Origin of the sequence: Paenibacillus polymyxa (genome assembly GCF_015710975.1) — a bacterium.
Taxonomy (GTDB): Bacteria; Bacillota; Bacilli; order Paenibacillales; family Paenibacillaceae; genus Paenibacillus; species Paenibacillus polymyxa.
Window position 1 is genome coordinate 5,055,001 of the sequence record NZ_CP049783.1, and the last position, 115,343, is coordinate 5,170,343.

Below are 115,343 nucleotides of genomic sequence, written 5' to 3' on the forward strand. Positions count from 1 at the left end.
ATTCTTCAGCATACATACGATTTATTATCTCTTTAGAAGCGATTACTGCCCCTGCAATTAAATCATTATGTCCCCCCAAGTACTTGGATGCGGAGTGAACGACGATATCAACGCCCCATTCCAATGGTTTTTGGAAAAGGGGTGTAGCCCATGAATTATCTATGATTGTGCGTATACCCTTCGCTTTGGAAAGTGAAGTTACCTCCTGAATATTTACCATATCGAATGTAAACGAGGTAGGAGACTCCATAAGAATAGAACGAGTCTGCGGTTGGATGGCATTAGCAACTGCTTCCGTAGAAGTCGAATGTACAATGGTGTAGTTTATATCGAACTTCGTTAAGTATTTGGCTAGGCTGACGGAAGTTTCATATATATGTCCGACCAGAATCAGATGATCCCCTGCAGATAAGCTACACATTAGAGCGGCACTGATAGCAGCCATTCCAGAGGCAAAGCACTTACAGTCCTCCCCACCTTCTAGCGCAGCAATCATTTGCTCTGCAATCTGAACGGTAGGATTGGTCCCCCTCGAATAGACATAATGCTCCTTTTCATGATTAGCCGCTTCAGCATAGTCTTCGTAGGTATCAAAGAAAAATGGAGCAGTCTCATAAATAGGAGGAACAGCAGCCTTAGCAAAATACCCTAGTTCGTCCTCAAATCGGAGACAGATAAGCTGATCATCCGAGAAACTCAAATCTGATCACCACTTTCTGAAATTTCAAAACCATAAGAGATAGTCTCCTCAATTCGGGACTCAAATATTCTATAAGACAAATTGCTTTGGATCTGTGCTGTTTAATTTTCGAAGGAGTTATGAGGCTGCCAAATGTCTTTCACTAAGTATCCAATTCATAAAAATAGCGTATATTTTTGGGTTGCAGGGCAAAGATATGCTTTATCAATATAGAGGGGGTTTACTTGTGTTAACACGTTGGATTAGAAATGTTCTGAAGCCTGGAAAAAGGTACACACAGGATATCGAAAAATCCAAACAGCAGGCCTCTTCAGAACCCATAAATCCATTATTAACACATACTCTATCTTTACTTAAATTAAAACTCGGACAAAGCTCTGATTTTATCATTCGTGATTTTTCGGAAAGTTCTGTCCATGCTGGACATCTTGCCGTTTGTTATATTGAGGGGCTGATTGACCAAAACTTACTTTCCGATTTAATGGAAGGCTTAATTACAGAGCCGGTCTCCGCAGCTTCTTTTAAGCTTGAAGAAAATACCGCAGTTTCGCTAATAAAAAGAACAATCCCATCAGGAAATATTCGAATGATACACTCGCAAAATGAAATTTATCAATCCATCCTCTCCGGCAATGCTGTCATTGTTATCGATGGAAGTACATATGCCCTGGCAGTTTCCATCGGCGGCGGAGTAAGACGAGCTATTCAGGAACCCAGTACTCAAACCGTAGTGCGGGGTCCTAAAGAAGGATTTACGGAGGATATCTCAACCAACATCACACTGATCAGAAGAAAATTGCGGACACCTGACCTTAAATTTGATAGTCATATTATTGGGCGATATACACAAACTAAAATCATTTTAGCTTACATTGAAGGTGTCGCTAATCCAGAAGTAGTGCATGAAATTACTAAACGGCTTCAATCCATTGATACAGACAGCATACTTGAAAGTGGCTACATCGAAGAATTCATACAGGATGAACCACTTAGTCTCTTTCCCACCATGCTAAACTCAGAGCGTCCGGATACAGTCGCAGGTAGCCTTTTAGACGGACAAGTAGCTGTTCTGGTTGATGGGACGCCATTCGCTCTGATTGCACCTGTAACCTTCTTTAATTTCTTTCAGACGGCCGAAGACTACTACCAGAGATATGACATTTCAACTTTTTTAAGGGCTCTTCGTGTGGTATCTTTTCTAGTCTCATTGTTGCTTCCCTCTCTATTTATAGCCTTGACGACTTTCCAGCAGGAAATGATCCCCACCACGCTGTTAATTACGCTGATGGCTCAACGGGAAGGAACTCCTTTTCCTGCATTAATTGAAGCATTAATGATGGAATTGATGTTTGAAGTGATTCGTGAAGCCGGTGTGCGAATGCCACGGGTCATCGGACCAGCCGTTTCCATTGTAGGAGCTTTGGTTATCGGGCAGGCAGCGGTACAAGCCGGACTGGTCTCAGGTGCAATGGTGATCGTTGTAGCCTTCACTGCTATATCGAACTTTGTTATCCCGTATTTTGGTATGGCTTCAGCAGTCAGGTTGTTGCGTTTTGCACTTATGCTACTGGCGGGGGCTCTGGGATTATTCGGTATTTTAATAGGAATTATCCCCCTTCTTGTTCATCTTGTATCTCTCAAATCATTCGGAGTTGATTATTTTGTGCCCTACAGCCCCACCTTTAAATCTAATATGAAGGACCTTATCATCAGAGCTCCGTGGTGGGCTATGAAAACTAGACCTAGCGAAAAAACAGGCCATAACCAGACAAGACAGGCAGCTCACCAATACCCTGCTAATTCGGATAAAATTAAAAATAATGACAAGTCTGATACCCAAAAATAGGAGAGATCAATGGTGCGGCAATTAAGAGTTAGTTATGTTCTGTTTATTACAGGGTTATTACTTACAGGGTGCGTAGATCGTACAGAATTGAACGAATTAGGCATCACAACAGCAACTGGAATTGATGGACATAAGGGCGACTGGATCAATACCTATCAAATTATAATTCCATCAGCCATGACGACTGGATCAGGTGGTTCTTCCACTGGGGCATCGCAAAGTGCTGTACATACATTTTCTACACATGGAAAAACATTGAGAGAGACCGTTACGAAGAGTAGCCTGGAATATTCACGTAAACTATATTTTGCCCAAAATAATATACTCGTTATTGGAAAAAAAGCAGCAGAACAAGGCATTGAAGAGATTATTGATATTTACCTCCGCAATCTTGATTCACGAGAAACTGTAAAAGTATTCATTGCCAACGGAGAGGCTCGTGATTTTTTAAAAAAGCTTGTACCACCAGAGAAAATTCCTGGTCAAGCTTTAGAAAAGATTATAGAAAGAGATAGCAAATTAGGATCAATTTACCCCGCAATATCCATGTATGAATTTATTTCGAAAATTAGCTCCGATAGTGGTGCAGCCGGAGTTCCAGAAATATCTCTTGAGGGTTCCGAGCCGGAGAAACTAGACTCTGTTGATGTTTTCAAGGAAACCTCCGCTAAAAGTAAACTCAAGTTATCAGGCTTAAGCATTTTTCAGAAAGACAAGAGAGTCGGCTTCCTAAATGAAAAGGAAAGTATAGGGGTTTCATGGTTAAACAACCAGATTAAAAATACCACTGTAAACTATGTGGATGGGAATGTTACGTCCGCTTTCCTCATCCGGAAAGCCAAGGTTAAGGTTACGCCAATCAAGAATTTAAATCATTATTACCTAAACGTTGACGTTAAAGCTACCGGTGATCTTCTGTCAGCCTCTTCGCAAAGAGAAATGAAAGATATGCAAAGTATACATCAATTGCAGATGCAAGCAGCGGAAATAATCAAATTGCAGATTCAGGAAAGCTGGAAAGCCTTACAGCAAAAGAATATCGACCTTATTGGTATTGGAAATAAAATTCATCACAAGTATCCAGAAGACTGGAAAAAAATAAAAGAGACGTGGCCTAGGGAGTTAGCAAACATGGATATAAAAATAGATGTTAAAATGAAGCTTGCGCGTCCAGGATTATTCGAAAAATCTTTTAACGAACTGTTGAAATGAAATAAACAGGGAGAGGTGAATTGAAGTAATGCGTCAAAATACAATCCGAGTATCCGAGCTGATTATTTGTATGTCTTTATTTGAAGTTGGAAGTACAACTTTGTTTTTAATGGGGGCTGAAGCAAAGCAAGATGCTTGGTTAGTTATGTTGATAGGAGCATTAGCAGGACTACTTCTGCTAATGCTCCATCTTGCAATTCACCATCAAGATCCTGAATTAGATTTGTTCATGTTGTTTCGCCGTTACACTGGGAAATATGTGGGTACACTCATCAACTTACTCTTTGTGATGTATTTTACATATGAAGCTTCTCGGAACATACGCGATTTAGGCGAGGTGACAGTAATGACTTTGCTCCGCCAAACACCCTTGTGGATCATCATCTTGATCACAATCGTGGTTGTATCCAACACGGTTCGTTACGGCTACAAAGCATTATTCTTATTTTGCTTATTTCTTTTCCCTTTTTTTGTACTTGGATACGCCATAATTAGTATATTAATTCCGACAACTGGTCTCTTTCACTTGGAAAATTCCCTTCCGGTTTTAGAGGAAGGATGGAAACCCATATTTAAAGCCGCTATTCCTGAGCTGATCTCCTTTCCATTCGGACAAACTGTGTTATTTCTTGTATTTTATCCGCTTGCACATAAAGGGCGGAATCTCACAAAACCCGTTTCCTTTGCCTATATAATAACCGCACTTGCTCTAACATTTGTTAATCAATTGGAAATTTTTGTTCTCGGACCCAAGATCGCCGCAAATAGCACACTTCCTCTTTTGGAAGCCGTTCAGTTGATTGAATTAGCAGACGTGTTCGAACGAATGGATGCCCTTTTCACCTTGCTTCTTTTTCTTGGCTTGATCATCAAAATGTCTTTATTTTTTAATGGTGCCGTTATAGGACTAGAAAAAATAACCGGAGTCGGATTTAAAAAATGGATTCTTCCCCTTGCTGCACTTATTTATGGTCTTTCTTTTTTGTCCCCTAACTATACTCATCACATGGTAATCGGTCGAAAAATTATAATTAATTCCTGGTTTCCTATTTTTCAAATCTTCCTCCCTTTATTACTATTTGTGGTTATTGTCATCAAAAAAAGAAAAAAGACAAATAAACAGCCCTCTTCATGAGGAGAGAGTAGTTCAATACTCCGAAGTTATACCTCTATCTCAGCAGCTACACCATACACGGTAAGAAGCGCAGAACTATAGTATGTCTATCATTCAAGTATTCAGCCTCTTTTATTGTGCTTTTTCTATTTCATCGGCACGATGTGAAGTGTCCCATCCTCGCTAAACTCTGCATAGGCAATCTCGTCGATACTATCATATCCCTGCTCTCGCACCTTTACTTTAATCTGTTCAATATCGATTGACTTCCCACGCATAGATTCATTTAGCAACCTTCCCTTATCAATGACAGTAACAAAAAAAAGGTCAGGCTGTGCATCGATTCCCATATCCTGAGCAGCAGGTGGCTCGTATTCGGGTTTGCGCATGACTGACAATGAACCGTTCGTCTCTAGAGTGGCGTACCAGACCTCACGAAGAGAAAAAATATTTTGCTGGCGTAGCATGGAGAGTAGCTGTGTAAATTCTATATCATATTTCTCCAGCATTTTTTGATTAACCTGCCCTTTATCTACGAGCAGCACTGTTCGACCTTCTGCCATATATCCAAATTTCACAAAATGGGTCGTCGCTTTCTCGAAAAAGTAGGCCAGCGCGCACCATAGTGCCAGAGCAAACAAAAGATGCCAGATCGTCACCTTATCGTCATATAACGTATTCCCTACAATTTCGCTTAATACCAATGAGGTCAGAAAATCGAGCGGTGTTAACTGGCTGAGTGTTTTTCGACCTGTAATAAAAGTAATAAGCCATAGGCCAAAAAAGCTGATGATCAATTTGACACCAATTGTGACAAATACCTCCATACATATACCCTCCGAAAGAAGTTATTTCTCTTATGGGTTATTTACACTCGTACACTTCTGTATAAACAGAGGCTTATTCCATTCCTAAAGTTGTCCGAAAAAAAGCCCACCGCCAGCTATAGGCAGCGAACTTTTTTAATTACCGCTATTATATATTCTTTGTTTTCGTGTATTCACATAATTATCTACTTTTCACCAGCAGCTGAATTGCTTCTTTAACCAGCTTATCTGTATCTCCTCCAGCTTCTCGCTCTTCCAATATACAACGTTGCAGATTTTCTGCTACAATTTGGGCTATTGCTTTATCTGATGCGTTGCGTACAGCTGATAGCTGGCTGACTACATCCTTGCACGACTTTCCCTCATCCATTAAACGAAGCACCCCACGCACCTGGCCCTCAATCCTTCTCAAGCGCGTTTTCAGTTCATCACTGTAATTGTAATCCATAAGTAATGCACTCCTTTTTTGACTTACCATATACACGTATAGGTATATTATAAACCAAAAAAATAAATAGAATACCCTAAATAAATAGAATACCCTAAATAAATAGATTCACCTGTCCCTGCAATGCATCTCCCAAGTAGGCGGCCACTCCAGCATACTCCAGACCATCTATTAGCTCTGCTTGCTGCAGTCCTAATAGATCCATTGTCATGGTACAAGCAACGAGCTTGATGCCCTGCTCTCGTGCCAACTCTATAAGCTGCGGCAAGGAAAGCGCATTGTGCTTTTTCATGACATGCTTGATCATCTGTGGACCGAGTCCGGCAAAATTCATTTTGGATAGCCCAAGCTTTTTGGGTCCACGAGGCATGATCCAGCCAAAGGCTTTTTCGAGCATTCCTTTATTGGAGCGTATGAGTTCATCCTTACGCAATATATTTAGTCCCCAAAATGTAAAGAAAATAGTTACTTCATGATCATATACCGCCGCTCCATTCGCAATAATGAATGCAGCAATCGCCTTATCCAGCTCGCCGCTGAATAATATAATCGTTGTTTTGGGCTGAGCATGTTCTTGATTATTTGCATAAATTTCTGCTGTTGTACTCATATGGATTCGCTCCCCTTAGTCTCTCCAGCCCAGTCGGATATGCCTGAAAGCACAGATTTGACTTTTTTAGCGCCTTTGGAAACTAATAACTGACAGGCCCTTTCACTGCGTGCTCCAGCTTGGCAGATCACTGCGATTTCATCTTCCAGATTCAGCTCAGCGAGTCTGTTCTCCAGTTCGCCAAGAGGGATATGTTTAGATCCAGGGATATGTTTAAACGCGAATTCGGTGGGTTCACGAACATCGAGCAAAATGAAGTTCTCTTTTAAAGAACATTTTGCTTGTAGTTCTTCATGGCTTATCGTAGAAGAAAATATTTGCTCCTTCTTCACTTCAGCCGGATTTGCTTTGCGTAAATAATGTCGCATGACATCTCCTTCTTGGAGAGTGCCCAAATATTGATGTCCAGTGTTTTTAGCCCAGCTCTGAAAATCGGCTAATGAACCTTTGTCAGTCGCTTGAACCTCCATAATCTTTCCGGGAACGAGGTCATTCATAGCCTTTTTTGTTTTTACAATAGGCATTGGACAAGCTAGCCCTTTGCAATCAAGAATATGATCTGCTTGGATATTGTTAGTTGATGACATTCTATAACCTCCGCCTGTTTTTTGAGGGGGATTAGTTTAGCAAAATCCCCTAATACATATACCCCTATGGGTATAAGAATAACGGGACTCACTTCCCTTGTCAACCTAGTTAGCTTCTTTCGCTCAGAAACTAACGAATTTATGCCTTGTACTAACTAAAAGCAAACAAAAAAAGCCGCACAAAAGCGCGACTCTACTGCATACATAAAATTAATCGTCTATTTTCATCAGTTCTGGTAGATCCAGCGACATCGAGATATTACATAGCATTCCTCTGGCCAAAAAAAGCATCGTTTTTTCCATCGCATGTTCGATATCTGCCTGCCGGAAAGCGTTATAAACTGTTGTATGAATTTCACGAAATCCTTGCTGCATAACACTTACAATCACATCCTCACGGATCGTCTGCGCCTGCATTTGTAAGAGGATTTCATTGCGATAGTCCATCATAATTTGCGAATAGGCTGCAATCAGTTCTTGCTCTAACTGCTCAGACGAAGCCGAATGAATGACCTGGTGAAAAGAGTTTATGATGCGTGCAAATGAAACCTTCAACGCTTCAATAAGCAAAGCTTCCTTGGTAGCAAAAAAGCGGAAAACATAGGGCTGAGAAATATTGGCCCGTTCCGCAACTTTGGCTGTTGTAGCTCGGTAGTAGCCCATCTCTGCAAAGACTTCGATAGCAGCAGATATGATTTCCTTTTGGCGATTTATTGATGTTGATGTAGCTTTAGCCATATTTTCTCATCCTTTGTTTGTTACATTTTCCTAGTAGTGATTAATCAATTACTAATTAGTATAAATGTCACACTCTAAAAATGCAATCGACCACAAAAGTCGCCTCCCTAATCATGATGGAAACGACTCTTTTGGCACACTCCATTATGGCGTCATCGTGTTAAAGTAAAACCGAACATAATTGACCTTTTGCGTTTTGGTTTGATAAGAAAATATTAAATAATAACTAAGATCTGACGTGTTGTTGATCGTATAATTAGCTTCTGCTGTGCCGGATGTGTCTTTAGAGGTGTCAATTGTTTCTGTGGGCTGGCCTAGTTCGCTAATAACTTGTTTAATAAGCAACTTCTTATATTGTGGATCGTAAGAAGTAATTTCTGTAACTTTGTCACTTCCATCCAGTATGAGATCTGTATGATATTTAGCGTAACTTCTCATAGGGCCTGTAGAACCAGAATCGGATTTCCCCCATAGCTCGAACAACAGATCGCTGCTCGTTCCTAGACCAAGACCTTTAGGCAGATTGGGCAACGTCCCCTGCTTGGCTGCGCTCATTATAGCAGCTGCGGAGCTGTGTTTACTGTCAGGTGTGGCTGTACTACTAGCAGGTTTCTGCTGTGGCGAGGTTGAACCTTGATCAGACTTTTTTCCAGGTTTCTTGGAATTTTCTGCATCCGCACTAGGCTTACTGATATCTGTATTCGTCTTGTTATTGGGAGTATCTTGCTCATTTGTATTGATGTCTGTATTCTGATCTGTTGAATTACTGGCAGATGGTGTGGCTGATTTTGTTGTAGATGGAGCAATTGAGCTTGCTTCTCCACTATTGCCGCATCCTGTCATTACAGCAAAACCGATTGCTAATAAAGCGCTGGTAGTGACTAGCTTGCAAGCTAACTTTTTACGATTGCGAGATTGATGTATAGGTTTCATTATGAGATCACTCTTTCCTTGTTCTTGAGTACAAACCAAGTGTAACCGAACCTCGTTTCGAGAATACCTCTACTTGTATCCAACTTGTAAACAATAGCGTTATAAATTTCTAATACATCCTACCTGCGATCGTAAGCGCCTAGCTGTTGTTTAGAAAAGGCGTAAGGGGAGTCACTCTTCTTCAACCATATATTCCCTTTCACAATAAAAATGTATATAGCAAAAACAAAGTAGATTGTGCCTGCAATCCAGTCTATTGCCGTAGGAATGTCTCGCTTTACAATTTCATGGATATACCAGATTCCGACAGGGACATGCAGGAGAACTGCCGTACACAAACCGGGATTATATACAGTTTTTGCTTTGAGATTGACAACAATTCCGTGCCAGATGACCTGAAAAAATCCCATCAAAACAGGTGCGAGTCCAAGCCAGATTACGTGGGGAAACCAGACGGGGAGTAGATAAAATACATAGGCAATTGCCACATTAATGATCATTGCTGATTGAGTGTTCAAGGGGTAATGATCCGGGGCTTCACTTTTAAACAAAACATTGTTAAATAAACCCGCAAAATATCCGGGCCAGCGGTATTCTTCAAATTGGTGAAACAAAATAGCCACAAAGCTTAACCACAGTATACCTGATAGATCCGATAAGATGGCTGAATTCATAAGCAAAACAATACATACAGCCACTCCGATGATGCCCCCTGCATCTTGCCAATATTTTCTCAAAAAATCCATGGCATTCACCCCTAAGATTTATTTGTGATCAAAATATCTTTCAAACAGCAGGTTTAATTGTTCCTCTATTGTAGGCATTTCCACAACTGCTCCAGATTCAAGAATTGGACTCATCAGTGCAGGCAGAAAAATGGCTCCGAATATTTGCAGCATCATAGCTAACAACCGCTCTGGCTGTTGCTCACCTGTTAGCTCCTTGATTGTGTTCTGGACCTTTGGAAACCCCATTATGTTTAAAAATCTTCCGTATTCCTGTTGAGATGTAAAGGGCGTGCTGCCCATCACAATAATTCGTGATAGTAGCTCTGGATATTGGCGAATGACCTGTAAATAGTTAAGTAAAAATTGTTTCAGTCTATCTTGCGGGGGCATCGCTGTATTGTCCAAAACAGAAAATGTGTGCTGAAAGCTGTTTAGGATCACTTCGATAGCTTCGCTGAGCAAATTTTCTTTGGAGCCAAAATAATAATTAACTAGAGAAATATTAGTACCAGACAGGTCAGCAATTTTTCGGATTGTAACCGCCTCGAAACCTTTCTTTTGGATAAACTCCAGCGTAGACTGTAGAATTTTTTCTTTGGTCTGTTGTTTTTTGTCTGGGTGACTCATCTTTTTCCTCCTCCTGTTTAGTTTAATCCTAAAGGACAAATGAAACGGACTACTTTAAGCAAAACAACAATTTAAGCAAAAATTAAAACAATATTTAAAACACTGTTTAAATTATTGTTTGAACTTAGCTTAGCACTTTACATTTCACAAAACAAGTAAAGATATGAGAATTAGGCTATGAAAAAACCCGCAAAACGAATCAGATCGTTTGCGGGTTGAGTGAAGTGAGATTAAGAAAAGACTAAACTAAATTGCCCAATTTCCTTTGCGGAACACAGCCTCTGTGCTTCCGTCTTGCAGTTCACCATCAATATCCAGCTCGGCTGAGCCGATCATAAAGTCAACATGAGTCAGGCTGACATTGGCACCGTTCTGGAGTAACTCCTCCCGGTTCATTTGTGTCCCATTTTCGATATTAAATGGATACGCACTGCCTAGGGCCAAGTGACAGGAGGCATTTTCGTCGATACCTGTATTATAAAAGATGCGATTGAGATTGGAAATCGGTGAATCGTGCGGCACCAGGGCAACTTCTCCCAGATAGCTAGCCCCTTCATCCGTAGCGAGCAAATGAGTGAGATGCTGCTCGCCGGATTCTGCTGTATATTCGGTGACCTTACCGTCCTTAAAGGTAAACGTAATGCGATCTACCAGTTGTCCATTTAAATTAAGCGGCATGGTACTTGTGATGTGACCATTGACACCTGTACGCTTAGGCATTGTGAACACTTCTTCTGTCGGCATATTTGCCACGGTATAAATTCCTTGGGCGTTTTCACCGCCGCCACCACGCCAAATATGTCTTTCGGCCAATTCAATTTTCAAATCTGTTCCTGGTGCACGATAATGGAGACTTTTATAGTTTTTATGATTCAGCTTGTTTTGTAGCTGTTCGAGATTGTTTAAATGTCCCTGCCAATTTTGAATTGGATCGGAGCCGTCTACACGATTCATTTGGAAAATCGTATCCCACATGACACGAATTCGGTCCTCTTCTGCTATATCGGCAAATACTTTATCTGCCCAAGCCTTCGTCGGCGCTTTAACCAGACACCAGCTAATCTTAGCATTCCGCGTATAGTGAGCATAGCCTTCTCTCGCCGTAGCCGCCGCCTTTGTTGCGCGAGAAACGTGTTCCGGGTCAATACCTTGATATAAATCCGGGTTCGGCACTTTAATCGTTATCGTAGCTCCACCCTCTTCGGCGAATTTCTCCATCATCTCTGCCTTCCAAGCAGGGTAGTAATCAAAGCTGGCTTCGTCACCATGTTCAAAACGACTGCGTGTAATGGAATCGTCCTCAAACTCTACCTGTACATATTTAGCGCCTGCTTCATAGGCTTTGCTGACAATCAGGCGTGTAAACTCAACAGTTTCCAGTGGTGCAGTTACCAACAACGCCTGTCCTGGCTGAATGTTGACCCCTACTCTTACGACCAGTTCTGCGTATTGCTCCAACAATGATTCAAATGTACTCATTTTTCCACGCTCCTGTTTCGTTTTAATAATATTGAATGGCTTCATCACTACAGTGCGGATTGCTTCTCCAAATCACGCAGCTCCACTCTCCGTATTTTGCCTGAGCTGGTTTTAGGGAGTTCCTGGATAAACTCTATTTTTCGTGGATATTTGTAAGGTGCCGTCCATGTTTTCACATGATGTTGCAGTTCCTTCACTAACTCCGGTGATCCTTCTACTCCGGCTTTGAGCACGATGAAGGCTTTTACAACATGTCCACGGATTTCATCCGGACTGGCTACCGCTGCACATTCCTGCACAGAATCATGCTTCATCAGCGCTTCTTCTACTTCAAAAGGACCAATGGTATAGCCAGAACTGATAATGATATCATCACCGCGTCCTTCAAACCAAAAATATCCATCCTCGTCCTTTCGAGCCCGGTCTCCTGTAACAAAATAATCTCCATGCACACTAGCTAATTTGCGTTCTGGATCATGATAATACGTATGAAACAATGCCGGCAGATCAGCACGCACTGCAATATCGCCCACTTGCCCTGGAGCCAGCGGAATACCACCCTCGTCTACGACCTCAACAAGTCCCGGTGCAATGGATTTGCCCATCGAGCCTGTGCGCAGAGGTGTGTCTCTTAGATTTCCAATAATTAACGTACTCTCGGTTTGGCCGTAGCCATCACGAATCGTAATGTTGAACTGCTCCTGAAACTTGTTGATAACCTCCTGATTGAGCGGCTCCCCCGCAGAAACTGCGCTGCGCAATAGGGATAGATCGTATTGATCCAAACCATCCATTTTTGCCATAATTCGATATTCAGTTGGCGTACAACATAACACTTGGACTCCGTATTGCTGCAGCAACTGCAAATAACGACCCGGACGGAACGAACCATTATATACGAATCCAGTCGCCCCATTTCCCAGTACCGATAAAAACGGACTCCAAATCCATTTTTGCCAGCCAGGTGCGGCTGTGGCCCATACTATGTCTGAAGCTTGAATGTCCAACCATGGTGATGTTATCCGCAGATGGGCATATCCCCAGCCATGGCTATGTACAACAGCTTTAGGATTTCCTGTGGTACCCGAAGTATAGGCCAGAATGGCCATGTCGTCACGGTGTGTCTTCACAGCTTCAAAAATATCTTCTTGTCCTTCCATCAGCTCATCCAGCACAATCCAACCAGGTGCATTTGCTGTGTGGTCCCCGGGGACTACAATGCGGTGAGCCAAAGCAGGCAAATCATCACTTATTTTATCTACTTCACCTGTTACTCCGGTCCAGGCAATGACTGCACGCGCTTCCGAATGGCGAAGGCGATATGCAATATCCTTGGCCCGCAGCATTTCTGAAGATGGGATGACAGCAAGCCCCAGCTTCAAGCATGCCAGATAAATGACATATGCAATAATACGCCGTGGTACTACGACCAGAACTCTATCTCCTTTGTTAAATCCCAGACTTGCAAGTCCTCCAGCCAGCCGGTTTGCTTTTTTTAAAAGCTCTCCGTAGGTAATTTCTTCGTATTCTCCTGTCTCACTTAACCACTTGAGTGCGGTCTTACCAGCCTCATGGTGTTCCATTTCCGAAGTCATATTGTAATATTCAGGCGCAAGCCATTGTTGCTGATCAGTCAAATTATACCTTCCCCTTTATACATATGATAAGAGCAACTTCCTTTATGTAGTATAACACGTCTTAGTACCAGGTTCTAATACCAGAATTAATTTATTTGGAAAAAAATAAAATTTGTAAAACAAACGACAAAAAGAAAGAGCCTGAATACAGACTCTTTTCTTTACTATTATTGTAATCTACAACTCAATGTCTACCACTGTAGAAGCCGCTTCCTGCCCGTTTACGAGCAGCACAATTCGGTGCGCTCCCGCATAATGACGACGAGTTGTCAGGTCTGCGAACCGGTGTGTTCGTGTACCCGTTAGACGGGTTCCTCCAGGGACCGTTTTGTCAGAAAGCAAAAACAGTTTGCGTGAAACTTGTCCTCTCGCCTTTACAAAGTCGATGCCATATTCGATGCGAACTCGTACAGGTTCACCTTCTCGAAGCTGAAGCACATAGCTCAGTTCACTGTGATCCCCGATCTTTAATACGGCAGGGTCTGTGGTGAAAGAGGCTGCTGTGACCAGCGGCACCCCATCCGTATCATCCGCATAGCCGAACATGGCCATCACTTCAGGGATGGATTTGCGAATCAGGGATCGACAGCCATGACGCACAATCCAGTCGGTATCAGGATGTGCGCCCTTCCACCGTTGAGCCGTTGCGATGACAATATCGGGATGATCCTTGGCAATATCGTTCAGGTTGTTGGCTACACTTTTACGTACATACAATGATGGATCGGCCTTCAGCAGTTCCAATACAGCCAATACCGGAGCAGGATCACGTTTGAAGACAGGCAGCGCCTGTCCCCAAGGCAGCCGTGGACGACAACCTTCGCTGGCAAGACGGCGGACGTGTTCACTGGGGTGTCCCGCCCAGGTCATCATCTGCCGCATCATCCGTTCTGGTTCACGCAGGAGGAAGGGTCTCACAGCGAACTCCGCAGAGGATTTTGATGTAAATCGCTCCAGTGCATTCATGGACAGGTCCCAATGCTCTTCTCCCTGCCCATATACCTCTACGAAATCAGGGAAAAACAAGTACGGAAATCCGCTACAGTACTCATCAATGGCAAATAATATAGAAAGAGCTTCTTCATAACTACTGGGCAAAAACGCCCCTAATGTTAACGAAATACGCCGTATTCGTTCTTTTAGCTCCAGCTCTCCCCATTTTTTATCCATAACTTGATGGATAAATCCGTCAATGTCGAACGGACTGTATGCAGCCTGTACTCTTTCACCGAATAGACGAAGGAATTCCTCCGTGTACATATTTTTTAAGGGTTCAGCCATTGTATATCTCCTTTTAAATATGAATGTAAGCAAGAAGCGATGAACGAACAATATCTTCGTATATGATAACCGTAAATCGTGACCCAGCACCAGCACTAAATGGGGTTAAGAGAATGGATATAAGACACATTAAAAAATGCCAAGTCCTAAGATTAGGACCTGGCATTTTTCCATAATCACTACAAATCGAATGAGACTTATATTTTGTGTTGGACAAACCAGTCGGTAATACGTTGCAGTCGTTCCACGCGAAGCTGTGGGTGCCCTTTACGTGAAAGCTCGTGACTCGAAGCTGGGAAACGGACAAATTGGGTGGGCTTTCCCAAACGACGCAATGCTGTAAACAGCTGCTCTCCCTGCTCAATAGGGCAACGTAGATCCTGCTCTCCATGTAATATGAGCAGCGGTGTATTGATTTGCTGTACATAAGCCAGCGGGGACTGCCTCCACAAAAGCTCGAAATCATCCCATGGATTCCCGCCAACTTCATCTTCCGTAAACGAGTACCCTATGTCACTCACCCCATACATTGACAGCCAGTTAGATATGGAACGCTGGGTCACAGCTGCGCGGAAACGATCCGTATGCCCGACAATCCAGTTTGTCATAAAGCCACCATAGCTGCCTCCCGTGACACCCAGTCTTTCTGGATCGATGAATGGGAATTTGCGTATAGCCTCGTCCACGGCGCTCAGTAGATCGGTGTAATCACGTCCGCCGTAATCTCCAAGGACAACATTGGTAAAAGACTGTCCATACCCTCGACTTCCTCCCGGGTTCGTATAGATGACTACATACCCCCGAGCCGCCAGCAACTGAAACTCATGAAAAAAGGAATTGGAATACATGGCATGGGGGCCGCCGTGAATTTCCAAAATGGCAGGGTAAGATCCCCCTCTTCAAACCCAACAGGCTTCATCACCCACCCCTGTACGCGTCGGCCGTCCTCGACCTCCGTCCAGAAGCTCTCAGGCACACTAATCTCAATCTCATCAAGCAGAGAATCATTCACTCGTGTTAGCCGTTCCTCGGTCCCTGAATGGATCGCAATCCGAAACAAATCGCCTGGTAAAGCGACATTGGTGGAAGCAGCAATGATATGCTGCTCATCCGAAGTAAGCTCGAATTGGTAAATTTCCCGTTCTCCTTGGGTTAAAATTTTAAAAGTTCCATCAAGCGCAAACTGATATACGTGCACATTTCCTTCAATGGTTACCAGCGTATACAGGGATTGACTGTCCGCACTGAAGCGTGGTGGTCCTACATGAAGATGTGAACGCATGTCGCTCATACCCGCATTACCGAGGTGAGCATCAAGTGTCTCACTAACGCATACTGCCGTCCCGCCACTGGAGGGAACCGTATACAGTCGAGTCTGAGTAGCGCCTTTGGCATGACGATCATGACCGTAAAAGGCAATCAATGTACCATCGGGAGAGAATGCAGCGCTCTCGATTTGAAGCTCGGAATGAGTCAGCTTAAACGGTACTGCCGCATTGCTATTAGAAGTCGCAGGAGCTACCGTAAACAAATCATTTTGCTTGCGTAAATCCGTATCCTCTTTGGAATGCTCCGCTATTCTAGCCACAAATAAAATCTGTTGGCCATTCGGTGACCAGACAGGCTCCGCGACATCATAAGCGCCGGATGTCAGTTGAACCGTGTGCCCTGAAGTCACATCAGTTACATACAAGTGATCACGAGTATCATCCCACAGCCCATAGCCGTCGGATTTAGCTTTTGTTCGATTAACCACTCGTCCCTCAAGCTGTGTCTCCTGCTTTCCTGCGTCGCATGTAGGACTTGACTGGTTCTCAGCAGTTTTAGCTACAAACGATATGCAGGCTCCATCCGGCGACCAGGCTAATGAACGAACATTGTTCCCTACGTGCGTAAGTTGTCGGGCTTCTCCCCCGCGTGCTGGAATAATCCATACCTGGCGCTTGCCGTCTGCCGAACGGAGAAAAGCAAGTTGTGATCCGTCCGGTGACCAGACAGGTGTTTCATCTTTCGGTCCATATGTAAAGGGTATTGGAGCTTTACCTTCGAACGGCAACAGCCAAATAGCCGAGTTATAGTCTGTTCGCTCTTCATTAATATACTGTTCTACATAAGCAATTTCGCCACTCGTGGGATGAACAGCTGGATCGCTAACCCAGTGAAATCGATATAAATCCTCAGCTGTTATACGGCGTTTGGTGTCAGATTGCGAGTTGCTCAAATAAATCCCTCCTTAATATTGTCAGATTTGTACAACTTCACATTCAATTAATCCGATTAATTTTATATGAATTTAAATATACAATTACGTTACTCTTTTTATGTATCTCTGTCAATTTGTCCAAAACTCAAATAACCCTCTCTCAGTCATAATGACTCGAAAACACCGCGCTTCGGTTGCTTTCTTGAGAGAAGGTCATATCTGTTATCGTTCTTCTGTACCGTACGCATTAAAGCCAAGTTCCTCTGCAATCACAGCCTACCTGACGATATTTTGGAATTTCTACTGTGAACTCAGGCTTCTCCAGTGATCGTGTCTAATTTCGGTTAGCAGTCTCGGCTTCATTCTTTTCATGGATGTAGGTGGAGAATAATTCAGGATTCACTACTTTACGCAGTAAATGCATCGTCCCGTCCCCTGTTCCATGGTCAAAAGCATGGATACGTTCATATCCCCAACGCTCGTACATGGATAATAAATAGGGATGTTTTTCCGCAGTGGCTAATGTCACTGCAGGAGCTCCAACCTGATCACGAATAATCGTTTTCTCTACCCAGTTCAGCAGTTTTTTTCCATATCCTTTGCCCTGAGCAGCCGGATCTACGGCAAACCACATCACAAACGGAAGATCGGTTATAAAATTAAGGGCTCTATTTTTCAGATGACTAACGGTAGCCTGGATGACACCATCGACTTCCAGCACATAGCAATCATTATTTTTAATGTTTTCTTGAATGAGAGCGACGTCTGCCTGAGCGGCAGGCCATTTAAGCTCCAACTGCCGAATTGTTTCATATGCCTCATACGTTATATACTGCAATCTTTCTGCATCCTCTTGACGTGCCAGACGATAGATCTCGCTCATAGTTCCCCGCCTCCCTATAGTATTGTAATAATGTGCATAAATTTTTTTCAACTAATCCTATCTTTTTAATCAGAAATAAAAGTTAACATAACTGTAGCATGCTCACCATTCAGCGACAAATTAATTTTTTCTATACCTTCATTTAAAATAACAATATCCCTTGAGGGTTGGAAAGTCCGCAATTCAAATAAAAGCAAAAAAGCCCGAAAGCCGGGCTCCTTTACTTTCTAGACAAATAGAATGCTGTCCCTGTCTCTGGGGCATTCAAACCAACCTGTACGCTGTGTTATTCCGCAGGGGCAACAAAGCTGCGTTTGGCAAACTCGCTGTCCAGCATATAAAAGGCATTGCTGTCTCTTTCAATGCGCTTAAGCTTCTGGATAACACTATCGAACAGAGCTTCCTCTTCGACTTGCTCATCAATAAACCATTTCAAGAAATGGATCGTTGCATGCTCTCGTGCATCGAGGGCCAAGTCAGCCAAATGATAAAATTTTTGTGTGTTTTGCTGCTCATGCTTGTAGCCATGCTCAAATACGTCCAGCATGGAATCGTAGCTATTTTTGGGCTCCGGTAATGCTGCCAATGTGGCGCGTCCTCGACGGTCGTTAATGTATCTATACAGTTTCATGGCATGAAACCGTTCCTCCTCTGCTTGTACCAGGAAGAAGTTTGCAAACCCATCCAGACTTTCACTAGAGCAATATGCAGCCATCGCGAGATATACGTGAGCGGAGTAAAATTCAAAGTTCATTTGCTCATTCAGAGCCTGTGCCAAATTGTCATTCATGTCTTAGGTCACCTCGGTCAGATATGTAATGATGTAACGTTCTTAGTGTACCATGAATTTGATCACAAAAAAACGGACGGAAGTGAATTCAGACACACTCACGTTCCGCCCGCCTTGCTCAACATTTAGTTCACAATCAAGGTTCCAGACCCCAGACACGTTTGTCGTTTATATACAAAGGTGTTTTGTCCCAATCTGTATAAGAGGTCTTGGTTGCATCATAGGAAAAATCGTCACTTTCGTTATAGTTGCTCCAATCCGTCTTGTTCATGCGAATCTGAATATCCCCCGTGTTTTCCCCTGCTGCCAGACTTCCCGCACCGGCTCCAAAGGAGATCTCCAAATAATAATCTGCCCCAGTTACGGCCTTATCCAGTTTCACAAACCGTCCCTGAACATTGCCGCTGCCCAATTGTGCATAATCACAGTGAAACTCCTGCCCCTTATCGCCATCTACAGTATAGTAGTATCTCAGCTTGACGTTTTTCAGATCAAGAGCCTCTTTACCCTTGTTTACGACACGGAAGAGTGGTCGAATCTGGTTATCTCCCGGGTTGGTGTCGCCCACACGGTATTGGGCAATTACATCTCCCTTCGCCGGAATCGGGGCTGCTGTTGGCTTGGCGCTGACCTCAGCAGAATCCGGGCTGGTTCCTAAGGAATTTGTTGCACTTGTTACATAATAATAAGTGGTTTCATTCACCACCCCTGTATCCTTGTAAGTGGCGTCAGTTACCGTTGCTACCGTGGTATACGGGCCACCACTGGTTGTGGAGCGCTTAACCGTGTAGCTATCAGCACCTGTCGCTTTGCTCCAGGTTAGTGTAACTTGTGCATCTCCTGCACTCGCCTTTACATTTGCCGGAGCTTTGGGAGCTGTAGGTTCGGCTGGTCCACTACCATTAATCAGACGGTCATACTCTGCATAAGCAGTTGCCATATCTACTTGGGACCAGAAACGGTGATACGTAAATTCTGGCGCACCTTTATCCCATTTTTTGGTCTGTTTGTTCCATGAAGTCGTGTATTTGTCTTTAAGATAGGACCATTGCGGATCTTTAGTGATATTAGGGCGGATGTCGCTATAGCTGGAATACGTACCATTCCCTCCCTTGGACGGATCAGACGGTGTAGCGTCTGTGCCTGGGATCGTGTTGCCTTGCCCAGTCTTACCACTCCATCCGCTCGGGATATATACTTCTTTAGTAAAATAACGATAATAATCCTCACGTGCTTCCTTCGTTGTAATTCCTATGCCGTCGTTATAGCCCCATGCTGCATCAAGCAAGGCTTTGGACAGATCTTTGGCTTCCTTGCCTAACTCGGTGTAGTCTCCTTTTTCAGCTTTTGTTCCGGCAGCGAAGAAGGTTAGCGCTTTCACATAACTGCCCAGCACTCCTGCATCCTGTCCTGGACTTTTGGTTACGACATGAAGATTGGCATTTCCTTTATGATTGGCAAATCCGCTCCAGGTTTCAGGCTTTCCACTCCATTCCAGATTGCTCGGCAGCCAGAACTCACCTTTAGCCGCTGTAGTGGCTACCTTCGGATTTTTGCCACCCAGAATACGCTTGCCTTGTGCATCCAAATAGTAACCCTGCGCATCAGTTACAGGCCGTTCGTTGGCAAATACATAGCTCTTGGACCAAGCGATCCAGTTTTCCGTCACTTCTTTAGCCATTTTAAACTGCTCAGACGAAGTGTCACCTTTCTTGGCCAAAATATAGTACAGCTCCGCAATCCGCTCGACAGGCCAAGCCTGCATGCCAAACCAGTTGTTGGACGGTGGATCTTGATATACAGGAGCCCCTGTATAAGCCATGCCATAAAAAGTGCTCGTACCAGATGGATACGCCTTGTAGGCACCATCCCAGCTATTCGTTGCTCCACCTGCAATGGCCCCCTCATCAGATTGCAGCCAAGTGTAAAATTCCAATTGGCGCTTGAGCGAGGTCGCCCAATCCTGTCCTGCCGTAGGTGAATTTGGGATCAATCCGCTATCCTTATCCGATAATGCATATGCAGCAACGACATTCTGGTAGCCCTGATGCGCATGGCTGGCACCAATCCGCCAAGCCCAGTTGCCGCTTTGGCCCAGTCCGCCGCCCCAAGCCGTATACCATGCCATTAGATAAAGACTGGCATCCTTGCCCGTGCCAGCAATCGGACTTCCATTGGAAGCGCTCCCTACTTTCTGGAAGTATTTATCGTACATGCCGTAACGCAAGAAGTCTCCCATCTTTTTCGCTTTGTCCAAATATACCTGGTTGTCATAACCGAGTTCTTTTGCCCAGTACATGGCTTGAACCGCCCGTGCGTCCGCATCCGTGGCATTCGTGTAGCGCCATTGCTGTGCAGGAGCATTATTTTCCTTGGTGAACAGGCTCATGAAGCCTTCATTAGGCTTGCCAAACTTGTGATTATCCTGCGATGGATGCGGTACGGCCTCCCAGACCGATTCCTGTTCCCCGCGCTGGAAGGTGTTCACATAGGTCGTCGTATGTGACGGATTCAGCAGATTGCCAAAACCGTACCAATTGTCTACATCCAGCAACCAATGCATCAGGTAGGTCTGATTGTTGCCATAGGTTGCCTTCAGCTCAGAGTCCAGCGGGTCCTTGCCAGCACCATACTGACCACTCAGACGGCTTGGGTACTGATCCGGCTGTGGATATTCTGCGGCATAAGTGGCAGGGCTGTTCGGATTATAGTTACTCATTGTAGGCTGCTCTTCCTTACCGTCACCCTCATTAACAGGAATGATATATTTCTCCATGTTGTCCCATGCCGATTCCAAATGACCCCAATCCCCGGTATAATGACCATAGAGAACTTCTAGCCACATCCAATAGCTGTATGCTTCCGAGGTCGTTAAGTGTCCATAGTCAGGCGCCTCACTCATAAGAGTTTCAACGGAATGATAAGGGATACCTTCTTTAGAAAAGTAACCGCTAGCTGGGTCCTTCAGTTGTTTATACATTTGCAAAAAGCGTGTTGATTCAGGGGTTGCGGCTGATGCACGGTCGGGTTCGGCCTGAAATAAACCCAAGCTTAACGGAAGTACCAAAATGGCTGACATGACCATAGAGACAGATTTTCTGAACACAGATTTTCTACTGATCACTTTTGCATTCATCCTCTCCATTATCAATATTGGCTTTACTCAAAATTTGGTTCCGAAAAACGACAGCACAAAAAGACAGCGCCATCACCTCACTTTCCCGTTATAAAGGTGGAGGACACGCTGTCCATAGCTCCAAATGCTTCACATTGGCCCTGGCAAGAATATACCACACTAGTCGCCAAATGAGAGTCGAAAAATTCTATATGTTTAGAGTTGCACAAGGAAAATTGACGAAATCGATAGGAATCGGTACTATTTCACAAGGAGGCGTTAAAACATGAAAGTGTTGCTGTTGCTTGGCTGTATTGTGATGTTTTTAGCTGTAGCTCTGGGAGCATTCGGGGCGCATGCGTTGAAAAAAAGACTTTCCGCAGACATGATGAGCATATTCCAGACAGGAATTCAATATCAAATTGCTCACGGTTTGGGTTTGTTGCTGCTGGGAGTTCTTGCAGGCAACCTTGCCCATTCTTCTCTTATTGTAACCGCAGGTTGGGTTATGCTGGTAGGCATTCTTCTGTTTTCCGGCAGTCTGTATGTTCTTAGTGTGTCTGGTGTGAAAAAGCTTGGAGCCGTCACCCCGATTGGCGGGCTGGCTTTTTTGGCAAGCTGGGTCATTGTGATTGTGGCGGTAATACAAGGCTAAACAAATAAACAGAGACTTGGAAAAGTAGGCGCTTCCAAGTCTCCTGTATCATGGCCGATTTATTGATGAAGATGAACGCGTCTATGATTTCGTTTACACTTGCTGTGCTTTCTGAGCCGCGATCCGATGACCTTCGATATAGCGTTTGGATTGAGCCATTTCATGCTCCTGAGCAGCTTCCATAATAATATGGACCCCTGGCTTGTACTGCTCCAGCAGTTCCATATATAGAGCATAGTTCATGTCACCAAAACCCGGCGGTACGGTCTCGATCTCACCTGATGATGACAAACGTCGGTCTTTGGCATGTGCTGCGATAATCCGAGGTCCCAGCAGCTGAAAAGCTTCGCGGATGATCTCATCCTGTCGCTCTAGGTTTTCCGTTTTTAGCAAATTACCTGGATCAATCACAACGCCTATGTGTGAAGACGGTACTTCCTCCAGAAAGGTAGCCAGTTCTGCTGCTGTTCCGACCAAATGATCGTTAGCAGCCTCCAATCCTACGAATACCCCCCATTTCTCCGCCTCATCTGCTAATTCTCGCACAACTTCTTTTACAACTCTCCAGTCTCGCTCCGAATAAGGGGTCCCATCCTCATTGCGTCCGACTTCAGCTGCAACCATTGGTGCTCCTAACAGACTTGCGTATCGGATCAGCTCTTTGAAACGCTCTACATTTTCACGTAACAATTCCTCATCCTGTACAAAAAAATGCAAATAGCACCCGAGCACTGATATGGATACTCCGTACTTACGAAATTCCTCAGCGATAGACAATGCTAATCCCGGATTGAACTTGCCAGGTTTATTAAAATCGACATCACTGATCGCTCTCCACGGAGCGAGCTGAACATGAGTAAAGCCCGCTTCACCTACCTTTGCAGCCAACTCGCGATAAGGCAACTTGCCAAACAAATGTGCCAATACACCTACTGTCACTAAAAATCACCTCTTTTTATTTTTGTATTCTACTAATCGCCGTACTCAGCTCCAAGGACTCATTGATGATTTCTGTAATTCGTTCTACTTCATCATGAATAAAGAAGTGTCCTCCCTCAAAGGTAAACACACGAAATTGCTGATCCGTATGCTGTGCCCACGCCTCTGCATCTTGTAGGGCCACCGTGTTATCAGTCAGTCCTGTCAAGGCGGTGATAGGGCAATGTAAAGGCGTGGCTTTGCTCATATACTTATACATCTCGACTGCTTTGAAATCTGCTCTTAATACTGGCATAAAATAGTCATACAATTCCTGATTGTCAAAAATGGCTTCCGAAAGTTGACCATACCTCTGCAAATGCGTTCTGAATTGATCTGCAGGCAGATCATGTAACCACGGGAGATTTCTTGGGATATGCGGTGCCCGTCCACCCGAAACAAATAGATGAGCCGGCTGGCCATATCCTCCAGCCACCAGCTTATAATACAGCTCGAATGCAATCATCGTACCCATGCTGTGACCGTATATGGCATAAGGATCACCAGGGGCTAACTCATGGCTGATTTGATGCAGCAGATCCTCGCTCATCTCCTCAATACTATCCTTAAGCGGTTCCCCAGAACGAATACCTCTGCCCGCCAATTCCAAAGGGACAAGTTTAATCTGTGGAAGCAGCAGCTTTTTCCATTTGAAGCTGACTGATGCCGATCCGCCTGCATATGGGATGAAAAATAATGTGATAGGTACCATTCTTGCAACCTCCTGTGTTGCGGAATTCTAACTTTTTTATTTTAGCACAAAAAGGTATATTTACCCATTTCAAATATTTTGCAAATTCGAAAAAGAGGGTTGACGAATTCAAGCACATTTTGCATAAAGCAGGAAATGTATTTCTTAAGGAAGAACTGCTGTATGTTTGAATATAATCATGTGTTGGGTCTTTTATTTTTCCAATTTGAGAGGAGTCCTGCGCCATGAAGTATGGTTTCTTCGATGATGCCAACCAAGAATATGTCATCACCACCCCTCAAACTCCGTATCCCTGGATTAATTATTTAGGTAATGAACGATTTTTTGGACTCATCTCCAATACAGGCGGCGGCTATGCATTTTATCGAGATGCTCGCTTACGTCGCTTAACACGTTACCGGTACAACAATATTCCTGTCGATAGCGGTGGTCGCTATTTTTATATTTATGCTGATGGAGATTATTGGACTCCGGGCTGGATGCCGGTTAAAAGGGACCTGGAGCAGTATGAATGTCGTCATGGACTTGGATATACCTCAATTATGGGGGAACGCAGAGGGATTCGGGCTACGCAACTAGCTTTTGTGCCCCTATCTTTTGACGGCGAGGTCCACCAGGTCAAGCTTCAGAACACATCGTTACAAACTAAAAAGATCAAACTCTTTTCATTCGTCGAATTTTGCCTGTGGAACGCCTATGACGATATGACCAATTTTCAGCGTAACTTGAACACAGGCGAAGTTGAAATACAGGACTCTGTCATTTATCACAAGACAGAATACCGTGAGCGCCGCAATCATTATGCTTTTTTCTCTGCGAATCGTCCGCTGGCGGGCTATGACACAGACCGTGAAGCTTTTTTGGGTCTCTACAACGGACTGGATCAGCCCCACACCATCACCGCAGGGCAAGCGTCTAACTCGATAGCCAGCGGCTGGTCCCCTATCGGATCGCATTGCATTGAGATTACACTGGAGCCGGGCGAAGAAACAAGCTGTAACTTTGTACTCGGATATGTGGAAAACCCAGAGGAAGAAAAATGGGAGTCCCCCGGTATTATTAACAAAAAACAGGCTCATGCTATGATCGCGCAATTTGCGGATGAAACCGATGTGGACCGTGCGTTAAGTGAGCTGCGAAGTTATTGGAACAATCTGCTGTCTAAGTACACCCTTCAAAGTCACGATGACAAGCTGAACCGAATGGTGAACATATGGAACCCGTATCAATGTATGGTTACATTCAATATGTCACGTTCGGCTTCGTATTTTGAATCCGGTATTGGACGTGGTATGGGTTTTCGGGATTCAAATCAAGACTTGCTCGGCTTCGTCCACCAAATACCGGAGCGGGCAAGGGAACGGATTATCGACATCGCTTCTACTCAATTTGAAAATGGCGGGGCATATCATCAGTACCAACCGTTAACCAAAAAAGGAAATCACGAGGTTGGCGGTGGCTTTAACGACGATCCGCTGTGGCTTATTGTCGGTACCTCAGCATATATCAAAGAAACCGGAGACTTTGGCATACTGGATGAACAAGTTCCCTTTGACGGGAATATAGATCGTGCCGCTTCGCTGTTTGAACATTTGAAGCGTTCTTTTTATCATGTTGTAGACAATCTCGGTCCGCATGGTCTTCCGCTCATTGGTCGGGCTGACTGGAACGACTGTCTGAATCTCAACTGTTTTTCTGCTACGCCAGATGAGTCCTATCAGACGACACAGAATTTGGAGGGCCGCATAGCCGAATCTGTGTTTATCGCCGGACTATTCGTGTATACTGGACCGGATTTTATTGAGCTTTGCAAGCGCAGAGGTTTGAATGAAGAAGCAGTCACCGCTCAAGGACATGTGGATCGTATGCGGACAGCCACATTGGAGCATGGGTTTGACGGGGAATGGTTCTTGCGTGCGTACGACCATTATGGTAACAAAATAGGGAGCAAGGATTGTGAGGAAGGGCAAATTTTCATAGAGCCTCAAGGCTTCTGTGTAATGGCAGGAATTGGCATTGAAGAAGGCCTGGCTCATAAAGCTCTCGACTCTACACGTGATCGGCTGGAAACTCCCTACGGCATTGTACTACAACATCCGCCTTATTCCCGCTACTATATTAATCTGGGTGAAATCTCTTCTTACCCTCCTGGGTATAAGGAAAATGCAGGTATTTTCTGTCACAATAACCCCTGGATTATGATGGCAGAAGCTGTCATAGGACGCGGTGATCGCGCTTTCGAGCTGTATAGCAAAATTGCTCCCGCTTATCTAGAGGACATCAGCAACATTCATCGTACCGAGCCATATGTGTATGCTCAAATGATTGCGGGCAAGGATGCGGTTCGTGAAGGTGAAGCCAAAAATTCCTGGCTAACGGGTACTGCGGCTTGGAATTTTATAGCTATTACTCAATCCATCCTCGGTATTCAGCCGGAATGGGACGGTCTGCGTATTGATCCGTGCATCCCCAAATCCTGGGGAGAATTCACAGTCACCCGTGTCTTCCGAGGCGACACCTATGTGATTCATATCACGAATCCACAGCACGTCTCCAAAGGTGTAGCTACAGTTACCGTAGATGGCACTGTTCTAACGAATAATATTCTGCCGGTTGCAGGAGATGGAACTATTCACCAGGTAAAAGTGTTACTGGGCTAACGAGTTCGTGCCCTTCAAAAAAATTAGCTTCAACTTCACCACATAGTATCTTATAATACGAGAATGGCTATAGATACATTAAGTGTGGTGACATCATGAACAAGACAAAACGGCTTACTCAAACCATGGATTACAGAACAAAGCAAGCCCGCTGGGTGCGCAAAATGTTATTACTTTACTGGATGATTATAACCGTACATTTTATTGTCCAGCTGGGCAGCTACTTATTCCTTGATTATCCCGCTTCGCCTTATGAATTTTACGTTGGGGTCCTTATTGTTCCCACACTAATCATGAGTGGATCCAACTTACTTGCAGAACTGGCACATTTTAAATTTAACAGGTATTCTTTTGTGATTCTGTTTATGGCAAGCACCGTCATTTGTTGGATGATTATTCGCCTTAACTATGACATTCGGATTATTCCAGCATTGTGCTTGTTGCCTATTTTCTCTTCAATCTTGTTCTTCAATCGTCGCTTAATATGGCTTTCTTTTGTATTGCAAGTGATCGTCTTCTTTCTATTGCTAGCAATAGATGGATCATTCCGCAGCTATTTGTCAGACTTTGATATCGTGGCGATTCCGACATTTTTGATTATGTCCACCTTTATTGCCCTCATTATTCAGGCCAGCGGCCGCGATTTGTTAGTGGATTTATACAAAACAAAGCGTGCTCAGCAGGAATTAATGATCAGTAACGCGATTATTAGTAAAATGTCCATGACTGATGGTTTAACGAAGCTATACAATCATTTGTCTTTCCAAAACTTTTATGAAAAAGCACTGGAATATGCCGAACAAGGCGCGATCATCCATCTGGCGTTAGTGGATATTGATAATTTCAAGAAGATCAATGACACTTACGGGCATCAGTTTGGAGATAAAATTTTGGAAGGCATCTCGCAAATTATTACAGAGCAGATTACAGCAAATGACATTCCGGCCCGCTATGGCGGTGAGGAGTTTGCTATTTTGATGTTCGAGCATACTTTTGAGGAAGCTTACCAGATTGTAGAGAACATTCGGCGTGAAGTGGAGAAAATGACCTTTCAGGAGAAAATGCAAATCGTTTCTGTAACCGTAAGCATTGGATTAAAAAGCTATACCGAGGATATGAACAAAGACAAAGATGTATTTTTCCAGGAGACAGACGACTATTTGTATCAAGCCAAGCGCTCCGGTAAAAATAAAATTGTTGCTCTTAACCATATCGCTTAATGTAAAAATGCATTTAATGCAACTCCGGCATATAGTTGTCGGAGTTTTTTTGTATGTAGAAACTTAAAATTGAGAAGAGTTGACAATTTTATGGATTGCAAACTAAAATGGTTACACGCGGAATGGTTATTTACTTACGAAAAATAAGCTTTAAGGAGATGGTTTTACATGTCAACACTCGTTATTGTTGTTCACCCTGATCTTGCAGAGTCTCGCGTTAACAAAAGATGGATGCAAGAACTCAAGAAGCAATCCAGTGTGACCGTTCACAACCTGTATGAAATATATCCGGATGAGCAAATCAACGTTGCCCATGAGCAAAAACTGCTAGAGCAGCATGATCGTATCGTTCTGCAATTCCCTTTTTACTGGTATAGCAGTCCTCCCCTGCTGAAAAAATGGCTGGATAAGGTTTTAACCTACGGCTGGGCTTATGGAAGCGAAGGTGACAAGCTACAGGGCAAAGAGTTGTTGATCGCCTTGTCTGCTGCCAGCGTGGAGGAAAACTATCAACATGACGGAAGAAACAGATATACGATCGAAGAGCTGTTGAGACCTTTTGAAGCTACAGGCCTTCTGATTGGTGTCAAATTGCTCCCTTATTTCGTGCAGTATGGTGCCGGAGTTTTGACAGATGAGCAGTTGGAGCAATCTGCACAAAAATACGTGCAGGCGGTTATTTCTTAATTTACACAAAATACCCCTTGGAAGGTGCCCACACCTGCTTGCCCTACAGCAGACGTTGGCTCCAACCAAGGGGCTTTGCTGATAGAATTACATTTACAGCGTAACCAAGTTACTCGTTACCTGAGCCATGCTTTCTTTAATAATATTGCAGCCCTTGCTCAAGTTCTCCATACTTATCGTCAACGCTGGCATAATTTTAAGTACCGTATCGTTACGCCCAGCTCGCTCAATAATAAGTCCCTTACTAAAGCAGAGAGTTGCAACCTCCTTGGCGAAGGCTTCTCCCAAATGGGTCACATCAATTCCCCAGATCAGTCCCAAGCCGCGAATTTCAATAAGTGGATCCATTGTTTGGATATGTTCACGCAAGAACTGCTGAACAAAAGCTTCTTTTTCCTTCACTTGGGCTTCCAACCCAACCGTGTCTCTGAACTCCAGCGCTGCCTTTGCTCCGACAAACGCTAGCTGATTTCCACGGAAGGTGCCGTTATGTTCACCAGGACTCCAAATATCCAGTTCTGGCTTAAGCAGCAACAAGGACATTGGCAGACCGTATCCACTGATCGACTTGGACAAGACAACCATATCAGGCACAATGCCTGCTCGCTCAAACGAGAAGAACGAACCAACTCGGCCGCAACCGACCTGAATATCGTCAACAATGAGCAAGATATCATGATCATCGCAAAGCTGTCGCAAATCACGCAGCCATTCGTTATCTGCAATATTAATACCGCCTTCAGCCTGTATCGTTTCCAAAATAATCGCAGCAGGCTTCTCCACACCGGAATGAGTGTCTGTTAAAAGCTGTTCCATGTACAAAATGGTATCCATTCCGTTAAATGTGCTGTTATAAGGTATAAAGGTAACATTATTCAGTGGGACTCCTGCGCTCTCTCGCATGGAGTTATTGCTGGTAATCGATAAGCTACCGAGCGACATACCGTGGAACGCGCCCATAAAAGCAAAAACACCATTTCTTTTTTTTACCTTACGCGCAAGTTTCAGTGCTGCTTCCACCGCATTGGTTCCCGTCGGTCCGCAAAATTGAAGCTTATAATTCAAGCCCTTAGGCCGGAGAATACGCTCGGAAAAAGACTCTATAAACTCTTGCTTGGCCGTGGTGTACATATCCAGACCATGCATGATCCGATCGGAGGTTAAATAATCTAGTAACCGGTTTTTCATAAAGTCATTATTGTGCCCATAATTTAGAGCCCCTGCACCGGCGAAAAAGTCAATATATCCCTCTCCTGCCTCCGTGTACAAAACATCGTTTTTCGCTTTGTTGAAAACAACTGGAAAACTCCTGCAATAAGACCTTACATTGGACTCCAGTGTTTCGAATGTGTTCATAAATATTCGTCCTCCCGCTGACCTGATTTTTGAAAAATACAAGCATGGAAAGCAAAAAAAGTGTAAATATGTAATCTAAAATGAGTAGACAGTCTGAATTCACAATGGGATATCCACACCATAAAATCTTGAGTACGATCACAAGAACATATAGAGTACAAAAGAATACAACAGAGATGCACATTGAGAGTAAGATGAATAGAAGATTAAATAGTGGGGTTTTCTAAGAGGTCTGTCAGAGGATGTCAACTCCTATGTAATAAAATACCATAATTTTCATTAAAGTCAATGCATGTTTCTGAGATCTTTTGTTAATTTATTGTAATTTTAGGACATTTCCTTGCAGTATATTGTTAAATAAATATGAAATATGACGTAATATAGTAATAAATCTCAAAAATAGTACATTTTCATATCAAATAGATATATATCTAGATCGTCCGGAGACTGGATTTCCATAATAAAGCTGAGCTTTTGACAGACTGACCAAAGGAGTTTACTCTATCAAAAGAACTTGCTAAATTTAAAAATAGATAAGGAAACACATCATGTCTAATGTTTTGATTATTGAAGATGATAATATGCTGGGTGACACTCTCTCCTTATATTTAACAGGGGAAGGCTACCACGTTACACGAGTGGAACAAGCGACTGAGGGTATTGCCCGACTCGATAGGGTACAGCCCGATATTATTTTACTAGATCTGTTGCTTCCAGATTTGGATGGCGTGAATCCCTGCCCACTGATACGCAAGCATACGGACGTACCAATCATCGTGATTTCTACAGAAAACGACATTTCAGAGCGCATTCGTACACTTACGTTGGGAGCAGATGATTATATTTGCAAGCCTTTTAGTATGCAAGAGCTCAAAGCACGGATCGAAGCTCTTTTCCGTCGGATCAAAATCACACGCTTGCAAGGAAGAGGCATTTCACCTGTAGCTGAACCTGAAACAGGCATTACTTTGGATCTGGCGAGAAGAATGGTTACCGTTAATGGTCAGATGGTAGAGATGACCTATTCGGAATTTGAGCTAATGAAACTTTTTTATACGAACCGAGGAATTGTATTTAGTAGATATGCCTTGATTCAGGCTCTCCGTGGCACAGACTCCTTTATTAATGAGAGGGCAGTGGACGTACATATTAACCATTTACGTAGAAAGATCGAAAAAGACCCCAAGAAACCGCAATTGATTAAGACCATTTGGGGAATCGGTTACAAATTTATGCAATAACGCAGCTAGATCCAGGGAATGGATGATTTAATTTGATTAATCTCCTTTTGAACCCTACTCAGTTGCTCTCTCCAGTCTGGATACAGCTCTCCCCCTGAGGTTTCATTGCTGCGCTTCAATGCTTTCTCCAGCTTTATCACCTTTGCCAGCAGCTCAGTCGCGCACAGATTCCCCGTTCCTCCCTTCAGCGAGTGAATTAATCGAAGAGCAGAAGATAACTGACCATTGTCCATTTTTCTCACAACTCTTCTATCAAGATACTGGTATTCCTGTATCCATTTATGTAGGGCAAATTGAAAAATATACACCTTGCCATCCATACCGGCTATCGCTTTCTCCGCGTGAATACCATGTAATTCTTGCAGCCACGCTAAATGAATCCAGCTATTTAACATTCTTGTTGCGGTTAATTCATGTACAGGCTTGAGCAGCACATCATTAATGCCTGCACGAAGACAAACCTCCTGCTCAGGCTGCACAGCATCCGCGGTAAAAGCGATAATGGGGAGTCTGTTAAAAGCTCTGTTTCTTCGAATATGTCTGGCCGTCTCAAAACCATCCATTTCCGGCATATGCAGATCAAGTAGCACCATATCCCATGAGCACCGCTCCAGTAATTCTATAACTTCTCTTCCATTTGTGACTATCGTTACCTCAAAACCACGCTCTGCCAAAAACTCAGTGATCACAACTTGGCTAATCTCGTTATCCTCTGCTATGAGGATTTGATATTTTTGTGTTGAGACCCCAACTTCATATTGGAGGTCCATTGTTGCAACAGCTTCCAGACTATGATTATCTACAGACACTGGCTTTTCCTGCTCAGGTCTCAAGCGGAGCACCTCCAGAAGAGCGCTCCGGGTTACTGGCTTAGACAAAAAGGCATCTACCCCCTGCTCTGTAGCTTCAGCGGCTACTTCTTCCAACTGGAACACGGTTGTAAGCCCAATGACCTGAGTCATTTGCTTATCCAGTATATGAAGCCAATGCCTGCGTGATTCAAGCTCTCTAAAGTCTTCCATCCCCATATCAATCATAACCAAATCAAAATGTTCACCCTTTTGAAAAGCGTCTGAATATTCCTGTAAGGATGAAACGGTGAGTGTTTGTAGCCCCAAATCTTGCAGTAGTTCGTTCAGGCTGTGGCTCACCAGTTCATGCTGTGCAATGATTAAGGCTTTGCCGTTGACTGGTTTTTCCAGCTGTGTGCTTCTCGCATTAAAATCCCCTATTTCAAGCTCCACATTAAAGTAAAATTGACTATACTCTCCTAAACAGCTTTTCACTTCTACGCTACCGCCCATAGCTTCAGCCAATTGTTTGCTAATAGCCAAACCCAGCCCGGAACCCCCATATCTGTGGGTTGATGTACTCACTTGCGTAAAAGGGACGAATAGCTTGTCCATTCCGGTCTTGGAAATGCCTATGCCCGTATCTTCTACCATAAAAGAGACACTCACTCGTCCGTCCTGCTGGCTTACCATTTTTACCTGTAACAATACATGTCCCTGGTCCGTGAACTTAATGGCGTTGGTCAGAAGATTTAAAAGCACCTGTTCCATTCGAAGCGGATCTCCCTTGAACCTTTTCGGTAATTTCGGGTCCGCTATGAAAACGATCTCTACTTTTTTATGTTCCAGCAAAATCCCAACGGTATCTGCGAGATGCCGAAGCATGTGTTCCAGCTCAAATTCCGCCTTTTCCAGTTCTACCCTACGGACCTCCATTTTAGAAAAATCCAAGACATTATTGAGCATGGACAAAAGAGTACGCGAGGAGGCGAGCAGCTTATGGAGATAATCATTCTGAACGTCAGTCAGTTGAGTCTTACTCAACAGCTTTGAGAGGCCAATGATGCCATTCAGCGGCGTTCGAATTTCGTGGCTCATATGAGCTAGAAAAATACTTTTTGCATGGTTAGATTCACTCATCTCCTTTCTTTTCTGCTCGGAAGCTTTATACTCCGTAATATCCAATACATGACCGATGACATATCTGGTGAGTCCCTCGTCCCTGACAGGATGCAAGGTAATTAAAGCTGAATATTCCCAAAACTCCAATTCAAATACGGTCCGATCACCGAACCAAGCCTGTTTGTAGTATTCGGAAAGCTGCTCTAGTGTTTCAAAGGAAAGCTCCAAAATATCCCCGATACGTTTCACATGCTCCCATTTATTGAAATTGACTTGCAGATTCAGACCCATGCGCTCCAGCAATTCACCATCAAGCAGCATATAATAAAATTCATCCCCCCTTTTCTCCAGCCTGAAGGTAAAGCCAGGTTGAACTCGAAGTAAAGTTAGCAGATCATGATTTTTGTCAATCGAACGCTGTCCATTTGTATACCTGGCGGGGATTAGAGCCTGCCCAAACAGAGTTATGAACAATAGACCAATCCCTATTTCCAACCCGCAGGTCAGCAGTGTTCCATCACTTATGCCAAAATATAAGAACAGAACTCCTGCCAGCCCGTATAAGACGCCCGTGATCGCCTGACGAATGAGCTGACGCTGAAAAATCAAAACTAATAATAATATCACGATCGTATATAGCAACAAATCTCGAACCAAGCGTTCGTCCTCCTTGTAATCTCCCATACGTTGCGAAAAGCTGTATCGGAAATATAAAAAAACTCAGGACAGATTCCTTATGCCATTAGGCTTAAAGAACTGTCCCGAGCATTCATTGTACTATAGATTCCATAAGGTTCAAGCTCGTTTTAATATTTGAAACGACTGATCATCACCTTCAAATCAGCAGCCATATTGGAAAGCAATTGAGCAGAGGCTGAAATTTCCTCCATGGAAGCCAATTGCTCTTCTGAGGAGGCGGCCACTTCTTCAGATGTAGCGGCATTACCGGTTGCAATCGTCGCCAGCTCATTGGCTGTCGCTGCAATCTCTTGTACACTGGCTGAGATTTGCTGGGCTATCGAAGCAACCTCCTCTACCTGAGGCGTGGTCTCTCGAATGCCTTCCATCGCATGATTCAGCTTCACAATGGTCGCTTTGGAAATCTGTAGCCCGTCCTTCACCTCAGTCGTAACCCTATCCATCGTCTCCACCGTAGTTTCGGTTTCATGTTGAATTTCGCCAATCAAGTTGGCAATCTGGGTGGCAGAACTCTGAGACTGTTCTGCCAGCTTACGCACCTCATCCGCGACGATGGCAAAGCCTTTACCATGATCACCTGCTCTGGCTGCCTCAATAGCTGCATTCAACGCCAACAGGTTCGTCTGATTGGAGATATCGCCAATGACCTTCGTAATTTCTCCAATTTCATGAGAGCGGGCTTGCAAGGTTTGAATCATCCGGTTGGAACGCTCTACTGACTCGTGAATGGAGTTCATCTGCTCGCCTGTCTGCTCTACAGATTTTCGTCCTTCCTCAGCTTGCAAGGCAGATTGTCTGGCCAGATCCGCTACTGAAGTCGAGCGTTCAGCGATTCGAGTGATTCCATGTGCTATTTCATCCAGTGCCACCGAGTTATTTTCCAGCCCCATAGTCTGCTTCTCCGCACCGCTAGCAATTTCTTGCACGGCTTGGGACACCTGCTCACTTGCAGCGCTGGTTTGTTCCGCGCTTATCGTCAGCTCATTCGAAGAAAGAGCTACGTGATCTGCACTGTTTCCTACGTTATGAATAACAGAGCGTAAGTTGTTCTGCATATTCTGAAAAGCTACTCCTAATTCTCCAATCTCGTCCTTGCTCATGACTTGAATGTCCTGAGTTAAATCCCCGGCGCTCACATTTTCCGCCTGTTCTTTAAGTTTTATAATTGGTTTGATGATGGAACGGATCAGAAAATAAACGATGATAGCACCAATCACAAGACAACCAACAATGGTAAGCAAAGTGCTGATCAAAATCGGCTGAGCTGCTTCATCAACTTCAGATAAATAAAGCGTTCCGCCTATCTTCCAGCCTGTCAGCTTATTGGTCGCATAGTTCATATACTTGAGCTGACCTTCATACTCATATTCGTATTCACCAGTATCGCTTTGAAACATGCGTGATTCAATATCTGTAATTTTGGTGCCTGCTGTCTTCGTCGGATGAGCAATGTAAGTATGGTTGCTGTCCAGCAATATGGCATAACCCTCATGGCCTACTTTAATATTGTTCAATGTATCTTTAATACCACTAATTTTCAGGTCAATGCCAATAACGCCCGATCCATCTGTCGTTGCTCTCGACACTGTAACCGTCATCTGCTTTGAATCTGCCGAAAGATAAGGTGAACTAATTACTGTCTTTGTTGGTCCCTTTATCGCTTCATCGTACCAAGGTCTGATACGTGGATCATAATTATCGGGTAATTGCTTTTGTGGATAGGTTGTAATTTTAGCGTCTTTCGTACCATAATAGATGGATTCTGCTTCTGGGTGAAGTGCAGCATACTGTTTAAACAACTCTTCCAGTTTAGCCGCTTGTTCCTCCGTCTCGATCCGATTGCCTTTTAGTCTTTCTGCAAAATATTCTGCATCATGGATCTTGGGTTCAATGGTACTATTAATGATAAAATTTGTACGAATTATAGCCTGCTCGGCGCTCTCTTCAATCTGGTTTCGAATCTGCTGACTAGCGCTCACAAACGACAGAGCACCCACGATCATGGATGGTATGATCAAAAATGCAATAAAGGCCACCATTAGCTTTGTTTTAAAATTTTTACTGAGTACCCTCGATACCTTCCATTTTCTTCCTGAAAACTTCTTCATTACTAAGCATCTCCATTTCATCGCCTGAATTTTGTAACCTATGGTGAACCGCTTAAATCTTGTCGATGATGACAGTCACCCGACAGATTCTCTCTCACGTTTTTTCACATCTCTTGCTGAGATGCTTCGATATAAAAAAATATAAACTCGCTAGTCGAATAGGTATATGTACTTATTTTTGAGCACCACAAGGCTGAACGGAACCGGTTCTTTGATATAATATACCTAAAAATTATTAAAAAAAATGCAATGTAGATGTTAAGAAAATGTTAGTTTCCCCACACTATACCTACCTCTTTACATAAAATAATCCCCTTGAAGGTGGCACACATAGGCTCATTGATCGAAATCACCATATGCTACACCCGCAAGGGGATTAAATATGATTTATTCCATTCTATCCAGCAAAGCCTTAAAATCGTCGAGATGGGTGACCGGTGCCTGACAAGCAAAATGCTCACACACATATACGGCTGGTTTGCCATTCACAAGATCGTAATCATGGATATAAGGAGCTATTTCTGCAATCTCTGGCTGTCCTTTATCCTTCAAAACAACAACCATATCCGGCCTAAAACCAGCTTGAACCACCTGAACGAACTGAGCAGTCTGCGGATCATCCCTTTGACCCACAATCACAATCTCTTTCGTCTTTCCCGTCGCATACAACAACGCGCTGAGCAGCGCTGAGTAGCCTGAGGGGTAATGAGCAACCATCCCGCCAAAAGCCTTAAACTGCTTGGCTGCATAGTCTTCCAATCGAGTTTCCCCCGTTAGCCGCGCAAGCCGCACAAAATTATGGGCCGCAATGCTGTTACCCGACGGAATCGCACCATCATAAATTTCTTTGGGTCTGGATATCAATTGTTCACTATCTGAACCGGTAAAGAATAATCCGTCCCGTTCTTCATCCCAAAACAGATCAATCATATCCTGATTAAGCGTCAGTGCCCGCCGCAGATACTGTACATCGAAGGTCGCCTGGTACAACTCAATCAAGCCCCACACATAAAAAGCATAATCATCTACATAGCCGGGGTAAGCTGCCTGACCATCCCGGTGCCGTGCCAATAGGCGTCCATCCTCCCGTCTCAAATGGTTCCACAAGAACGTCTCTGCCTTTCGAGCTTGCTCAGTATATCTGGTATCTCCAAAAGCTTGCCCCGCCTTGGCCAAAGCAGCAATCATCAACCCGTTCCACGAGGTCAAAATCTTGTCATCCTTTTGAGGATGAACCCGCTGCTCCCTAGCAGTAAACAGCTTGGCCCGTAGCTCACTGACCCGCTGCTCCAGCTCTGGCTCGGTCAAATCATGCTTGTTCGCATAGGCTTCCAGATTGATATCAATCAGGTTTGGAATATTGTGGCCTTCAAAATTACCGTAAGGTGTGATACCGTACAAATCGTTGAAAAAAGCCGCGTCCTCATCGCCCAGTACAGTCTTAATCTCGGAGTCGCTCCAAACGTAAAATCTACCCTCTTCTCCTTCAGAATCCGCGTCCTCTGCCGAATAAAAGGCACCTCCTGCATCCGTCATGTCTCTTGCAATATATGTAAAATTTGTTCAGTGATTTGTCGATACAGTCTCTTGCCTGTCACCTGCCAAGCCTCTGTATACGTGATGGCCAACAAAGCGTTGTCATACAGCATTTTTTCAAAATGCGGCACCAACCATTTCTCGTCCACTGAGTACCTTGAGAATCCCATGCCTACATGGTCGTAGATTCCGCCCCGTGACATCGCATCCAGTGTCTTCTCTACCATTTCCAATGCCTTCTGATTCCCCGTATGTTGTGCATATCGCAGCAGAAAAGACAAGTTATGTGAAGAAGGAAACTTCGGTGCTTCTCCGAAGCCACCATATTCATGATCGAAGGTGTGGCTGTATTCATGGAAAGCTTTATTCAAGCACTGCTCATCCAGTTCTCCGCGATAACCTGCAAGCAAATCCTGTCGTTCATGCTCGGTAAGCACCTGCTCACTCAGCTCCATCAGCTCATCCGGCTGTTCTTTCCACCGGATTCCCACCTTACTTAGCAAATCCAAAAGTCCGACACGCCCAAACTTCTGCTCCTTGGGCAAATACGTACCCGCAAAAAAAGGTCTCTGATCCGGCGTCATCAAAATCGTCAGCGGCCAACCCCCATGCCCGGTCATCGTCTCGCAGATGGACATATAGATATGATCCACATCCGGACGTTCCTCTCGATCCACTTTAATGGATATGTAATCCCGGTTTAATACCTCAGCTACCTCTTCATCCTCGAAAGATTCTCTCTCCATTACATGGCACCAATGACAAGTCGAATAGCCAATTGACAAGAAAATAGGCTTGTTATCACGCTTAGCAATTTCAAAAGCTTCATCTGACCAAGGGAACCAGTTTACCGAATTGTAAGCATGTTGCAATAGATACGGTGACTTTTCCTTGGCTAATCTATTCGGTTTGCTGCTCGTTGACATGGGGCATCACCACTTCCGTAGTTGGATTTTATGCTCGGTATTATTTTACCCTAAATGGGTGGTAAAAGTCGGAAGAACAGAAAAAAGATAATGACTCTCAACCGAATCTATCAATAAATTATTTATTCAGGTCATAAGTAGGTATGAAAAAGCACCGTCGGATATTCTCCAACAGTGCTTTGTTTACTGCAATCGTACCTTATTAATGTTTAGCATGTTACTGATTAGAATCTATATCAAATATCTTCAGAGCTTTCAGTAAGGCGTATTCACTTGTTCTGGTCCCTTCTTTTGAAAAATGCGCATCTGGAAAAGCGGGGGACATATGATGGTACCCGGGATAGACATGTAATTCCACTAAGACACCATCAAAGACCAGTTGTTTAGCAAAAGATAAGGCTTCATCAATAAATAGATCAATGGTACCTATATTTATATAAGTCGGTGGTAACCCGGCCAATGACTTTGCACGGGCTGGCACATAATACTCACTTACCTTGTTAGACCCCGGTTCAATCCCCAATACAGATTTCCAGCCAAAATAATTACTTTGTTTTGTCCAAATAAACTCTCCTGCGTGTGGATGCTCTGGTGCGATACTTGTGCGGTCATCTAGCATTGGCCTCATTAATCTTAGATGATGGATTGCGAATTCCTTCTGATCACGAATGTACAAAGCTAAGCCAGCCGCCAAACCACCACCAGCGCTACTGCCCCCGACGGCAACTTTCTGAGTATCTATCCCTAACTCTTCCGCATGTTCAATACACCATTTTAGGCCCGAATAACAATCCTGTAACTGACTTGGCTGTACATGCTCTGGCGCTAGGCGATAGTACACAGATACACAACAGAAACCATGTTCTGCAGCAAGAGCTGCATTAGCAGGACGATTCACGACTGGACTTCCTAAGACCATTCCGCCTCCGTGTATGGAATAATATAGAGGCATCTTATTATGCTTTGATTGTTTGGGCTTAATGATTTCTATTTGAATATCTGGACCACTAAAACAACTTGGCACAATCTTTTTTTCTAATGTAACAGGGAATATCTGCGTTACATCTAATGGTTGCATCATTTGAGATTGGCTTTTACGTGCTTCCATTAGTGTAGATTTGGTAAGATCAGTTGTTGGTATTAAATCAACTACACTGATAATTTCTGGATCAATCAGATGTCTACTTCTACTTTTTTGTTCCCTCATGATAGTCGTTTCCCCACTTTCTTGTTTTAAAGATAATGAATCAATACATAAATTCTTTCATTTATTCAGAATCGGCACCGTCCCAAATCCGTTGATGCTGTCGTTTATATTCATATTTTAAAGATTAAAATATGCTTTATAAATGAAAACAACGAGTTAGAATCATTTTTGACATAAAACCAATAATGAAAAAATGAGGTGCAATCCAATCTTTTGCCAAACAAAAAAACGTGACCGGATTGGTTTTTCACCGCGATCATCCGGTCACGCCCTCAGCTCACCATGTCAGGAGCCAAAATTAAATTTATTGACGCGAGTATAGCACCACGCCACTTTGCAAATAGGTACTTTTTATGTCCACTTCATGGGGTATCGATCGATATTCGCTGGCGTATCCCCCTACTTTTTATGTGAATACACAATTTTCTTAATGGTTTCGGTAGAGAGAAAAAACTCCTTAGCTAATTGCTCAATACTGCTACGATTTTGAAAAGCTTTTCTGATCGCGGCATTTCGCTGTTCAAGCAACCTTTTCCCGCCGCTCAAACTGCCCCAATCCATATATTCCGTTTTTGGCTTAGGAATATACAGAGTCTCTCCTTGAACATATTTTTGAATTTCCGTAATTAGTTTTTGAGGTAAAACTTTTGTAGCATTCGTATATCTCAATTTGCTCGCTCCTTATTTTGATTCTTTAAAATAAGGTGCAAAGCCAAAAATATTAAAAAAGCTTGTTCAGCGTTTAAAAATTGTTTCGCCCCATACAAAGTAACGCTTTCCCAATAATTGGCTTTGCATGAGTGTAAGAAGTCACAGACAATCCCAATAGATTCTCCATCAGTAGGCACCCCCTTTTACTTCGCAAGTATAGCATAACTCTGCTCACCTGATCTTCATTCATTTGCGAGGTGCTGGCGGGACGCTTTTTTGCTCGACTCTTGTTATTTGCAAGCCAATGTTTTATATTGACATAAGAGTAGGTCAAAAATAAAAGAGGTGAACGGACGAGATGTCTCCACGAACGAAGGAACAAAATGAAGAGATCCGGCTACGGCGTCTGGCGCAAATCCGGAAAGCGGCTGCCGATGTTTTTTTGAATAAAGGGCCTTTACTGGAAATCCGTGATGTGGCCGTGCAGGCGGGACTCGGCTATGGCACGGTATACCATTATTACGGCAATAAGGGTGATCTGCTCCACGATCTGCTATGGGACGCGTTGGAGCGGTCCGGGGGATGGTTGGAGGCCCCGCGTGCTTCGGCTTCGGGGCAGGCGCCGGCGCGCGGGCATTTCGGCTTGGCTGTGGCGGCAGATATCGGGAACACGTCTGCCGCGGATTCCCAAAGCAAAAGCCGCGAAACGGCCGCTACCGCAGAGCTTGGCCCCGTCGCCGCCGCTGGCGTCCGGCTACTGCAGCTTTGGGCGGAGGACCACGCCCTGTACCTGCTGCATAAGCTGGCCGGTGAGGGCTTTGCCTCGCTGCCTGAAGCGCGCTCGGCCCCACTCTCGGCCGCTTTTCGCCGGGAGGTGCTAGCGCCGCTTGCCGCTTTGCTGGAGACTGGGCGTGCGGTGGACGAGGTTGCCGCTTCCGGCGAAAATACGGCAGAGTCGCCGTATCGGCTACACCACGCGGAAATGCTGCTGGCCGCCTTGGTCGGCTGCGCCTCGCTTTCGCTTCGTCGCGGAAAGCTGCACGAAGAGGCCTGGGATATCGCCCGGTTTTTAAAATTATAGAATGGATAAGGAGCGAATCATCAAAGATGATCATTTTAAAATCACCAAGAGAAATCGAAGAAATGAGACCGGCGAGCCAGATCGTTGCGGACTGCTACCGCGAGGTGGTCAAACTGATCGAGCCTGGGATCACCACCCGGGAAATCAATGACTTTGTTGCCAGACACATCACTAAGCTGGGCGGCAAGCAGTTTACGAAAGGGTACAACGGTTTCCCTGCCGAAACCTGCATTTCGGTCAACGATGTGGTCGCCCACGGCATTCCTTCGAACCAGGCGCTTATGGACGGCGACTTGTTGAAGCTCGACATCGTCGTGGAATACGGCGGATGGTTCGGCGATTCGTGCTGGTGCTATGCGGTGGGCAATATCCGGCCGGAGGCGCAAAAATTAATGAAGGTGACAAAGGAATGCTTGGATTTGGGGATTGCCCGTGCACTCCCCGGGGGTCGGCTCGGCGACATAACGTCGGCGATTCAACAGCATGCGGAAGCAAACGGGTTTTCGGTTGTACGCGATTTGCTCGCGCACGGGATCGGACGGAGCCTGCACGAGGAGCCGAGCTACGAGCATATCGGCATAGCTGGTAAAGGTATTCGGTTAAAGGAAGGCATGGTGTTTACCATTGAACCGATGATCAACGAAGGTACGTTTCGTATTACGATCGACGACGATCAATGGACGGCGAGAACGGCCGACGGCAAGTTGTCGGCACAATATGAGCATACGATCGCAGTTACACAGGACGGCCCACTGATTTTAACGGCCCAGTAAGAATAAAGACGAACAGTCGGGAATGCGTCATTTTAGGAAATAAGCGCCGACCCGGCCTGCTTGGTCCGGCGAAAGTTCGTAATCCGAAACGTGAAATAGCGCTGGTCCCAGGCTGGAACCAGCGCCTTTTTACATGGTTTGTATCTTTACCGATTTACGAAAAACCATATTGTTATGCGGTTTTTTATTATGACTTTGGTATCATGTTACGGATTTACACTCTCTCTTGGCTAGCCTATCTTGCATGTATGTTTTTCATTGCATATCTTGCTATTGGCTGAGCAATCAATAACTCAATCCAAAATGCTACACCAAAATTTCTAAACCAGCTGTGAAAGAAGTTCTGGAAAGGTTCTAGGCTTATTTGTTTCGTACCAACCAAGTTCCTATAATTGTGGTAGGCTACACAAGTCGTGCTAATAATAGTAAAGTATAATCAAGCAAAAAACTCATAAAGGAGTATATGAACAGTTGAGCAATTTTCTGAGTGAATTTGAGGAAAGATTTAGAGCAGGAGTTTTGGAAGATCTCAAAAGCATACTGGAAGAAGTGAAGGATGAAAAAGTTTACGCTTGCGCGTTTGGCACAGACAGCGATTTTGTCACCTTATTTCTAGCTGTTAATACTGAGGAATCACTTGTTAGACATATCACAAACATGAAAGCCCAAGACCTGTGCAACAGCAAGGAAGATGAAATTTATTACAGATGGGGATTAAGCGAATATCAATATGGCGATACAACACACCTCAATCATATTAGCAAATTTCTGTATGCAACCGACAATGTGTTGGACTATAAAGATGAAATGATAAAAATTATGGCCAAGGTAGTTAAAGAAACCGACGATGTACTTTTTACTCAATTCGGCCAATCCAAAGAAGATATTATTTTTTTCGTGTCCATGACAGATGATGATATGGCCGAGGAACTGGAAGATCAGTCTGTAATTCAGATGACAAATGCCAAATTAGTTGATGGCTTCTTGCATCGTTATCAATAATACTAAATCATTCTCTTTCACATGGTTTAACTTTTTTCCAATCTCAAACACTCACTTACCAGCTACTTATTTGTAACCTTTTGAAGATAAATACGGCGCTGGAAGGTACGTTAAATGGGAAGCAGCGAGATAAACTCCTTGCTTCCCATATGCTTATTTTGCGGTTAAATGTTCTTTCAACCACTGTCTATAAAACTGTAGTTGCTCTTTGGTGTGAAAATAATGCTTTCCACGTTCCATCACTTTTAGCTGGCAATGAAATCGGCTTGCAAACGTAGATATGACGTCATATTCACACAAGTCATCTTCAGAGCCATAAAGTATGGCAGTTGGCTTATTCCATGTATCAATTGGATGCGATTTAACATAGCAGTAATAATCCCAATAAAGTGTTCGCCCAATGGGTGTAGATATTTCTTTTTCAACTTTTAATCTATCCTCACTTACACTGAACCATGTCATCATATTTTTGATTATTCTCTCCATATCTAGCACTGGAGAAAGAAACAGACATTGTTTTAGTGGGAGATGATGATAAGCAAGCAAACTAAAATACGCACCCATGCTACAAGCGAAAATACTAATTTCATGCCATTGCTTTTGTGTGTAACGCATGATGATGTCAAGATCATGAACACAATTTTGAACTTTACAGACGTAGGTTTCTTCTTTGCGGTCACCATGTTCAGGCAAATCAAAACTAATGACTTGATACCCTTGTGCCGTTGCTTCTTCTGCAAATATAACGATCACATCATCTGCCTTGTTTGACATATTACCGTGGATAGCTATAAGTATCTTATCTGATTCACCACCCCACAAAATTGCCGGGATGCCCTCGATTTTCAATTTTTGCTTTATCATTACTTTATCCTCGCTTAAAACAGCTTGTTGTTGTCTTCCTTATCAAAATATTCTTTGTGATTCTATCCTATGATACTACGATGATGTGAGAAACTACGCCGCCATCATACTTATGGTATCGAAATTCGCTTGTTTTGCTGAGATGTGACTCCAGAGCAACTTATTATTGACGATACTGATCATAACTTCTGGTTCTATTACATCCTGGTAGGAAAGCATAACCAAAGTTGCAATATCTCCCATCTGATATGCAGCCGTTAATGCCCTTAGAAAAGTTTTCGATTTTTCACTTTCTGGTAAGGATAATTCGCCTTTTAAGAGTTCCTCCTGAACTGCTCCTAGCGATTTTCGTGCCCGATGAAGTGCAACTTTTACCGCTCCCTCTGTTGTGCCCAGTATGTCGGATGTTTCACTAATCGAAAATGCGAACACATCTCGCAGCAGGAAGACAGTTCTCTGAAGCGGTGATAGATGATTCATTAAGGACTGCAACGCTATCTCAATTTCATAAGTTCCATGATCCGGTTCAGTCACTTTCGCTTGTTCCCTATTCAATATCCGAGTGAAGACTGCTTTTCTCCGTATCTCATCAATCCAGGTGTTTTTAGCAATCCGCAGCAGAAGCGCTTTGGGATTGGTATGTTCGAAATTGTTTAACTTTCCTAATGCTTTTACCCAAGTATTCTGAGCCAATTCTTCCGCATCCCAATTTGATTTCGTAAGCGACAGACAGTAACGCTTCAGGACCGCCTGTAATTCGTCAAAGTTGTGGATGTTCACTGAATTGTCTGTCATCTGTATAGAATCATCTATGTTCATAGGCCTTCTCCTCCACAGTCATATTCTGCCCTCTGCTAAAGCAAAACCATTTGCTACCTTCATTGTAAACGAATTAGGGGTTGTAGAAGTTACACCATATACGCAAATCGTTTTTCTAATAAAAACTCCGTATCTTTTTACAGTCTGGGTTCGTTTACAAGAAGAAATCAATTGAACCAAGAAAATGGGGGTATACAAAATGAGTGTTTATGTTCCTTATGTTGTTGAGCAAACCGCTCAAGGTGAACGATCATACGATATCTATTCCAGACTGTTAAAGGATCGCATTGTGTTTGTAGGAGCAGCCATCGACGATCAATTAGCCAACAGCATTATTGCTCAATTATTGTTTCTAGCAGCAGAAGATCCGGAAAAAGATATTTACATGTATATCAACAGCCCAGGTGGCTCTACTTCCGCAGGATTTGCCATTTATGATACGATGCAGTACATCAAGCCCGAGGTGCATACGATATGTACGGGATTTGCTGCTTCGTTTGGCGCCATCCTCTTGCTGGCTGGTGCCAAAGGAAAACGTTCTGCACTGCCGAACAGTGAAATTATGATCCATCAGCCGCACGGCGGCGCACAAGGCCAGGCCAGCGATATTGCGATCAGCGCAAAACGAATTTTATGGACTCGTGAAAAGGCAACCCGTATCACAGCTGAACGGACTGGGCAACCTTTGGAAAAAGTGGAGAAAGACATGGACCGGGATTTTTTCATGTCTGCTCAGGAAGCACTGGAGTATGGCATCATCGATCAAGTGATAACTTCTTTGTAGAGTATGCACAAGACGACTTTATGCTTTCCCTGCTCCGGCCAAGAAACTACAAAAAACACGAGGTGATATCATGTTAGCAAGCTTGCAAGGCAAGGAAGTAACTATTCATTTCATTGACGGAACATGTGCAAGCGACGGGGTATTGGACCAGATTGACGACAAGTATGTTAAATACCTTACGCAATATCAGACGCTTGTTATTCCAATTACGTCCATTCGCACCGTATCCATAGACATTAAAGAAAAACAATCCAACAGAGTTGGATTCGCCCCATAAATCTAACATAGTATCACAGGTAATCGCCGATCCCACAAGTTTAAGCCATCCTTCCATGATTTGTGGAATCGGCAACCCGCATGGGTGAAAATTTCATTTTACGGAGGCATGGTATTATGGAAATCTCAAAGGGAGTGGAAATGCTTCAACTAGATTTTATTGGGAACAGGATTCATCCCATTCTGTTGTGGGATCGAGAAATGGCAGTGTTAGTAGATACAGGATTTCCAGGACAAATTGAAGATTTACGCTCGGCTATGGAAAAGGTAGGCGTATCGTTTGGCAAACTAAAAGCTGTGATTTTGACACATCAGGATGTGGATCATATAGGTTGTCTTCCTGAGATTTTGCAGGAGTGTGGCAACAATATTACAGTATATGCGCATGAGCTGGATAAGCCGTATATTCAAGGGGAACTCCCTCTTTTAAAAGATGGTCACCTTGAGAATCCCCCGAAGGGCAGAGTGGACAATACCTTAATAGATGGTCAGGAACTGCCGTTTTGCGGAACAATTCGAGTCATCCATACGCCTGGGCATACCCCTGGTCATATCAGCCTTTATTTGAAGCAAAGTAAGATTCTCATTGCTGGTGATTCGATGTACAGCGAAAACGGGATTCTCAGAGGAATTCATGCTCCGACTACACCTAATATAAGTGAAGCTCGTCTCTCATTGAAAAAGTACTTGGATCTCGACATTGCATCGGTGGTTTGTTATCACGGGGGATTAAGTAATGTAGAAGTTAATGACCAGATATTAGGACTTAGCAAAGGATTATAAAATTTACTCTTAGTTACGATATCAAAACTGGATTCCCTTGTAGATCGAAAGGGTCCGGTTTTTTCAGTTATGTGAGATGCCTCCATGTAGCGACTAGCGCAAAAATTCAATAAGAATTAATGATTGCTGCTTCCGTTGGCGGTGAACAATACTATTAAGAAAATTTATATGGTTTAATTCTTTCTAGATCTTTCATAATACAACAAATTGATTAACCCTTGAAACTGTAAATACAAGACCCCACTTTAACGAGATCGGAAGATACTGAATTTCCAATGCATATGCCAATATTTTTCTTCTCAGCTATTGAAGTTGAAATTTGAACCGAGCTAACGCTTAACACTGTCTCAACTTGATCTGCATTTTTAATAAGAATTTTATCTCCTATGATTTTTTTATTTCTGGGTAGGTTAAATGATCCAATTCTTTGTTTGTTCCTACTATGATTGTTCCTTCATCTATTGACTCAAAAGCCAAACTAACATTCATTATTTTTTCCATTTTAGACGTTGCCCTTATCGTTCTTCAATATATAGTCCACCCTTTACAATTTGGATTAGAACAACAACCACCTACTCTTTTAGATAATGTATTTTTTGTATTTTTGCAGAATTCATCTCTCACATTAACCGATCCTCCTAGCAATATGTATTTAAAAAGAACTTTATAGTAATAGTGATGAGAGACGTATTTCGGCTAGTTACTCAAATGATTTGAGTTGTTATTGGCATACTAAACATCTACTTTGATTAGTTTCATAGCTAAATATTACTATTACGCCCACCAATCTTTATCAAATAAAAGTTTATCCCTCGAAAGTTGGATTACAGAATGTGTAAACAAACTTTCTCATCTATAAAGAAAGCCATCTGTCTACACGTATTTCCCAAGCCTTATACTGCACCTATGTAATAAAAAAAGTAACTCCTAATGTGAGAGCTACTTAAAAAAGCTTAAATGGCATTGCCATTTGTTTCTACGATTTTTGTAAAGATAGTTTATATAATTCACTTACGATTCAATAGTCGTTTTTTCTACGAAGTTTCCATTCTCTTTAATAATCATCCTTGCCAACCTTCGTCCCGCTCTCTTAAAGAAAAATTCGTCAGTATAATTCTCTGAAACTATCGCTGAAATTTGATTTATGACCTCATTCTTTTTGTCATATTCTATTTTCCCCATTACATCCTCGCTCGGTCCATAACTATATACGACTCTTTCCTCGTCTTCGTAATCTTTTAACATGATTATATATACGGCCATTATTCTCACTCCTCGTAAATCTTCTCCCAATTCCACGGTCTTCCAGATTCTACAGTTTTATCATGCGCTGTTCTGTAATTCGTATGAAATATGCCTTCAAATCTCGATTCAAAAAGCTCATGATGTAGTAATTGTACATCAGAATCCACATACTTCCCATCGATTAATCTCTCCCACGCTTGTGATAGCTCAAAGTCTGGGTCAAATCTCCCGATTCCATGATCTTTAATGTGGATATCGTTAAAAACATGGTCTTTAATTCTTTGAATTCTATTTTGTGAAAAACCGGTATTTTTAGAAATATCTTCTACGTCTTAATTTCCTAAATTCCTAAATTTTTCATACAACTCTTCTGCAATAGCTTCTTCTCTAAAAAATTGGTCTGGAGAAATATTACGAGCACCAGATTCAGCATAATTAAAATCGTTTGATTTTATAATAGAAGAACGCTGTTCACTTTCTTTTAAGATATTGCTCGTACTTTTAGCGCCTTCATACTTAACGGATCCCTCCAAAAGATTTTTGGGCTTAATCAGTGCTTTGGTCGACGTAGAACCTATCATCAATCCTGCTGTACCAATCATATTAGCCCAGTGTTCCTTTGACCACGCATTGGTAGGATTGAATGCACCCTGAATCATGCCTGTTACTCCAAATGTACCGAAATTGAGCATGTCATTCCATGAATCGTTTTGTTTGGCTGCTCGTTCCATGTACCCTTGATACATTCCTTTTGGAATACCGTACGTCATATAATCCATGAAGCTCCAGAATGAATCAAATTTTTTCTCATATCGTTCTGAATTAGCTACTACAAAATCCTGACCAAGCTCTGCTAAGCTATCCGCCGATTTTTGGAAAGCATTTCGAGTATCTGGAGCAGGAACAGAACATGAATTAGGTGGAGGTGGTAAACAACTGGCGTCAATATTACCTGTTTCCAATAAATCAGTTAATCTAAACTTATCTGCATGATGGCGCAATTCTTTTGCAATAGAATCTGTAAGTGTAACAAATTCATTCATATTCTTCTGGGATGTTTGAAATCTGTAATAGAATTGCTCCTTCGTTATGCCCTCCCAGAATCGTCCCATAAACGAGATATGCTGCGATAACTTACTATTCATCTGCATCACCGTTTGCAGCGCAAGCTCAAACTTCTTAGAGACAGCTATAAGTTGTTCGGGTGTCACTTTAATGGTTGTCATAATGTACCTCATTTTGAGTTCGTTAGGACATAATACCATTATTCTAATTTATGGAAAACCTGCTTCATTCCTAATTGTTATAAGAATCAGAAGACTTATTCCCTATGACCTCTGACTTATATTTATTCAAATACTTCTCTTTTGCTGTCCATTCCTAAAATACATCTTACTTAAGTTATATGATTCACCTTATAAAAATAAGCCGATACATTGAAAGCTCGATCTCTTAGTTTCGGTAGTTTATCCCATCAATTATTTCAATTATCGTCAAAGCCCCTGCTTTGTACCCTGAAATATAATCTGAGGCAGATAATATAGAAATCAGTACATCATTTAAATCGGATAGTTCTTCGATTAATTCGTAATCTTGTTCCGACAATTTTGCTTTTAATGCTTTCATAGAAGCGGATATTTTCTGATGGACTAGCTCAAGCTCAGGGTTTTTAGGGTTGGTTCGTTCGCTTGGGTACCATTTTCCATAGTATAAATCCTCCAAGATACTCATATATTCATCTTCTTCTCCCTTTTAATAAGATTTTGTGTAAATTCCAGAATCGTAGATGCATTTTGTTCCCTGAAAATAGAATATCCCATTGTAATGTCAATAATGATGATTTAGCGAATATATCACTAGAAACCATTAAAAAGCCCTATCCCGTAGGATAGAGCTCTACATTTCTAATGACAACTTTGCAAAGTTGCATTGTCTACTCTAATTTATCTCATCTAATTGTTCGGCTGATTAAACTAATTTGGTATCAAAGTGTGTTTCGAAACTGAATCGATTATTAGATCCCAATCGTCATAGTGAATCTCATGCCCGGCACCTTCCAATGTCAGTAAAACCGCACCTGGAATTTCATTAGCAAGATGCATTCCGTGTTCATAAGGGATAATCGGATCCTCAGTACCGTGAATCACTAGGGCAGGGATGGTTATTTCCCCTGTCCTAGCCAAATAGGATTCTCCACCTGACAGCATAGCGTGATTGTTCATACTAGCCATATTGTTGCTTCGTTTCCAATCTTCTTTTGCCAATTGATAAACCTTATTCTCATCGAAGGGATGCTTTGAACCTACTAGAATTTTTGATCTACCCACCACAAAATCGACCACCGATTGTTCGTTCGTCCAATCTATTGCTTCCATATTCGAGAAATAGTCCATTACCTTTTCCTCCATCGGTGGAAGATCTGGAGCAAAATTGGACGTTGCTAAAAGAGTCACGGTTAATACTCTGTCTGGATGTCGTAGAGCTATCATCTGAGTCAGCATTCCGCCCATAGACATTCCTACGATATGCGCTTGATTAATCTTATAAGCATCCAAAACTCGAATCGCATCATCTGCCATGTCTTCAAAAGTATAGTCTGGTTGACCCGGTTCATAAGTTGTAGAACGTCCGACATCTCGGTTATCGTAACGAACGACAAAACGACCTGTATCAGCTAAACGCTGGCAGAATTCTTCCTCCCACCAGATCAGTGAGGATTGAGCGCCAATAATCAGTAATATTGCTGGGCGAACTCGCTCGCCGAAACTCTCACTACAGATTTCTATTGCATCGCTTTTTATAAGTAGTTCATTCATGTAGAATTCCTCCCTTCAATGATATATAACAAAAAAACACCGAATATTACCTTCATCACTTATCCCCACAAAGTATTCAGTACCCCTGCCTTAGGCAGACAGAAATTACTGATCTACTCGGTCGCTAATTTAAGATATTTTGTTGCAAGAAATTCAGAAAATTCCTTTGCATAGAGCCAAGCGGTAGAATTTTTCTCATTATACTGAACCTCCAATGCTGCCCATTGATGTTAAATGACCATATTACAGAAGACAGGAGTCCAGAGTGATATTTTTGCTCTTGTAAATCAGCTACTTCAAATTCAACTTTTTGTACTACTTTAGTGGAAAATAGATTGAGGAAAAGCATAATAATCCGATCATTATTTAGAAGTAATATAGCTCGACTTGTATAAGCCGAAAAGCTTTGTGGAGTTGAATAGCAGATAAGCATGTCAGATTCTCTATGAGGTTCTGCTAGCTTATCGATCAATTTTTTTGTAATGAATAGCATGATCAAATACCTCTCTATTTGGATGTTTAAATGAATTGACAGAAAAGAATATCCGTCAAAAATATTATACTACATAAGTAAACTATTCCAAAAAAGGATAGTCATCTGTAGCCTGTTTAAACATCTCCCTCCTCCTCAATTTAAATTTGACATATACTCAAATGCTGTTATCCCATAGACACTTTTAAAGTGTTTATTTAAATGAGTTAAATCCACAAAACCACATTCTGCTACTGCTGAATAAATATCTTTATTTTTTTCTATTAACTGCTTTGCACGTTCGATCTTGCTGTTAAGAAAGTATTGGTATGGTGGAATTCCAGTATGAGCATTGAATAATCGGATAAACTGAAATTTCGATAAATTAAGCTCTTTACATATCACGTCAAGTTTAAGTACGCGTTCTACGTCGGTATGAATCATATCCTTCGCTTTTCTTATTAGAACGTTATCTTTCTTATCGTCAGTGGAAAGATTAGTTTGAAAAAGATAATCCGTGAGGGATAAGAGTAATTCACTACACAAAGCCTCATCTTTTTCACTTAATATTGCATTAGAAAGACTTAATATTTTTTGTTCAAGAGTATAGTCATACACAATCGGAGTTGAAAAACGTATAATATCCTTTTTCTCAATAATTTCTAAAAGCAATTGTGGCTCAATATATAGCATGACATAATCAAGGCCCATCTCATTATGCGCCATTCCGTCATGGGCCTGTTCTGGATTAAAAAGCATCACACCATTTTGATAGGATAATTGTAAGCTACCATCCAAGGTATATTCTTGAATACCACGCAACGTTACGCCTACTGCATACTCCTGATGAGAGTGCTTCTTATATTTAAAGTCAGAAAGACTTGCTGATAGTGCAGTAATACCTGCTGATTTTTTATAGATAAATTTGTCCACTTCAATCACCCCTGTTAGGTACACCTACATCCATATCATTATGGCAGCATAAGCTAGAAATAAGGCCATTATTACATTAACAATCTTTTTATGCTTCTGTAAAAACTCCTTGAAAATGGCACCGAAAAGAACCCATGCCACAAAGGCTAAAAATCCAATAAGACTTATTGCGATAATACTTATCATGATTGCAGGCAATGCGATATAGTGAGGCATAATGAAACTAGGAATTACAGTCATTGTGAAAAGTACTACCTTTGGATTTAAAAACTGCATAAAAAAGCCTGACGTAAAGGTAGCTGTTTGCTTTACTGTCGGATTGGATGTATCCATTTTATAAACTTGGTATGCGAGATACAACATATAACAGCTTCCAATGATCTGCATAACAATTAAAATTTTAGGTATAATCGTTATAAGCATCGTATTCAATATAGCAGAAATAACAAGTAATAGACCAAAAGCAATGGTTGCTCCATATGTATATTTCATTGCTTTTTTCGCCCCGAAATTATGCACTGTAGATAATATAACGATATTGGTAGGACCCGGTGTAAAAGTAGCAATAAAACAATAAATTAAAATTGATGTAATATTCATGAGGAAAACTCCTTTTAGCATATTCTCATGCCATATTACATCTTCAGATAAACGACCATATAGTATGTTATTGCAGGTAAAATTACATAGCCGAGTCCCCCTCCATTGAAGATGTTATTAATCTTAACGAAATGAATAAATCATGATTATTGTGGTATTATTTCGGATTATTGTTAATACTACGAATCTGAGGAGGGTAATAATGAAGTTACATACCAAATTTTCAAGACAATTATGCCGGAATATAGATCTCATTTGTGACTTCATGGGAAACAGTTCGGATTTTGTTGTTCGTGAAATCACAGCTGGCCATAAACACGCCGCGCTTTTTTATTTGGACGGAATGATTGACATGCAAAAGGTACAGGACAACGTGATCCGTCCGTTGCATGATCGTGTTTCCTCTGATGAGATTACTTTACCGTTATTGAAAAACGCAATTTTGGACATTGGTGAAGCAAGCTTTACTCAAAACTTTGAAGATGCCTTGGAACAGATTCTCTCGGGTGGTCTTCTCCTACTACTGGACGATATGGATGAAGGTCTGGTCATTTCTTTGCCTGGATGGGAAGAACGCAGCATTTCGGACTCGAAGACACAGCCAGTGGTCAGAGGTCCGCAAGAAGCGTTTACAGAAACTTTACGTACGAATACGACTATGGTTCGTCGAAGGGTGAAGGATACAAGAGTACGTCTTACTGCGGTAAAAGTTGGCGAAAAAACTAAGACCGATATATCTGTCATGTATTTACATGGAGTCGCTGACCCAAAAAAGGTGCAGGACATGATATCCAAGTTAAAGAACATGCAAGTAGAAGGTGTGCTTGAAAGCGAATATTTGGAAGAATGTCTCCATGAAGATAAGCAATTCACGATATTTCCACTCTTTTATAATTCTGATCGCCCAGACTCCATTGCAGCAGGAATCATGGAGGGGAAAATTGCAATATTTGTGGATGGATCTCCCTTCGCCATCCTTGCACCTGCGGTGTTTGCAGATTTCCTCCAATCCGCAGAAGATTATTATCAGTCCTATGTTTACGGTAGTATCATTCGAATATTAAGGTACATCTGCCTAACAATCTGTATGTTGGCTCCGGCCATTTATGTCGCATTAACGACATTCCATCAGGATATGATTCCAACAGTTTTATTATTAAGCTTATCTGCGCAACGTGAAGGAGTTCCATTCCCAGCATTTATTGAGGCGATGATCATGGAAGTGGTTTTTGAAATTCTGAGGGAGGCAGGTCTCCGTATGCCACGGACGGTCGGTCAAGCCGTTTCTATTGTCGGGTCCATCGTGATTGGCCAGGCAGCTGTAGAAGCAAACATCGTTTCGGCTGTTATGGTCATTGTTGTTGCAATAACTGCCATTTCGAGCTTTGTCATTCCCTCGTACACCTTTGCTATTCCAATTCGGATATTACGTTTCGCTTTCATAGGCATAGCCGCTATGTTTGGTGTGTACGGATTGACTGTCGGTATTCTCATGCTCTTTGTGCATCTAAACGGGCTCCATTCATTCGGTGTACCGTATTTGAGTCCCTTTGCCAATTACAAATCGTCGGAGCAGAGGGACGCCATATTGCGTTTTCCATATAAAACTAAAAAACAACGCAAAAACTAAAGGAGTAGACCATCATGAACTCGTACCGATCCACCATTTTATTAATGTTTATGTGCATCTGGCTAATGGTGTTTCTTACGGGTTGCTGGAACAGTAAGGAATTGAGCGCAATTTCCGTCGTGATGGCTCTGGGCATTGATGCAGTTGATGACCAATATGAAGTCAGTTTACAAGTGGTTGACCCATCGAAAATGTCTCAGAATTCCCCTATGGAACGGACGCCAACGATCGTTTTTTCCAAACGCGCCGATACCATATTTGAAGCTATTCGAAAATTAACAACAGAATCGTCCCGAAAAATGTATATGTCTCACTTAAAATTTGTCATTTTTGATGAAAAAACAGCAAAAAAAGGAATCAAGGAGCCGTTGGACTTTCTATTCCGTGACCATGAAGTTCGGCCTGATTTCTTTTTGGCCGTTGTCAGAGAAAACTCAGCAAAGGAGGCCGTTACTTTTGTAGCTCCAACCGAAGTCTTGCCTGCAATGGATATGTATAAGGCATTAAAGAACTCTGAAAAAGCATGGGCTCCAACTTCCGCAGTCAATGTAAAAGATCTTTTGCAGAAATTTACGAAGGATGGCATTGAACCAGTTCTCACCGGTATTCGAATGACAAACCTAGAAAAAGGTCTAACTATTGATAATGTGACAAAGTCGCCCCAACATGTTAAATATTTTTTCACTGGAATTGGTGTTTTCAAGGGCGATCGACTTATCGATTGGATGGATGATTCGCAAAGTAAAGCCTTTACCTATATATCCAACCGTGTTTCCAGTACCGTAGCTTCCATCAATTGTCCGAATTCCAAAGGAAAATTTGTTGTTGAAGTAATCCGTTCCAAAGTAAAAATACGCCCAGAAATAATAGACCATGAGCCACGCATTTCTCTTATTGTGGATACAGAATCCAATATCGGAACGGTCTCGTGCAATGCCAACCTTAAGAATGAAGAGACATTTAGAAATCTTCAAGAAACAGCTAAAGAGCATCTGGAACAGTCTTTGAAGGGAGGCATTCGAAACGCACAACAAATGGGTTCCGATATATTCGGATTTGGAGAAGCTTTTCACCGCAAGTTCCCGCATGAATGGCATAGATGGAAAGAGCATTGGCCACAAAAATTCCAAACTCTTAAAGTGGATATTCAGCTCAATTATCGTTTAGTTCGGTTCGGAGACATTACCAGTCCAATTGATATGGGAATACACAATCAGGAGTGAGTACATATGCTTTATGTTATTCTCGTAACTTCCATTTTAGCATCGTTGTATGAGTTTAAAAAATTTAAAGAGAAACAATACGTACGTGAAATTGTATTCAGCTCAATATTGTTGAGTATAGGCGTCATATTGATTATCCTACGGATCGTCAGCATTAAACTGCCGACTCCACTGACGGGCATTCAAATCCTATTTCAACCGATAAGCCGGTTACTTACAGAAATGTTATCTTAAGGAGGTATTGGGGTGAATTCCAACTTGACCGTTCGACAAGCTATTATGTGGTTTGCATTATATCAAATAGGAAGCGCATATCTGGTACTCCCAGCGGCAATTACCGCTACCGCTAAACAAGATGCCTGGCTCTCCATCCCAGTCTCCTTAGGGTTTCATCTGTTATTGATACCTTTATATGCCTCCATCGCTAGGCAAATACAGGGAAAATCTTTCGTAGAGCATCTCCGTTGCCTCTTCGGTCCTTTTTTGGGCGGGACAATCAGCATCGTTTTCATTTTTTTCTTTCCCTTTCTTGTGTTCATTATGACGCTTCGAAATCTGGGCGACTTTATCACGATAGCTATTATGCCTGAAACTCCCCCCGACGCGATATATTTCATCATGCTAATAGTCATTTATTTCGCCGTTCGATCAGGCCCTGCTGTAATTGGCCGTTGTGCGGAAATCCTGTTTTTTTTCCTTCTTGTTCTGTATCTTTTGGTCAGGATTACCCTTCTTCCTGAGAGCAACATAGATAATGTGCTCCCTATTTTTGAGTATGGTTTAAACCCTATCGTTCTCGCTTCGTTCAATTTGTTTGCCTTTCCCTATCTTGAGGCATTTCTGTATCTTTTTTTCGCACAGTACATCCCTGATCCAAAAAAGTGGAGAAAGACAGTGATAACATGTGCTTTGATTAGCGGCGGCATGTATTTTTTCATGGTTCTACAAATAATCGCCGTGATGAGTGAAGGTGTTGTATCTAATTTGACGTTTCCTACTTTTTTTATTAACCGAACAATCAGTAGCGGAGAGTTTCTTCAACGGTTTGAAATTTTTGTTGCCGTGTTTTGGTTTGTCACCATTTTTTTCCGACTCGCACTGCTTTTATATGTGTCAGCGCAAGGGCTTGCAGATGCTTTTCGCCTGCGGAGCGCTAACTCTCTCTTAATTCCTCTGATCCTAATTGCAATGGCAATGGTTCATTCTATCTGGCCAAACATGCAGTTTATAACCATGTTTTTTTCAGTATGGCCTTTTTACGCCATGATTTTCGGTATTGTGTTTCCTATTGTGTTATGGCTGATGGGCAAGGTAGGCGGCTCGTTGAAATTACGTAAAAAGTATCACTAAAGTTGCGTTGGCTGTATAAACATACGGTCCTCAAATAAACTTTTGTTGTACTCATTATTGCAATTTAGCAAGAAGTAGCTCCAGTTCCTCCTTCTCAAGATGTCTCCATTGCCCACGTTCCAGATGATCCAAGGTAATATTCATAATTCGAACACGCTCCAGCTTTAGCACCCTGTAGCCCAAAGCCTTGCACATTCTACGAATTTGCAGATTCAATCCCTGTGTCAAAATAATACGAAACTCGTATTCGCTTATACGATCAACCTTACACGGTTTGGTAATGACGTTCAATATTTCAACGCCGCGAGACATGGTCTGTGTAAATTCATCTGTAACAGGCTTGTCTACCCTCACCACGTATTCCTTCTCATGACCATGCTCGGAACGCATCATTTGGTTGACAATGCTTCCATCGTTGGTTAATAAAATGAGTCCCTCTGACGCCTTATCCAGTCTGCCAATGGCAAAAATACGTGAAGGATAATTGATATAACGAATAATATTGCCCTCCACTTGCTCCGCTGCCGTACATACAATGCCGATAGGCTTATTTAATGCCAAATATACGGATTCACTACGGTCAACCGGAATAGCTTCCCCATCAATTAACACGATATCCTGTGGCTCTACTTCCGCGCCTGCTTCACATACGCTGCCATTAATTGTAATACGCCCTGCCGCAATCAGCCTGTTCGTTTCCCGACGTGAGCAGAATCCTGTCTCACTAATGTACTTGTTAATTCGCATGATTCACTTCCTTTACATTGTAGTATCAGATTTATAGATAACTATAGAGAGTGCATCTGCATTGTTTTATTAAAAAACATCTGATTACATAAGCATAATCAGATGTTCGCCTTTGAAGACAATCCTATACATGCTCGGCTTACTTACTTCTGCCGCCTCGATTCCCACTTGGCTTGGCAGCGCCGCTTTTTACAGCTCCGGCCGCTGTATTTCCCGGCGCACTTGCAGCAGCGCTTTTCCGCCTTACTGGCTTCGCTGTTTTGTTCCAGCGTGTCCAGCCTTTACTTCCCGTACCTCTGCCGGTTCCGCCACCCTTACTTTTTCCACCCATATTATAATCACTCCATGACTAGTCGTTCAGATTTAACTAAGCTATCATACCATTACTTTGAACATAATGCCTGTTTGTTTTGAAAACAGAAGCAATGAATTGAAAATATTTATGTATACCAGTCCTGATCTACTATAAATCTGCGATAAGTAGCTTTACCGTTTGTTATAGTTGTATTTTTTTGGATTTTTAGATTTTCAATTCGCAAAATTAGGTGCCAAAAAAAGGACAGCATAATCATGTGAAAGCTCACACATGTTAGTCTCTGGGCGAAAAAAATGTTTACTTAAATTCCTTTAAAGGATAATTTTATCCTAAGAATGAGGGTGTTAAATGAGTACTGATGTAAAGTTATATGTGGCTCGCCACGGTATTGGAACTGGTAATGAGCCAGATGCTCCACTCAGTTCAGATGGCTTTAATCAGGCGGAACAGTTAGCTGGTTTTCTGTCCCAAATGGAAGATTTACATGTAGACCGTTTGATTTCCAGTCCATATACGCGAGCCTGGCAGACTGCGGAAATCATCGAAGAAAGATTAAAAATCAAACTTGGTCCACCTGGAAACCGCCTTAGAGAGCAAGGAGTAAGAGGCGTTACCGAAGAGGAATCGGATGAAATGGTTATCGCCCGGGTCACTTCCCTAACGGAAGAGTTACTGAAAAGCGATCAACACACCTTTCTGTTAGTCACCCATCGCTTGATCCTAACACTTCTGTTGCATCACTATGCTCCAGATTTTGTTCTGGAGGAGATAACAAATCCGGATCTCTATCTTTTAACGTTTCGTGATGGAAAGTGCCAGGTGAAGCGTTTGTGGAATACGATGCAGCCTGTTGTAGTTTAATTCAAAAAAACTGGGAGGTAAACTAATTATGCAAGGAATGCTGGAAAGAAATCGCATCACTACTGTTACCAAACCGGATGTATCCAACATGTCTCTTTGTATCGAAAATGTGAAGAAGGCTGTGCTCTCCAATCTTCAGGGACCGTCAGATCCTACAGACTATCATCAACTGATGGGAAGACTCCACGCGGCCAAAGCCAAGCTGCCTAAAATATATCAAGAAACGGTTGCAAGTCCGTTTATTAAAGAACTGGACGAGCTCGGGCAACAAGGCTTCACTGAAATTTTAATTCAGGACCCAAGCAGAACTAGAGCTGCTGGACTCATGCTGGATATTGCTCAGAGCATTTTGCAAAATGGAGAAGGCTACAATGTCCTCGCGACCGATGCTTTTCAGGAAATTGTGAGCGACCTGTATGACGGTTTTCTTAGCGCAGAAGATCGCCAAGGAATAAAAGAACCAGATCTCAGTATCATTCCAGCACTTGTAAAATGGGGAGCGCCGGAAAATGGCCCATACACTTGGCCTGCTGACGCCACAGCCGTATTTAAAGTGCAAGCAGCTATAGTTAGCCTTCCTCCTGCACATGCGACAAACGGTCTAATGGCTTGGTCCAGTATCCCGCATGAAGTATGTGGTCATGATATTTTGCATGCTGATCTGGGTCTACTTCAAGAGTTGGCCAATGTCGTCAGAAACAGATTAAACAGCGAAAATATTGGACAAGGGCTACCGGACTACTGGGCTTCTCGCATTGATGAAACCGCGTCTGATGTATTGGGTGTCCTAAATTTGGGACCAGCAGCTGCCATTGGTTTGGTCGCTTATTTTCGGGGTATGAATGCCGCGTTTTCCGGCAGAGCTCAACTTCGAAATGAGGGACCTGCCCGTGATCCACACGCCGCAGATATTTTACGGGGATACTTGGGTGCCTACGCCACTGCATTGTTGGAATTTGACCAAGCTGGAGCATGGGCGGAAATCATTGAATCGGAAACCGACAAGGATTTGTCCAATATTAAACTTAACGGCAGAGCTATCGACGCTAACACAGCAAAACGTTCTGCACGTATTGTGGCAGAATCCATAATGAAGACTAAACTTATAAGCCTCGAAAACCACAGTCTGGATGAAATCCAGAACTGGAGAAACGAGGATGAGAGCGTCGCCGCACATTTACGAACCTTGCTGCAAACTACAGGTTCGCTTACTGACGAGCACCGTTCCGGCTTCTACGCTGCGCATGTGGTAGCTGCTGCTATCACCGAGGGTCTTTCTCGCGAAGCGGATCTGCAAGTTATATTTAATCGGATGATATCGCTGTTAAAGCTGATGCACGACACCAATCCTGCTTGGGGACCACTTTTCGTACAGCATCCCGGCGACATTTCACGTCATCTGCTCTATCATCCAGCCTCTCCAAACTTGATTTCCATCTAGACAATCCATAATCATAACCCGCAAAAAGTTTGTTTAAGGCAAGCATCCTTTTTGCGGGTTACTTTCCTTTAAAAGACCTCCCCCTTAACGGCTAGGTGTTAGCATGTCAGCAAGAGTGTATTTTTGCTTGTGCACAGGTTAATAATGAAAATAAGAAATTAGCCTGTAAAAAATCAGCCAAAAGGGAATGACGCAGATGTCAGTTGATGTTTATCTTAACTTTAATGGAAACTGTCGCGAGGCAGCAGAATTTTACGCACATGCTTTTGGGACTGAGAAGCCAAAGATCATGACGTTCGGGGAAGCACCGCCCAACCCCGATTATCCTCTACCAGAAGAAGCCAAAAATCTGGTCATGCATACGCGGCTTCAAATTGATGGAAGTAATGTGATGCTTTCAGACGTTTTTCCTGGTATGCCTTTTGTTGCGGGAAACAACATCAGCCTCGCCATCGTCAATAAGGACGAGGAGAAAATTCGATCATACTTTCACAAATTAAAAGAAGGCGCGACCGTAAACATGGAGCTTCAAGAAACATTCTGGAGCAAATGCTACGGTAGCCTTAAAGATAAGTTTGGAATTGAATGGCAATTAAGCTATGATAACGAAATGACCGACAGTTAGTGTCATGCGACAATTAAGCCCTCGCAAGCTATTCTGATTGAATGCTTTAGGCTACGTTTGCTCAGAACAATCCATCACTTCAATTCGTTACTCAGGTCAGTTTCTAGGGAATCTACCTAGGGCACTTCCATGTTCCTATGGCACCTGTATCATCCTATAGAACTTAAAAGTGCGTACTTCCAGATTATTTTCCTGCAGGCCACGATTATGAGATATTGGATTTACATGGGGTTGGTTTTGATCCTGTTTTAAAAGGGGTGGATGAACCAGACTGGTCCGTTGAGGAACAGTCCTTTTCCCCTGAAGTAGAAATGGAAATAAGGCGGATGAAGGAGCACGATGCGTTGGCATTTGTTTTTCCACTTTGGTGGTGGAATTTTCCAGTTATGCTGAATGGTTATATTTACCGTGTATGGAACAATGGGTTTGCGTACGGTTCGAATTACCTTCATCATCAGCATATCTCGTGGATTGGCTTGGCTGGCGTTTCGAAAGAACAGCTGAAAAAGCGTAACTATGATGAAATGATTACTCATTTGCTGAACGTGGGTATTGCGGATTATTGCGGTGTTTCCAACCCAAGGTTGAATTCTTAGATGAAACTCTGGATTCAAATTCCGATCATTATGAAATATTGCTGGATCAAACTTATCGCTTGGGTCTGAATTATGGCTTTATTACCATCTCCTCTTCTAAGTATGGAATCCTAACAGAACGCGAGAGAGAATTATCTTTCCACAAGCCGCTAACCCATCCATAATTTCCGTGGAAGTGGGTTAGCGTTTTTTTCATTCATTAAACATTAACTGGCCTTCGACAACAAATAGAGAAAATAAGGGGTAACCAAGATAGTGATTATGATTCCGGTTGGAATATCAGCACCAAAACTGATCGTGCGTGTAAGGGTATCAGCAATCAATATAACGAGCGAGCCAACCAATGCAGTAGTAGGTAACAGCAGCTTATGATTGGGACCTACCAGTCTGCGAGCCAGATGAGGACTAACCATCCCCACAAAAAAGAAATTTCCGCCAAGTGCCACGCTACCAGAAGCCAGAGCCACTGCTGCGATCGTCAAGCCGATAAATTCCCTTTTAATGGCTACGCCAAGCCCCGATGCTGTCTGATTACCCAAGTTCAGCGTATTGAGTGTGTTAGACCTGTAAAAAACATAAAAGCAGATGGCCAGCACCCAGGGAAGCAGCACCATAATATAGTTCCAGTCGTCCCCCCACAGGTCTCCAGCCTGCCAACGCAGAGCAAAATCATACTGTTGCTTGTCTAGTCGGAGCGTCAGTAGCAGCGACAATGCGCTGTAGCCACTCCCCATAGCAACACCCGTTAAAATTAGGCCTGTAGGTGAAATGTCTCTTCCCCGCCTAAAAGCAAACATAAAAATCAAAAATGCTGCTGTGAGCCCACCTGCAAAAGCCAGCCCTGGAAGAATAATAGGCGATAGTAATCCCTCACTAGCGAACAGCGTAATATATAAAAGCACGAATAACCCCGAGCCCGAGCTGATGCCTAGTGTCCCTGGACTGGCCATGTCGTTTTTGAGCAAGCTTTGCATAATACAACCCGATATCCCCATGCCAATACCCACTAATACGGAAAGCACAATACGTGGCAGTCGAAATTCAAATACGATCAGATTCTGCTTGCTCGTTCCTTCGCCGATGATGACCTTGAAAACTTCGAGTGGGGACAGATTCATTTTCCCGACATTCATGCTGAGTACAGCAACCAGCAGTGTCAACACAGTTAACAGTAAAATAATGCTTATACCCCTGCTATTGCGGGACAGATTCAACTAAACTCCCTCCTTTGCTTGCGCACAAGGTAGAGAAAATAGGGTACGCCGACCAAAGCAAAAATTATGCCTAGCGGCGTTTCATGAGGGCGATTAATCATTCGACCCAGCAAATCTGCTGCCAGTAGAAACACTGCTCCATACAACGCTGAGGCGGGAATAATATATCGATAATCTGTACCGACCAGATAGCGTATAATGTGTGGCACGATCAAACCTACAAACCCAACAGGACCGACTACAATAACCGATAACCCCGTTAAAATTAATACGATTAAGGTTGAAAATAGCTTGATTCTATTCGCTCGAATTCCTAGGCCTGATGCCACCTCCTCTCCAAAGCTCAAGATCGTAATGGAGGGAGACAGGGCGATAGCACAGACCAAGCCCACTACAAATAGTGGTGAAATGAAAGCCAGTTCACTCCACTTGGCACTGGCTGTACCACCAGCAGACCAATAATCAAGTGCTTGACCAATCTCATACTTAATTGCGAGAAAAGTGCTGAACGCACCAAAGAGCATAGAGATGGACATTCCTGCTAGCACTAAGCGCTGAGGCGTCATCCCCCGTTTGCCTATAGACGCGATGTAGTACGTAATTCCTGTGGTGGTTGCTGCGCCCAAGCAAGAATACAGCATGGTTTCACCATAGGTGCGCCCTGGCAAAAAGGCCATACATAGCGCAATAGCAAATGTCGAGCCTGAGCTTATACCAATGAGTCCCGAGTCGGCCAATGGATTGCGAGTCGTTCCCTGCATGATCGCCCCGCACACAGCTAGGCTACACCCAACAATGATGTCCGCCACAGTGCGTGGAAAACGCAATGTATGAATAATTTGGTGTTCCGTAATATTGGGATCAAATTGAAATACAGCCCCCCATGCCAGCTTCAAGCTCATTTCCGCAGCACCAAAGGTGATGGATGCTGCGGAAACTATCATGAGCAGAAACACGCCCACAATCATGTAGCTTACAAAATGAAATATTCCTTTTTTATTTCGTTCTTTGTGAGTAGACATTGATTACACCCTTAGTTGGTCAATTATGCATCATTACTTCGTTTGTTCCAGTAATTTGCCAATAATATAATCTAGCTGTCCTGTCATACTAGCAACGTCCGAATAGTAGAAAAGTCCTGCATATTTCGCTGGAATTTCGATGATGTGCCCATTTTTGACGGCTGGAATACTGCTCCAGATTTTGGTTTTCGCATATTCGGATTCTTTGCCTTCCTGCTTAAACCACAGGACATAATCCCCAAAGTATTCAGCAGCTACCTCATAGGATAAAGAACCTCGACTCTCTCCGGAGTTTTTAATCAATGTGTTGAGTTTTTTCGGTTTATGAAGTCCTAGATAATCGTAAAGCAACGTTCCTCCACGTGAGCCTGTTTCATAATATATTCCGTAGGAGCCACTGCCCCAGTCCTCAAAAATGCTAAACGTTTTGTCTTTGAATATGTCGGAATTTAGTTTTTCTTTGGCCTCACTCAACTTGCTTTCAAACTGTGAAATCACTTTATCCGCTTCTGCTTCATGTCCTGTGGCCTGACCAAGGAATTTCATCCGTTCCACAGACGTCATCTTACCTTCAGGTATTACAAGAACAGGTGCAATTTTGGACAGCTTATCATAATCTTTTGTATCATATGTAATGATGAGATCCGGATCGTACTTCATAATTTCCTCGGTCTCCCATTTTTCAATAACAGGAATCCCGTTAAACTTATCGTAAAAAGGCATGGTTTCTTGTTTCCAACCGAATACCGCAGCTGGCTTGATTCCCAGCGTGAATACATCGCCAATATACCAGTTCACCACTACCCGTTGGGGGTTAGCGGGCACCTTTACATCTCCTTTTATCGTAGAGACTGTACGTGTACCAGACTCACCGCTTGCCTCTTCTTTCGCGGAAGAGGCAGGTTGGGCAGATGAATCTGAGGAACTGCCAGCATTGCCACATCCTGAAATAACGAAGATCATTACGAATAGTGCACATAAAATCATGTGAAATTTCTTGTTCATCATATAATACATGTTGTAAATTCTCCTTTGAAATATAGTAATAGCAGAGCATACTTAAAATTAGTGATAGTGATACTGATAATCATTATCACTATCACTATCACTAATATAAAATTGTAAATTTCGCCTCCAAGATTGTCAACTGTTTCTTTACGTTTTAGTTACTTTAATGGATTTTCCAACGTTGCCCTTCTATTCGCTTCATGCCATTCCTGATAGATTCCTCCAATTTCATAAAATGCTTTATTTATTTCAGTTGTCAGCTCCTTCATGATCTCCTTGGTATATTTTAGATGAGTATTTCGGTTATCTACTTTATATTTACGAAGCAGATTTAGGTGAGCAATGATATGAATCGTATCTTCGATGATCCAATACATCACATCCTCTACATCTTTCGTAAGCTTATTTAGCATCTGTACGCCTCTTTCATACATTTGGAGCGTGTACCCCTGTTTGCCAACTTTCACATGCGGACTCAGATCATCATAAAAACCTGTACGGAAAGGTCGGCTTACATATTGCTCATACTGTTCTTCGTACATCGAAGTTTGTTCGAGCAGCTTAACGGTCATTTCTATGATTTCTTGTTCATTGTATATTTTTCTCATCCTATTTCATCTTCCTTTTCTATACTAAAATTTAAGTCATCATCATATTAGGTTATAGGTAATGCAATAAAATACTAAACTATTTTTTTACCAACCATTAACAATTATTTTTACTGCAAACGATAATTAGAATAGAGGGATTTTCCTCGATATTTTAATTGAAGGGGACAGGCAAATGAATAAAGTATGGGCGAAAGCATCGGCTATTTTATTGGTAGTGGTATCCCTAATCTTCAATGGAACGTACGCGCTCGCAGCTTCAGCAACATCCACGTATATCGTTACGTTTCAGCAAGCAACCCTGGTCTCGAATGACCATGTAGGCAACGATTGGGCCATCGCTGCCCAGGTGGCTGGTCAGTCCATTAGTGAAGGTAACAGCGTAAAAGTAAAAGCCAAGTCGGGTAGCAGCATTAAGCTGTATGCGTACGCTGAGGAACAAGACAAAATTCCTGATGTAGGCGAAATCACGAAAAATGTAAAGGTCTCTTCGGTTTCTTCCAAAGGTTCTACCGTTAAGTTAAGAGTCACTGTTACTGAAAATCGTGGACGATACTCAGGTCATCAAGCCGTTTGGGAATTCACCTATAAGATTAAGAAACAATCATAAAGCACTATAAATAGACCGTCACTCTCAGGAGCAGCGGTCTTCATATTTTACAAGTCAGGACAACTAGGTAGATACCATTTCGGGATATAGTTTTGATAGTAATCATATGCCTCCAAAACCTCTTCAGCTCGTTGTACCATATCGTCTACCTCTTCTTTGCCAAATGGAATGGCCCAGGGAATCGATGAAAGCTGATTGCTTGCAATATACAGTGCCATTAATCTAAAAAATAAATCCGGTACATCATTATTGAAATAACCGTGAATACGACCTGAAGCAAATAATGGGCTTAATCCTGCACACCAGGTAATACGGTTGAATTCTTCCCAGGGATCACCATAATCCAGCCTATTAAAATCAATGATCCCCAATTCACCAGATGGGGTAACCACCATATTACCGACATGATAATCCCCATGCTGAAATGTTTGGGGGCGATTTTCTAATAGATGACGGTTTTGTTCAATAAAGCTTATCGTTTGATCTGCTCCTTTTAAAACAATACCGCATGACTTAAAGTTTCTAATATATCTGTTGATTTTGGCATTATAATGTTCAGCCCATGGGACCAGGTCCTGCTCTGCATGAATCTCATGCAATTTAGCCAATACCTCTCCCGCCTGAAACCCGAGTTGATACTGCTGTTCGGCGTTTAACGATGGGATAACACCTTCAGCATCTTCCCCGTTGACCCAGGTAAATAAAGAGTATACCGACTGTCCGCTGTTGCATATCCCAAAATCAAGCGGACGGGACATTAGAATATTATCTATATGATGCAGCTTTTTTACGGATTCAAATTCTCGCTGTTTCTTGTCATATTGGGTGAAATCGGAAATTCTCAATAGTAACTCCCTACCGTCAGCGGTTTGAATATAATACTTGTTGTCACTGGACCAGCCCTTATGTATTTCTTGCACGTTGCTCCATGCGCTGGCACCCGGTATTTCACTAAAGAGTTGACTCACGCTCGCATCCCCCCACGCTAATAATAGCCTTGCTTGCTATGCCTTCCATAGTTTACCTTCAAAATGAGGGAGGAATCAATCTTCTTGCCAGCATAAACCCAAATAAAAAAGGCTGAAAAGAAAAATTATCTCTTCAACCTGACTATAAAATGAGTTGTTATCATAAATACCCATTATAATTACCTATCATAAGTACCTATCACTTATACCCTCAATTTAGTAAGCATAGGAAAACTCATTTTTAAATTCGTCTACCCGTTGAATAGTTTTCAGAATATTCCGACCTTCACGGGTACCATCAATAATACGACGTGCTTGTTTGCTGTCTCCGATGTTTACAACTTCCACTTGATGCTCTTTTCCATATTGAAGCAAGCTATCCATCAGTGGAGTGTATGAACGCATACCCAAACATACGAATCCGAGATCAAAAGGAATCTCAAACTCCTGTTCTCCACGCTTTACTTTGAAACGGTCGCTGCACACTTCCGTCAAAGCTGTCTCTGTATGGACGTTCACTTCTCGTTCCTCCACCATTTTCATCATTGAAATGCGGGTAATCATATCCAGGTCCTTACCCAATAAAGGCATCATTTCAATAATGGAAACTTCTTGAGCCCCGCGTTCTGCATAATATTCTACAACATCCAGTCCCACGGCTCCACCACCCACTACAGCAATACGTTTGCCTTCAAACTCTTGAAAGTTCTCCATATTGTTCAACAGATCAAAGATAGAAAATACTTTTGTACCCGGTTTTCCTAGTTGATCGTGCAGACCTGCAATCGGTGGAAGCAGCGGTTTGGCTCCCGTTGCATTAACAATAATATCAGGGTTCAGAGCACTAATCATCGTCAGATCTGCTCGTGTGCCTGTGACAATATTCAGATTTTTTAATTGCTTGGTGCGCTGAATCAGATAATCTGGGAAGTCATTGATGCGCGTTTTGTCTGGTAAGCGTGCAATATCACGCGCAAGGCCACCCAGTTCTGCCTTTTCTTCAAAGAGGGTTACTTGGCAGCCTACCTCAGCCGCTGTACAGGCCGCTTCCATTCCCGCGGTACCCCCACCGATCACAACGACTTGGACATTGTTTCTAACTCGTTGTTTCCGGTATTCAGCTTCCTTGAACAAATCTGGATTTACCGTACAGCAAATTGGTTTACTTTTGGAGATACGGTGATCAGCACAACCAATGTTGCAGGAGATGCATTTTCTAAGCAAATGCTCGTAGCCGTTTTGCACTTTGAGTACCCAGTTCGGTTCTGCGATCAAGCCTCTGCCCATTGCCAGAAGATCAGCGTCACCTCTTTCCAATATGTCCTGCGCAGCCTGTGGGCTCCGTATATTACCTGAGGTCATCGTGACCTTTCCGAATTTATCTTTTACTGCTTTAGCCATATAAGAGCGCCAACCATCTGGCAGGTTCATCCCGTCTATCTGGTACTGAATGGAATCATTTAGAGCTGCAGAAACGTTCAAAATATCTACCTCATCATTGAGATACTCCAGTAACTCCAGTGTATCTTCCAAGGTATTCCCACCTTCTGTAAACTCCTCCGCACTAAAACGTAAGCAAATGGGGAAGAATGGACCCACCACTGAACGAATTTCATCAATGACTAATCTGGCAAAACGAGTACGGTTTTCTGCGCTGCCGCCAAATTCATCAGTACGTTTATTGTACACCGGCGAAAGAAACTGACTCAGCAAGTAGGAATGTCCCGCGTGAATTTCAACACAGTCAAATCCTGCTCGCTGTGCTCTTCCCGCTGCTTCTCCGTATTTACGCACAATGGCATAAATTTCTTCTTTTTGCAAAGGTCTTGGAATCGCTCCACCCTTTTTAGAAGGAATATTCGAAGAAGAAACGGGTTGGACTCCGTTCAGTCGTCCAGCATAAGCCGAAGCACCCGCATGGTTAATTTGTACAGAAACACATGCTCCGTAAGAGTGCAGAGCTTCTGTTAATCTAAACAGTCCAGGAATAAACTGATCATTATCCATCCGCAGCTGGGTTGTTCCGTTCGTACCCATAGGGAAATCCAAACAAACATTTTCTACTGTGATCAGGCCGGTCCCCCCTTTGGCCCGTTGTACGTAATAGTCAATATGATCCTGAACAAAGCTTCCATCCATGGCAGCAAAGTTGGTTCCCATCGGGGGCATTACAATCCGATTCTTCAAGGTCATACGCCGTATGGTCAGAGGTTCAAATATCGCAGGATAGTGGTTCATAGTTCTTCCTCCTTGCAGTTTTGCAAATTTCATTCATTTTCAAGTTTCATTACAAAATTCATATATGTGATCTTTTTCACTTTAAAGAATATCGAAGTATTATTGAGTACGATCATTCCTTATGACTTGATTTTATATTATTCGATCTATAAATTCTAATGCTATTTTATGTGCTGAATCATAGTTTCAATCTATAGATAAAATGTAGTCCTACATAAAAAAAGGAACCATCCTTTAAGAAATGTTCCTTTCAGCTCAAACCCAAATCATACTTTATTCGTTATTCACCTATGTATCCGTTCTTTTGAAACCGTAGGGCCTACGCTCCAATATACCTTCCCTAACATATCTGTCCAATAGTTCACACATTGTAGCATATCCATTTTTGCTAAATGAAGGTGTGTAGGCTTTGGCTTTAGGAGAGGTGTTCAGATATTGAAGGAAGAATCCCTCATCTATCACCTGCGTATCGTAAATATAAGCTTCAATCGATGTATGCCGTTCTGGGTGATGCTCCCCAATATTCACAAACAGACAATGATCACCATGTAAATCAGCTGACCATATTCCATCTATAATCAAGTCTGTTTCTCCTTGTTCCAGCCATTCAAACTGAGTTGGGAACGGAACGTACTCAGAAGGTCTCATTTGATGGGTTTCGGTAGCCATTCGTTCACATAAACGCTGCGCAGATAGCGTGTACTCGTCCCAAAAGCCCAAAATAGCCATATCTCTTGCGCGCGAGTATCCCCATTCTTGATTTTCTTCTGTCGAAGTTTTGAACTGTGCTAACGATTGGTCTATCCTCTTATGCCTCATTGCTGTTCTCCTTCCTCCGATCTATCACAAGATGTACTCCCATTTAGAAACCAAAAATCCCCCGCTCGAAAAGCCGTGTGAGTTCAAAAAAGAAACATCACGGCTTAACGGCAAGGGAAATGTATCTATCTGTATACAGATTATACTTTTAGATCACCATCATAGGTGGCAATCATTTTGTAGAGTTCGGGACGACGGTCACGGAAAATGCCCCATTCGATCCGTCCTACTTCCAGCTCGTCCAGATCAAATTCGGCGGTAAGCACTTCCTCATCGGTACGACCAGCCTCTGCTATCTTATTCCCTTGAGGGCCAGCGATAAAGGATGAGCCGTAGAAATTGATGCTGGATTCTTCATCGGTTTCCTTTCCGATACGGTTGGAAGCAATGACTGGAATCAGATTGGAAGCTGCATGACCTAGCATGCAAGTCTGCCAGTGATCCTTAGAGTCAATGGAGGAATCTTGTGGTTCTGAACCAATCGCTGTCGGGTAAAATAAAATTTCTGCGCCCATAAGCGCCATACAGCGGGCCGCCTCAGGATACCATTGATCCCAGCACACGCCTACTCCGATTTTGGCATAACGTGTATTCCACACTTTAAAACCGGTGTCGCCCGGATTAAAATAAAACTTTTCCTCATACCCAGGGCCGTCCGGGATGTGGCTTTTGCGGTATTTACCTAACATTTCACCATCTGCATCAATAACAGCAAGACTGTTGTAACGAGCATAGTTCTTCTTCTCGTAGAAGCTGATTGGCAGCACAACCTGCAATTCCTTGGCAATCTTCTTGAAATGGTTAACCGCTTTGTTGTGCTCCAGCTCAGTTGCATATACATAATAATCAGACTTTTCCTTCTGGCAGAAGTATGGAGTTTCGAACAATTCCTGCAGCAAAATAATTTGCGCACCTTGGGCTGCCGCTTCACGTACCAACTTCTCTGCTTTGCTGATATTTTCTTCGATATTGGTAGAACAGCTCATTTGAGTTGCTGCCACTTTTACTTTTCTCACCTTAGTCCTCCTTATAAATGTTGTATCGTTCAACGCTTTACAGCAGGCATCTGCTGGGTTGTACAGTGTACGTTACCGCCTTCACGGATAACTGCCATACCATCTACAGTGCGGATCTTGCGATTCGGGAATACTTTTGACAGCACTTGCTGGGCTGCAAGATCACTCTCAGCAGCAGTTCCGCCAAACACAGGCAAAATAATGCCGCCATTCACAAAGTAGAAGTTAATATAGCTCAGTGTCAGTCGGCTGTCTTCATAATCCACACGCGGCGGTTGGCCGATTTGAATCACTTCCAGCTTACGACCTTTGGCATCCGTTGCTTGCTCTAGAATACGCAGATTTTCCTGCGTGATTTCATAATTTTCATCCTCAGGATCATCACATACTTGCATAATGACCTTGCCAGGAGCAGCAAAGCAAACAATATTGTCCACATGACCATCCGTTTCGTCACCACTGAGTCCACGTTTTAGCCAGATAATTTTCTCGGCACCTGTATATTCGCATACGTACCGTTCTATTTCTTCTCGGCTTAATTCCGGATTGCGGTTGGGATTGAGCAAGCACTCTTCGGTTGTAATTAGAGTACCTTCGCCATCTACATGCAGTGAGCCGCCTTCCATTACTAGCGGTGCATCTAACCGCGGAACTCCAAGTTTGTCCAGTATTTGCGGCGCAACCTGGTCATCCAGATCCCATGGAGCATATTTGCCGCCCCAAGCATTAAACTTCCAGTTAATACCTGCCAACTGACCCTGCTCATCCGTCAGAAAAGTTGGACCGTTATCACGTAGCCACGCATCGCTGTGCTCTATTGGTAACAGTTCTACCCGTTCCCCGAGCTCAAGCGCTTTAACGCTCTCCAGATCATCTGGATTTACGACTACGGTAACTGGTTCAAATTCCGCCATAGCACTTACGATTTCGGCATAACCCTTACATACCTCGGCATGCATATCGGGGTAAACCATTGAAGATTGTACAGGCCAGGAAATATACGTACGTTCATGTGGCGCCCATTCAGGCGGCATCTTATAATGTGAATCCTTAATTTGCATGTATTGAAACTCTCTTTCTTTTCAGAATGTAGACTCCGCTCCTATCATACAATAATATGATCTTTGTCTCAATCGAAGCGGAAAAGTTTTAATAATTTACATTGAAATTTGAGAAATTACTTTGAAAAGGTGATTGCTTTCACCGTGCTGCCATCAAAATCCTTCACGGTAAATTGTGCTCCCTCCAGCACACCGTAAGAGGATGGATAGTTTTCTTTTGGCAATGCGATTGAACCAGGATTCAGTACAAAGACCCCTTTTTCCACATCTGCTACCGGAATATGAGTGTGTCCTTGAATGAACACATCACCCGCTTCAAGTGGCGGTAAATTTCCGATACTAAAACCATGTCCATGCGTGATATAGATTCGCCGTCCTTCATGGTACAGTAAAGCATAATCACCCATCATCGGAAAATCCAGCAACATCTGATCCACTTCTGCATCGCAATTCCCACGTACCGACACCGCAATGTGGGGTTTGTACTTGTTCAGCATAGCAGCCACTTCTGCTGGGTTATATCCTTCCGGTAACGGATTTCGCGGTCCATGATACATGTAATCTCCAAGCAAGACAAGACGGTCAGCTTTCTCCTCCTTGAATTTTACCAGTGCCAATTGCAACCAGTACAGCGAGCCATGAATATCTGATATAAACATTAATTTCATAGTTTTTCCTTCCTTTCTGAATAGGCCATAGTAATTTGGAAATATTCCTCTTACGTTCATTATTACATTATTCCCTGAACAAATCTGTGCAAAAATGTTTCTTTACGTTTGGTAGTTCTCTGTAAAGACGCAAAACTACAATTCCAAATGAACTGTAGTTTTATGGTTAATTTCTTTTATACTTGTGCTTGTCATCTTCGGTAATTTTACGGATGACTTTGCAAGGGTTTCCTGCGGCAATCACACCAGAAGGAATATCTTTGGTAACAACGCTTCCTGCACCAATAATTGAATCATCCCCTATCGTGACGCCCGCCAGAACGCAAACATTACCACCGATCCAAACATTATTGCCCACAGTAATTGGAAATACAATTTCCAACCCTTCATTACGTTGTTCCACATCAAGAGGATGACCCGCAGTATAAAATCCGCAGTTAGGAGCAACAAATACATTATCACCGAACACTATTTTTGCCCCATCAAGCATAATCGTATTGTGGTTACTATAAAAGTTTTCACCGATTTCGATATTATACCCATAGTCACACACAAAAGGCTGCTCAATCAAGAATCTATCCGTTGTCTTTCCTAATAAAGTTTTGATGAGTGTTTCTCGTTCTTCCATATTTCTAGGATGGAGCTGATTATATTCGTAGCAGAGACCTTTGGCGTATAGACGTTCCTCAATCAATTCTTCATCATAATTAGCATTGTATAGGAGTCCTAATTGTGATTTTTCTTTTTCTGTCATCGCTTGTCCACACTCCGTTTATGTAGTTAGATTCTCGTGGTAAATGACGCTCATAAAAAAATTGGCGACCGCTTCCCCCATAATAAAGCAGAGGCGGTCGCCACGTAAAAAACATCATTATGTTTTTTATAATTTAGTTACTGGTTTATTTATAAATTAGCGTTTCAAGCTTCCACCGTTTGTGGAAATAACCTCTTTATACCAGTGGAAAGATTTTTTCCGGTATCTTTCAAGTGTACCGCTGCCATCATCATGACGGTCAACATAAATGTAACCATAACGTTTTTTAAGCTGAGCAGTCGACGCGCTGACAAGGTCGATACAGCCCCAAGATGTATAGCCCAGAACCTCTACTCCATCTTCAATCGCTTCCCCAACTTGAACCAAATGATCATTCAGATAGTTGATCCGGTAGTCATCTTCAACCGTTTTTTCACCTTTTTCATTGGTGATAAGCTCGTCCACAGCGCCCAGACCATTTTCAACGATGAACAGTGGTTTTTGGAAGCGATCATAGAATGTATTCAGCACATAGCGCAGACCTTGAGGATCAATTTGCCAGCCCCACTCACTTGCCTCGAGATGCGGATTGCTCACCCCACCGAGGATGTTACCTTCACCTTTGACTTTTTTAGCTTCGTCTGCAGTCTCACAAGTACTCATGTAATAGCTGAACGAGATAAAATCAACCGTATGCTTCAGATCTTCAGCATCACCTGGCTCAAAATGAATAGAGATTCCGTTTTCTTTGAAGAAACGTTTCATGTAACCTGGATATTGACCTCTTGCATGAATATCGGCAAATGCCATGTTCCTGTGATCAAATTCCATTGCTGCAATCACATCGTCTGGATTAGGTGTCAGCGGATAAGTAGGCATACTCAGTACCATACAACCAATTTTGAAATCAGGGTTAATCTGATGACCGATTTTTACTGCTCTTGCACTCGCTACCAGCTCATGGTGAATAGCTTGATAAAGGTCTTGTTCACTAAGTTGATCCTTTGGTGTGCTAATCCCGCCACTCATGAATGGTGCTTCAAGAATGGAGTTGATTTCATTGAACGTCAACCAGTATTTAACTTTATCTTTGTAGCGATTAAATACAGTTGTTGCATAGCGCTCATAGAAATCAACAAGCTTACGGTTCACCCAACCATCGTATTCTCTGGACAAATGTAAAGGTGTTTCATAGTGAGATAATGTAACGAGTGGCTCAATACCATATTTATGAAGTTCATCAAACAAATCATCATAAAATTGCAGTCCTTTTTCATTAGGCTCCAGCTCATCACCTTTAGGGAAAATACGTGACCAAGCAATGGAAGTACGGAACACTTTAAAGCCCATTTCCGCAAAAAGTTTGATATCTTCTTTATAATGATGGTAAAAATCAATACCGATCAACTTCATATTATCTTCTGTTGGTACATCCGTCACCGGTCCCCAACCACCACGAGGAGTTACATCCTGAATGGACCAGCCTTTTCCGTCTTCTTGATAAGCACCTTCGAGCTGATTAGCAGCAACTGCTCCACCCCACAGGAAATCTTTTGGAAACTGTGTACTCATATTTTCTCCGCCTTTGCTGATGTTTTTTCATTAACTAGGACATAAACACGTTACCTCTACGCTAATGTTTATAAAGTACTTCTAATTGAATCTTAAGGTTTGTAACGCGTTTCATGTCAAGTATTATTTTAAAAACTTGCAGAGTCTATAATCGTATTATCTCCAATACATACTTCCCTATTTATAACAACGTCCCCACCCATCCATACGTTAATTACCAATTGTAACTTGGGTGAGCCCTTCTTCTATAAAATGGTCTCTATTTTCTTTTTTCCACCAATTGCAAATTGTAGGTCAGGCTTTCAAGGGTAACTGAAATCAACCCATACATGTATTCATCGTGCGTATCGTTTTTTACAAAAATCTCAGGCATATGTTCTTTGGGTACATCTTTAAGACAGCCGTTATAAATATCATCCAACAGTGCTGGCTTAGATAACTCTCCTGTCAAAGCGATCGATACAGGGTCTATAATCGCAATAATGGATGTTATCGTTTTGATCGCCAAAAAAACAAATTCCTGTGTGCTATTTAACTGTTTAAGCTGTTCCTCTCTCGTTATGCCAAAGGGTAAAAAGGAAACTTCCCCGGCAAATTTGGTATTTCCTTTTAACAAATGTCCATCGACAATAAAACCCGCTCCCGGAAAATTATCCTTGGGAAACGTAACAATAGCGAAGGTTTTGTCCTCATCATAATTTTGCATGTTATAAAATCCATAGACGGTCAGATGCATATCATTTTCAATGGTGACTTCTACCCCGTATTTATCTTGAAGGCGTGGTCCTACAGGGACTCCTATCAGCAGATCAAGATCGCAGACATCAATAACCCCTTGATGAACAACCCCCGGGATGCCAATACCAATCGCTTTAACGTTTTCGTAGTTGTTAATCAGCTCTTCAATTTGCTGATCTATTACTTCATAATCAATATGAGGCACAACGGATGTGTTCTCTGCAATAATATCGCCAAGCATATTGGCAACAGCATAAGTAAGAGAATCTACTCCGCCTTCCGTTTTCACAGTTAAACAAATAATATAGGAATAATCAGCGTTATATTTGTAACGTCTAGCCGGACGCCCACCGTTCGACTCTTCCAATTCCATCTCTAATACTTCTCCGGTTTGAAGAAGCTCATTTAGAATATTTCCGCAGGTTGCCACACTAAGTCCTGTAATACTGGCTATAGACGACTTGGTTGCATATTCCTTGGATTTCAGTGTGTTTTTAACTAGCTCTACATTAATGTGTTTGACCCGAATGGTATTATTGGAAACTGGTTGTATTTGAATACACTCCTTTTGAAGTGATTATAAAAAGCTTAATAATAAGCTGTAATATAACGCTCGGTCTGCAATAAGTCAATTTGCACTCCCCGTACGCAAAGAATATGATTCTCAATTCGATTAGTCAATCATCATGATATACTATGTTTAAGAGACAAAAATTTAGTGATAAAACTAACAAGAAAAGGGAGATTCTATTGGCAACTAGCGAATATGTAGCAATCATTGCATTGATCCTCTCCGTCATACTTTTGTTCAAGGTCTATCGCCTTCAATCTCGGCTTAATGACTTGAAATCCGATGTGGAGCGTCTTGAGAATCGTTCAGGACTAACGGGAACCTCGATGTCAAATACAATCGCTCCTCCTGCTCCACATATCCAACACGCAGAAGCTTCCGAAGAAATCAATGAAAGGCTGCTTCTACTGATCAGGGAAGGAAATAAGATTAAAGCCATAAAAGAGTTAAGAACCGCTAGAAATATTTCTCTTAAGGATGCAAAAGATTATGTAGATCACTTGGAAAAATGCTAAGAAAGGAAGAATTAAAATGAGTATCAGTAAAACAAACGCTATGCGTATATTGGACGGGCAACACATCCACTACAATATTTTGAGTTATGACCATCAAGATGGAAAAATAGACGGTATGAACGTAGCCGAAAAGATCCAAAGAGCACCGGAATCCGTTTTCAAAACCTTGGTTGCACATAGCAAACAAAATCTGTTTGTTTTTGTGATTCCTGTACATAAAGAGCTTGATCTCAAAAAGGCTGCCAAATCTGCGGGAGAGAAAAAAATTGAAATGCTTCCTGTTAAGGAGTTGCAAAAGCATACAGGATATATTCGCGGTGGCTGCTCTCCCATAGGAATGAAAAAGCTCTACCCCACTTATATCGATCAGCCCGCAGTTGAACTGGAAACGATCGTTGTAAGCGGCGGGAAAATTGGAACTCAGCTGGAACTGAGCCCGCACGATTTGGCTCAAATCATTCAAGCACAGTTTACAGATCTATCGCACACGGTATAAAACTCATCACGTCATCATAACATCTTTATGCGTATTTTCTCTTAATCCGATGCTTCAACATGCTTTAATCTGGAGAGGAAGATCAAATGATGCATAATGATTGTTCAAAAAAAGTCGGAATCCCCCAGCCTATTAGAAGTGATGGTGCAGGGGGGATCGACAAGGGGCCACGTGATGTGATGAGGGATTTACAAAATCCAGATATGCTGGTTCCTCCCGTAACGGACAATGGTCTCATACCGAATATGCGGTTTTCTTTTTCAGATGCTCATATGCAGCTTAATCATGGTGGGTGGTCAAGAGAAGTTACAGTAAGGGAATTACCCATTGCCACAACTCTTTCCGGAGTGAACATGAGTTTGACACCGGGCGGTGTCCGTGAGCTGCACTGGCATCAGCAGGCAGAATGGTCTTATATGCTGTTAGGAAGTGCACGTATTACGGCAGTTGACCAAGATGGACGTAATTTTATTGCTGATGTCGGCCCGGGCGATCTCTGGTACTTTCCACCAGGCATTCCGCATTCTATACAGGGCCTTGAAGAAGGCTGTGAGTTTTTGCTGGTTTTCGATGATGGCAGTTTTTCCGATCTGAACACCTTATCCATCTCAGATTGGTTCGCCCATACTCCCAAAGAGGTGATTTCTGCAAATTTCGGGATTCCAGAAACCGATTTTGCAGCCATTCCTCAAGACCAAGTCTACATCTATCAGGATTCCGTTCCCGGTTCAATCCAAAGTCAAGCGGTTCCCTCTCCCTATGGGACGTTGCCCCTATCCTTTAAGCATGAATTACTAGCTCAGCCCCCGATCAAAACACCGGGCGGAAGCGTACGGATCGTCGACTCTTCCAATTTTCCGATTTCCAAAACTATCGCAGCTGCCCTGGTTGAGATTGAACCCGGAGCCATGCGAGAAATGCATTGGCACCCTAATAATGACGAATGGCAATACTACCTTGCAGGGCAAGGACGGATGACTGTCTTTGGTGGTAATGGTGCAGCCCGTACATTTGATTTTAGAGCCGGGGATGTTGGATATGTGCCTTTTGCTTATGGTCATTACATTCAAAATACTGGCTCCAGCACACTATGGTTTCTTGAAATGTTTAAAAGTGACCGTTTTGCGGATGTGTCCTTAAATCAATGGATGGCTCTTACGCCTACAGAACTGATTCAAAGTAATTTACACGTTGGTTCTGATGTAATCTCTAATTTACGAAAGGTCAAATGGCCCGTCGTCAAGTATCCTGGTTACTCTTATGACCCTAAAAATAAATAAAGGAATCACTTCGTCATGATGTCTTCCAGCTGTTTCCTTGGCTCAGGACAAACTGCTCAAATGAGACCGGACAGCGCCCAGTGACAAGCTTAACGGTATCGGTCACTTGGTCTTCACTTCCGTTTGCACGTATCCTTCTATCCAATCCTGCCAGCATATCTGCATATTCTTCAGGCATTCCAGCGCGAACCATGCCCGCTTTCAACTCTTCATCAGACAAAGAGATATGCTGGATCGGTTGGACTGTTGATTTCCCAATAATTTCAGCCACTTCGTTATATGTTAGTGTTTGAGGTCCAGTGATGACATGAGCTGTGTTGTGTGGTTTATCGTCAATAAGAGCCCTCACTCCCACTTCTGCAATGTCATCTGCACTTACGAAGCCTATTCTCCCGTTTTGGGTTGCACTATAAATGGCCTTGTTGTTTTTGATCGTTTCCACATGCTGGCCTTCTGTGAAATTCTCCATAAAGTAGGATGGCTGTAATACAGCCCACTCTGGAGCTAATCTACGAAGTGCTTGATGCACAGGTCCAAATACTGGCCCGTCCTCAGGCACAGATGCGCTGCCTAAAAGCACGAATCTTTGCACTCCTTCTCTCAAGGCCCTCTCAATAAAAGGAATCATCACTTTGGCGGGATTGACGTCCAACACAGGTACTACCAAATAAACTTTATCTACATTCATCAGCGCCTGTGTATGTGTTGATTCATCATACCAATCAAAATATACATAATCTGTCCCTTCCCAATTGCCGGACTTAGTACGCCCTGCCAAACGTACCGGATACTGAAGTTGCGTAAGTTTGGCAGCTACACGGCTGCCTGTTTTGCCGTTTGCCCCTGTAATCAACGCTATATTTCTGTCTTTCATAAAATTCAACTCCTATTTAAATTTTTTATTTTCGCCTAGATTTTCATATCCCCATGAGGCTCGAACTTTTTCATTCATGATTCCAAGGCTTCAAGAGCGACCAAAGGGTTCCAGTAATCTTTGTAGTGAGTAATACTCCATATTTTCTTCTAACATGTTGCTCATAAATTTATGCATGACTGCTTGCGCTTGCTGTTTTGCTTTGTCGGTATTCGGATTGATTGTCATGGTAGACACCTCGCATAATTATTTTTAGTTCCTGCTTAAAACAAATTCAAGACAGAAATTAAACATAAGAATTCTAGATTGATCAGTCTATAATACTCAAAAAAATTTGACTAATCGGTCTGGAATGTTCAAAAAATAAACGCTATTAAGCGTTCATAAAGATCAATCCAAAACAGACAGTGTTGTACGTACAATATCTCTAAGCACCTCAGTGCTTGCGCCTGTCTTGGCGGTAAATGTCAACGATAGTCGGGCATGATTTAGAAATCTGGCGATTGACAATAGCTCAGATTCTGTAACATGAATCTCCCCCTCTTTTTGGGCGCGGACTAGGGCGTTGTAAAAAGCAAGTTCAAGCTTTTCAGTATTTTCAGAAATAAAAGCTTTGATCTCATGATGATGCGGAGCCTGTTCAATAGCACTGTTCATAATAAAGCATTCCTTCGACAGCCTCTTATCCATCAAGACTCTAACAGATTCATTAAAAATCATCGCTATTGCATCCTTAATGCTCCCAGGTTGACTGAGCAGATGTACTACAGCTTCGGTTTTGTCACGTATGTAAAGCTGAATAGCCGAAAAAAACAAATCATATTTCGTGCCGTAGGTATCATAAAGACTCTGCCGCGCTATACCCAGCTGATCCAGTAAAATGGTCAAAGAAGTTCCCTCATACCCATGCTCTCCAAATACAGCCATAGCTTTTCGCAGAACACTTTCAGTATCAAATTCTTTAGCTCTTCCCAAACCTCATGTTCACCTCCTTGCTTATGATTATAATTTTTACAGACTGATCAGTCAAGAAAATAAAATTGATTTTATATAATTTTATTCACAAAAAACCATCGTACCGAAATACGATGGTTTAGGAATGTTTATTTTATCCAAACGCTCAGGTGTAAATGATGCAATCCGACTATTCCTCAGAGTCTACGTTATGGTAAACCTGCTGAACATCCTCCAAATCTTCTAATGCATCAATCAATTTATCAAATTGAGCCTGTGCATCTTCTGGAAGAGTAATATCATTTTGGGCAAGCATGGTGAGCTCGGCAACGGTAAACTCCGTTACTCCTGCCTGCTTGAAAGCTTCCTGAACAGCATGGAATTGGTCAGGTTCTGCATATACGATGACAGCTTCATCTTCTTCGATGATGTCACGAACCTCGACATCTGCCTCCATCAACAGCTCCAGCACTTCATCTGGAGTTTTACCCACCAGACCAATAACTGCTGTTGAATCAAACATATAGGCTACAGATCCGCTCACGCCCAGGCTACCGCCATTTTTAGTAAAAGCAGAACGCACATCTGATGCTGTACGGTTTACGTTATTGGTCAGTGCATCTACAATGACCATGGAACCGTTCGGTCCGAAACCTTCATAACGAAGCTCTACGTAGTTTTCATCGCCAGCACCTTTTGCTTTTTCAATAGCACGGTCAATGATCGCTTTCGGTACATTGTACGTTTTTGCACGTTCTAACACGACTCTTAGGACCCGATTGGATTCAGGATCAGGCTCGCCCTGTTTGGCTGCCACATAAATTTCCACGCCAAATTTAGCATATATACGACTCGTATTAGCATCCTTGGATGCCTTCTTTTCTTTAATGTTATTCCACTTACGTCCCATAATATCCCGCTCTCTTCCTGTATGAATATACACAACGAACTTCATTATATCCTTGTATATTATATCTCCTAAAGGACATACGAACAAGTTCAAACAACTCCGTTATGGAAAAATAAACAATTCTACCTACAATCCTCCTCATCTATGGACAATAATCCTATGAATGCCTAAGATGAGGAGGAAGTCTGAATTGAAGGAGATTATTCACTTGGATGTCTTACATAAAAAGTTGAGCAATAACCATGAAATCACGGTATATGAAACCACGGAGTTGTATGGTGAAAAGGGATTATTTCGCGTGATGCAATTCTCCAATGCAGCCATCCAAGGTGCGCTAGATTTGAATCATCCGCAACGCATTCTGTTCGAATATCCCAGAGCAATCATCCATCTTATGGAGTTGAACGATCCGTCATTTGAAGACGTGTTTGTTATCGGGCATGGTATAGGCACGATTGCGGGTCACTTTACAGATAAACGCTTTAAGATTGCCGAGCTGGATTCGCAAGTGGTAGAATTCAGCCGAACATTCTTTGGGTACGACCAGAACAATGTGACTATTGGTGATGGACGTCGCATCCTGGAGAAGGAGACCCCGGATGCTTATGACTATATTATATTGGACGCCTTTACGGAGCAGGGTACACCCTTGCATTTAGTATCCTGGGAATTTTTCAAGATGGCTAAAGAAAAGCTGGATTCCGAAGGATCGCTAATTATGAATGTAATGGGCAAAAGTGAACACGATCATCTAGTCCATGCCATTCATACAACGTTGCGTGAAGAATTCGCCTATGTCACAACATTCTCTCTACCATCGGAAGGCGTTGCCGACATTCAAAATATCATTATGATAGGTCGAGACAAGCCCATTCGTTTTCAGGCACGTCAGATGGCGGACTTTCATGAGATTACACTTGGAGAAGGTCATATTCTGCGGGATACAGATGCTTAGTGTTGTATGAGACTCAATATTCTTCTCTCTACATCATGGATATGAATCGACTCTTTGTTGCTGTTTCTTCGCTCTACGAATTCTACTTTTCCGTGTTCAGCATCTTTACCAACGACGATGCGCACGGGAATACCTACTAAATCTGAATCTTTAAATTTAACTCCTGGACGTTCGTCACGATCATCTAGCAGAACCTCTATACCGCGATCCTGTAGTTGGCTGTATAGCTCCTCGGCTATTTGCATCTGAAGCCTGTCTTTCACTGAAATCGGAATGATATGAACCTGAAACGGAGCCAGTGCGTGGGGCCATATCATTCCGTTCTGGTCATGATTCTGCTCTACAATGGCGGACAGAATTCGGGAAATGCCAATACCATAGCAGCCCATAATCATCGCTTGATCGGTTCCGGACGCATCTAGAAAGGTCGCCCCTAGCTTCTCACTGTACTTGGTGCCCAGTTTGAATACGTGTCCAATCTCAATTCCACGGTGGAGTTCCAATTTCCCTTCGTCACATCGAGGACATCTATCCCCTTCTATAACATTGCGCAAGTCTGCCACATGCCGAAGATCCATATCACGCCTTGGATTCACATGCCGATAATGATAGTCCTGCTCGTTCGCGCCTGCAAGACCGCTGGACATTTGAACAACGGCGTAATCCACCCACACAGGGATTGTCAAGCCGCATGGGCCTATGGACCCGGGTGGGGTTCCAGTCACCTTTGTGACGGTGTCTGCATTTGCTATTTCGAATTTTTCACTACCTAAAATTTGTTTGAATTTTACTTCGTTGACCTCATGATCTCCCCTGACAACTACAGCAATAGGTTGATCGTTAGCCATATAAATCAATGTTTTGATGATTTCTTGGGGCTCTATGTGAAGGGTATCAACCAGTTGTTCTATGGTCCGCAGACCTGGAGTATACAGTTTTTCCATTTCATCTGTATCGATAGAAGGATGGCTGTCATGTTCATTTTCATCGGAGACAGAAGATATTCCTATGCTCCCCGTAGAACGTGGCTCTGCCTTTTCAAGATTGGCAGCATAATCACAGCAGGTACACGCCACTATGGTATCCTCTCCTATATCAGCCAGCGCCATAAATTCGTGGGTTTCACCTTCACCACCAATAGCACCAGCATCTGCTTCGACGGCGCGAAAATTCAGACTGCAGCGGGTGAAAATACGTTGATATGCCTGGAACATGGCCCAATAAGTGTGATCTAGTCCCTCCCAATTGGCATCAAACGAATAGGCATCCTTCATCAAAAATTCTCTGCTGCGAAGCAACCCAAACCGAGGACGTCGTTCATCCCGAAACTTGGTTTGAATTTGATACAGTGTTACAGGCAATTTCCGATAGGAATTCACTTCATTTCGTATTAAAGACGTAATGACCTCTTCATGTGTAGGCCCTAATGCAAACTCCCGATCATGTCGATCTTGCAGACGCATCAGCTCTGAACCGTACAAATCGTATCTCCCCGATTCTTGCCACAGTTCCGTTGGCTGTAATACAGGCATCAGCAATTCTCCAGCTCCTGCACGATCCATCTCATCTCGTACAATTTGTTCCACTTTTCTGAGTACCCGTCTGCCCAGTGGCATATAGGTATACATTCCAGCCGCCAATTGGCGGATAAATCCTGCCCGCAGCATAAGCTGATGACTAATCACTTCGGCCTCTGCAGGTGCTTCACGCAAGGTTGTCAGTAATAATTGGCTTTGGCGCATGTGTGGCTTCCTCCTTGTAAGAACGATAAAATGTACGCAAAAAAGACACATCCGTCAGGGACGAATGTGTCGTGGTACCACCCTTCATTTGACCGTAACCATATTCGGGACGGTCCTTCTTCAGATAACGGCATCTGGCCGGTAACGGTTTATCTTACGCACCGCTACAGCTCGCAAGGCAGGAAAACGTTCATTCGCGGCGAGAAACCTTTCAGCCCATGGGTTTCTTCTCTGTACAGCGGGTAATTGAACCTTTGATCCTTGGTCTACACTATTCCTATATATTACAATTTTCACCACTTTACACGAAACGCAGATTCAAGTCAAGGAGATAATTGTCTATCTGGGCTCAGCCAAGGACATGAACGATATTTAGATTTTAAGATAATCAAATTCCTTTCATTACCATATTGCAAAATGAGCGGCCAGATTTTAGGACGGATACGCCTGCGAAAACCCAGAACAAATCGGACAAACCGAGGTGAAATATCCCAAATACGAACGGCTTCTTGCTCTACTCCTTTGGGTAGCTCCTTGGAAAATAAAAAACGGTTAAGCGAACGCGTGATAACACCTGATATCGCCTCAATCGTGCTGACATCCATTACGATGATTGTGTCGGAACGCTGGAGTCGCTCGGTAAAATAACGTTCATGATAATTCCCTTCGATAATCCACTCTTCCCCTTGCAGGACTTCACCCAGCTGTTTATGAAATTGTTTGTCTGTGCTCCGCTTCCACTCCGGTCCCCAATACAAATCATCCAACGAAATATACGGCAAATGAGTCCACATCGACAGTCGTTTGGCCAAAAAAGTCTTGCCGCTCCCCGGTGAGCCGATTACGATAATACGTTTAGCATGCTGCACAGCTAGAAGCTCGTCACTCACTTCCCCACGTAAGGTTAGCGTTGAATAGATCAGTCGATATAGAAATCCTACTGCCAAAGCCCCTCCCTTTAAAAGCAAATAAAGAAGAAACAGCGGCAGAAAAACAATAGCGTATTTCACACTGTCCATCAGACAACCTGCCCCTTTTATACATTCAATATTTGAGATCATTACATCTGTGAAGCTCTAAATACACGCTGTTGTAGGTTAAGTGTTCTCTTCTTTACTTATGTATTTTTCTTTTTAAAATACACACCCTTAAAAAATACAAAATTTTGCGAATGTGTGCCATACAGCTCCTGGAACCTAGAATGGAGTTTATTCACAGAAATGGTGTCTGAGACTGTCCGATCCGTTTGTATGGTTAAGTCGACACAACTGATTCCAAACTGGCACACTTGCTCCATAGGATAACCTTGGGTAATTCCATAAATCATCCCGGCAATAAAAGCGTCATCTGCGCCTGTGACATCAATGACCTGTTGAACTGGAGGGATAGGGATTTGTCCATGAGTTCCATCCTGAGAAGCAAACAACACATGCTCAGCACTGCAGATAATAATGACATTTTGAACCCCTAGTTTGTGAAAAACTCGAGTTGCGTCCAATATCTGCTGGTCATCTTTAAGTTCCAGTCCCAAATAAGCTTCAGCCTCTTCCGGTTGGCATACTAGCCATTCCACCCCATGCAAATTTCGGGGAAGCTTTCTCATCTTGGAAGCTGACACCGATGAAACGACAAGGGGAACCTGATGTTCCTGACAGACATGTATGGTGGCCGCTATTACGTTCATAGAGAAATTAGTGTCCAGCAGAACAAGTCGGGACGAGGCGATTAAAGGAATATTTTCAAAAATTACTGAAGGACGAATCTGATCATAAATCTCCATTTCTGCTGTCGCTACAATCATTTCACCATGCTCGTTTAGCAGGGCAGTATAAACGCCAGTTGACGACTCACCTTTGACTTGAAGAGGAATCAAATGCATGTAACGGCTAGACTGTTCGATGATAAATTCGCCTTCCGCATCATCTCCAACTGCGGTTAGCAGGCTGACCCGTCGGCTCAACCTCCCTAAATTTTCAGCTACATTCCGTGCTACTCCACCGCAAGATTGCAGCCTAGTGCTGCTCGGATTGGAGGTATGAAGCTGAAATGTACCCTTAACCATGATTTTACGATCCAGATTTGCCCCTCCTATACATAGTATTTGTTCACTAGAGGGCCAGGGCTCGTCCTGTTCATTTTTGTGAATTTTTTTTAATTTCATCATTTGACTCCTTTCTCGACTCTATTCGGCTAGAATGATTTAAATTTGTGCAGAAATAGGCACTCTATAAACCTAACATGTTCTAAATGTCAAATTCCCAAGAATCATGTCGAGTCCGTTAAAATATCAAAAAGTTACACATGCTAAAAAAGTCACCTCATCGTAAAGATACCCTCCACTTTACGATAAGATGACTAGAACTGAACTTGCAGCTTAGATCCTTCTTCCTAGCATCCTGTTATTTTATAGAGAATAGAGCAGCTCCATGAGGGGGTAAATCTGCGGACAATTCCTGCACTATAACACCTAAATCCACATGGTTCCACAAGTCTCTCGCACTTGCCTGCCCTTCAATTCCAAGCTCCTGTAGGGATACACGGACTGTTGAAGCTTCATCTCCAGCATTAAATAAAGCCGCATATACGTGACCTTCCTCATTGTGAGAAGTCCAAACGATATGTTCATCCTTTCTGTAGACCTGTCGCGCATTCACACCGTTGTGATGAACATCGAGCACTTCTTTGTTCGTCAGCAATGAAAGTGTCCATGCGTCATTATCACGCAGTTCTCCTCCGAACATCAGTGGAGACCGGAAAATGCTCCATAAGGTCATCATCGTTAGCTGCTCATCCTTCGTAAAACGTGTCCAACGATCATGACTGCCAGAATCTACTGAATCTACCGAACGAATACCTAAATGTCCGAGCGGCAACATGTCGCAATCCGGCCAGTGACCTGGACCTACATGTTCCGCCCATTTCTCGCAGCGTTCGAACATACCATACAGTAAAGGCCATACATCCCAGAAATCATCAGTCATACGCCACATATTCGCATTTGCGATTAAATCAGATGCATGTTCCAGCGGTGCGGGACCAGGCGATAGACTTAACACCATCGGACGTCCGCATTGGGCGATAGCCCGCTTAATCAATTCGATTTCCGCCAAATGAATACCATAGAGACGTGATGCAGCAATGTCATCTACTTTGACAAAATCGACACCCCATTCCGCATACAGGTCAAACAAAGAATTATAATACTCCTGTGCGCCTTCCTTGGATGCATCTACCCCATACATATCTGTGTTCCAAGGACAAATAGAGTTAGGATGTGCAATTTGTCTGGCCGTAGCTGTAGTTCCCAAAATCGGGGTATCCTGATGAACCGCCTGTCTAGAGATGCCCCTCATAATATGTATCCCGAATTTCAATCCCAAACTATGCACATATTCTGCAAGAGCATGGAACCCACGACCGTCTGCTGCCGAAGGGAACCGATTCACCGCTGGAATCAGACGTGAAAATGAATCCATTTCCAAAGAAACAAATGGTCGGTACTGTGAAGATACTGCTCCCGACTCATACCATTGAATATCCACCACTACATATTCCCATCCATACTCCTTCAGGTGCTCCGCTATATATTGAGCATTTCCCCGTACTTCCTCTTCCCTTACTGCTGCGCCATAGCAATCCCAGCTATTCCATCCCATAGGTGGTGTATGCGCTGTCAAAAGATGTTCCATTGAATTCATCCTTTCATCTGTTAGACCTCAACCTGTTACCGCAAATCTCATCAACCCCACAATACCATTATAATGTAACCCCTTACTTTTGTCGCTCGTCATCTTTTCCATTTCCACTTTTTATACATTTATGTTGACTAACTTAAAGAATGTGGTACATTTAAACTTGCTTGTTAAAAAACTTTGACTTGAATCAGAGGGTGATTTTACATGTGTGAACATGCTTATCGAATTTTGTTGTTTTACAAATATGTCAATATTGAAGATCCTGCCACCTTTACGGCAGAGCATCTGGCTTACTGCAAAGAGCTGGGCGTCAAGGGAAGAATCTTGATTGCTGAGGAAGGAATCAACGGAACACTGTCCGGTACAGTAGAGCAAACGGAGCAGTATATCCGTGATTTGCGCGCCAATCCGAAATTCCACGATATCGTTATTAAAATAGATGAATCTGACGGTCATGCGTTCAAGAAAATATTTGTACGTCATCGCCAGGAACTGGTTACGCTACGTCATGAGGACGAGCTGGACCCTAATGTAATTAGCGGCAAGCGTCTGTCACCAAAGGAGTTTTATGAACAGCTTCAACATGAAGATGTCGTGGTTCTGGACGGTCGTAACGACTACGAATATGACATCGGTCATTTCCGCGGAGCCATTCGCCCCGAAGTTGAATCGTTCCGTGAATTTCCACAATGGATTCGCGATAATATGACTCAATTTAAGGATAAAAAAATCCTGACATACTGTACTGGAGGTATTCGTTGCGAAAAGCTGTCCGGTCTGCTGATTAAAGAAGGCTTTGACGATGTAGGCCAGTTGGATGGCGGCATTGTGACTTACAGCAAGGACCCTGAAGTACAAGGGCGTTTGTTTGACGGTAAATGCTATGTGTTTGACGAACGGATTTCGGTTCGGATCAACCATACGGATGAAGACGTTATTGTCGGTCAATGCTATCACTGTGAAACGCCAAACGATCATTATATTAACTGCCCGGTCTGCAATCTCCAACATATCGTGTGCCCAGACTGCGAAGAACAGCATCAACACTATTGCTCTGACGAATGCCGAACCAAAGCAAAAACTATGGCTTCTGCTTAAACTATTAGAATACTCGGTTTCACATAAAAGGGATGTTCCTACTAGCCGTTCAACATGGCTGTGGACATCCCTTTTGTTGTTCTCAGAATAAGTGCGTTAAGCTTCATAGTATATACCTATAACCTTAATTGTTTATCCATCTTGGACGGACTCAAAAGTAGCACCTTATAATGGAAAATGTCATTACAGAAAGGATGGGTGGAATTCATGATTCAAATCGTACTTTCAACTCTTTTATCCGTTATCGTTCCGCTGTCCATTCCGGTGATTGCCGGATTTTTACTCGGCAAATTCATGAAGCTGGAAACAAAACCGCTCTCGACTTTGTACTTATATTTTTTAAGTCCTGCCATGATTCTGGACACACTGCTCAAAGCGCAGCTTTCCTGGCATGATGTGACACAGACAGCCACTTTTTCATTACTCAACCTGCTGCTATTGTGGGGAATTGCACAATTAGCAGGAAAAATCTTTAGGCTGAGCGCCCCGGAAACGGCTGGGCTCACCTTAATCTCCACACTGACCAATAGTGCAAATTATGGGTTGCCGCTCATTTTACTTGCCTTTGGGCAGCTTGGTCTGGATAAAGCCTCTGTATATGTTGTCATCCAAATGATTATGGTCAATACTATAGGCGTTTATTTTGCAGCCCGCTCTGAATTTTCTGTTCAAAGTGCCGTGAAGTCGGTATTTTCTCTCCCTGCAATTTATGCGGCTCTTCTCGCACTGGGACTTCGAGCACTGGATTGGCATCTGCCCTCCGGCATTCAATCGAGCGTCTCAATGATTGCAGCTGCTTATTCTCCGGTTGTGCTGGCGATTCTGGGTACCCAAATGGCTTATGTGAAAATACTCAAGCTGGAGCCATCTATTAAAAAAGCCAGCTACGCAGGACTAACAATCCGACTTCTGCTTTCCCCGCTCGCGGCTTGTCTTGCCATGCTGATACTGGGAATTTCAGGTCTTTTGTTCTCCGTTCTCTTCATTCTGGCCTCGATGCCAGTGGCTGTGAATGCAGTCATTTTAGCGGAAAAGTTCAACGCATCGCCAAAACTGGTCTCCACCTGCATCCTATGGAGCACGCTTGCCTCATTCCTGGTTCTGCCCATTCTGATTATGCTGGTAGCAGGTTAGACGGACAAAAGGCTCTCTACACCATAGAGAGCCATGCACGATCCTGTCTCCAGTCTACTTGCACAGACGTTTCAAAAAAAGCACTGAGCGTTTCACTGCTCAGGATATCAGTCGTTTTACCTTTGGCAAACACCGTGCCCCGGCGAATCAGAATCGTATGTGTGTACATCGGTAAAATTTCTTCAATATGGTGTGTAACATACAATAAATTGGGAGTACCCGGCGTCTCGGACAGCTGACGAACGCTATCCAATAATGCTTCTCTAGAGAAAAAATCCAACCCGTTGCACGCCTCGTCCAAAATCAACAGCTTGGGCGAGGCCATTAACGCGCGAGCAATAAGCACTTTTTGCTTTTCTCCCTGTGAGCATCCCTGATACAACCGATCGACGAGATGAGCACAGCCCAGTTGGCTCATAAGCTGAACGGCCTGTTCATAATCTGTATCCGTCGTCTGGTCATACAGTCCGATGGAGGCAAATTTACCGCTGATGACGACATCCTGTGTACGCTGGCTTCCATTAATCCTTTCTTGTAAAGAGGAACTGACCCAACCAATAGATTTGCGCAATTCCCTCAGATCTACATCCCCAAAAGTATGACCCAATACACTGACACTACCTGTGGTTGGCCATATGTAGCCATTAATCATATTGAGCATCGTTGTTTTGCCTGATCCATTCAAGCCGAGTACAGCCCAATGCTCTCCCTCAGATACCTGCCAATTGATTTGATCCAGTATGGTACGGTTATCTCTCTTCCAGCTTACATTGTTAAGCTCAATGACAGAATTCATGGCTGTACATCCCTTCTATACATCGTATCATCAGATGTTTATAGGCGTAATAATATATCACGTTTACTGCGTTAATCTTCACTTTCGTATAAGAATAGCACAGGGTTGCAGGTTGTTCAATTTTAAATTCACTATATTGCTTTCTACAAAACAATAGAAATAGAATCAAGTTCAATAGCCCGCTTAGGCTAACTTGGAATAAGGTAGTCTAAGCGGGCATTTTAGTTGTTTTAAGATTTAAGATTTAAGATTTAAGATTTAAGATTTAAGATTTAAGATTTAAGATTTAAGATTTAAGATTTCGGAGCGATGAAGACCGATTTATGAGGTAGTTTATGCGCTATTTCTCGAGGAAGGCTCAGATTCGTTGCCAATACATCAACAGGGTTGCCAGCCATCCACTCACTCAAATCAATGGCCTCGTAATGACCACTGTTAAAACCAATCAAAATACGGCATACGTCCGATCCGGTATTTTTAATATAATGCCCGGCTCCCATAGGTACATACCCTACATCTCCGGCCTCAAACTGCTCTGTCACTGCATTCCCTTCTGCCAGAAATACAGTCATTTCTGCTTTGCCGTCCAAATAGTACTGCCATTCATCCGCATTGGGATGCCAGTGCATTTCTCGCAATCCGCCCGGCTCCAGTTCAATTACAGATCCGGCCATCGTCGAAGAAATAGGAAAATCTTCTACTGTAACGGTGCGCTGAGTCCCTCCACCCGGTGCCAATCTGGGCTGTTTGGCCATTAAAGGATAGCGGTGTTTAGTAATCAGATCAGAAGAAATGCGCGGATATGCATCATGAGATGCGATAGATGGGACAGGCCCTTTTGCAAAATAAGCTTCCTTCTTTGGCAAAAGAGCGAGCTCGTCGGCTGCAAATCCGAGATTCTGCATGACAACATCTGCGGGAGTCTGAGCGATAAAATCAGTAATGCTGAACGTATGGTCCTCCGAAAAATCACCATTATCGAAAATCAGGATAAAATGACACTCTCCAGGACCAAGACCTTGAATGGAGTGACCATAACCACGCGGGAAATACCATACATCACCGGGGTTAAAAATATCGACATAGGAAGTACCGTCTGGATGGATAACAGTTGTCCGACAGGAACCGCTAATCACATAGGCCCATTCAGCTGCATTGGCATGCCAGTGAAGCTCGCGCATTCCACCCGGCTCCAGACGCATCGAAACCCCTGCTATTCCTTCTGATACAGGGAAATCATGGACTGAAGCCCCACGTGTGATACCCCCTGGCCCGGTTCTGGGTTCCTTTTTCTCCAAAGCATACTTAAATGATTTCATCGCGATTCCTCCTTAAAATCATTCTTCCCATATGTCTTTATTCACTTATTGATGCTGTGCAGGTCTATTATATACTTTTAATGTTAAAGAGATCAAATTTGTCCATTTTTTTCATCAAACTATGTCCGAATCGCCCCCTCGCGGTTAGGATTAGGGTAAATAGGCAAGAGAAAAAGGATGAATCATAAACAATTCATCCTTTTTTTGATTTAGTTTCTTTAATTGATTTAGTTTCTTTATTTGTATGATCAACTTTATTTGCATGTTTATCTTTATTCTTGTCGTTATTCTTCTTATCCTTGCTTGGGACTGTAACTTTCTTTTTTTCATTAGCCAGTCGCCAATAGCTTATTACTTTTCGGTACATAGACTTATCTGTCAATTGGTTAAAAATGTATGGGTCTGGCTTCGTGTTCACCTCAATGATCCACGGGATAAAGCGATGATCCAATCCAATGTCCACACCAATTTGCCGGAAATTCGGATATGTTTTTTGTAGTTGTGTGGCAATGGTAATCCCCAGTTCATTGAGCTTCTTAACCAGCTCAGCCTGCTTACTTTGCGATAAATGGGATTTCAGTAGCTGTTCCAAGGCCATCGGCTTACCACCACTATGATAATTGGTCACGATTTTACGGGGATGACCCAAGCGTCCAATAATTCCGGTAGATTCCCATGTCCCTTTTGCATTACGCTGCACCATGACCCGGATATCAAAATAACGATTTTGATGGCGCAGTAAATGAATTCCCTTTTGAATGAGATAACTTTTTTTACCCATGTGTTTCGATAGGCTGGTAATCAGTGCATCTAACTGTTTGAATTCCAGACGTTTTTCCTCATATTGGTAGGCGAAGCGCTGACCTGCCTCCTGTTCGATTTTCATCACACCTTTGCCAAAGGTACCTCGATCAGGCTTTACATAGACCATCCCATACTTCTCCAACATTGATTTCACAGTTATTTTGCTGTATTTACGGGTTTCAGGTACAAAAGGCTTGATACTGCCATGCTGGAGCAACAATTGGGTTTTATGCCATTTGCTACGCAACGCCTGCGCTTGTGAAGAATTCACTTGCCCCTCTCCTCTCTACTCTCAGGGTAGAACGCTCCTGTTAAAAAAGATCAATCTATCGTATGCGCCAAAACCCCATTCGAAGCTCCATTCGCCCTCTTCTACACAGAATTAGACAGTTGGCCTTGCCCGGTCGAAAGCGCCTGTCCAGGCATACAATAATATGAGATACCGGTAGCGTATATTTACACGTATAGGGAGTGAATAACATGTCTGCGCAATCCGATGGGCTACAGAAGGGTTCCCTCTCAATCGATGTTCTAATCCCCGCAATTGAAAAAGATCTGGCTACACTACCACTAGTAATTGACAGTCTGCGCCGTCACGTGCAGCACCGAATTGCAACCATCTATATCGTTTCACCGCAAAGCACCAAACTTCGCCGTCTATGTGCAAACAAAAAGTGTACATTTATAGACGAAAAAACGGTGTTGCCCATCACTAAAAAGCATATTCATTACGGAACAACGCGCTGGGATCGCTCAGGCTGGCTGTATCAGCAATTGCTCAAAATGAATGGCGACAAAATCAGTAAATCGTCTTTTTTTCTCGTCATAGATGCGGACACCATTTTGATTCGTCCACATACGTTCCGTAAAGACGGAAAAACAATTTTTTACTATCGCAGCTGGAGTCAACCTGAGTATTTTCAAACTTACCGTAAGCTGATGGGTGCTAAAGCTCCCTCACCAAAGTCCTTTGTCACTCACTATATGCTTTTTGAAAAAACACGGCTCGCCCAGCTCAAGCAAGTTATTGAGGCCAAGCATGGGAAACCTTGGTACAACGCCATTATTCAAAGTATAGACCGGACAAAACAGTTTGGATTTTCCGAATATGAAACGTATGCCAACTATCTATACAGCAATCAGCCCTCTCGGATGATTTTGCGCAAGTCATTAAATAAAGCGCTTCATAGTCGTGCTTCTTCGCTGTCACAAAAACAATTGGATATCTATGCCCAAAGCTACCGCTCCTTATCTTTTCATCAACGCAAAATGTACCAGCTAGCTCCACAAACAAGGATTCAATCTTCATTGAAATAGTTTCTAAAATAGAAAATCCCGCAATTGTTGATGCAATCTAATGGATTTGCATTGAAGGAGGAAACGTCTGTGCGCATCGTATTGTTATGCGGTGGTGCCGGAAAACGGCTGTGGCCATTATCCAATGATATTCGGTCAAAGCTGTTTCTCCGGTTGTTGCCCGCTCCTGACGGGCAGCAGGAATCTATGCTCGGCCGGGTGTATCGTCAGCTTATCTTAGCCGGACTAGATTCCTCTGCCCTGCTTCTGGCTCATCGGAGTCAGGTAAATCTAGCCTTTCGCCATACAGAAGGTCGTCTGCCTGTTCTTGGCGAGCCGGCTAAACGGGGAACCTTCACAGCTGCTGCACTCGCTGCTGCTTATTTTCACACAAGAGGCATGGGGCTGGATGAAGTTCTCTGTATTGCTCCAGCAGATATGTTTGCAGGCGATGACTTCTTCCACAGCATAGCAGCGCTATCCGGTCTATTGCTCGAGAGCGGAGCCGATCTAGCTATGCTTGGGACAAGGCCTACCCATGCCTCAGACCAATATGGCTATGTCGTTCCGGGTCTGCAAATGAGGCAGGAAGGGAAATCGGCTTATGCACAAGTTGCTCGCTTCACTGAAAAGCCGGATCTCTCTGGGGCGCAGCAGCTTATTAACCAAGGCGCACTGTGGAACTGCGGTATTTATGCTTTTACGTTACGATATATGCTGTCCTGTATGGAGCAAAGTCAATTGCCGCTGAACGATAAAGAACTGTGCGCAATGTATGATAGCCTCCCGGTTCGCAGTTTCGATGAGGAGATTGCGGAGCGTACTGAACGGGCCGTTGTCCTGCCTTACGAGGGCGAATGGCACGACATCGGCAACTGGCAGACCTTAACAGAGCAGCTAGGAAGCCGAGTGATCGGGCGTGGACAAATCAGTGGTCAAACTCACGGCACACACATCGTCAATGAGCTGCCCTATCCACTTCATGTCATTGGTGTGGAGGATATTATTGCTGCTGCAAGCCTTGACGGTATTCTCATTGCATCCAAAAGCCATGCCCACGCGATCAAGGAACAGTTAGGCAAACTCCAACTTCACCCCATGCATGGTGAAACCTCTTGGGGCAGTTACCGGGTGCTGGACGAATTTGAGCACCGAAGCCCAAATGACATATTAGCTATACGACTGACGGTGTTGCCGGATCATCGCTTGAATGGGCGTATTCACGGCAGCGGACTTAAAGTATGGACGATCGTATCCGGTCGGGGAGAGGTTATGCTGAACGGAGAACGCTTTGCTGCGGCAAGCGGCTCTGTATTTAGCATTCCGGTCGATACGTATCACACGATCCGCGCCGATCTGGATTCAAAACTGGAACTAATCGAGGTTCGCCTAGGTAACAGTTTGGTGAGCGCCTTCTATAAATCCGATTCCTGCAACACGGAGTTATAACATCTAAACAGATCGATTCTGCACGAAGATCACACATCAAAAAAATCGCTCTTGAGCAAGGTGAGTAACATCCTTTGCTCATGAAGCGATTTTTTTTTGTAATATTACATCTCATAAGGAAACCGTTCTAACCTTGCAAGATAAATAAACCTTGTTGGCCTTAATCATCCCGGCCTCTCTTAAAAAGTGCTGCACGATCTTCATCTGATAGTGTATGCGTTCTTTCTGGGGCAGGCTCCACCCTGTTTCCACAGTTACCGCACGTGCCCCTAAAATACGGGCTGCAGCGGTACGAGAGGAACCTGGGAGCTCATGCAACCGCATGTTGAAATGGCGGTCTTTCACCTTGATCGAGCGATTCATTCGCTTAATAATCCGGCGCGTCGTGGGAATTATCGGGTTGCCCTTATTGGAGATCAGCGTTTGGCCAAGCACCTTGGCATCCTTTTGTGACAATCCATTCGCCTCATGCAAGTCAAGATACCATTCAGGGTGATGCTTTTGTAATAATTTGAATAGAGCAGTGGAAAGCGGTTGTGTTGCCGCCTGCTTTTTCCGGCGCGGAAAGGTTCGATTCAGATCCGGTTTTCCTCTAATCTGCTTGCGGTAAGCCTTTTGATTCACAATTGGCACTATAATAAGCTTGCCATGGCTGAATCTCAGCTTTTGCTCATTCAAAAGCTTTACCAGTTTCTCAGCCGCACGTATACTTGCTATTTCATTACCATGTATGCCTGCAACCACCATCGCACACGGACCTTGTTGTCCCTCTATGGCTACATAATAAGGAGTCGCCCAAGAAGAGCCCTTTCCAAGCATATATCGTTTGACCTGCATCCCCTTCACCTCCGTATAGGCTTTCGGTGTCCTCTCTTCTGTTCTCGCCGACGAATGATTTCACGGTATAGTCTCAAGTAGTTACTGGTCATCTGTTTGTTGGTAAATCTTTGGCTAACATACAATCGAAGCTGCGCGGGTGACGGGTAATTTTTTTGCTGTGCCTTTCGTGCCATTTGTCCAACTGATTTGCAAATCAACTGCGGAAAGCCTGATAGCACCTCGGGAACAGAGCCATTTTTTAGTGCCAGCACCGGTGTTCCACAAGCCATAGCCTCTACCATTACAAGTCCGAACGGTTCTTCCCACAGTGATGGAAACAACAGACACTCTGCATGTTTCAGAAGCTTCTGTTTCCGATCACCCCCAACTGGTCCCACATAGCGTATATTCGGATTGCGCTGAATTCGTGTCTGAATCTCTCGGCGAAAAAATACAGGGGCTTTGATGGGACCCGCAATAAGCAGTCTTTTTCCTGTTCGCTCTGCAACCTGAATGGCCTGCAATACACCTTTATCCGGTATAATTCTGCCCATGAACAGCAAGTAGTTGCGCTTCTCACTGCTGAACTCGTATTCATGGGTGTTGATGCCGTTATAGATATAAAATCCTTTGCCCCCGCCCATCAGCTGACGTGCTCGTTTACTGACATATACCGGGTTTTTACCGTGTCTTCTCACTGGAAGATGAACGGTACACAATGATGAGCAAGGCAGCTTCCTACGCGCTACAGCAGAACGAAAAGTATGGTCATGAATGATATGTGTGCCGGAAGGCATATGCCGAAGTACATATTGGGGGATCTGACTATGTTTCAAACCCTTGGGATAAGTAATCAACCGCGCGCTGCTCCTGCTCCCACGGGCGGCAAAAAGAGATACATGATGCCCTCGTCTCACTAATTCCTCTGTTAATTCATGCACGACCTTTTCCGTTCCGCCCTTGATGGAGGGAACAGGCTGTGCATCGGGATAGTTGGATATGACCTGCACAATGGTTAAAGGTCGGTTTTTGAATGCTTTACTCTGCTTTGAAGCCATACGAATTCCCCTTCCTGTCCGGAAATACGGTGTGATCTTTACGATGTCAACGGGAATCTGAGCATACTCCCGTGCAGGTTATAAATTGTAGTATATAGGTATGTATGTTTTGCATGATTGCTTGTGCCAATCGTCTGCAAGTCGCTTTTTGTCATACGAGCCTAGTCATAAGGGGGAGTTATTTAATTTGTCAAGCTAAAGTTAAGGAGGAAATTCTCATCGTTTTCTAATAAAGCAGTGCAAAACGTTGGGGTAACAGGTTTGTAACCATGAGTGGTAAATTCTGGATATTTTATTTGTGTTATTGTCATTTCAGGACATCAACACAATACGAATAACGGAGGAAATTATATATGAAACGTACTTCTAAAAAATTGTGGATGGGTATTTGCTTTACGATGACTTTGGCACTGAGCGCTGGAAGCTTCGTCGTTGGACCAGACACCACTCATGCCGCTTCGACAAGTAAAGCTGATCGGATTATCTCAAAAGGCTCCCAGTATATGGGCGTCCGTTATGAACATGGAGCTCCAGCTGGCAGTACAAGCTCTTTTGATTGCTCTTCGTTCACTCAGTATGTTTTTGCACAAAATGGAATCAAGCTTCCACGTTCGTCCAAACAGCAGTCAACTGTGGGCACTTATGTACCGCGTAGTCAGCTTAAAAAAGGTGATTTAGTCTTTTTCTATGCGCCAATTCATCATGTAGCCATTTATATGGGAGACGGGAAAATTCTGCATACGTTTGGTAAAGGCGGCGTAACGGTTACCAATCTAAATTCGGGATGGTGGAGCTCCCATTACACAACAGCACGTCGTGTCCTTTAGGATCATTTTGGATGATCTCCCATCCACCGAATGCATAACTTACAAATAACATTAAAAAGGCTGTTCCTTTGAGTAGAGATTGTCTACTGGAGGGACAGCCTTTCCTGTTGTTTTTGAGGCAGCGTAACGATGACATCCGTCCCTTCGCCTTCTGCGCTTTCCATGCGTATCGTACCCTGGTGAGCATCTGTTATTGCCTTGGCAATCGGTAACCCCAGTCCGGTTCCTCCGGTTTTACGATGTCTGGAGCTGTCTACCCGATAAAATCGTTCAAAGACACGCTTGATCTCACTCTCAGGAATGCCAATTCCGTAATCCTTAACGCGGAGGTGGACATCTTTTTCATCTGTAGATAACCATATTTCGATTTCTTCCGAGCTATACTTTAACGCATTATCCAGCAAGATGACTAGTAACTGCTTGATTTTTGCAAGATTAGCATCCAGCCAAATTTCCTTCTCTTCTGTAAAAATAGAAATTTGGCGGTCATGTACAGGCTTGAGATGTGCTACCACCTGTTGACAACAACCGACTAGCTCTACCCGCTCATATGGTTCGGAATCTTGCTGCTGTGAGGAGGCCAATGTCAGCAATTGCTGCGTCATCGTACGCATTCGCTGAGTTTCTTCATAGATCGATTCAATCGATTCCTTACGTATGTCCTCGTCACGCGTACCCCACCGCCGCAGCATGTTGGCATAGCCCTCAATAATCATCAATGTCGTATTCAGTTCATGTGAGGCGTCGGAAACAAACTGCTGCTGGCTCTGAAAGCTTTCTTCCAATCTCTCCATCATTCGATTAAAAGTAGCGGTCATTTGGGATAATTCATCTTGATTAGGACTGCCAGCAGGAATTTTTTTGAATTTCAAGCTTCTTTCGATTTCCTGCATCGTTTGAATACTACTGGCAATGGGCAGCAATATCGCATTTGCCAAAATCGTGCTGCCCACCAGACTGAGCAACATAGCTCCAACAGTCGATGTGATAAGAATTGTATTTAAGATATCGAGATTGTTTTCGAGGGCATCCCATTTTTCTACGATCTCCAGTGTCCCCTTTTGATTACCTTCTGGTGAAAGCACTGGAAGATGGATAATCAGGATTTTATGATCCTGTAGATCCGTTAGTTGAGAGCTTTGAGAAAGGTTAAAATGTATATCGTTCAGCTTAAAGCGGGACTGACGGCTTACTTCATACAAAAGACGAGATTGCTGATCAAATACCCTCAGAATGGTATCCGCAGAAAGTTCATCTTTCAGCTTGGACCCCCAAGCATTTTTCAGAATCATCGTGGCTCCTGTTTCGGCAATGATTTCGGTCCATTTATTTTGTAGCACTTCTCTTTCATTACGAGTAGCAATTTTTACAAATAATAGATGAACCGTGACGTCCACAAACAGGAGAATCGTCATCACTAAAATAGAACTAAGCAGGGTAATTTGGGTCCGCAGCTTCAATGGTCTTCCTCCCGGATACAGTACCCAACACCGCGCACGGTTTTAATCAGTTTCTTTTTGTATCCATGATCAATTTTTTTGCGAACATACCGGATATATACATCTACCACATTCGTATCACCGACAAAATCAAACCCCCACACATCCTGAATCATTTGATCCCGATGCAATACCTGATTTTTGTGCTCCATCAGATAGAGAAGCAGATCAAATTCTTTGGGCGTAAGTTCGATACGTTTTCCTTCCCTTACCACGGACCGCGTCTTGGGTTCCAACACCAGGCTATCGACTTGAAGTTTGGACTGCTGCTTTTCCTCTTTTTGCGAAGTAGTAGCTGCCGGCTCCAACTGATTCCTCATACTGGCCCGCATCCGCGCTAATAATTCCTCAATTTCAAAGGGCTTTGTAATGTAATCATTAGCTCCTTCATCCAGACCTGAAACTTTTTCAGGAGTCGTGTTACGTGCAGTGACCATAATTACCGGGGTATGATTGTCCACTTTTCGAATCTGCTTCAGCACCTCGACACCGTTCATCTCGGGCAGCATCACATCCAGTATGATAATATCCCATGTAAGAGATAGTGCTTTTTCCAATCCTTCTTTTCCCGTCTGTGCAATTTCAACCGCATATCCTTCGTGGGATAACTCCAGTTGAAGCAATCTGGATATCTTCGCTTCATCATCAATGACCAGCACCGACTTTTCCATTGCAAAACCACCTATTTTTTATAGAGAAAACTAATAAGCAATGCACATACCATTCATTTTTTATTTGATTTTAAGCTTTTATCCGTATAGTCGCTCTATAATATAACTTTGTAATTTAATTTTTTGAGGTTAAGGAGTAATTTATTCATGTTAATTAATGTAGACTTTGCTTTGTTTCACTGGATCAATGAATTGGCTAATCACCTCGCCTTTTTGAATGGAACTATGCGTTTCTTGGCGCAATATGCACCGTATTTATTTGGAGTGGCTTTACTGCTATACTGGTTCACCTTTAAAATGCCGCATCGGATGATGGTTTTAGAAGCCGTTATAACGGTTTGTATCGGTTTTACAATTAGCTGGTGTCTTGGACATTTGTTTTACAGAGATCGGCCTTTTGTCGGACACTCTGTCATTCAGCTGATTCATCATGATCCCAATGCTTCATTTCCGAGTAACCATGCACTTGGAGCTTTTGCTCTGGCAGCAATTCTATGGCTTCATCATCAAAAATATCGTGTCCTCTGGATTGTCTTGGCTGTGCTTATTGCGATATCCCGCGTATGGACCGGTGTGCATTATCCTTCAGATATTTTGGCAGGGGTGCTCATTGGGGCAGGTTGCGCAGTTGGTGTTCACAAATTCATTCGCAGTCGGAAGCTTCCGGGCATCTTTATCCAAGCAGCTATTATTTTTTATGAAAAATGGGAGCAGAAGCTAGGAATAAAGCCTGTAGAACAGACGAGAACAAAGATGACCCAATCTACTTCCTCTGTGCAAATAAAAAGCAGACGCTAATGCGTCTGCTTTTTTTAGCCTGATGATTTATGCACTCATTATGCAGTCGATTTGGTACGAAGTGGTAGCATTCGTTCTTCATACCGCTGGTAGAACCAAATGCAAGCCGCCATCCAGCAACCACTCATGAAATAGCCACCCACAACGTCACTCGGATAATGAACACCCAAATAAATGCGGCTTGTCCCGATCGTTACAATTAGTAGGCTACTGAGCAGAACAAGAAGGATACGACCTATCCTGGAAGGAACGTGCTTCCACAATAAAAACGTCAGCGCCGCATACATACTGAAAGCGGTCATGGAATGTCCGCTTGGAAAGCTATATCCATTCGCTTCGATAATACGGTTGATTTCAGGCCTCGCACGCCGAAATAGCATTTTTAGTACCGTATTCAACAGCACTGATCCCAGCACAGCAACCGCTAAAAAAAGCAATTCTCGTCGGTGTCCCAATACACTATAGAGCACGAACATGGCAATTAAAATGATGATTACCACTGGAAGCCCGCTGCCGATAATAGTGAAACATTTCATAAGACGTGTCATGAAAGGCGATTCCAGTTGTCCAATAGCCGTAATGATCTTGTGGTCAAAATGCCGTACTTGCTGGTCGCTAACCCATAATGCGATTAAGCCAAAACCAAGGGCACATACTATACATGTAAGTAGAGCCACGGAAATCGGTAGCTTTGTATATATTTGCTTCATTTTTTAGAGGTCCTCCATGAAATTCATCCCGTGATCAAACAAAATGCAGCATTCACATCGTCCATGTATTTACTTTACCCACTTTTCTTGTATCATTTCATAAAAAAATTAGCTTTTAGAATAAAGCATGGTTAGCTTTTTGGCAAAAGAACGAGGAGTCATCCTGTGATATGAAATCAATTCCCCATTACAGATCACATGAAATACGCCATACGGTGTCGGAGACAGTTCCATGAGTTGTGAACGATCTCGTATATCAATAATCTCGGGTTGTATCCCCACAGTCTCAGCTGCTTCAATCACATTGTGCGTGGCTATTTCCAGATAAGGGCATTGATGAGTTCGTAAAATGGTTAAGCCTTCACTAAAATGATCCAGACGTTGAACCCAATTATTAGGGAAATAAGGATCTGAATGCTCTTGATTAAACTTATAAACATACAACTGAAAAGAATATGGAGCATCCTCCACATGCCGAAATCCGTTTTTCAGAAAAATTTCGGGACCTGGCGCCCAGGAGGTATCTATATTTGTAACGACTGCCACTCCCTTCTTCCCCAACGTAATAGCATCTTGAATGCAGCGTTGAATAAGCTGTGAGCCTAATCCCAAGCCGGTTACAGCAATCCAGATACAATGAATTACTAGATATCCATCCGCATGAACAGCTCTCCATGCTTGTTCACCCGATGCATACTCTATAAATCCTGCTGGTTTATTGTCTTTTCTCAATTGTATGTAAGTCAAACTTTGAGTGAATTCTTTTTCTGTCCAATTTAGTTTTTGTACATATCCCGGTGCTTTTTGCATGCTTCTCATGCAAAAACAGCCGTCTTCCCTTATTTGATTTTCATACCATTCAATGGTTGTTGAATTTTCCATTTAGTCTCTCCTAACTTTATGAATATTGATATAAGGATTTCATAATGATTACAAAACCGCAAGCAAAATATAGTGAAAAAAACAGCACAAAAAAAGACACCACTCAAGCCTTATTGGCTCGAATGGCATCTGTCATTGCATGTGAGACACTGCTAACACAATTCTATGTCAAACAAATAGCATCTTCTTATTAGGTTGGCGTGACTTCACCAAGTTTAATCTTATTCTCTGCTTCTTCAATTGGATAGCGTTTGCGGAACCACAGCGATTGAAGCAGCAAAAAGGTGCCGCTTACGGTCCAATATAAAGGCATGGCCGCAGGAGCGTTGAAGGAAAAGACCGCCATCATAATCGGTGAAAGATAACCCATAATAGCAAATTGCTTGCGCTGGTCAGCCGTCATCTGTTGCTGAGAAAGCTTAGCCTGTGCCAAGTATACAACTGCGACGACAATTGCCAGAATCCAGTCCGGCTGTCCGAGCCGGAACCATAAGAAGGAATGAGACGCCAACTCCGGCGTGAGTCGGATGGCAGTATACATACCGCTTAAAATCGGGAGCTGAATGAGAATAGGCAGACAACCGATATTGAGCGGATTGAATTGATGCTCTTTGTACAGCGCCATCATTTCCTGCTGCATACTCTGCTGGCTGGTGGTATCTTTTTTATTCTCATACTTCTTTTTAATTCGGTCCAAGTCGGGCTGCATAGCGCTCATCTTGCGCTTCATACCCTGCTGGGCACGCGTTTGACGCATCATTAGCGGCAATAAGGCCAGACGGACAATGAATGTCAAAGTCATGATCGCCAGCCCAAAACTTCCACCGAACCATTCCGCCAAATGCTGAATGAGCCAAGAAAGTGGGAATACCACGTAATGATTAAAAAAACCAGGTGTCTGTGCATTAATCTCCGCAGCATTCGCACCACAACCAGACAGCAGCATGACCACCGCCAACGCTACGATTAAACCCAATATCCGTTCTTGTTTACCCCAAAAAGTGAATCCCTTGAATCGTTTCATATGTTCCTCCTCGTTGATTGGCTGTGCCATTTTTCAACAAGGGGGAACAATCGGAAGCATCTTCATCTGGCGCTTCCTTCCGCCGAATGTGACGTGCTAGCCGGACAGGCATGTCCTGTCCGCGGGCAGACATCGGCATCAGTGGAGAAGCATGCGAGCGAACGGGGCCGCCTTCGACCCAGCATTCAGCTACGCTGCCATGCAAATGAGCAAGATACGTATAAGTCACAGTGCACAGCAAGCCGATCGTAAGCAAATAGGGGAGTAGGTCCTGAAGCTCAAACAAGGGATTCACCTCCTTCGGTATGTTGCTACAATTATAGCACGAAACCGGACAATCGACTAATCTTTAAATAGAGATAGAGGTCGGATTACACAAGAAAGTACGCTCTACGTAACGGTAAAACTTAACGTATAGCAAGCATACGATTCAGTGCCTGTACAGCGTCCTGTCTGATCTGAGCATCCACACGAATTACGCCTACAGGCTCTCCCCGATCAATCTGTTCCATTGCCCACAGCAAATGCGGAAGATCGATCCGGTTCATGGTCAGACAAGGACACATATCGGGATTGAGCGATTCAATCTGCTGTTCAGGGTACTGCTGTCTAATTCGTTGCACGAGATTCATCTCTGTGCCAACGGCCCAACGGGTTCCCGGCTCTGCCGCACAGATCGTATCGATGATGAATTTGGTGGAGCCAGCACAATCTGCGAGTTGTACAACCTCATAAGAGCATTCGGGATGAACGATGACTCGGATATTTTTATCGCGTTCACGGACGTTGCGAATATGATCTACCGTAAATTTTTCATGAACTGAACAATGCCCTTTCCATAAAATGATTTTTACGGTTGCCGGGTTTCGTTCAGTCTCCAACTGATCGGTCATAGGATTCCATACAGCCATTTCATCTAGCGGAATTCCAAGATCATGGGCTGTATTGCGTCCCAAATGTTGATCCGGCAAAAATAAAATACGTTCCTTTTGTTTCAGTGCCCAGTCTAGCACCTGCTTTGCATTCGAAGAAGTCACGGTAGCCCCGCCATGCCGTCCTACAAAGGCTTTAATCTCTGCTGTGGAATTTACATATGTTAACGGAATGATCGTATCACCAACCAACTCCTGCAAATGCCTCCACGCTCGTTCCGTCTGCTCCATATTCGCCATATCTGCCATTGAGCAGCCTGCGCGCATATCCGGCAGAACAACGGTTTGCCGGTCGGTAGTCAGCATATCCGCTGTCTCCGCCATAAAATGAACCCCGCAAAACACAATAAACTCCGCTTCCTGATTTTGTGCCGCCATTTGAGCGAGCTGTAGAGAATCTCCTGTTATATCAGCAAATTGGATAACTTCGTCTTTCTGATAGTGATGGCCCGGAATGAGCAGCTTTGAGCCCCATTTTTGTTTCAGCTCGGCTACGCGTTGCTCCATGTCAGCAACCGTCAGTGTTTTATAATGCTCTGGCATAAGTCCACGATTTCCTTGTAAAACGTCTAGCATAGACATTAGATTCCCTCCATATCGTTGCGGCTGACTGTCCCTCGCTCACGAATAGATAACCGCTATGTGTACAAAACATATTTACATGTGTCTTGACACCTATATTTACACATGCCTACAATAATCTCAAGAGTTTTTGGAATGGAATTATTTTTAAGCGGGGAGGATTTGCTGTGATTTACCTGGACTACGCCGCTTCCACACCCATGTGTGACGAAGCTTTGCATATATATAGCGTAATGAATAAGGAAATGTTCGGAAATGCCAGCAGCCTCCATGATGCGGGCGGTCAAGCAGCCTACACACTAGATTACAGCAGGCAACGAATGGCAAAAATGATTGGCGGGCAAAAGGAAGGCATCTATTTTACATCAGGGGGCACAGAATCCAATATGGTGGTCGTGCAATCAATCCTGAACGGGCTGCCGCCAGACAAAAAGCATTGGATTATGAGCGCTTTGGAACATCACTCGATGTATAATCTTGCTACTTTGCTAGAACATCAGGGCTATGAGCTAACTATTATACAACCGGATCGGGAAGGACGAATAACCCGTGAAGTTCTTGTACCCCATCTTAGAGACAACACCGGGCTCGTATCGATACAACACGCCAATTCGGAGACAGGGCTGATTCAGGATCTTGCTGCCTTGTCTCCCCTGCTTCACGAACGTGGTATTATGTTGCACAGTGATGCGGTACAAACATTTGGGAATGTTCACATAGATGTAGAAGCCATGGGAGTGGATGCACTCTCTATATCAAGCCATAAAGTATATGGCCCCAAAGGTGTCGGTGCTGCATATCTCAAACCCGGAACCCCATGGCGTCCGTTGTATCCTGATACACTGCATGAAAACGGATTTCGTCCTGGTACAGTTAATGTTCCTGGGATTGCAGCCTTTGTCGCAGCGGCAGAAATGATGACGGAACAGATGGAGATGCATCAGGAGCGATATGCTACCCTGCGAAGATACTTTATTACGAAAATTCAGGAAAGATCCATTCCATTACGTTGGGTCGTAGAGGAAAGCGAAAAAAAAGCAGTGCTTCATCATATTGTAGGATGTTTTTTTCACGGTTACGAGGGACAATATGTTATGCTGGAATGTAATCGTAGCGGTGTCTGTATATCTACCGGAAGCGCATGTGCCGCCGGACATCACGATCCTTCACCTGCCTTACAGGCACTTGGAGCATCTGAACGTGAAGCCTTACAATTTATCCGTATTTCTTTCGGCAGGACAACCACCATCGAGGAATTGAATGTACTGGTAGATATTTTGACAGACCTGACGCATCGACAAGAAAGGAGCTTATCCCGTTGACTGAATCTTTAAAACGGTCAGGTACGGATCGCCGCGAACAGCTGCTATTGTGGCTCAAAAGCGAGTCACCGCTGACCGGGAGCGAGCTGGCACGCAGGTCCTCCGTTTCCAGACAAGTAATTGTACAAGATATTTCCCTGTTAAAAGCAAGCCAAGAGCCTATACTTGCAACGAGTCAAGGATACATTTATATGGAACCTGCGGCTCAAGCCGCTCCCTTAGCCTCTCGTATTATTGTGTGTAATCACCGACCTGAACAAACAGAAGAAGAATTAAAGCTAATTGTAGACTACGGTGTCAGTGTGCAGGATGTTATAGTTGAACATCCAGTATATGGAGATCTGACTGCTCCAATACGGGTCGGAACTCGCAAAGAAGTGGACGATTTTATACGTAAGATCAGCTCCACCCAAGCCACGTATTTGTCCCAGCTGACCGGAGGCATCCACCTGCATACCTTGCATGCGTCGGATGAAGATAAAATTAATGATGCCTGTGCTGCATTGGAGCAAGCCGGCTTCCTAATGACAGATTGATCTTAATACGATAGCAAAGCAATAAAAATCCTTTCCAGTTTGTGGAGTGCAAATGCACTCCGCAGGGATGGTATGTAAATAGCTTGAAATGAAAAATCCCGGCCCCCTATAAAGGGAATCGGGAATGGACTAAGTGAGCTTAATTTCTAGCAACTCATATTTGATTACAGCCATAGGTGCATCGACATGAATGATACTGCCCACTTCTTTCCCCAAAAGTGCCTTACCTAAAGGACTCTCATAGGAAATTTTGTTGTCCAGAACATCTGCCTCCGCAGGACTTACAACTTTGTATTCCACCTTCTCCGAAAATTCGATGTCATTCAGAATAACAGTAGAACCGATACTGACCGTTTTAAGATCCAGATTACTTTCATCCACTATCCGAGCTTTGGTCAACATTTTTTCCAAGACCATGATTCGTGTTTCCATAAACGCCTGATCGTCCTTGGCTGAGTGATATTCACTATTTTCCTTCAGATCTCCATAGCTGATGGCCAACTTGAGGCGTTCGGCTAGCTCCTTGCGTTTTACTGTCTTCAGTTCCTTGAGCTCTTCCTCCAGCTTGGCTAATCCCTCTTTAGTTAACAATACTTCTTCATTCGACATGGTCTTATTTCAACTCCTATTTCAGCACTTTGCATAATTCAAGTTCAATACTCGAAGGTACAATATATACGAGCTAAACCGTTAGGGTCCATCTATTGCTAATTGGATAAAGCTCCTGGAATTGATGCAAAATGCTCATTTAGCTTGCTTTATTGTAGTTTACTCTAAATTGGACCAACATGCGAAAAGAAATTCAGGAAATAGCAATCAGCTACCTTCGACCACTGTGATCCATATGGTAACCAAAGCTTTCTTGTTCGCATATCGTATGATCATAACGTATTTTAATGAGCACGTGCAGTGCCACTGCCCTTGTCCCAAATTTCATGCAAATCAGGCAGGAGCAGTGTATGGCGGGAGGAAGGATTCAATGGCTTCCTTAGGAAAGAATGGCAATGGGAACGGGAATCGCAAATCCAAATCCCCCCCTAACGGTCAAAAGAAAAATGGATTAAACAGTAATTCGGCTATCTTTTCAGCACTTCAAGGAAAAAATGTAGAGGTCCTAGTCGCAGCCCTCCTACTAACAGGAAAACTAAACGTCGATTCCGTGACTTTATACAGACAAGCAACATTATTTTTAGGTCTCACAGGAAAATACAAAACATTAGCATCTGCCCCTACTAATGTCGATAATATGGTGAAATTTTTAAATGATAACGGCAATATGACGTTGGATCAGGTGATACAAGCCTTTTCGCAGAAAATAAATAATTAACAGGTGGCGAAAGGAGATAGTTGTGGTGAGTGAGTTTGATGGAGAATCTTTTGCAGAGGTTATCATTATTGTGATTCTAGTTGCCATGATCTTCTATGGCTCCTCAGATATAGAGGGACTTTCCGCTTCGCCAACCCAATCCTAAAATGCTAATTCCCGCAAAAAAGAGCATCTATAGACTCTCGCGAGGTCAATAGATGCTCTTCCTTTTTAACGGCTCATTATTTCGAATTAACGTTCCTTCACTTCTACACTTATGGTTTGACTGGAAACCTCTCCTGCAGCATTGACTAACTCGGCCCGATACTCATATGTACCCGGCTTTTGATTTTGGATGTTGGTCACAGCACTTTGGGCCTGCGGACTTTGGCTCGACAGATCCTGCGTGTCGATCAGCTCTCCATTTTCATACAGGTTGTATTGGGTTGCATTCGTACCCCACCACATGTTCATTGTCAGGGTATAGTTGCCGTCACCATCCCAATTGTTATGAGACAACACCGGTATGCCAGGAGTAGCATCGATCACTTCGACAGTTAACGGGTCGCTGACCGTTTTACCGGAAGCGTTGATCAGCTCAGCAGTATACGTGTAGGTTCCATTGCTCTTGCCTGTAACAGAAATGACTGCATGCTGTGCTTCAGGGGAAGCCGCTTGCAACGATTGGGTCGCGATCAGCTTGTCATTTTCATACAACTTGAGTTCATCACCATTCGTGCCCCACCACAGATTCATGGTGATGTTGTAGTCTCCATCCTTCAGTCCGGTGTCCTGACCGTTATCATGAGACAGCACCGGTTTACCCGGCACTTCACCTACAGTGTTTTTCTCGACTCTAACGGTTACTGGATTGGATACGACCGTTTTACCGTCCAAGGTGACGCTCGCTGTAATCTCGGCGCTCCCCTCTTTTAGGGCCCGAAGCTCTCCATACGTATCCAGTGCAACGGATTCATGGCTGCTGATATACTGAACAGAGGCATTACTTAAATCAGCTTGGCTGCCATCTGTGAGCGTACCCTTGAGATGTGTGACTGCTGTATCCCCAACGTTAAATGTTGTTTGATCCAAGGAAAGCTCTACTTCCTGTAAAGCTGCGCCTGTCTGAGCTGAAAAATCATCTAGTCCGCGCGGCTTTAACTGATAATTTCCTTTGAAAACTGCCGAAATTCCCTTCAGCTTCACTTGCTGTCCTTCTTGATACGGAAAAGATGTCCGTGTTAAGCCTGTACGTGCATCAACTCGCACATGATGGCTAACCTCACCCGCTACTGCATCAAATTCAAACGAACCTACAGGAGTTGCATCTATTATATTACGAATAATGGCAGTAGGAAGCTCAACCAGCTGTCCTTGATTCGCATCGCTGAGCTCGGTGACTTGCACAGCTTGCGGAAGTTGTCCTTCTCCCGTTTTTTCAATAGCCACTGGATCGGTCAACTCCACTTCACTGTTGTACAGTGCCAAACTTGCTGTAATCTTTACTCGATCACCTTGGTGAAAGCCGCTCTGGTTTTGATAAACATAAATGCCGCCACTTTCATCCTGCATATAGAAGGCTTGACCGCCAAAAGCCCCTGGTTCTATCGTCACAACACCCTCCAAGGTCACAACTTTGCCAGCCGAAAGATTCCGCGCTTCTGCGACACTGATTCGAGCTGGAATTGTATTGCCATCCTCAGGCAACGGCTGGGCTGGGACATCTGCCAGCACGACGGATTGGGTCAGCAGGTTGCTGCCGTTTTGTCTCAGCCTAAGATTAGCTGCACCACTGGTACCCGGCTTGATCCGCACCGTCAGGTCCCTATAGGCATGCCCCTTGCTGTCGGATTCCAGACTAAATGTTCCGCTATAACCGTAAGAAGTCGGCCAGCTTCCATCCGGATTTTGAATCTGGGCTACTTGATTGCCGCCCGCTACATAAATACCTGCACTGAATCCGCTAATCGTACTATTGGGAGCCAGTTGGTCGGCAACTATGCGAATTTGAAAAGGCTGTGCATTCGGTAGTTGCTCCTGCCGAACGATGCTGTACACAGGCTGCGCACTGGCTGTAGGTCCGCCATAGGAGCCGGCCTTGAACGTTCGCTGATCCCACCATTTGTAGCCGGCTGCAGGAGCGGACCAAGGCTCGGCTTGCGGTTCCGTGGAAGCCTGAGGAGCTTCAAAAGACAGCAATGCCGTCGGCTGATCTAGCTGTAAGTTTTTTACATCCGACAGGCTGGTATACTCCTCCTTCTTGGACAACCAATCGACGATATTGACCAGTAACACAGCGTCATCCTGCTCCTTAAAGCCGTCATACGTTGTCTTCTTGGTTCCTGTCTCTTCACGCAGATATTTCGGCGTTGCATCTTCAACAGGAGATGAATCCCCAATGAAAGCAGCTTTGCCTAGACCTACTTTTGCTACAGCTGCATAAGGTCCTTCCGCTATACCACCTCCGTTATAAACGCCCTGATCTACTGCATTCCCCCAAGCCTGATTGGTTTTAGGCAGATATACGATCCCCTTGGCTTTGGTCGGGTCAATAATCGCCAATGTTGATCCTGCGTGCATTGCCACATTACTCACTCCTGCTGTAATGCCGAACGCCTGGACAGGTTCAACAATCTGATTAGCCGTGATATCGCCTAATGCATTGTAGCGAAAGCGTATACCAAACTGGTTACCCAGCCAATCTGAGCTAACCACGCCCTGCATCGCTGCCGAGCTTTTTTCTTCCTCACTCATTCCCTTTGCAGGGTCTTCCCATGCACCACGACGGTACCCATTGATACTTTCCGATCCGTCCCAGCGATTCTTGTTGCGGTCGGCGTTATAATGATCACCAATGAAAAAAATGCTATTGCCTGCTTTAACATACTGTTCCATTGCGGCCTGTTCGCTTTGTTTAAAAGGAATATTCGGCTCCGCTGTCACAAATACATCATAATTCTTTAAATCATTATAAGTAATGGGTGTAGATTGGCGAAGTTCATGAACATCGTAGCCATTGTTTGCAAGGGCTTGGCCAAAATCTGAAAATCCACCATCAATCACCCAATCTGCTGCGCCGGCTGTCTGTCCATGTGTATTATCGAACAACACTTTTTTACCAGCGTTTTCGTTGACCACTTTGGCTGCAATGAAAGGGGCCGGGTCTGCGGGACCTTCTGCGCGTGCCGGTTGCATGCCGCCCACAACACCGGCGTACAACGATAAAGTGAAAACCATAGCTGTTGCGTATTTGAAGCTGCGGGATGTAAAACGACGAAAGATTCCCATTCTATTCCTCCTGTTAATTGGTTTAAGGCCCCTCTCAGAGGGGCACTAAATATAAATGTTAGCATTCATTTATGTGCGGACATGCGTTGTTTTGTAAATCTTTAGGAATAATGAAAAGGGAGGAAATTCCAATAAAAAAGGTAGGCTGTATGCAGCAAAGTGAGTATCGCAAATACAATTTTCCCGGCAGCCCGGGTTCTTTTTTTCCCTGTAATCAGCTTGGTGCCATTCACGATCAATACCCACACGGCAATGAGTGCTGAAATGAGCGGCAGCGTACAAATTCCCCAGATATACCAGGCGGAATAGCCATACACCATCTGATTGTTACCATAGACGACCTGTACCCCGAGAAAAATCGTATTTAGTAACGCGATGTATGCCAGGTTGGACGAAATGTGATTATTCGTTTTGCGAATAGCTCTGATCACATATCTTATGATCCATATCAGTAGGGTTGTGACGAAAAATAAGGATGCGGCTGCATAGCTGACGAGTAGCGTCCAGGTACGGTGCCAAAGTGTCGTCTGCTTCATGGTCTTACTATCCGGGGCAATCATCATCCACGTACCCTTTTCCTGATACAGCAAAATTTTAAGCTGGCCCCCCTTTTCCACAAACAGCCCATCACCTGCTGCTTGAAAAACTTTGTCTGTTGCTTCATTCTGATCCGGGTATTTTCCTTTAACAATTAGCGTATGATCATCTTGAATATGAACGGTGTATTTAATGCTTCCCAGTATCCGAATCCATTTTCCCCACCCATGAACAGGAGTAGTATCCACCTGATATACGCCCTCGATCTCTGGCGAAAGCTTCACTTGCGTGACAGAACGAGCCAGTGACTGAGAAGCGGCCTGCGGCTTTGCGGGCAGCATTTGAGCTATCGTATTGATGACTTTTCCATGAAGCAGGGTGTCTGTGTCAGCTGAATTGATGGTCACAAAAATACCGATCTTTTGGGATGGAATCAGTACCATTTCGGAAATAAAATCATCAATTTCTCCAGTAGCCCACAACATGGGTACTCCCGTCTTCAGTTGACCACGGAAAAATCCGTAGCCCAAGCCATCCAGACGGGCATCCGCTGCAAATTGCTGTGCATGCATCACTTTTACCGTTTGTGGCTGGAGTACCGCTTTGCCCTCATACTCTCCTTGGTTTAAATGAGTGATCAGATAGTGGGAAAATTCGTTGGGTGTGACGTTCAACGCTCCTGCTCCCGGCAGATTGATATACGATAAGGGTTGTTTCACATAAGCTCCATGCTTCCACTGATACGATTGCGCCAGTTCTGGATGATTTAATGGCAACTCCAGTGTCGCGCTGGGCATATTCATCGGCTGGAATAGATGTGTACGAAAGTAATCATTCAGTCCCTGACCGGTTACTTGCTCCACGATATTACCGATCAGACCGAAGGCGACATTACTGTATTCATACTGAATTCCAGGTTTGCGGATAGGTGGCTGCTTTTGAAAATACGTGCTGAGATACTGTTCTGTAGGTAAAACGCCTGCGCGAGTTGAGCTGTTAATGTCGTATATCGCTTCATCTAATCCCGCAGTATGTGTCATAAGCTGATGCAGATTTAAAGGGATATTTTGGTATTGCGAAGCTTTATAGCTGTGGAGATAGCTGTTCACGTCTTCATTCAAATCAAGCTTGTTTTGCTCGACCAGTTGCATTGTGGCACTTGCACTAAATGATTTGGTTAGCGAGCCAACACGAACAATGGTCTTTGCCGGGTCGAATACCATTTTCCGCTCTAGGTCTGCATATCCATACCCTTTACTAAAAAGAATTTGGTCTTCCTGGGTCACAACGACGGCAGCGCCCGGAATATGCAATTTTTCCAATTCTGTACTCATGATATCGTCCACTGCTTTTTCCACTGAATTAGGTGTTATACTATCTGCTGCCCATGCTGAATTAATGAGCAGATTCCAAAGAAACAACGTTGTTAAGAATGCGGATAGGTAGCCAATACCTCTATTCTTCATATTGAAGTACCCTCCTTACCTATGAAGTTGATTTCATGATTTAAACCGTGCGGTGATTGCATAGCGGAGCAGATATTTACACTCCGTATGGGAGCCATCAGCATGGCGCTATGGAATCATCGCACTTCCCTCGCGGGAGTGCGCATGATAAAGCGAATCCTGATCGAATCGCGTAAGCAGAAGGCTTCTTACCTGTTCGATCAGGATTCATACATTACAGATAAAATTAGTAATTCCAGTTAGTTAAATCATCGACTGTAAGTTTTCAAGAATTATGATGGGCCAATCCTTGTGTCACGTCTTTGCCCATGTTCCGGGTTATCTTGTGTATTGTGGCACGGATACATTTTACATTTTCTTCGATAAATCCGGGTTCCAGCAGTTCATAATGATTACCAATCAAGCTATGCTCTTCATAGCTTCCTTGTGTAGCATCTTTCCATAAAAGTTTATTATCTCCTGTGCCCTTCACCGTTTCCGATCCAGCGGCAACAAAGCCATGAATATTCGCCTGAACATTTTCTGTGTTCACAAGCTGGTTGCCATACACCGCATAAGCGATCATTTTACGCTGGTATGTTTCATTCAACAGCTCACGATAGGATTCGGGAACCTGTTCCAGCATGGCATGAATTTCCTGCTCTGTTTCTTCATCTGTGAAAGGCAGAGCTTCTGCCCTTTTGACCGAATCGAGCATTAAAATATCGGATACAGTATGACCTTGACGCTCCAGTGTGCCGGCAACCTTATGCGCCAGATTCCCACCTATAGAATAACCAAGCAGCACATACGGACCTTGCGCCTGCGTGCTGATGATTAAATCAACATATCGTGCCAACATTGCCTGCTCATCCGTAACATCATCTACGAACTCTAATCCATACACAACTGCATCTTGGTCCAGTTGTTTTGCAAGCTCTGCGAACGACAGTCCGTATCCAAGCATAGGAGGAAAGCAGAAGATGGAAACCGGACCGTGTTCATTCAACCGAATGATTGGACTATCGACCTTGTAGTCCAGATCGGCTTTCAATAATGTGAGCGCCTGCTCTTCTATGGTCGGGAACTCCAGAACACTACGGATGGGCAGCTCAATATCTGTAGCAAGACGAACTTTGCGTATAAGCTCCAGTACTTTCAAGGAATGTCCACCCAACGTGAAAAAGTCATCGTGGATTCCCACTTGCGGGATTTCAAGCACCTCCTGCCAAATAGCTGCCAGCAACTGCTCCACATCGGTTCGTGGTGCGACATATTCTATCCCCGTGTGCAATGCTTTGTCCGGCACAGGTAAAGCTTTACGGTCAATTTTGCCGTTAGTCGTCAGCGGAAACCGATCCAGCTGTACAAAAGCGGAC

106 protein-coding genes and 4 pseudogenes (2 of these 110 only partly in view) are annotated in these 115,343 nt (G+C 43.4%); 38 read left to right on the top strand and 72 right to left on the bottom strand.

The window, feature by feature from the left end:
- Positions 1–700, bottom strand: partial view of a trans-sulfuration enzyme family protein gene (locus G7035_RS23125; protein WP_019687223.1) — the 5' portion only. Its footprint begins 461 nt before the window's first position; only the first 700 of its 1,161 coding nucleotides appear in the window; it begins with the start codon at positions 698–700; its stop codon lies beyond the left edge, outside the window.
- 226 nt (positions 701–926) lie between these two features.
- Between G7035_RS23125 and G7035_RS23130 the strand changes: the two genes are divergently transcribed.
- From G7035_RS23130 to G7035_RS23140, 3 genes are read left to right on the top strand one after another with little or no spacing between them, the layout of a single operon-like run.
- Positions 927–2,546 carry a spore germination protein gene (locus G7035_RS23130; RefSeq protein WP_019687222.1) on the top strand — a complete coding sequence of 540 codons (1,620 nt, stop codon included), beginning with the start codon at positions 927–929 and terminating at the stop codon, positions 2,544–2,546.
- Between the two features lie 9 nt (positions 2,547–2,555).
- On the top strand, positions 2,556–3,758 hold the full coding sequence (locus G7035_RS23135) for a Ger(x)C family spore germination protein (RefSeq protein ID WP_019687221.1): 1,203 nt from the start codon (positions 2,556–2,558) through the stop codon (positions 3,756–3,758).
- A 28-nt stretch (positions 3,759–3,786) separates the two neighbouring features.
- On the top strand, positions 3,787–4,893 hold the full coding sequence (locus tag G7035_RS23140; RefSeq protein ID WP_019687220.1) for a GerAB/ArcD/ProY family transporter: 1,107 nt from the start codon (positions 3,787–3,789) through the stop codon (positions 4,891–4,893).
- Between the two features lie 125 nt (positions 4,894–5,018).
- Here the strand turns inward: G7035_RS23140 and G7035_RS23145 are convergent, their stop codons facing one another.
- From G7035_RS23145 to G7035_RS23215, 15 genes and pseudogenes are all read right to left on the bottom strand, one after another.
- Positions 5,019–5,699 (bottom strand): YetF domain-containing protein, encoded by a 681-nt coding sequence (locus G7035_RS23145; protein WP_019687219.1) that lies wholly within the window; start codon positions 5,697–5,699, stop codon positions 5,019–5,021.
- Positions 5,700–5,880: 181 nt separating this feature from the next.
- Positions 5,881–6,147, bottom strand: a complete 267-nt coding sequence (locus G7035_RS23150; protein ID WP_016819043.1) for a metal-sensitive transcriptional regulator — start codon at positions 6,145–6,147, stop codon at positions 5,881–5,883.
- 94 nt (positions 6,148–6,241) lie between these two features.
- Positions 6,242–6,757: a DsrE/DsrF/DrsH-like family protein gene (locus G7035_RS23155; RefSeq protein ID WP_019687218.1), complete on the bottom strand. Its 516-nt coding sequence runs from the start codon at positions 6,755–6,757 to the stop codon at positions 6,242–6,244.
- Positions 6,754–7,344 (bottom strand): sulfurtransferase TusA family protein, encoded by a 591-nt coding sequence (locus G7035_RS23160; protein ID WP_019687217.1) that lies wholly within the window; start codon positions 7,342–7,344, stop codon positions 6,754–6,756. Before G7035_RS23160 ends, G7035_RS23155 begins: the two co-directional genes overlap by 4 nt.
- 210 nt (positions 7,345–7,554) lie before the next feature.
- On the bottom strand, positions 7,555–8,082 hold the full coding sequence (locus G7035_RS23165) for a TetR/AcrR family transcriptional regulator (protein WP_019687216.1): 528 nt from the start codon (positions 8,080–8,082) through the stop codon (positions 7,555–7,557).
- A gap of 144 nt (positions 8,083–8,226) precedes the next feature.
- Positions 8,227–9,015, bottom strand: coding sequence for a DUF4309 domain-containing protein (locus G7035_RS23170; protein ID WP_019687215.1), 789 nt, complete (start codon positions 9,013–9,015; stop codon positions 8,227–8,229).
- Positions 9,016–9,134: 119 nt separating this feature from the next.
- Positions 9,135–9,761 (bottom strand): HXXEE domain-containing protein, encoded by a 627-nt coding sequence (locus tag G7035_RS23175; protein WP_016819038.1) that lies wholly within the window; start codon positions 9,759–9,761, stop codon positions 9,135–9,137.
- Between the two features lie 18 nt (positions 9,762–9,779).
- On the bottom strand, positions 9,780–10,370 hold the full coding sequence (locus tag G7035_RS23180) for a TetR/AcrR family transcriptional regulator (protein WP_019687214.1): 591 nt from the start codon (positions 10,368–10,370) through the stop codon (positions 9,780–9,782).
- A gap of 246 nt (positions 10,371–10,616) precedes the next feature.
- Positions 10,617–11,849: an aminopeptidase gene (locus G7035_RS23185; protein ID WP_029515023.1), complete on the bottom strand. Its 1,233-nt coding sequence runs from the start codon at positions 11,847–11,849 to the stop codon at positions 10,617–10,619.
- Between the two features lie 47 nt (positions 11,850–11,896).
- Entirely contained in the window at positions 11,897–13,486 is a 1,590-nt protein-coding gene (locus G7035_RS23190; protein ID WP_019687212.1) for an acetate--CoA ligase, read from the bottom strand.
- Between the two features lie 177 nt (positions 13,487–13,663).
- Positions 13,664–14,767, bottom strand: coding sequence for a DNA alkylation repair protein (locus tag G7035_RS23195; protein ID WP_019687211.1), 1,104 nt, complete (start codon positions 14,765–14,767; stop codon positions 13,664–13,666).
- Between the two features lie 197 nt (positions 14,768–14,964).
- A pseudogene (locus G7035_RS23200) lies at positions 14,965–16,988 on the bottom strand (S9 family peptidase).
- A gap of 316 nt (positions 16,989–17,304) precedes the next feature.
- A complete protein-coding gene (locus G7035_RS23205) occupies positions 17,305–17,853 on the bottom strand; it encodes a GNAT family N-acetyltransferase (RefSeq protein WP_019687209.1) in 549 nt (182 codons plus the stop codon).
- Between the two features lie 286 nt (positions 17,854–18,139).
- Positions 18,140–18,643 carry a ferritin gene (locus G7035_RS23210; protein ID WP_013371107.1) on the bottom strand — a complete coding sequence of 168 codons (504 nt, stop codon included), beginning with the start codon at positions 18,641–18,643 and terminating at the stop codon, positions 18,140–18,142.
- 136 nt (positions 18,644–18,779) lie between these two features.
- Positions 18,780–21,767: a glycoside hydrolase family 48 protein gene (locus G7035_RS23215; RefSeq protein WP_019687208.1), complete on the bottom strand. Its 2,988-nt coding sequence runs from the start codon at positions 21,765–21,767 to the stop codon at positions 18,780–18,782.
- Between the two features lie 277 nt (positions 21,768–22,044).
- Between G7035_RS23215 and G7035_RS23220 the strand changes: the two genes are divergently transcribed.
- A complete protein-coding gene (locus tag G7035_RS23220) occupies positions 22,045–22,413 on the top strand; it encodes a DUF423 domain-containing protein (protein ID WP_017428559.1) in 369 nt (122 codons plus the stop codon).
- 93 nt (positions 22,414–22,506) lie between these two features.
- Here G7035_RS23220 and G7035_RS23225 read toward each other — a convergent pair whose 3' ends face one another.
- Together G7035_RS23225 and G7035_RS23230 are read right to left on the bottom strand one after the other, a co-directional pair.
- On the bottom strand, positions 22,507–23,352 hold the full coding sequence (locus G7035_RS23225) for a sugar phosphate isomerase/epimerase family protein (RefSeq protein ID WP_029515022.1): 846 nt from the start codon (positions 23,350–23,352) through the stop codon (positions 22,507–22,509).
- Between the two features lie 16 nt (positions 23,353–23,368).
- Positions 23,369–24,103 (bottom strand): thioesterase II family protein, encoded by a 735-nt coding sequence (locus G7035_RS23230; protein ID WP_016819027.1) that lies wholly within the window; start codon positions 24,101–24,103, stop codon positions 23,369–23,371.
- Positions 24,104–24,327: 224 nt separating this feature from the next.
- Between G7035_RS23230 and G7035_RS23235 the strand changes: the two genes are divergently transcribed.
- From G7035_RS23235 to G7035_RS23245, 3 genes are all read left to right on the top strand, one after another.
- Entirely contained in the window at positions 24,328–26,763 is a 2,436-nt protein-coding gene (locus G7035_RS23235; protein WP_019687206.1) for a glycoside hydrolase family 94 protein, read from the top strand.
- A gap of 95 nt (positions 26,764–26,858) precedes the next feature.
- Positions 26,859–27,983 carry a GGDEF domain-containing protein gene (locus G7035_RS23240; protein WP_017428555.1) on the top strand — a complete coding sequence of 375 codons (1,125 nt, stop codon included), beginning with the start codon at positions 26,859–26,861 and terminating at the stop codon, positions 27,981–27,983.
- A 168-nt stretch (positions 27,984–28,151) separates the two neighbouring features.
- Entirely contained in the window at positions 28,152–28,670 is a 519-nt protein-coding gene (locus tag G7035_RS23245; RefSeq protein ID WP_019687205.1) for an NAD(P)H-dependent oxidoreductase, read from the top strand.
- A 93-nt stretch (positions 28,671–28,763) separates the two neighbouring features.
- Here G7035_RS23245 and ectB read toward each other — a convergent pair whose 3' ends face one another.
- Positions 28,764–30,026, bottom strand: a complete 1,263-nt coding sequence (gene ectB / locus G7035_RS23250) for a diaminobutyrate--2-oxoglutarate transaminase (RefSeq protein ID WP_019687204.1) — start codon at positions 30,024–30,026, stop codon at positions 28,764–28,766.
- A 548-nt stretch (positions 30,027–30,574) separates the two neighbouring features.
- On the opposite strand from ectB, the gene G7035_RS23255 reads away from it, so the two are divergent.
- The gene (locus G7035_RS23255) at positions 30,575–31,267 is read left to right on the top strand and encodes a response regulator transcription factor (RefSeq protein ID WP_016819022.1); all 693 of its coding nucleotides are present in this window, start codon (positions 30,575–30,577) and stop codon (positions 31,265–31,267) included.
- 5 nt (positions 31,268–31,272) lie between these two features.
- Here the strand turns inward: G7035_RS23255 and G7035_RS23260 are convergent, their stop codons facing one another.
- The 5 genes and pseudogenes from G7035_RS23260 to G7035_RS23280 all read right to left on the bottom strand — a co-directional run bounded on the left by G7035_RS23260 (position 31,273) and on the right by G7035_RS23280 (position 40,325).
- Positions 31,273–33,837, bottom strand: a complete 2,565-nt coding sequence (locus G7035_RS23260) for a hybrid sensor histidine kinase/response regulator (RefSeq protein ID WP_019687203.1) — start codon at positions 33,835–33,837, stop codon at positions 31,273–31,275.
- Positions 33,838–33,986: 149 nt separating this feature from the next.
- On the bottom strand, positions 33,987–35,987 hold the full coding sequence (locus tag G7035_RS23265; RefSeq protein ID WP_019687202.1) for a methyl-accepting chemotaxis protein: 2,001 nt from the start codon (positions 35,985–35,987) through the stop codon (positions 33,987–33,989).
- A 387-nt stretch (positions 35,988–36,374) separates the two neighbouring features.
- A pseudogene (locus G7035_RS23270) lies at positions 36,375–38,449 on the bottom strand (thioredoxin domain-containing protein).
- A 217-nt stretch (positions 38,450–38,666) separates the two neighbouring features.
- Positions 38,667–39,656, bottom strand: a complete 990-nt coding sequence (locus G7035_RS23275) for an alpha/beta hydrolase (protein WP_019687200.1) — start codon at positions 39,654–39,656, stop codon at positions 38,667–38,669.
- Between the two features lie 399 nt (positions 39,657–40,055).
- Complete coding sequence (locus G7035_RS23280; protein ID WP_019687199.1) at positions 40,056–40,325, bottom strand: CD3324 family protein; 270 nt, start codon at positions 40,323–40,325, stop codon at positions 40,056–40,058.
- Between the two features lie 340 nt (positions 40,326–40,665).
- Here G7035_RS23280 and G7035_RS23285 point away from each other — a divergent pair, with 340 nt between their 5' ends.
- The 3 genes from G7035_RS23285 (at position 40,666) to G7035_RS23295 (ending at position 43,163) form a co-directional block, all read left to right on the top strand.
- Complete coding sequence (locus tag G7035_RS23285; protein WP_019687198.1) at positions 40,666–41,388, top strand: TetR/AcrR family transcriptional regulator; 723 nt, start codon at positions 40,666–40,668, stop codon at positions 41,386–41,388.
- 26 nt (positions 41,389–41,414) lie between these two features.
- Positions 41,415–42,161, top strand: a complete 747-nt coding sequence (map, locus tag G7035_RS23290; RefSeq protein WP_019687197.1) for a type I methionyl aminopeptidase — start codon at positions 41,415–41,417, stop codon at positions 42,159–42,161.
- A gap of 471 nt (positions 42,162–42,632) precedes the next feature.
- The gene (locus G7035_RS23295) at positions 42,633–43,163 is read left to right on the top strand and encodes a DUF4303 domain-containing protein (protein WP_019687196.1); all 531 of its coding nucleotides are present in this window, start codon (positions 42,633–42,635) and stop codon (positions 43,161–43,163) included.
- A 153-nt stretch (positions 43,164–43,316) separates the two neighbouring features.
- On the opposite strand, the gene G7035_RS23300 is transcribed toward G7035_RS23295, so the two are convergent.
- Together G7035_RS23300 and G7035_RS23305 are read right to left on the bottom strand one after the other, a co-directional pair.
- A complete protein-coding gene (locus G7035_RS23300) occupies positions 43,317–44,027 on the bottom strand; it encodes an alpha/beta hydrolase (RefSeq protein WP_019687195.1) in 711 nt (236 codons plus the stop codon).
- Between the two features lie 93 nt (positions 44,028–44,120).
- Complete coding sequence (locus G7035_RS23305) at positions 44,121–44,846, bottom strand: RNA polymerase sigma factor (RefSeq protein ID WP_019687194.1); 726 nt, start codon at positions 44,844–44,846, stop codon at positions 44,121–44,123.
- Between the two features lie 199 nt (positions 44,847–45,045).
- On the opposite strand from G7035_RS23305, the gene clpP reads away from it, so the two are divergent.
- From clpP to G7035_RS23320, 3 genes are all read left to right on the top strand, one after another.
- Positions 45,046–45,630 carry an ATP-dependent Clp endopeptidase proteolytic subunit ClpP gene (gene clpP, locus G7035_RS23310; protein ID WP_019687193.1) on the top strand — a complete coding sequence of 195 codons (585 nt, stop codon included), beginning with the start codon at positions 45,046–45,048 and terminating at the stop codon, positions 45,628–45,630.
- A gap of 70 nt (positions 45,631–45,700) precedes the next feature.
- Positions 45,701–45,907, top strand: coding sequence for a hypothetical protein (locus G7035_RS23315; protein WP_016819010.1), 207 nt, complete (start codon positions 45,701–45,703; stop codon positions 45,905–45,907).
- Between the two features lie 116 nt (positions 45,908–46,023).
- Positions 46,024–46,689, top strand: coding sequence for an MBL fold metallo-hydrolase (locus tag G7035_RS23320; RefSeq protein WP_019687192.1), 666 nt, complete (start codon positions 46,024–46,026; stop codon positions 46,687–46,689).
- 1,011 nt (positions 46,690–47,700) lie between these two features.
- Here the strand turns inward: G7035_RS23320 and G7035_RS23330 are convergent.
- From G7035_RS23330 to G7035_RS23360, 7 genes and pseudogenes are all read right to left on the bottom strand, one after another.
- Complete coding sequence (locus G7035_RS23330; RefSeq protein ID WP_016819008.1) at positions 47,701–47,952, bottom strand: hypothetical protein; 252 nt, start codon at positions 47,950–47,952, stop codon at positions 47,701–47,703.
- A gap of 455 nt (positions 47,953–48,407) precedes the next feature.
- Positions 48,408–49,160, bottom strand: a pseudogene (locus G7035_RS23335) (WXG100 family type VII secretion target); the annotation flags it as partial.
- 226 nt (positions 49,161–49,386) lie between these two features.
- Positions 49,387–49,665 (bottom strand): DUF6809 family protein, encoded by a 279-nt coding sequence (locus G7035_RS23340; RefSeq protein ID WP_019687189.1) that lies wholly within the window; start codon positions 49,663–49,665, stop codon positions 49,387–49,389.
- 242 nt (positions 49,666–49,907) lie between these two features.
- Positions 49,908–50,750, bottom strand: a complete 843-nt coding sequence (gene mle, locus G7035_RS23345) for an alpha/beta fold macrolide esterase (protein WP_019687188.1) — start codon at positions 50,748–50,750, stop codon at positions 49,908–49,910.
- A 124-nt stretch (positions 50,751–50,874) separates the two neighbouring features.
- Positions 50,875–51,243 carry a hypothetical protein gene (locus G7035_RS23350; RefSeq protein WP_019687187.1) on the bottom strand — a complete coding sequence of 123 codons (369 nt, stop codon included), beginning with the start codon at positions 51,241–51,243 and terminating at the stop codon, positions 50,875–50,877.
- 135 nt (positions 51,244–51,378) lie between these two features.
- Positions 51,379–52,155: an AraC family transcriptional regulator gene (locus G7035_RS23355; RefSeq protein ID WP_019687186.1), complete on the bottom strand. Its 777-nt coding sequence runs from the start codon at positions 52,153–52,155 to the stop codon at positions 51,379–51,381.
- Between the two features lie 24 nt (positions 52,156–52,179).
- Positions 52,180–52,755 carry a LysE family translocator gene (locus G7035_RS23360; protein ID WP_019687185.1) on the bottom strand — a complete coding sequence of 192 codons (576 nt, stop codon included), beginning with the start codon at positions 52,753–52,755 and terminating at the stop codon, positions 52,180–52,182.
- Positions 52,756–52,957: 202 nt separating this feature from the next.
- Between G7035_RS23360 and G7035_RS23365 the strand changes: the two genes are divergently transcribed.
- The 4 genes from G7035_RS23365 (at position 52,958) to G7035_RS23380 (ending at position 56,958) form a co-directional block, all read left to right on the top strand.
- Entirely contained in the window at positions 52,958–54,385 is a 1,428-nt protein-coding gene (locus G7035_RS23365) for a spore germination protein (protein WP_019687184.1), read from the top strand.
- 65 nt (positions 54,386–54,450) lie between these two features.
- Entirely contained in the window at positions 54,451–55,608 is a 1,158-nt protein-coding gene (locus G7035_RS23370; protein WP_230877342.1) for a Ger(x)C family spore germination protein, read from the top strand.
- A 6-nt stretch (positions 55,609–55,614) separates the two neighbouring features.
- Positions 55,615–55,842, top strand: a complete 228-nt coding sequence (locus G7035_RS23375) for a hypothetical protein (protein WP_019687182.1) — start codon at positions 55,615–55,617, stop codon at positions 55,840–55,842.
- A gap of 12 nt (positions 55,843–55,854) precedes the next feature.
- Entirely contained in the window at positions 55,855–56,958 is a 1,104-nt protein-coding gene (locus G7035_RS23380; RefSeq protein ID WP_019687181.1) for a GerAB/ArcD/ProY family transporter, read from the top strand.
- A gap of 54 nt (positions 56,959–57,012) precedes the next feature.
- Here G7035_RS23380 and G7035_RS23385 read toward each other — a convergent pair whose 3' ends face one another.
- Together G7035_RS23385 and G7035_RS23390 are read right to left on the bottom strand one after the other, a co-directional pair.
- The gene (locus G7035_RS23385; RefSeq protein WP_019687180.1) at positions 57,013–57,705 is read right to left on the bottom strand and encodes a pseudouridine synthase; all 693 of its coding nucleotides are present in this window, start codon (positions 57,703–57,705) and stop codon (positions 57,013–57,015) included.
- Positions 57,706–57,844: 139 nt separating this feature from the next.
- Positions 57,845–58,036: a DUF3934 family protein gene (locus tag G7035_RS23390; RefSeq protein WP_019687179.1), complete on the bottom strand. Its 192-nt coding sequence runs from the start codon at positions 58,034–58,036 to the stop codon at positions 57,845–57,847.
- Positions 58,037–58,369: 333 nt separating this feature from the next.
- Here G7035_RS23390 and G7035_RS23395 point away from each other — a divergent pair, with 333 nt between their 5' ends.
- From G7035_RS23395 to G7035_RS23410, 4 genes and pseudogenes are all read left to right on the top strand, one after another.
- On the top strand, positions 58,370–58,882 hold the full coding sequence (locus tag G7035_RS23395) for a histidine phosphatase family protein (RefSeq protein WP_016818998.1): 513 nt from the start codon (positions 58,370–58,372) through the stop codon (positions 58,880–58,882).
- A gap of 28 nt (positions 58,883–58,910) precedes the next feature.
- Complete coding sequence (locus G7035_RS23400; RefSeq protein ID WP_019687178.1) at positions 58,911–60,323, top strand: hypothetical protein; 1,413 nt, start codon at positions 58,911–58,913, stop codon at positions 60,321–60,323.
- A 196-nt stretch (positions 60,324–60,519) separates the two neighbouring features.
- On the top strand, positions 60,520–60,948 hold the full coding sequence (locus tag G7035_RS23405) for a VOC family protein (RefSeq protein WP_019687177.1): 429 nt from the start codon (positions 60,520–60,522) through the stop codon (positions 60,946–60,948).
- Positions 60,949–61,142: 194 nt separating this feature from the next.
- Positions 61,143–61,708 (top strand): annotated as a pseudogene (locus G7035_RS23410) (NAD(P)H oxidoreductase); the annotation flags it as partial.
- Positions 61,709–61,750: 42 nt separating this feature from the next.
- Here the strand turns inward: G7035_RS23410 and G7035_RS23415 are convergent.
- From G7035_RS23415 to G7035_RS23430, 4 genes are all read right to left on the bottom strand, one after another.
- Entirely contained in the window at positions 61,751–62,758 is a 1,008-nt protein-coding gene (locus G7035_RS23415; protein WP_017428531.1) for a FecCD family ABC transporter permease, read from the bottom strand.
- Positions 62,755–63,780: a FecCD family ABC transporter permease gene (locus tag G7035_RS23420; RefSeq protein ID WP_019687175.1), complete on the bottom strand. Its 1,026-nt coding sequence runs from the start codon at positions 63,778–63,780 to the stop codon at positions 62,755–62,757. Before G7035_RS23420 ends, G7035_RS23415 begins: the two co-directional genes overlap by 4 nt.
- Before the next feature lie 33 nt (positions 63,781–63,813).
- Positions 63,814–64,797: an ABC transporter substrate-binding protein gene (locus G7035_RS23425; protein WP_019687174.1), complete on the bottom strand. Its 984-nt coding sequence runs from the start codon at positions 64,795–64,797 to the stop codon at positions 63,814–63,816.
- A 149-nt stretch (positions 64,798–64,946) separates the two neighbouring features.
- Positions 64,947–65,396, bottom strand: a complete 450-nt coding sequence (locus G7035_RS23430) for an immunity 63 family protein (protein WP_017428528.1) — start codon at positions 65,394–65,396, stop codon at positions 64,947–64,949.
- 175 nt (positions 65,397–65,571) lie between these two features.
- Between G7035_RS23430 and G7035_RS23435 the strand changes: the two genes are divergently transcribed.
- The gene (locus G7035_RS23435; protein WP_017428527.1) at positions 65,572–66,006 is read left to right on the top strand and encodes a hypothetical protein; all 435 of its coding nucleotides are present in this window, start codon (positions 65,572–65,574) and stop codon (positions 66,004–66,006) included.
- Between the two features lie 47 nt (positions 66,007–66,053).
- On the opposite strand, the gene G7035_RS23440 is transcribed toward G7035_RS23435, so the two are convergent.
- The 9 genes from G7035_RS23440 to G7035_RS23480 form a co-directional block, all read right to left on the bottom strand.
- A complete protein-coding gene (locus G7035_RS23440; RefSeq protein ID WP_019687173.1) occupies positions 66,054–66,974 on the bottom strand; it encodes an aminoglycoside phosphotransferase family protein in 921 nt (306 codons plus the stop codon).
- A 216-nt stretch (positions 66,975–67,190) separates the two neighbouring features.
- On the bottom strand, positions 67,191–69,212 hold the full coding sequence (locus G7035_RS23445; RefSeq protein WP_019687172.1) for an oxidoreductase: 2,022 nt from the start codon (positions 69,210–69,212) through the stop codon (positions 67,191–67,193).
- 288 nt (positions 69,213–69,500) lie between these two features.
- Positions 69,501–70,031 (bottom strand): hypothetical protein, encoded by a 531-nt coding sequence (locus G7035_RS23450; protein ID WP_019687171.1) that lies wholly within the window; start codon positions 70,029–70,031, stop codon positions 69,501–69,503.
- A 140-nt stretch (positions 70,032–70,171) separates the two neighbouring features.
- Complete coding sequence (gene aguB / locus G7035_RS23455; protein ID WP_019687170.1) at positions 70,172–71,047, bottom strand: N-carbamoylputrescine amidase; 876 nt, start codon at positions 71,045–71,047, stop codon at positions 70,172–70,174.
- 29 nt (positions 71,048–71,076) lie between these two features.
- Positions 71,077–72,108 carry an agmatine deiminase family protein gene (locus tag G7035_RS23460; protein WP_019687169.1) on the bottom strand — a complete coding sequence of 344 codons (1,032 nt, stop codon included), beginning with the start codon at positions 72,106–72,108 and terminating at the stop codon, positions 71,077–71,079.
- 116 nt (positions 72,109–72,224) lie between these two features.
- Positions 72,225–72,776 carry a phosphodiesterase gene (gene yfcE, locus G7035_RS23465; RefSeq protein WP_019687168.1) on the bottom strand — a complete coding sequence of 184 codons (552 nt, stop codon included), beginning with the start codon at positions 72,774–72,776 and terminating at the stop codon, positions 72,225–72,227.
- Between the two features lie 166 nt (positions 72,777–72,942).
- Positions 72,943–73,530 (bottom strand): sugar O-acetyltransferase, encoded by a 588-nt coding sequence (locus G7035_RS23470; RefSeq protein WP_019687167.1) that lies wholly within the window; start codon positions 73,528–73,530, stop codon positions 72,943–72,945.
- A 156-nt stretch (positions 73,531–73,686) separates the two neighbouring features.
- The gene (locus G7035_RS23475; protein WP_019687166.1) at positions 73,687–75,102 is read right to left on the bottom strand and encodes a glycoside hydrolase family 1 protein; all 1,416 of its coding nucleotides are present in this window, start codon (positions 75,100–75,102) and stop codon (positions 73,687–73,689) included.
- Between the two features lie 259 nt (positions 75,103–75,361).
- Positions 75,362–76,270, bottom strand: coding sequence for an ROK family protein (locus tag G7035_RS23480; protein ID WP_019687165.1), 909 nt, complete (start codon positions 76,268–76,270; stop codon positions 75,362–75,364).
- 266 nt (positions 76,271–76,536) lie between these two features.
- Between G7035_RS23480 and G7035_RS23485 the strand changes: the two genes are divergently transcribed.
- The 3 genes from G7035_RS23485 (at position 76,537) to G7035_RS23495 (ending at position 78,702) form a co-directional block, all read left to right on the top strand.
- A complete protein-coding gene (locus G7035_RS23485) occupies positions 76,537–76,926 on the top strand; it encodes a ribosomal L7/L12 family protein (protein ID WP_115293064.1) in 390 nt (129 codons plus the stop codon).
- Between the two features lie 16 nt (positions 76,927–76,942).
- Complete coding sequence (ybaK, locus tag G7035_RS23490; RefSeq protein ID WP_019687163.1) at positions 76,943–77,422, top strand: Cys-tRNA(Pro) deacylase; 480 nt, start codon at positions 76,943–76,945, stop codon at positions 77,420–77,422.
- A gap of 89 nt (positions 77,423–77,511) precedes the next feature.
- Positions 77,512–78,702 carry an oxalate decarboxylase family bicupin gene (locus tag G7035_RS23495; RefSeq protein ID WP_029515019.1) on the top strand — a complete coding sequence of 397 codons (1,191 nt, stop codon included), beginning with the start codon at positions 77,512–77,514 and terminating at the stop codon, positions 78,700–78,702.
- Between the two features lie 13 nt (positions 78,703–78,715).
- Here the strand turns inward: G7035_RS23495 and G7035_RS23500 are convergent, their stop codons facing one another.
- The 4 genes from G7035_RS23500 to G7035_RS23515 all read right to left on the bottom strand — a co-directional run bounded on the left by G7035_RS23500 (position 78,716) and on the right by G7035_RS23515 (position 81,440).
- Positions 78,716–79,576, bottom strand: a complete 861-nt coding sequence (locus tag G7035_RS23500; protein WP_019687161.1) for an NmrA family NAD(P)-binding protein — start codon at positions 79,574–79,576, stop codon at positions 78,716–78,718.
- A 90-nt stretch (positions 79,577–79,666) separates the two neighbouring features.
- Positions 79,667–79,804, bottom strand: a complete 138-nt coding sequence (locus G7035_RS23505) for a hypothetical protein (RefSeq protein ID WP_017428513.1) — start codon at positions 79,802–79,804, stop codon at positions 79,667–79,669.
- Between the two features lie 162 nt (positions 79,805–79,966).
- Positions 79,967–80,551: a TetR/AcrR family transcriptional regulator gene (locus G7035_RS23510; RefSeq protein ID WP_019687160.1), complete on the bottom strand. Its 585-nt coding sequence runs from the start codon at positions 80,549–80,551 to the stop codon at positions 79,967–79,969.
- 169 nt (positions 80,552–80,720) lie between these two features.
- Positions 80,721–81,440: a YebC/PmpR family DNA-binding transcriptional regulator gene (locus G7035_RS23515; protein ID WP_025364795.1), complete on the bottom strand. Its 720-nt coding sequence runs from the start codon at positions 81,438–81,440 to the stop codon at positions 80,721–80,723.
- A 190-nt stretch (positions 81,441–81,630) separates the two neighbouring features.
- Between G7035_RS23515 and G7035_RS23520 the strand changes: the two genes are divergently transcribed.
- Positions 81,631–82,395 carry a spermidine synthase gene (locus tag G7035_RS23520; protein WP_016818968.1) on the top strand — a complete coding sequence of 255 codons (765 nt, stop codon included), beginning with the start codon at positions 81,631–81,633 and terminating at the stop codon, positions 82,393–82,395.
- On the opposite strand, the gene G7035_RS23525 is transcribed toward G7035_RS23520, so the two are convergent.
- Positions 82,392–84,137, bottom strand: coding sequence for a proline--tRNA ligase (locus G7035_RS23525; protein ID WP_019687159.1), 1,746 nt, complete (start codon positions 84,135–84,137; stop codon positions 82,392–82,394). The two genes, G7035_RS23520 and G7035_RS23525, sit on opposite strands and share 4 nt — an antisense overlap.
- Positions 84,138–84,167: 30 nt before the next feature.
- On the opposite strand from G7035_RS23525, the gene G7035_RS23530 reads away from it, so the two are divergent.
- Positions 84,168–84,383: a hypothetical protein gene (locus G7035_RS23530; protein ID WP_128574161.1), complete on the top strand. Its 216-nt coding sequence runs from the start codon at positions 84,168–84,170 to the stop codon at positions 84,381–84,383.
- 77 nt (positions 84,384–84,460) lie between these two features.
- On the opposite strand, the gene G7035_RS23535 is transcribed toward G7035_RS23530, so the two are convergent.
- The 3 genes from G7035_RS23535 to G7035_RS23545 form a co-directional block, all read right to left on the bottom strand.
- A complete protein-coding gene (locus G7035_RS23535; RefSeq protein WP_017428508.1) occupies positions 84,461–85,156 on the bottom strand; it encodes a P-loop NTPase family protein in 696 nt (231 codons plus the stop codon).
- 98 nt (positions 85,157–85,254) lie between these two features.
- On the bottom strand, positions 85,255–86,298 hold the full coding sequence (locus tag G7035_RS23540; RefSeq protein ID WP_019687158.1) for a carbohydrate kinase family protein: 1,044 nt from the start codon (positions 86,296–86,298) through the stop codon (positions 85,255–85,257).
- Between the two features lie 238 nt (positions 86,299–86,536).
- Positions 86,537–87,826, bottom strand: coding sequence for a glycoside hydrolase family 27 protein (locus tag G7035_RS23545; protein ID WP_019687157.1), 1,290 nt, complete (start codon positions 87,824–87,826; stop codon positions 86,537–86,539).
- A gap of 210 nt (positions 87,827–88,036) precedes the next feature.
- On the opposite strand from G7035_RS23545, the gene trhO reads away from it, so the two are divergent.
- Both trhO and G7035_RS23555 read left to right on the top strand, forming a co-directional pair.
- Positions 88,037–88,930 carry an oxygen-dependent tRNA uridine(34) hydroxylase TrhO gene (gene trhO / locus G7035_RS23550; protein WP_019687156.1) on the top strand — a complete coding sequence of 298 codons (894 nt, stop codon included), beginning with the start codon at positions 88,037–88,039 and terminating at the stop codon, positions 88,928–88,930.
- 207 nt (positions 88,931–89,137) lie between these two features.
- On the top strand, positions 89,138–90,064 hold the full coding sequence (locus G7035_RS23555; RefSeq protein ID WP_019687155.1) for an AEC family transporter: 927 nt from the start codon (positions 89,138–89,140) through the stop codon (positions 90,062–90,064).
- Positions 90,065–90,080: 16 nt separating this feature from the next.
- Here the strand turns inward: G7035_RS23555 and G7035_RS23560 are convergent, their stop codons facing one another.
- From G7035_RS23560 to G7035_RS23570, 3 genes are all read right to left on the bottom strand, one after another.
- Positions 90,081–90,860, bottom strand: a complete 780-nt coding sequence (locus tag G7035_RS23560; protein WP_019687154.1) for an ABC transporter ATP-binding protein — start codon at positions 90,858–90,860, stop codon at positions 90,081–90,083.
- 293 nt (positions 90,861–91,153) lie between these two features.
- On the bottom strand, positions 91,154–92,179 hold the full coding sequence (locus G7035_RS23565) for a cupin domain-containing protein (RefSeq protein ID WP_019687153.1): 1,026 nt from the start codon (positions 92,177–92,179) through the stop codon (positions 91,154–91,156).
- Between the two features lie 193 nt (positions 92,180–92,372).
- A complete protein-coding gene (locus tag G7035_RS23570; RefSeq protein ID WP_019687152.1) occupies positions 92,373–93,254 on the bottom strand; it encodes a YheC/YheD family protein in 882 nt (293 codons plus the stop codon).
- Positions 93,255–93,463: 209 nt separating this feature from the next.
- Here G7035_RS23570 and G7035_RS23575 point away from each other — a divergent pair, with 209 nt between their 5' ends.
- Both G7035_RS23575 and G7035_RS23580 read left to right on the top strand, forming a co-directional pair.
- Complete coding sequence (locus G7035_RS23575) at positions 93,464–94,300, top strand: DUF6492 family protein (RefSeq protein ID WP_019687151.1); 837 nt, start codon at positions 93,464–93,466, stop codon at positions 94,298–94,300.
- Between the two features lie 69 nt (positions 94,301–94,369).
- The gene (locus G7035_RS23580; protein WP_019687150.1) at positions 94,370–95,728 is read left to right on the top strand and encodes a sugar phosphate nucleotidyltransferase; all 1,359 of its coding nucleotides are present in this window, start codon (positions 94,370–94,372) and stop codon (positions 95,726–95,728) included.
- A gap of 111 nt (positions 95,729–95,839) precedes the next feature.
- Here the strand turns inward: G7035_RS23580 and G7035_RS23585 are convergent, their stop codons facing one another.
- Positions 95,840–96,565 (bottom strand): succinylglutamate desuccinylase/aspartoacylase family protein, encoded by a 726-nt coding sequence (locus G7035_RS23585; RefSeq protein ID WP_019687149.1) that lies wholly within the window; start codon positions 96,563–96,565, stop codon positions 95,840–95,842.
- Positions 96,566–96,570: 5 nt separating this feature from the next.
- Positions 96,571–97,605 carry a glycosyltransferase family 4 protein gene (locus G7035_RS23590; RefSeq protein ID WP_019687148.1) on the bottom strand — a complete coding sequence of 345 codons (1,035 nt, stop codon included), beginning with the start codon at positions 97,603–97,605 and terminating at the stop codon, positions 96,571–96,573.
- A 353-nt stretch (positions 97,606–97,958) separates the two neighbouring features.
- On the opposite strand from G7035_RS23590, the gene G7035_RS23595 reads away from it, so the two are divergent.
- Positions 97,959–98,432 (top strand): C40 family peptidase, encoded by a 474-nt coding sequence (locus G7035_RS23595; RefSeq protein WP_016818954.1) that lies wholly within the window; start codon positions 97,959–97,961, stop codon positions 98,430–98,432.
- Between the two features lie 83 nt (positions 98,433–98,515).
- Here the strand turns inward: G7035_RS23595 and G7035_RS23600 are convergent, their stop codons facing one another.
- Positions 98,516–99,892 (bottom strand): sensor histidine kinase, encoded by a 1,377-nt coding sequence (locus G7035_RS23600; RefSeq protein ID WP_019687147.1) that lies wholly within the window; start codon positions 99,890–99,892, stop codon positions 98,516–98,518.
- Positions 99,889–100,602, bottom strand: a complete 714-nt coding sequence (locus tag G7035_RS23605; RefSeq protein ID WP_017428496.1) for a response regulator transcription factor — start codon at positions 100,600–100,602, stop codon at positions 99,889–99,891. Before G7035_RS23605 ends, G7035_RS23600 begins: the two co-directional genes overlap by 4 nt.
- Positions 100,603–100,749: 147 nt before the next feature.
- On the opposite strand from G7035_RS23605, the gene G7035_RS23610 reads away from it, so the two are divergent.
- Positions 100,750–101,400 carry an undecaprenyl-diphosphatase gene (locus tag G7035_RS23610; protein WP_017428495.1) on the top strand — a complete coding sequence of 217 codons (651 nt, stop codon included), beginning with the start codon at positions 100,750–100,752 and terminating at the stop codon, positions 101,398–101,400.
- Positions 101,401–101,438: 38 nt separating this feature from the next.
- Here G7035_RS23610 and G7035_RS23615 read toward each other — a convergent pair whose 3' ends face one another.
- The 5 genes from G7035_RS23615 to nadA form a co-directional block, all read right to left on the bottom strand.
- Positions 101,439–102,110: a phosphatase PAP2 family protein gene (locus G7035_RS23615; protein WP_019687146.1), complete on the bottom strand. Its 672-nt coding sequence runs from the start codon at positions 102,108–102,110 to the stop codon at positions 101,439–101,441.
- A gap of 108 nt (positions 102,111–102,218) precedes the next feature.
- The gene (locus G7035_RS23620) at positions 102,219–102,992 is read right to left on the bottom strand and encodes a GNAT family N-acetyltransferase (RefSeq protein WP_017428494.1); all 774 of its coding nucleotides are present in this window, start codon (positions 102,990–102,992) and stop codon (positions 102,219–102,221) included.
- 190 nt (positions 102,993–103,182) lie between these two features.
- Positions 103,183–104,016, bottom strand: coding sequence for a membrane protein insertase YidC (gene yidC, locus G7035_RS23625; protein WP_016818947.1), 834 nt, complete (start codon positions 104,014–104,016; stop codon positions 103,183–103,185).
- Positions 103,982–104,302 (bottom strand): hypothetical protein, encoded by a 321-nt coding sequence (locus G7035_RS23630; RefSeq protein WP_017428493.1) that lies wholly within the window; start codon positions 104,300–104,302, stop codon positions 103,982–103,984. The genes yidC and G7035_RS23630 overlap by 35 nt, the downstream gene beginning before the upstream one ends.
- Before the next feature lie 121 nt (positions 104,303–104,423).
- On the bottom strand, positions 104,424–105,530 hold the full coding sequence (gene nadA / locus G7035_RS23635; RefSeq protein WP_017428492.1) for a quinolinate synthase NadA: 1,107 nt from the start codon (positions 105,528–105,530) through the stop codon (positions 104,424–104,426).
- A 167-nt stretch (positions 105,531–105,697) separates the two neighbouring features.
- Here nadA and G7035_RS23640 point away from each other — a divergent pair, with 167 nt between their 5' ends.
- Positions 105,698–106,852: an IscS subfamily cysteine desulfurase gene (locus tag G7035_RS23640; RefSeq protein ID WP_019687145.1), complete on the top strand. Its 1,155-nt coding sequence runs from the start codon at positions 105,698–105,700 to the stop codon at positions 106,850–106,852.
- Positions 106,849–107,388, top strand: coding sequence for a transcription repressor NadR (locus tag G7035_RS23645; RefSeq protein ID WP_016818943.1), 540 nt, complete (start codon positions 106,849–106,851; stop codon positions 107,386–107,388). The genes G7035_RS23640 and G7035_RS23645 overlap by 4 nt, the downstream gene beginning before the upstream one ends.
- Positions 107,389–107,517: 129 nt before the next feature.
- Here G7035_RS23645 and greA read toward each other — a convergent pair whose 3' ends face one another.
- On the bottom strand, positions 107,518–107,997 hold the full coding sequence (gene greA / locus G7035_RS23650) for a transcription elongation factor GreA (protein WP_013371005.1): 480 nt from the start codon (positions 107,995–107,997) through the stop codon (positions 107,518–107,520).
- Positions 107,998–108,367: 370 nt separating this feature from the next.
- Between greA and G7035_RS23655 the strand changes: the two genes are divergently transcribed.
- Positions 108,368–108,715: a hypothetical protein gene (locus tag G7035_RS23655; protein ID WP_016818941.1), complete on the top strand. Its 348-nt coding sequence runs from the start codon at positions 108,368–108,370 to the stop codon at positions 108,713–108,715.
- Between the two features lie 231 nt (positions 108,716–108,946).
- Here G7035_RS23655 and G7035_RS23660 read toward each other — a convergent pair whose 3' ends face one another.
- Both G7035_RS23660 and G7035_RS23665 read right to left on the bottom strand, forming a co-directional pair.
- Positions 108,947–111,982 carry a chitinase N-terminal domain-containing protein gene (locus G7035_RS23660; RefSeq protein ID WP_019687143.1) on the bottom strand — a complete coding sequence of 1,012 codons (3,036 nt, stop codon included), beginning with the start codon at positions 111,980–111,982 and terminating at the stop codon, positions 108,947–108,949.
- Between the two features lie 101 nt (positions 111,983–112,083).
- Positions 112,084–113,985, bottom strand: a complete 1,902-nt coding sequence (locus G7035_RS23665; protein WP_019687142.1) for a serine hydrolase domain-containing protein — start codon at positions 113,983–113,985, stop codon at positions 112,084–112,086.
- A gap of 102 nt (positions 113,986–114,087) precedes the next feature.
- On the opposite strand from G7035_RS23665, the gene G7035_RS23670 reads away from it, so the two are divergent.
- On the top strand, positions 114,088–114,228 hold the full coding sequence (locus G7035_RS23670) for a hypothetical protein (RefSeq protein WP_016818937.1): 141 nt from the start codon (positions 114,088–114,090) through the stop codon (positions 114,226–114,228).
- A 22-nt stretch (positions 114,229–114,250) separates the two neighbouring features.
- Here G7035_RS23670 and G7035_RS23675 read toward each other — a convergent pair whose 3' ends face one another.
- A protein-coding gene (locus tag G7035_RS23675; protein ID WP_019687141.1) for a non-ribosomal peptide synthetase crosses the window boundary here: on the bottom strand, positions 114,251–115,343 show its 3' end. It continues 10,115 nt past the right edge of the window; 1,093 of the gene's 11,208 nt are visible here — the last part of the coding sequence; the start codon falls outside the window, past its right edge; the stop codon is at positions 114,251–114,253.

Coding starts and splice junctions, on each gene's coding strand:
- G7035_RS23135 (WP_019687221.1), top strand. CDS start 2,556: ATGGTGCGGCAATTAAGAGTTAGTTATGTTCTGTTTATTACAGGGTTA.
- G7035_RS23140 (WP_019687220.1), top strand. CDS start 3,787: ATGCGTCAAAATACAATCCGAGTATCCGAGCTGATTATTTGTATGTCT.
- G7035_RS23145 (WP_019687219.1), bottom strand. CDS start 5,699: ATGGAGGTATTTGTCACAATTGGTGTCAAATTGATCATCAGCTTTTTT.
- G7035_RS23150 (WP_016819043.1), bottom strand. CDS start 6,147: ATGGATTACAATTACAGTGATGAACTGAAAACGCGCTTGAGAAGGATT.
- G7035_RS23155 (WP_019687218.1), bottom strand. CDS start 6,757: ATGAGTACAACAGCAGAAATTTATGCAAATAATCAAGAACATGCTCAG.
- G7035_RS23160 (WP_019687217.1), bottom strand. CDS start 7,344: ATGTCATCAACTAACAATATCCAAGCAGATCATATTCTTGATTGCAAA.
- G7035_RS23165 (WP_019687216.1), bottom strand. CDS start 8,082: ATGGCTAAAGCTACATCAACATCAATAAATCGCCAAAAGGAAATCATA.
- G7035_RS23170 (WP_019687215.1), bottom strand. CDS start 9,015: ATGAAACCTATACATCAATCTCGCAATCGTAAAAAGTTAGCTTGCAAG.
- G7035_RS23175 (WP_016819038.1), bottom strand. CDS start 9,761: ATGGATTTTTTGAGAAAATATTGGCAAGATGCAGGGGGCATCATCGGA.
- G7035_RS23180 (WP_019687214.1), bottom strand. CDS start 10,370: ATGAGTCACCCAGACAAAAAACAACAGACCAAAGAAAAAATTCTACAG.
- G7035_RS23185 (WP_029515023.1), bottom strand. CDS start 11,849: ATGAGTACATTTGAATCATTGTTGGAGCAATACGCAGAACTGGTCGTA.
- G7035_RS23195 (WP_019687211.1), bottom strand. CDS start 14,767: ATGGCTGAACCCTTAAAAAATATGTACACGGAGGAATTCCTTCGTCTA.
- G7035_RS23205 (WP_019687209.1), bottom strand. CDS start 17,853: ATGAGCGAGATCTATCGTCTGGCACGTCAAGAGGATGCAGAAAGATTG.
- G7035_RS23210 (WP_013371107.1), bottom strand. CDS start 18,643: ATGAATGACAATTTGGCACAGGCTCTGAATGAGCAAATGAACTTTGAA.
- G7035_RS23220 (WP_017428559.1), top strand. CDS start 22,045: ATGAAAGTGTTGCTGTTGCTTGGCTGTATTGTGATGTTTTTAGCTGTA.
- G7035_RS23230 (WP_016819027.1), bottom strand. CDS start 24,103: ATGGTACCTATCACATTATTTTTCATCCCATATGCAGGCGGATCGGCA.
- G7035_RS23235 (WP_019687206.1), top strand. CDS start 24,328: ATGAAGTATGGTTTCTTCGATGATGCCAACCAAGAATATGTCATCACC.
- G7035_RS23240 (WP_017428555.1), top strand. CDS start 26,859: ATGAACAAGACAAAACGGCTTACTCAAACCATGGATTACAGAACAAAG.
- G7035_RS23245 (WP_019687205.1), top strand. CDS start 28,152: ATGTCAACACTCGTTATTGTTGTTCACCCTGATCTTGCAGAGTCTCGC.
- ectB (WP_019687204.1), bottom strand. CDS start 30,026: ATGAACACATTCGAAACACTGGAGTCCAATGTAAGGTCTTATTGCAGG.
- G7035_RS23255 (WP_016819022.1), top strand. CDS start 30,575: ATGTCTAATGTTTTGATTATTGAAGATGATAATATGCTGGGTGACACT.
- G7035_RS23265 (WP_019687202.1), bottom strand. CDS start 35,987: ATGAAGAAGTTTTCAGGAAGAAAATGGAAGGTATCGAGGGTACTCAGT.
- G7035_RS23275 (WP_019687200.1), bottom strand. CDS start 39,656: ATGAGGGAACAAAAAAGTAGAAGTAGACATCTGATTGATCCAGAAATT.
- G7035_RS23285 (WP_019687198.1), top strand. CDS start 40,666: ATGTCTCCACGAACGAAGGAACAAAATGAAGAGATCCGGCTACGGCGT.
- map (WP_019687197.1), top strand. CDS start 41,415: ATGATCATTTTAAAATCACCAAGAGAAATCGAAGAAATGAGACCGGCG.
- G7035_RS23300 (WP_019687195.1), bottom strand. CDS start 44,027: ATGATAAAGCAAAAATTGAAAATCGAGGGCATCCCGGCAATTTTGTGG.
- G7035_RS23305 (WP_019687194.1), bottom strand. CDS start 44,846: ATGAACATAGATGATTCTATACAGATGACAGACAATTCAGTGAACATC.
- clpP (WP_019687193.1), top strand. CDS start 45,046: ATGAGTGTTTATGTTCCTTATGTTGTTGAGCAAACCGCTCAAGGTGAA.
- G7035_RS23315 (WP_016819010.1), top strand. CDS start 45,701: ATGTTAGCAAGCTTGCAAGGCAAGGAAGTAACTATTCATTTCATTGAC.
- G7035_RS23320 (WP_019687192.1), top strand. CDS start 46,024: ATGGAAATCTCAAAGGGAGTGGAAATGCTTCAACTAGATTTTATTGGG.
- G7035_RS23330 (WP_016819008.1), bottom strand. CDS start 47,952: ATGGCCGTATATATAATCATGTTAAAAGATTACGAAGACGAGGAAAGA.
- G7035_RS23340 (WP_019687189.1), bottom strand. CDS start 49,665: ATGAGTATCTTGGAGGATTTATACTATGGAAAATGGTACCCAAGCGAA.
- mle (WP_019687188.1), bottom strand. CDS start 50,750: ATGAATGAACTACTTATAAAAAGCGATGCAATAGAAATCTGTAGTGAG.
- G7035_RS23350 (WP_019687187.1), bottom strand. CDS start 51,243: ATGCTATTCATTACAAAAAAATTGATCGATAAGCTAGCAGAACCTCAT.
- G7035_RS23360 (WP_019687185.1), bottom strand. CDS start 52,755: ATGAATATTACATCAATTTTAATTTATTGTTTTATTGCTACTTTTACA.
- G7035_RS23365 (WP_019687184.1), top strand. CDS start 52,958: ATGAAGTTACATACCAAATTTTCAAGACAATTATGCCGGAATATAGAT.
- G7035_RS23370 (WP_230877342.1), top strand. CDS start 54,451: ATGGTGTTTCTTACGGGTTGCTGGAACAGTAAGGAATTGAGCGCAATT.
- G7035_RS23375 (WP_019687182.1), top strand. CDS start 55,615: ATGCTTTATGTTATTCTCGTAACTTCCATTTTAGCATCGTTGTATGAG.
- G7035_RS23385 (WP_019687180.1), bottom strand. CDS start 57,705: ATGCGAATTAACAAGTACATTAGTGAGACAGGATTCTGCTCACGTCGG.
- G7035_RS23390 (WP_019687179.1), bottom strand. CDS start 58,036: ATGGGTGGAAAAAGTAAGGGTGGCGGAACCGGCAGAGGTACGGGAAGT.
- G7035_RS23395 (WP_016818998.1), top strand. CDS start 58,370: ATGAGTACTGATGTAAAGTTATATGTGGCTCGCCACGGTATTGGAACT.
- G7035_RS23400 (WP_019687178.1), top strand. CDS start 58,911: ATGCAAGGAATGCTGGAAAGAAATCGCATCACTACTGTTACCAAACCG.
- G7035_RS23405 (WP_019687177.1), top strand. CDS start 60,520: ATGTCAGTTGATGTTTATCTTAACTTTAATGGAAACTGTCGCGAGGCA.
- G7035_RS23420 (WP_019687175.1), bottom strand. CDS start 63,780: ATGTCTACTCACAAAGAACGAAATAAAAAAGGAATATTTCATTTTGTA.
- G7035_RS23425 (WP_019687174.1), bottom strand. CDS start 64,797: ATGTATTATATGATGAACAAGAAATTTCACATGATTTTATGTGCACTA.
- G7035_RS23430 (WP_017428528.1), bottom strand. CDS start 65,396: ATGAGAAAAATATACAATGAACAAGAAATCATAGAAATGACCGTTAAG.
- G7035_RS23435 (WP_017428527.1), top strand. CDS start 65,572: ATGAATAAAGTATGGGCGAAAGCATCGGCTATTTTATTGGTAGTGGTA.
- G7035_RS23445 (WP_019687172.1), bottom strand. CDS start 69,212: ATGAACCACTATCCTGCGATATTTGAACCTCTGACCATACGGCGTATG.
- G7035_RS23450 (WP_019687171.1), bottom strand. CDS start 70,031: ATGAGGCATAAGAGGATAGACCAATCGTTAGCACAGTTCAAAACTTCG.
- G7035_RS23460 (WP_019687169.1), bottom strand. CDS start 72,108: ATGCAAATTAAGGATTCACATTATAAGATGCCGCCTGAATGGGCGCCA.
- yfcE (WP_019687168.1), bottom strand. CDS start 72,776: ATGAAATTAATGTTTATATCAGATATTCATGGCTCGCTGTACTGGTTG.
- G7035_RS23470 (WP_019687167.1), bottom strand. CDS start 73,530: ATGACAGAAAAAGAAAAATCACAATTAGGACTCCTATACAATGCTAAT.
- G7035_RS23475 (WP_019687166.1), bottom strand. CDS start 75,102: ATGAGTACACAGTTTCCAAAAGATTTCCTGTGGGGTGGAGCAGTTGCT.
- G7035_RS23485 (WP_115293064.1), top strand. CDS start 76,537: ATGTTTAAGAGACAAAAATTTAGTGATAAAACTAACAAGAAAAGGGAG.
- ybaK (WP_019687163.1), top strand. CDS start 76,943: ATGAGTATCAGTAAAACAAACGCTATGCGTATATTGGACGGGCAACAC.
- G7035_RS23495 (WP_029515019.1), top strand. CDS start 77,512: ATGCATAATGATTGTTCAAAAAAAGTCGGAATCCCCCAGCCTATTAGA.
- G7035_RS23500 (WP_019687161.1), bottom strand. CDS start 79,576: ATGAAAGACAGAAATATAGCGTTGATTACAGGGGCAAACGGCAAAACA.
- G7035_RS23505 (WP_017428513.1), bottom strand. CDS start 79,804: ATGACAATCAATCCGAATACCGACAAAGCAAAACAGCAAGCGCAAGCA.
- G7035_RS23515 (WP_025364795.1), bottom strand. CDS start 81,440: ATGGGACGTAAGTGGAATAACATTAAAGAAAAGAAGGCATCCAAGGAT.
- G7035_RS23525 (WP_019687159.1), bottom strand. CDS start 84,137: ATGCGCCAAAGCCAATTATTACTGACAACCTTGCGTGAAGCACCTGCA.
- G7035_RS23530 (WP_128574161.1), top strand. CDS start 84,168: ATGTACGCAAAAAAGACACATCCGTCAGGGACGAATGTGTCGTGGTAC.
- G7035_RS23535 (WP_017428508.1), bottom strand. CDS start 85,156: ATGGACAGTGTGAAATACGCTATTGTTTTTCTGCCGCTGTTTCTTCTT.
- G7035_RS23540 (WP_019687158.1), bottom strand. CDS start 86,298: ATGAAATTAAAAAAAATTCACAAAAATGAACAGGACGAGCCCTGGCCC.
- G7035_RS23545 (WP_019687157.1), bottom strand. CDS start 87,826: ATGGAACATCTTTTGACAGCGCATACACCACCTATGGGATGGAATAGC.
- trhO (WP_019687156.1), top strand. CDS start 88,037: ATGTGTGAACATGCTTATCGAATTTTGTTGTTTTACAAATATGTCAAT.
- G7035_RS23555 (WP_019687155.1), top strand. CDS start 89,138: ATGATTCAAATCGTACTTTCAACTCTTTTATCCGTTATCGTTCCGCTG.
- G7035_RS23560 (WP_019687154.1), bottom strand. CDS start 90,860: ATGAATTCTGTCATTGAGCTTAACAATGTAAGCTGGAAGAGAGATAAC.
- G7035_RS23565 (WP_019687153.1), bottom strand. CDS start 92,179: ATGAAATCATTTAAGTATGCTTTGGAGAAAAAGGAACCCAGAACCGGG.
- G7035_RS23575 (WP_019687151.1), top strand. CDS start 93,464: ATGTCTGCGCAATCCGATGGGCTACAGAAGGGTTCCCTCTCAATCGAT.
- G7035_RS23585 (WP_019687149.1), bottom strand. CDS start 96,565: ATGCAGGTCAAACGATATATGCTTGGAAAGGGCTCTTCTTGGGCGACT.
- G7035_RS23590 (WP_019687148.1), bottom strand. CDS start 97,605: ATGGCTTCAAAGCAGAGTAAAGCATTCAAAAACCGACCTTTAACCATT.
- G7035_RS23595 (WP_016818954.1), top strand. CDS start 97,959: ATGAAACGTACTTCTAAAAAATTGTGGATGGGTATTTGCTTTACGATG.
- G7035_RS23605 (WP_017428496.1), bottom strand. CDS start 100,602: ATGGAAAAGTCGGTGCTGGTCATTGATGATGAAGCGAAGATATCCAGA.
- G7035_RS23610 (WP_017428495.1), top strand. CDS start 100,750: ATGTTAATTAATGTAGACTTTGCTTTGTTTCACTGGATCAATGAATTG.
- G7035_RS23615 (WP_019687146.1), bottom strand. CDS start 102,110: ATGAAGCAAATATATACAAAGCTACCGATTTCCGTGGCTCTACTTACA.
- G7035_RS23620 (WP_017428494.1), bottom strand. CDS start 102,992: ATGGAAAATTCAACAACCATTGAATGGTATGAAAATCAAATAAGGGAA.
- yidC (WP_016818947.1), bottom strand. CDS start 104,016: ATGAAACGATTCAAGGGATTCACTTTTTGGGGTAAACAAGAACGGATA.
- nadA (WP_017428492.1), bottom strand. CDS start 105,530: ATGTCTATGCTAGACGTTTTACAAGGAAATCGTGGACTTATGCCAGAG.
- greA (WP_013371005.1), bottom strand. CDS start 107,997: ATGTCGAATGAAGAAGTATTGTTAACTAAAGAGGGATTAGCCAAGCTG.
- G7035_RS23655 (WP_016818941.1), top strand. CDS start 108,368: ATGGCTTCCTTAGGAAAGAATGGCAATGGGAACGGGAATCGCAAATCC.
- G7035_RS23660 (WP_019687143.1), bottom strand. CDS start 111,982: ATGGGAATCTTTCGTCGTTTTACATCCCGCAGCTTCAAATACGCAACA.
- G7035_RS23665 (WP_019687142.1), bottom strand. CDS start 113,985: ATGAAGAATAGAGGTATTGGCTACCTATCCGCATTCTTAACAACGTTG.
- G7035_RS23670 (WP_016818937.1), top strand. CDS start 114,088: ATGGCGCTATGGAATCATCGCACTTCCCTCGCGGGAGTGCGCATGATA.